Annotated in this window: 113 protein-coding genes, 2 tRNA genes, 1 other RNA gene and 1 pseudogene (2 of these 117 only partly in view); 74 read left to right on the top strand and 43 right to left on the bottom strand. The window is 68.3% G+C overall.

Translation table 11 applies throughout. From position 1 onward, the window contains the following. Window positions 1-681, top strand: the 3' portion of a protein-coding gene (locus ACZ3HV_RS04210) for a type II toxin-antitoxin system HipA family toxin (RefSeq protein ID WP_465680742.1). 591 nt of this gene lie to the left of the window's left edge; the window shows 681 of its 1,272 coding nt (coding positions 592-1,272); its start codon lies off the left edge, out of view; its stop codon occupies window positions 679-681. Window positions 682-739: 58 nt separating this feature from the next. Beyond that, the gene (locus tag ACZ3HV_RS04205) at window positions 740-1,669 is read left to right on the top strand and encodes a helix-turn-helix domain-containing protein (protein ID WP_465680740.1); all 930 of its coding nucleotides are present in this window, start codon (window positions 740-742) and stop codon (window positions 1,667-1,669) included. A 26-nt stretch (window positions 1,670-1,695) separates the two neighbouring features. Here the strand turns inward: ACZ3HV_RS04205 and ACZ3HV_RS04200 are convergent, their stop codons facing one another. Next, window positions 1,696-2,556, bottom strand: coding sequence for a hypothetical protein (locus ACZ3HV_RS04200; RefSeq protein ID WP_465680738.1), 861 nt, complete (start codon window positions 2,554-2,556; stop codon window positions 1,696-1,698). Window positions 2,557-2,911: 355 nt separating this feature from the next. Beyond that, window positions 2,912-4,846: a Xaa-Pro dipeptidyl-peptidase gene (locus ACZ3HV_RS04195; RefSeq protein WP_465680736.1), complete on the bottom strand. Its 1,935-nt coding sequence runs from the start codon at window positions 4,844-4,846 to the stop codon at window positions 2,912-2,914. 147 nt (window positions 4,847-4,993) lie between these two features. Here ACZ3HV_RS04195 and ACZ3HV_RS04190 point away from each other — a divergent pair, with 147 nt between their 5' ends. Both ACZ3HV_RS04190 and ACZ3HV_RS04185 read left to right on the top strand, forming a co-directional pair. Further along, window positions 4,994-6,007: a LacI family DNA-binding transcriptional regulator gene (locus tag ACZ3HV_RS04190; RefSeq protein WP_465680734.1), complete on the top strand. Its 1,014-nt coding sequence runs from the start codon at window positions 4,994-4,996 to the stop codon at window positions 6,005-6,007. Window positions 6,008-6,021: 14 nt separating this feature from the next. After that, complete coding sequence (locus ACZ3HV_RS04185) at window positions 6,022-6,924, top strand: 1,4-dihydroxy-2-naphthoyl-CoA synthase (RefSeq protein ID WP_465680732.1); 903 nt, start codon at window positions 6,022-6,024, stop codon at window positions 6,922-6,924. Here the strand turns inward: ACZ3HV_RS04185 and ACZ3HV_RS04180 are convergent. Then, window positions 6,921-7,349 carry a ricin-type beta-trefoil lectin domain protein gene (locus ACZ3HV_RS04180; RefSeq protein ID WP_465680730.1) on the bottom strand — a complete coding sequence of 143 codons (429 nt, stop codon included), beginning with the start codon at window positions 7,347-7,349 and terminating at the stop codon, window positions 6,921-6,923. The genes ACZ3HV_RS04185 and ACZ3HV_RS04180 overlap by 4 nt on opposite strands. Here ACZ3HV_RS04180 and ACZ3HV_RS04175 point away from each other — a divergent pair. Both ACZ3HV_RS04175 and ACZ3HV_RS04170 read left to right on the top strand, forming a co-directional pair. Beyond that, the gene (locus ACZ3HV_RS04175; RefSeq protein ID WP_465680728.1) at window positions 7,348-8,172 is read left to right on the top strand and encodes an AAA family ATPase; all 825 of its coding nucleotides are present in this window, start codon (window positions 7,348-7,350) and stop codon (window positions 8,170-8,172) included. The two genes, ACZ3HV_RS04180 and ACZ3HV_RS04175, sit on opposite strands and share 2 nt — an antisense overlap. A 79-nt stretch (window positions 8,173-8,251) precedes the next feature. Then, window positions 8,252-9,220 carry a phage baseplate protein gene (locus tag ACZ3HV_RS04170; protein ID WP_465680726.1) on the top strand — a complete coding sequence of 323 codons (969 nt, stop codon included), beginning with the start codon at window positions 8,252-8,254 and terminating at the stop codon, window positions 9,218-9,220. A 3-nt stretch (window positions 9,221-9,223) separates the two neighbouring features. On the opposite strand, the gene upp is transcribed toward ACZ3HV_RS04170, so the two are convergent. Continuing rightward, a complete protein-coding gene (gene upp / locus ACZ3HV_RS04165; protein WP_360364798.1) occupies window positions 9,224-9,865 on the bottom strand; it encodes a uracil phosphoribosyltransferase in 642 nt (213 codons plus the stop codon). Between the two features lie 106 nt (window positions 9,866-9,971). Here upp and ACZ3HV_RS04160 point away from each other — a divergent pair, with 106 nt between their 5' ends. The 5 genes from ACZ3HV_RS04160 to ACZ3HV_RS04140 all read left to right on the top strand — a co-directional run bounded on the left by ACZ3HV_RS04160 (window position 9,972) and on the right by ACZ3HV_RS04140 (window position 12,901). Continuing rightward, window positions 9,972-10,142 (top strand): hypothetical protein, encoded by a 171-nt coding sequence (locus tag ACZ3HV_RS04160; protein ID WP_465680724.1) that lies wholly within the window; start codon window positions 9,972-9,974, stop codon window positions 10,140-10,142. A 75-nt stretch (window positions 10,143-10,217) separates the two neighbouring features. Continuing rightward, entirely contained in the window at window positions 10,218-10,715 is a 498-nt protein-coding gene (locus ACZ3HV_RS04155; protein ID WP_360364802.1) for a tRNA adenosine deaminase-associated protein, read from the top strand. A gap of 31 nt (window positions 10,716-10,746) precedes the next feature. Then, window positions 10,747-11,175, top strand: coding sequence for a nucleoside deaminase (locus tag ACZ3HV_RS04150; protein ID WP_465680722.1), 429 nt, complete (start codon window positions 10,747-10,749; stop codon window positions 11,173-11,175). Between the two features lie 13 nt (window positions 11,176-11,188). Then, window positions 11,189-11,279, top strand: a tRNA-Ser gene (locus ACZ3HV_RS04145). A 110-nt stretch (window positions 11,280-11,389) separates the two neighbouring features. Further along, window positions 11,390-12,901 (top strand): potassium/proton antiporter, encoded by a 1,512-nt coding sequence (locus ACZ3HV_RS04140; RefSeq protein WP_465680720.1) that lies wholly within the window; start codon window positions 11,390-11,392, stop codon window positions 12,899-12,901. On the opposite strand, the gene ACZ3HV_RS04135 is transcribed toward ACZ3HV_RS04140, so the two are convergent. After that, window positions 12,898-13,461, bottom strand: coding sequence for a LytR C-terminal domain-containing protein (locus ACZ3HV_RS04135; RefSeq protein WP_360364808.1), 564 nt, complete (start codon window positions 13,459-13,461; stop codon window positions 12,898-12,900). The genes ACZ3HV_RS04140 and ACZ3HV_RS04135 overlap by 4 nt on opposite strands. Before the next feature lie 29 nt (window positions 13,462-13,490). Continuing rightward, window positions 13,491-13,784 (bottom strand): type II toxin-antitoxin system VapB family antitoxin, encoded by a 294-nt coding sequence (locus ACZ3HV_RS04130; protein ID WP_360364810.1) that lies wholly within the window; start codon window positions 13,782-13,784, stop codon window positions 13,491-13,493. 159 nt (window positions 13,785-13,943) lie between these two features. Here ACZ3HV_RS04130 and ACZ3HV_RS04125 point away from each other — a divergent pair, with 159 nt between their 5' ends. From ACZ3HV_RS04125 to ACZ3HV_RS04100, 6 genes are all read left to right on the top strand, one after another. Further along, window positions 13,944-14,648 carry a L,D-transpeptidase family protein gene (locus ACZ3HV_RS04125; RefSeq protein ID WP_465680718.1) on the top strand — a complete coding sequence of 235 codons (705 nt, stop codon included), beginning with the start codon at window positions 13,944-13,946 and terminating at the stop codon, window positions 14,646-14,648. Between the two features lie 59 nt (window positions 14,649-14,707). Continuing rightward, window positions 14,708-16,249 carry a helicase HerA-like domain-containing protein gene (locus ACZ3HV_RS04120; RefSeq protein WP_465680716.1) on the top strand — a complete coding sequence of 514 codons (1,542 nt, stop codon included), beginning with the start codon at window positions 14,708-14,710 and terminating at the stop codon, window positions 16,247-16,249. 143 nt (window positions 16,250-16,392) lie between these two features. Beyond that, window positions 16,393-17,781 (top strand): GGDEF domain-containing protein, encoded by a 1,389-nt coding sequence (locus ACZ3HV_RS04115; RefSeq protein WP_465680714.1) that lies wholly within the window; start codon window positions 16,393-16,395, stop codon window positions 17,779-17,781. Window positions 17,782-17,852: 71 nt separating this feature from the next. Beyond that, a complete protein-coding gene (locus ACZ3HV_RS04110) occupies window positions 17,853-18,422 on the top strand; it encodes a SigE family RNA polymerase sigma factor (protein ID WP_465680712.1) in 570 nt (189 codons plus the stop codon). Beyond that, window positions 18,419-19,303, top strand: coding sequence for a hypothetical protein (locus tag ACZ3HV_RS04105; protein WP_465680710.1), 885 nt, complete (start codon window positions 18,419-18,421; stop codon window positions 19,301-19,303). Before ACZ3HV_RS04110 ends, ACZ3HV_RS04105 begins: the two co-directional genes overlap by 4 nt. Window positions 19,304-19,374: 71 nt before the next feature. Further along, a complete protein-coding gene (locus ACZ3HV_RS04100; RefSeq protein ID WP_465680708.1) occupies window positions 19,375-20,247 on the top strand; it encodes a hypothetical protein in 873 nt (290 codons plus the stop codon). Window positions 20,248-20,338: 91 nt separating this feature from the next. Here ACZ3HV_RS04100 and ACZ3HV_RS04095 read toward each other — a convergent pair whose 3' ends face one another. Then, window positions 20,339-20,623, bottom strand: a complete 285-nt coding sequence (locus ACZ3HV_RS04095; protein ID WP_465680706.1) for a hypothetical protein — start codon at window positions 20,621-20,623, stop codon at window positions 20,339-20,341. Next, window positions 20,596-21,252, bottom strand: a complete 657-nt coding sequence (locus ACZ3HV_RS04090; protein ID WP_465680704.1) for a hypothetical protein — start codon at window positions 21,250-21,252, stop codon at window positions 20,596-20,598. Before ACZ3HV_RS04090 ends, ACZ3HV_RS04095 begins: the two co-directional genes overlap by 28 nt. Window positions 21,253-21,418: 166 nt before the next feature. Between ACZ3HV_RS04090 and ACZ3HV_RS04085 the strand changes: the two genes are divergently transcribed. After that, window positions 21,419-21,934 carry a SigE family RNA polymerase sigma factor gene (locus tag ACZ3HV_RS04085; RefSeq protein ID WP_360364824.1) on the top strand — a complete coding sequence of 172 codons (516 nt, stop codon included), beginning with the start codon at window positions 21,419-21,421 and terminating at the stop codon, window positions 21,932-21,934. Further along, window positions 21,934-22,950: a hypothetical protein gene (locus ACZ3HV_RS04080; RefSeq protein WP_465680702.1), complete on the top strand. Its 1,017-nt coding sequence runs from the start codon at window positions 21,934-21,936 to the stop codon at window positions 22,948-22,950. Before ACZ3HV_RS04085 ends, ACZ3HV_RS04080 begins: the two co-directional genes overlap by 1 nt. A gap of 35 nt (window positions 22,951-22,985) precedes the next feature. On the opposite strand, the gene ACZ3HV_RS04075 is transcribed toward ACZ3HV_RS04080, so the two are convergent. Both ACZ3HV_RS04075 and ACZ3HV_RS04070 read right to left on the bottom strand, forming a co-directional pair. Beyond that, window positions 22,986-23,492 carry a DinB family protein gene (locus ACZ3HV_RS04075; protein WP_465680700.1) on the bottom strand — a complete coding sequence of 169 codons (507 nt, stop codon included), beginning with the start codon at window positions 23,490-23,492 and terminating at the stop codon, window positions 22,986-22,988. Continuing rightward, window positions 23,492-24,283 (bottom strand): helix-turn-helix domain-containing protein, encoded by a 792-nt coding sequence (locus tag ACZ3HV_RS04070; protein WP_465680698.1) that lies wholly within the window; start codon window positions 24,281-24,283, stop codon window positions 23,492-23,494. Before ACZ3HV_RS04070 ends, ACZ3HV_RS04075 begins: the two co-directional genes overlap by 1 nt. Before the next feature lie 113 nt (window positions 24,284-24,396). On the opposite strand from ACZ3HV_RS04070, the gene ACZ3HV_RS04065 reads away from it, so the two are divergent. Then, window positions 24,397-24,759, top strand: a complete 363-nt coding sequence (locus ACZ3HV_RS04065; RefSeq protein WP_360364832.1) for a nuclear transport factor 2 family protein — start codon at window positions 24,397-24,399, stop codon at window positions 24,757-24,759. Window positions 24,760-24,803: 44 nt separating this feature from the next. Continuing rightward, complete coding sequence (locus tag ACZ3HV_RS04060; RefSeq protein ID WP_465680696.1) at window positions 24,804-25,610, top strand: phytanoyl-CoA dioxygenase family protein; 807 nt, start codon at window positions 24,804-24,806, stop codon at window positions 25,608-25,610. Here ACZ3HV_RS04060 and ACZ3HV_RS04055 read toward each other — a convergent pair. After that, window positions 25,535-26,392, bottom strand: coding sequence for an aminoglycoside phosphotransferase family protein (locus tag ACZ3HV_RS04055; protein WP_465680694.1), 858 nt, complete (start codon window positions 26,390-26,392; stop codon window positions 25,535-25,537). The two genes, ACZ3HV_RS04060 and ACZ3HV_RS04055, sit on opposite strands and share 76 nt — an antisense overlap. An 82-nt stretch (window positions 26,393-26,474) precedes the next feature. Here ACZ3HV_RS04055 and ACZ3HV_RS04050 point away from each other — a divergent pair, with 82 nt between their 5' ends. After that, complete coding sequence (locus ACZ3HV_RS04050) at window positions 26,475-27,269, top strand: methyltransferase domain-containing protein (protein ID WP_465680692.1); 795 nt, start codon at window positions 26,475-26,477, stop codon at window positions 27,267-27,269. Window positions 27,270-27,701: 432 nt separating this feature from the next. Next, window positions 27,702-28,454, top strand: a complete 753-nt coding sequence (locus tag ACZ3HV_RS04045) for a hypothetical protein (RefSeq protein WP_465680690.1) — start codon at window positions 27,702-27,704, stop codon at window positions 28,452-28,454. A gap of 239 nt (window positions 28,455-28,693) precedes the next feature. Here the strand turns inward: ACZ3HV_RS04045 and ACZ3HV_RS04040 are convergent, their stop codons facing one another. The 3 genes from ACZ3HV_RS04040 to ACZ3HV_RS04030 all read right to left on the bottom strand — a co-directional run bounded on the left by ACZ3HV_RS04040 (window position 28,694) and on the right by ACZ3HV_RS04030 (window position 30,855). Further along, entirely contained in the window at window positions 28,694-29,008 is a 315-nt protein-coding gene (locus ACZ3HV_RS04040; RefSeq protein ID WP_360364842.1) for a serine integrase family protein, read from the bottom strand. Beyond that, on the bottom strand, window positions 29,005-29,199 hold the full coding sequence (locus ACZ3HV_RS04035) for a hypothetical protein (protein ID WP_360364844.1): 195 nt from the start codon (window positions 29,197-29,199) through the stop codon (window positions 29,005-29,007). The genes ACZ3HV_RS04040 and ACZ3HV_RS04035 overlap by 4 nt, the downstream gene beginning before the upstream one ends. A gap of 276 nt (window positions 29,200-29,475) precedes the next feature. Next, a complete protein-coding gene (locus tag ACZ3HV_RS04030) occupies window positions 29,476-30,855 on the bottom strand; it encodes an MFS transporter (protein ID WP_465680687.1) in 1,380 nt (459 codons plus the stop codon). 67 nt (window positions 30,856-30,922) lie between these two features. Between ACZ3HV_RS04030 and ACZ3HV_RS04025 the strand changes: the two genes are divergently transcribed. Next, window positions 30,923-31,342: a winged helix-turn-helix transcriptional regulator gene (locus ACZ3HV_RS04025; protein ID WP_360364848.1), complete on the top strand. Its 420-nt coding sequence runs from the start codon at window positions 30,923-30,925 to the stop codon at window positions 31,340-31,342. Here the strand turns inward: ACZ3HV_RS04025 and ACZ3HV_RS04020 are convergent. Further along, complete coding sequence (locus ACZ3HV_RS04020; protein WP_465680685.1) at window positions 31,323-32,516, bottom strand: MFS transporter; 1,194 nt, start codon at window positions 32,514-32,516, stop codon at window positions 31,323-31,325. The genes ACZ3HV_RS04025 and ACZ3HV_RS04020 overlap by 20 nt on opposite strands. Before the next feature lie 67 nt (window positions 32,517-32,583). Here ACZ3HV_RS04020 and ACZ3HV_RS04015 point away from each other — a divergent pair, with 67 nt between their 5' ends. Then, window positions 32,584-33,024: a helix-turn-helix domain-containing protein gene (locus ACZ3HV_RS04015; RefSeq protein WP_465680683.1), complete on the top strand. Its 441-nt coding sequence runs from the start codon at window positions 32,584-32,586 to the stop codon at window positions 33,022-33,024. Window positions 33,025-33,066: 42 nt separating this feature from the next. Then, window positions 33,067-33,843 (top strand): GNAT family N-acetyltransferase, encoded by a 777-nt coding sequence (locus tag ACZ3HV_RS04010; protein WP_465680681.1) that lies wholly within the window; start codon window positions 33,067-33,069, stop codon window positions 33,841-33,843. Between the two features lie 149 nt (window positions 33,844-33,992). Here ACZ3HV_RS04010 and ACZ3HV_RS04005 read toward each other — a convergent pair whose 3' ends face one another. Then, the gene (locus ACZ3HV_RS04005) at window positions 33,993-34,568 is read right to left on the bottom strand and encodes a TetR/AcrR family transcriptional regulator (protein ID WP_465680679.1); all 576 of its coding nucleotides are present in this window, start codon (window positions 34,566-34,568) and stop codon (window positions 33,993-33,995) included. Between the two features lie 37 nt (window positions 34,569-34,605). Between ACZ3HV_RS04005 and ACZ3HV_RS04000 the strand changes: the two genes are divergently transcribed. Both ACZ3HV_RS04000 and ACZ3HV_RS03995 read left to right on the top strand, forming a co-directional pair. Beyond that, window positions 34,606-34,983, top strand: a complete 378-nt coding sequence (locus tag ACZ3HV_RS04000) for a nuclear transport factor 2 family protein (protein ID WP_465680677.1) — start codon at window positions 34,606-34,608, stop codon at window positions 34,981-34,983. Continuing rightward, on the top strand, window positions 34,980-35,183 hold the full coding sequence (locus ACZ3HV_RS03995) for a heavy-metal-associated domain-containing protein (protein WP_465680675.1): 204 nt from the start codon (window positions 34,980-34,982) through the stop codon (window positions 35,181-35,183). The genes ACZ3HV_RS04000 and ACZ3HV_RS03995 overlap by 4 nt, the downstream gene beginning before the upstream one ends. 82 nt (window positions 35,184-35,265) lie before the next feature. Here ACZ3HV_RS03995 and ACZ3HV_RS03990 read toward each other — a convergent pair whose 3' ends face one another. Continuing rightward, window positions 35,266-37,860, bottom strand: a complete 2,595-nt coding sequence (locus ACZ3HV_RS03990; RefSeq protein WP_465680673.1) for a Tex family protein — start codon at window positions 37,858-37,860, stop codon at window positions 35,266-35,268. A 485-nt stretch (window positions 37,861-38,345) separates the two neighbouring features. Between ACZ3HV_RS03990 and ACZ3HV_RS03985 the strand changes: the two genes are divergently transcribed. After that, window positions 38,346-38,744: a hypothetical protein gene (locus tag ACZ3HV_RS03985; protein ID WP_465680671.1), complete on the top strand. Its 399-nt coding sequence runs from the start codon at window positions 38,346-38,348 to the stop codon at window positions 38,742-38,744. Beyond that, window positions 38,741-39,211, top strand: a complete 471-nt coding sequence (locus ACZ3HV_RS03980; RefSeq protein ID WP_465680669.1) for a hypothetical protein — start codon at window positions 38,741-38,743, stop codon at window positions 39,209-39,211. Before ACZ3HV_RS03985 ends, ACZ3HV_RS03980 begins: the two co-directional genes overlap by 4 nt. A gap of 3 nt (window positions 39,212-39,214) precedes the next feature. On the opposite strand, the gene ACZ3HV_RS03975 is transcribed toward ACZ3HV_RS03980, so the two are convergent. Both ACZ3HV_RS03975 and ACZ3HV_RS03970 read right to left on the bottom strand, forming a co-directional pair. After that, complete coding sequence (locus tag ACZ3HV_RS03975; protein ID WP_465680667.1) at window positions 39,215-40,702, bottom strand: DHA2 family efflux MFS transporter permease subunit; 1,488 nt, start codon at window positions 40,700-40,702, stop codon at window positions 39,215-39,217. A gap of 62 nt (window positions 40,703-40,764) precedes the next feature. Continuing rightward, window positions 40,765-41,406, bottom strand: coding sequence for a DUF624 domain-containing protein (locus ACZ3HV_RS03970; protein WP_465680665.1), 642 nt, complete (start codon window positions 41,404-41,406; stop codon window positions 40,765-40,767). A 98-nt stretch (window positions 41,407-41,504) separates the two neighbouring features. On the opposite strand from ACZ3HV_RS03970, the gene ACZ3HV_RS03965 reads away from it, so the two are divergent. The 6 genes from ACZ3HV_RS03965 to ACZ3HV_RS03940 all read left to right on the top strand — a co-directional run bounded on the left by ACZ3HV_RS03965 (window position 41,505) and on the right by ACZ3HV_RS03940 (window position 47,403). Continuing rightward, window positions 41,505-42,584 carry a LacI family DNA-binding transcriptional regulator gene (locus ACZ3HV_RS03965; RefSeq protein WP_465680663.1) on the top strand — a complete coding sequence of 360 codons (1,080 nt, stop codon included), beginning with the start codon at window positions 41,505-41,507 and terminating at the stop codon, window positions 42,582-42,584. A 32-nt stretch (window positions 42,585-42,616) separates the two neighbouring features. Continuing rightward, a complete protein-coding gene (locus ACZ3HV_RS03960) occupies window positions 42,617-43,033 on the top strand; it encodes a hypothetical protein (RefSeq protein ID WP_465680661.1) in 417 nt (138 codons plus the stop codon). Further along, window positions 43,030-44,169, top strand: coding sequence for a hypothetical protein (locus ACZ3HV_RS03955; RefSeq protein ID WP_465680659.1), 1,140 nt, complete (start codon window positions 43,030-43,032; stop codon window positions 44,167-44,169). Before ACZ3HV_RS03960 ends, ACZ3HV_RS03955 begins: the two co-directional genes overlap by 4 nt. 129 nt (window positions 44,170-44,298) lie before the next feature. Then, window positions 44,299-45,573: an extracellular solute-binding protein gene (locus tag ACZ3HV_RS03950; protein WP_465680657.1), complete on the top strand. Its 1,275-nt coding sequence runs from the start codon at window positions 44,299-44,301 to the stop codon at window positions 45,571-45,573. Beyond that, on the top strand, window positions 45,570-46,508 hold the full coding sequence (locus tag ACZ3HV_RS03945) for a carbohydrate ABC transporter permease (protein WP_360364876.1): 939 nt from the start codon (window positions 45,570-45,572) through the stop codon (window positions 46,506-46,508). Before ACZ3HV_RS03950 ends, ACZ3HV_RS03945 begins: the two co-directional genes overlap by 4 nt. Then, complete coding sequence (locus tag ACZ3HV_RS03940) at window positions 46,501-47,403, top strand: carbohydrate ABC transporter permease (protein WP_465680655.1); 903 nt, start codon at window positions 46,501-46,503, stop codon at window positions 47,401-47,403. The genes ACZ3HV_RS03945 and ACZ3HV_RS03940 overlap by 8 nt, the downstream gene beginning before the upstream one ends. A 269-nt stretch (window positions 47,404-47,672) precedes the next feature. On the opposite strand, the gene ACZ3HV_RS03935 is transcribed toward ACZ3HV_RS03940, so the two are convergent. After that, window positions 47,673-48,218, bottom strand: a complete 546-nt coding sequence (locus ACZ3HV_RS03935; RefSeq protein WP_465680653.1) for a TetR/AcrR family transcriptional regulator — start codon at window positions 48,216-48,218, stop codon at window positions 47,673-47,675. Window positions 48,219-48,433: 215 nt separating this feature from the next. On the opposite strand from ACZ3HV_RS03935, the gene ACZ3HV_RS03930 reads away from it, so the two are divergent. The 3 genes from ACZ3HV_RS03930 (at window position 48,434) to ACZ3HV_RS03920 (ending at window position 51,805) form a co-directional block, all read left to right on the top strand. Continuing rightward, window positions 48,434-49,237 (top strand): nitroreductase/quinone reductase family protein, encoded by an 804-nt coding sequence (locus tag ACZ3HV_RS03930; RefSeq protein WP_465681695.1) that lies wholly within the window; start codon window positions 48,434-48,436, stop codon window positions 49,235-49,237. A gap of 75 nt (window positions 49,238-49,312) precedes the next feature. Continuing rightward, window positions 49,313-50,941 carry a helix-turn-helix transcriptional regulator gene (locus ACZ3HV_RS03925; RefSeq protein ID WP_465680651.1) on the top strand — a complete coding sequence of 543 codons (1,629 nt, stop codon included), beginning with the start codon at window positions 49,313-49,315 and terminating at the stop codon, window positions 50,939-50,941. Window positions 50,942-50,998: 57 nt separating this feature from the next. After that, window positions 50,999-51,805: a methyltransferase domain-containing protein gene (locus ACZ3HV_RS03920; protein ID WP_465680649.1), complete on the top strand. Its 807-nt coding sequence runs from the start codon at window positions 50,999-51,001 to the stop codon at window positions 51,803-51,805. On the opposite strand, the gene ACZ3HV_RS03915 is transcribed toward ACZ3HV_RS03920, so the two are convergent. The 3 genes from ACZ3HV_RS03915 to ACZ3HV_RS03905 are packed head-to-tail and all read right to left on the bottom strand — an operon-like array spanning window position 51,788 to window position 55,318. Then, the gene (locus ACZ3HV_RS03915; protein ID WP_465680647.1) at window positions 51,788-52,258 is read right to left on the bottom strand and encodes a nucleotidyltransferase domain-containing protein; all 471 of its coding nucleotides are present in this window, start codon (window positions 52,256-52,258) and stop codon (window positions 51,788-51,790) included. The two genes, ACZ3HV_RS03920 and ACZ3HV_RS03915, sit on opposite strands and share 18 nt — an antisense overlap. Window positions 52,259-52,280: 22 nt before the next feature. Then, the gene (locus tag ACZ3HV_RS03910; RefSeq protein ID WP_465680645.1) at window positions 52,281-54,614 is read right to left on the bottom strand and encodes an ABC transporter permease; all 2,334 of its coding nucleotides are present in this window, start codon (window positions 54,612-54,614) and stop codon (window positions 52,281-52,283) included. Next, window positions 54,611-55,318: an ABC transporter ATP-binding protein gene (locus tag ACZ3HV_RS03905; RefSeq protein WP_465680643.1), complete on the bottom strand. Its 708-nt coding sequence runs from the start codon at window positions 55,316-55,318 to the stop codon at window positions 54,611-54,613. The genes ACZ3HV_RS03910 and ACZ3HV_RS03905 overlap by 4 nt, the downstream gene beginning before the upstream one ends. 138 nt (window positions 55,319-55,456) lie before the next feature. Between ACZ3HV_RS03905 and ACZ3HV_RS03900 the strand changes: the two genes are divergently transcribed. The 4 genes from ACZ3HV_RS03900 (at window position 55,457) to ACZ3HV_RS03885 (ending at window position 58,753) form a co-directional block, all read left to right on the top strand. Beyond that, entirely contained in the window at window positions 55,457-56,254 is a 798-nt protein-coding gene (locus tag ACZ3HV_RS03900) for a sensor histidine kinase (RefSeq protein ID WP_465680642.1), read from the top strand. Further along, window positions 56,251-56,907 carry a response regulator gene (locus ACZ3HV_RS03895; protein WP_465680641.1) on the top strand — a complete coding sequence of 219 codons (657 nt, stop codon included), beginning with the start codon at window positions 56,251-56,253 and terminating at the stop codon, window positions 56,905-56,907. Before ACZ3HV_RS03900 ends, ACZ3HV_RS03895 begins: the two co-directional genes overlap by 4 nt. Window positions 56,908-56,979: 72 nt before the next feature. Next, complete coding sequence (locus ACZ3HV_RS03890) at window positions 56,980-57,849, top strand: class I SAM-dependent methyltransferase (protein WP_465680639.1); 870 nt, start codon at window positions 56,980-56,982, stop codon at window positions 57,847-57,849. A 34-nt stretch (window positions 57,850-57,883) separates the two neighbouring features. Then, the gene (locus tag ACZ3HV_RS03885) at window positions 57,884-58,753 is read left to right on the top strand and encodes a phosphotransferase family protein (protein WP_465680637.1); all 870 of its coding nucleotides are present in this window, start codon (window positions 57,884-57,886) and stop codon (window positions 58,751-58,753) included. On the opposite strand, the gene ACZ3HV_RS03880 is transcribed toward ACZ3HV_RS03885, so the two are convergent. From ACZ3HV_RS03880 to ACZ3HV_RS03870, 3 genes are all read right to left on the bottom strand, one after another. Continuing rightward, window positions 58,750-59,373, bottom strand: a complete 624-nt coding sequence (locus tag ACZ3HV_RS03880; RefSeq protein ID WP_465680635.1) for a hypothetical protein — start codon at window positions 59,371-59,373, stop codon at window positions 58,750-58,752. The two genes, ACZ3HV_RS03885 and ACZ3HV_RS03880, sit on opposite strands and share 4 nt — an antisense overlap. A 5-nt stretch (window positions 59,374-59,378) precedes the next feature. Next, entirely contained in the window at window positions 59,379-60,977 is a 1,599-nt protein-coding gene (locus tag ACZ3HV_RS03875; protein WP_465680633.1) for an SGNH/GDSL hydrolase family protein, read from the bottom strand. Between the two features lie 65 nt (window positions 60,978-61,042). Further along, on the bottom strand, window positions 61,043-61,381 hold the full coding sequence (locus ACZ3HV_RS03870; protein WP_465680631.1) for a VOC family protein: 339 nt from the start codon (window positions 61,379-61,381) through the stop codon (window positions 61,043-61,045). 179 nt (window positions 61,382-61,560) lie between these two features. Between ACZ3HV_RS03870 and ACZ3HV_RS03865 the strand changes: the two genes are divergently transcribed. The 3 genes from ACZ3HV_RS03865 (at window position 61,561) to ACZ3HV_RS03855 (ending at window position 64,004) form a co-directional block, all read left to right on the top strand. Beyond that, the gene (locus ACZ3HV_RS03865; protein ID WP_465680629.1) at window positions 61,561-61,998 is read left to right on the top strand and encodes a VOC family protein; all 438 of its coding nucleotides are present in this window, start codon (window positions 61,561-61,563) and stop codon (window positions 61,996-61,998) included. Window positions 61,999-62,260: 262 nt separating this feature from the next. Then, window positions 62,261-63,502 carry a hypothetical protein gene (locus ACZ3HV_RS03860; RefSeq protein ID WP_465680627.1) on the top strand — a complete coding sequence of 414 codons (1,242 nt, stop codon included), beginning with the start codon at window positions 62,261-62,263 and terminating at the stop codon, window positions 63,500-63,502. A 202-nt stretch (window positions 63,503-63,704) separates the two neighbouring features. Next, window positions 63,705-64,004 (top strand): tyrosine-type recombinase/integrase, encoded by a 300-nt coding sequence (locus ACZ3HV_RS03855; protein ID WP_465680625.1) that lies wholly within the window; start codon window positions 63,705-63,707, stop codon window positions 64,002-64,004. On the opposite strand, the gene ACZ3HV_RS03850 is transcribed toward ACZ3HV_RS03855, so the two are convergent. After that, a complete protein-coding gene (locus tag ACZ3HV_RS03850) occupies window positions 63,971-64,345 on the bottom strand; it encodes a VOC family protein (protein ID WP_465680623.1) in 375 nt (124 codons plus the stop codon). The two genes, ACZ3HV_RS03855 and ACZ3HV_RS03850, sit on opposite strands and share 34 nt — an antisense overlap. 793 nt (window positions 64,346-65,138) lie before the next feature. Next, entirely contained in the window at window positions 65,139-65,420 is a 282-nt protein-coding gene (locus ACZ3HV_RS03845) for a DUF6881 domain-containing protein (protein ID WP_465680621.1), read from the bottom strand. A gap of 124 nt (window positions 65,421-65,544) precedes the next feature. Between ACZ3HV_RS03845 and ACZ3HV_RS03840 the strand changes: the two genes are divergently transcribed. Beyond that, window positions 65,545-65,688 (top strand): hypothetical protein, encoded by a 144-nt coding sequence (locus ACZ3HV_RS03840; protein WP_465680619.1) that lies wholly within the window; start codon window positions 65,545-65,547, stop codon window positions 65,686-65,688. 65 nt (window positions 65,689-65,753) lie between these two features. Here ACZ3HV_RS03840 and ACZ3HV_RS03835 read toward each other — a convergent pair whose 3' ends face one another. Continuing rightward, window positions 65,754-66,254 carry a P-loop nucleotide/nucleoside kinase family protein gene (locus tag ACZ3HV_RS03835; RefSeq protein WP_465680617.1) on the bottom strand — a complete coding sequence of 167 codons (501 nt, stop codon included), beginning with the start codon at window positions 66,252-66,254 and terminating at the stop codon, window positions 65,754-65,756. Window positions 66,255-66,443: 189 nt separating this feature from the next. Here ACZ3HV_RS03835 and ACZ3HV_RS03830 point away from each other — a divergent pair, with 189 nt between their 5' ends. Continuing rightward, a complete protein-coding gene (locus tag ACZ3HV_RS03830) occupies window positions 66,444-66,707 on the top strand; it encodes a DUF3027 domain-containing protein (protein WP_465680615.1) in 264 nt (87 codons plus the stop codon). A 282-nt stretch (window positions 66,708-66,989) separates the two neighbouring features. On the opposite strand, the gene ACZ3HV_RS03825 is transcribed toward ACZ3HV_RS03830, so the two are convergent. Further along, window positions 66,990-68,228: an IS110 family RNA-guided transposase gene (locus tag ACZ3HV_RS03825; protein ID WP_465681693.1), complete on the bottom strand. Its 1,239-nt coding sequence runs from the start codon at window positions 68,226-68,228 to the stop codon at window positions 66,990-66,992. Window positions 68,229-68,890: 662 nt separating this feature from the next. Between ACZ3HV_RS03825 and ACZ3HV_RS03820 the strand changes: the two genes are divergently transcribed. Further along, on the top strand, window positions 68,891-69,292 hold the full coding sequence (locus ACZ3HV_RS03820; RefSeq protein WP_465680613.1) for a VOC family protein: 402 nt from the start codon (window positions 68,891-68,893) through the stop codon (window positions 69,290-69,292). Window positions 69,293-71,037: 1,745 nt separating this feature from the next. Here ACZ3HV_RS03820 and ACZ3HV_RS03815 read toward each other — a convergent pair. Then, a complete protein-coding gene (locus ACZ3HV_RS03815) occupies window positions 71,038-74,025 on the bottom strand; it encodes a helix-turn-helix transcriptional regulator (RefSeq protein WP_465680611.1) in 2,988 nt (995 codons plus the stop codon). A 179-nt stretch (window positions 74,026-74,204) separates the two neighbouring features. Here ACZ3HV_RS03815 and ACZ3HV_RS03810 point away from each other — a divergent pair, with 179 nt between their 5' ends. Next, the gene (locus ACZ3HV_RS03810) at window positions 74,205-74,525 is read left to right on the top strand and encodes a hypothetical protein (RefSeq protein ID WP_465680609.1); all 321 of its coding nucleotides are present in this window, start codon (window positions 74,205-74,207) and stop codon (window positions 74,523-74,525) included. 130 nt (window positions 74,526-74,655) lie between these two features. Here ACZ3HV_RS03810 and ACZ3HV_RS03805 read toward each other — a convergent pair. Next, a tRNA-Ser gene (locus tag ACZ3HV_RS03805) sits at window positions 74,656-74,743 on the bottom strand. 81 nt (window positions 74,744-74,824) lie between these two features. On the opposite strand from ACZ3HV_RS03805, the gene ACZ3HV_RS03800 reads away from it, so the two are divergent. Together ACZ3HV_RS03800 and ACZ3HV_RS03795 are read left to right on the top strand one after the other, a co-directional pair. Continuing rightward, on the top strand, window positions 74,825-75,451 hold the full coding sequence (locus ACZ3HV_RS03800; RefSeq protein WP_465680607.1) for a CatB-related O-acetyltransferase: 627 nt from the start codon (window positions 74,825-74,827) through the stop codon (window positions 75,449-75,451). Continuing rightward, entirely contained in the window at window positions 75,448-76,434 is a 987-nt protein-coding gene (locus ACZ3HV_RS03795) for a GNAT family N-acetyltransferase (protein ID WP_465680605.1), read from the top strand. The genes ACZ3HV_RS03800 and ACZ3HV_RS03795 overlap by 4 nt, the downstream gene beginning before the upstream one ends. Here the strand turns inward: ACZ3HV_RS03795 and ACZ3HV_RS03790 are convergent. Then, complete coding sequence (locus ACZ3HV_RS03790; protein WP_465680603.1) at window positions 76,411-77,226, bottom strand: TIGR03620 family F420-dependent LLM class oxidoreductase; 816 nt, start codon at window positions 77,224-77,226, stop codon at window positions 76,411-76,413. The genes ACZ3HV_RS03795 and ACZ3HV_RS03790 overlap by 24 nt on opposite strands. A 52-nt stretch (window positions 77,227-77,278) precedes the next feature. On the opposite strand from ACZ3HV_RS03790, the gene ffs reads away from it, so the two are divergent. Together ffs and nadE are read left to right on the top strand one after the other, a co-directional pair. Continuing rightward, an RNA gene (gene ffs, locus ACZ3HV_RS03785) (signal recognition particle sRNA small type) lies at window positions 77,279-77,375 on the top strand. Window positions 77,376-77,427: 52 nt separating this feature from the next. Further along, window positions 77,428-78,243 (top strand): ammonia-dependent NAD(+) synthetase, encoded by an 816-nt coding sequence (nadE, locus tag ACZ3HV_RS03780; protein WP_465680602.1) that lies wholly within the window; start codon window positions 77,428-77,430, stop codon window positions 78,241-78,243. A gap of 15 nt (window positions 78,244-78,258) precedes the next feature. On the opposite strand, the gene ACZ3HV_RS03775 is transcribed toward nadE, so the two are convergent. Next, window positions 78,259-78,657, bottom strand: a complete 399-nt coding sequence (locus tag ACZ3HV_RS03775) for an SRPBCC family protein (protein ID WP_465680601.1) — start codon at window positions 78,655-78,657, stop codon at window positions 78,259-78,261. A gap of 2 nt (window positions 78,658-78,659) precedes the next feature. Next, window positions 78,660-79,145 carry a MarR family winged helix-turn-helix transcriptional regulator gene (locus ACZ3HV_RS03770; protein WP_465680599.1) on the bottom strand — a complete coding sequence of 162 codons (486 nt, stop codon included), beginning with the start codon at window positions 79,143-79,145 and terminating at the stop codon, window positions 78,660-78,662. Between the two features lie 152 nt (window positions 79,146-79,297). Here ACZ3HV_RS03770 and ACZ3HV_RS03765 point away from each other — a divergent pair, with 152 nt between their 5' ends. The 4 genes from ACZ3HV_RS03765 to ACZ3HV_RS03750 all read left to right on the top strand — a co-directional run bounded on the left by ACZ3HV_RS03765 (window position 79,298) and on the right by ACZ3HV_RS03750 (window position 84,327). Beyond that, complete coding sequence (locus tag ACZ3HV_RS03765) at window positions 79,298-80,923, top strand: long-chain fatty acid--CoA ligase (RefSeq protein ID WP_465680597.1); 1,626 nt, start codon at window positions 79,298-79,300, stop codon at window positions 80,921-80,923. 706 nt (window positions 80,924-81,629) lie between these two features. After that, window positions 81,630-82,205 (top strand): hypothetical protein, encoded by a 576-nt coding sequence (locus tag ACZ3HV_RS03760; RefSeq protein ID WP_465680579.1) that lies wholly within the window; start codon window positions 81,630-81,632, stop codon window positions 82,203-82,205. Further along, the gene (locus ACZ3HV_RS03755; protein WP_465680577.1) at window positions 82,202-82,969 is read left to right on the top strand and encodes a hypothetical protein; all 768 of its coding nucleotides are present in this window, start codon (window positions 82,202-82,204) and stop codon (window positions 82,967-82,969) included. Before ACZ3HV_RS03760 ends, ACZ3HV_RS03755 begins: the two co-directional genes overlap by 4 nt. Window positions 82,970-83,130: 161 nt before the next feature. After that, entirely contained in the window at window positions 83,131-84,327 is a 1,197-nt protein-coding gene (locus tag ACZ3HV_RS03750; RefSeq protein WP_465680575.1) for a serine hydrolase domain-containing protein, read from the top strand. Between the two features lie 91 nt (window positions 84,328-84,418). On the opposite strand, the gene ACZ3HV_RS03745 is transcribed toward ACZ3HV_RS03750, so the two are convergent. Then, complete coding sequence (locus ACZ3HV_RS03745; RefSeq protein ID WP_465680574.1) at window positions 84,419-84,694, bottom strand: SDR family NAD(P)-dependent oxidoreductase; 276 nt, start codon at window positions 84,692-84,694, stop codon at window positions 84,419-84,421. On the opposite strand from ACZ3HV_RS03745, the gene ACZ3HV_RS03740 reads away from it, so the two are divergent. After that, a complete protein-coding gene (locus ACZ3HV_RS03740; protein ID WP_465680572.1) occupies window positions 84,687-85,205 on the top strand; it encodes an MmyB family transcriptional regulator in 519 nt (172 codons plus the stop codon). The genes ACZ3HV_RS03745 and ACZ3HV_RS03740 overlap by 8 nt on opposite strands. Window positions 85,206-85,216: 11 nt before the next feature. Here ACZ3HV_RS03740 and ACZ3HV_RS03735 read toward each other — a convergent pair whose 3' ends face one another. Next, window positions 85,217-86,032 (bottom strand): aminoglycoside 6-adenylyltransferase, encoded by an 816-nt coding sequence (locus ACZ3HV_RS03735; protein WP_465680570.1) that lies wholly within the window; start codon window positions 86,030-86,032, stop codon window positions 85,217-85,219. An 88-nt stretch (window positions 86,033-86,120) separates the two neighbouring features. Here ACZ3HV_RS03735 and ACZ3HV_RS03730 point away from each other — a divergent pair, with 88 nt between their 5' ends. The 8 genes and pseudogenes from ACZ3HV_RS03730 to ACZ3HV_RS03695 all read left to right on the top strand — a co-directional run bounded on the left by ACZ3HV_RS03730 (window position 86,121) and on the right by ACZ3HV_RS03695 (window position 94,558). Further along, on the top strand, window positions 86,121-89,270 hold the full coding sequence (locus ACZ3HV_RS03730) for a DNA polymerase III subunit gamma and tau (RefSeq protein ID WP_465680568.1): 3,150 nt from the start codon (window positions 86,121-86,123) through the stop codon (window positions 89,268-89,270). Window positions 89,271-89,580: 310 nt separating this feature from the next. Next, window positions 89,581-89,850 (top strand): annotated as a pseudogene (locus tag ACZ3HV_RS03725) (YbaB/EbfC family nucleoid-associated protein); the annotation flags it as partial. Window positions 89,851-90,085: 235 nt separating this feature from the next. Further along, complete coding sequence (gene recR, locus ACZ3HV_RS03720) at window positions 90,086-90,685, top strand: recombination mediator RecR (protein WP_360364321.1); 600 nt, start codon at window positions 90,086-90,088, stop codon at window positions 90,683-90,685. Then, entirely contained in the window at window positions 90,678-91,322 is a 645-nt protein-coding gene (locus tag ACZ3HV_RS03715; RefSeq protein ID WP_465680566.1) for a DUF5063 domain-containing protein, read from the top strand. Before recR ends, ACZ3HV_RS03715 begins: the two co-directional genes overlap by 8 nt. Before the next feature lie 85 nt (window positions 91,323-91,407). Continuing rightward, on the top strand, window positions 91,408-91,950 hold the full coding sequence (locus ACZ3HV_RS03710) for a hypothetical protein (protein ID WP_465680564.1): 543 nt from the start codon (window positions 91,408-91,410) through the stop codon (window positions 91,948-91,950). A 15-nt stretch (window positions 91,951-91,965) separates the two neighbouring features. Next, window positions 91,966-92,616 (top strand): hypothetical protein, encoded by a 651-nt coding sequence (locus ACZ3HV_RS03705; RefSeq protein ID WP_465680562.1) that lies wholly within the window; start codon window positions 91,966-91,968, stop codon window positions 92,614-92,616. 21 nt (window positions 92,617-92,637) lie between these two features. Then, window positions 92,638-94,074: a serine/threonine-protein kinase gene (locus ACZ3HV_RS03700; protein ID WP_465680560.1), complete on the top strand. Its 1,437-nt coding sequence runs from the start codon at window positions 92,638-92,640 to the stop codon at window positions 94,072-94,074. Between the two features lie 10 nt (window positions 94,075-94,084). Then, window positions 94,085-94,558: a GNAT family N-acetyltransferase gene (locus ACZ3HV_RS03695; RefSeq protein ID WP_465680558.1), complete on the top strand. Its 474-nt coding sequence runs from the start codon at window positions 94,085-94,087 to the stop codon at window positions 94,556-94,558. Between the two features lie 21 nt (window positions 94,559-94,579). Here the strand turns inward: ACZ3HV_RS03695 and dinB are convergent, their stop codons facing one another. After that, window positions 94,580-95,776: a DNA polymerase IV gene (dinB, locus tag ACZ3HV_RS03690; protein ID WP_465680556.1), complete on the bottom strand. Its 1,197-nt coding sequence runs from the start codon at window positions 95,774-95,776 to the stop codon at window positions 94,580-94,582. Window positions 95,777-95,863: 87 nt separating this feature from the next. On the opposite strand from dinB, the gene ACZ3HV_RS03685 reads away from it, so the two are divergent. Further along, window positions 95,864-97,072 (top strand): MFS transporter, encoded by a 1,209-nt coding sequence (locus ACZ3HV_RS03685; protein WP_465680554.1) that lies wholly within the window; start codon window positions 95,864-95,866, stop codon window positions 97,070-97,072. Here the strand turns inward: ACZ3HV_RS03685 and ACZ3HV_RS03680 are convergent. Then, complete coding sequence (locus tag ACZ3HV_RS03680; protein WP_465680552.1) at window positions 96,958-97,548, bottom strand: dihydrofolate reductase family protein; 591 nt, start codon at window positions 97,546-97,548, stop codon at window positions 96,958-96,960. The two genes, ACZ3HV_RS03685 and ACZ3HV_RS03680, sit on opposite strands and share 115 nt — an antisense overlap. Before the next feature lie 57 nt (window positions 97,549-97,605). Then, entirely contained in the window at window positions 97,606-97,929 is a 324-nt protein-coding gene (locus ACZ3HV_RS03675) for an ArsR/SmtB family transcription factor (protein WP_465680550.1), read from the bottom strand. Window positions 97,930-98,180: 251 nt separating this feature from the next. Here ACZ3HV_RS03675 and ACZ3HV_RS03670 point away from each other — a divergent pair, with 251 nt between their 5' ends. Beyond that, window positions 98,181-99,449 (top strand): aspartate kinase, encoded by a 1,269-nt coding sequence (locus ACZ3HV_RS03670; RefSeq protein WP_465680548.1) that lies wholly within the window; start codon window positions 98,181-98,183, stop codon window positions 99,447-99,449. 5 nt (window positions 99,450-99,454) lie between these two features. Then, window positions 99,455-100,546: an aspartate-semialdehyde dehydrogenase gene (locus tag ACZ3HV_RS03665; protein WP_465680546.1), complete on the top strand. Its 1,092-nt coding sequence runs from the start codon at window positions 99,455-99,457 to the stop codon at window positions 100,544-100,546. A gap of 55 nt (window positions 100,547-100,601) precedes the next feature. On the opposite strand, the gene ACZ3HV_RS03660 is transcribed toward ACZ3HV_RS03665, so the two are convergent. Further along, window positions 100,602-101,591 carry a helix-turn-helix domain-containing protein gene (locus tag ACZ3HV_RS03660; RefSeq protein ID WP_465680544.1) on the bottom strand — a complete coding sequence of 330 codons (990 nt, stop codon included), beginning with the start codon at window positions 101,589-101,591 and terminating at the stop codon, window positions 100,602-100,604. A 903-nt stretch (window positions 101,592-102,494) separates the two neighbouring features. Further along, window positions 102,495-103,790: a hypothetical protein gene (locus ACZ3HV_RS03655; RefSeq protein WP_465680542.1), complete on the bottom strand. Its 1,296-nt coding sequence runs from the start codon at window positions 103,788-103,790 to the stop codon at window positions 102,495-102,497. Between the two features lie 150 nt (window positions 103,791-103,940). On the opposite strand from ACZ3HV_RS03655, the gene wecC reads away from it, so the two are divergent. Genes wecC through ACZ3HV_RS03640 form a run of 3 tightly spaced genes read left to right on the top strand, consistent with a single transcriptional unit; the run spans window position 103,941 to window position 108,024 of the window. Further along, window positions 103,941-105,188, top strand: a complete 1,248-nt coding sequence (gene wecC, locus ACZ3HV_RS03650; protein WP_465680540.1) for a UDP-N-acetyl-D-mannosamine dehydrogenase — start codon at window positions 103,941-103,943, stop codon at window positions 105,186-105,188. Next, window positions 105,188-105,844 carry a hypothetical protein gene (locus ACZ3HV_RS03645; protein ID WP_465680538.1) on the top strand — a complete coding sequence of 219 codons (657 nt, stop codon included), beginning with the start codon at window positions 105,188-105,190 and terminating at the stop codon, window positions 105,842-105,844. The genes wecC and ACZ3HV_RS03645 overlap by 1 nt, the downstream gene beginning before the upstream one ends. After that, entirely contained in the window at window positions 105,841-108,024 is a 2,184-nt protein-coding gene (locus ACZ3HV_RS03640) for a glycosyltransferase family protein (protein ID WP_465680536.1), read from the top strand. Before ACZ3HV_RS03645 ends, ACZ3HV_RS03640 begins: the two co-directional genes overlap by 4 nt. A 22-nt stretch (window positions 108,025-108,046) precedes the next feature. Here the strand turns inward: ACZ3HV_RS03640 and wecB are convergent, their stop codons facing one another. Next, window positions 108,047-109,186 (bottom strand): non-hydrolyzing UDP-N-acetylglucosamine 2-epimerase, encoded by a 1,140-nt coding sequence (gene wecB / locus ACZ3HV_RS03635; RefSeq protein WP_465680534.1) that lies wholly within the window; start codon window positions 109,184-109,186, stop codon window positions 108,047-108,049. Window positions 109,187-109,347: 161 nt separating this feature from the next. Between wecB and ACZ3HV_RS03630 the strand changes: the two genes are divergently transcribed. Next, window positions 109,348-110,311: the 5' portion of a class I SAM-dependent methyltransferase gene (locus ACZ3HV_RS03630; protein ID WP_465680532.1), read on the top strand. It continues 104 nt past the right edge of the window; the window shows 964 of its 1,068 coding nt (coding positions 1-964); its start codon is at window positions 109,348-109,350; its stop codon lies off the right edge, out of view.

Genomic DNA, 110,311 nt, shown 5'->3' with positions numbered 1-110,311 from the left:
ATGACTGCGGCCGAGGATCTGGCGGTCGACATTGCTGGCAGCAACATTGTTCGGTTCGAAGACCAGTGGGCGATTGTCGTCCAGCGGTTCGACCGTGTGGTCGGCGATGGTGGGATCACGCGCATCCACCAGGAGGACTTCAGTCAGGCTCTCGGGCGGCTGCCGGAGGCGAAGTATGAGAGCCGGGGCGGACCCGGGCTGACAGATATGGCCGGGCTTGTCCGCAGGCAGACGACCACGCCGGACGACGACCTGCTGGCGCTGGCCGACTTCGTCATCATCAACCTGATTGCGGGCGCGCCGGACGGCCACGCCAAGAACATCTCGTTGCTGTTGGCTCCTGATGGCGAACGATGGATCGCTCCGCTCTACGACCTTGCCACAGGTTTGGCGTACGACAGTGCGACGGTGGATCGCCAGGTGGCACTGTCGATCGGCGGCGAGCGGCTGTTCAGTCGCATCAGACGGAAGCAGTGGGAGAAGGCTGCTGGTGTTCTCGGGCTGGCGCCAGACCAGCTGGTCGAGCGCGTCAGAGCCCTCGCCGCGCAGTATCCGGATGCCTTCGAGAAGGCACTCGCGGCAGTGGCCGACGTGCCCGGCGCGCGCGAGGTCGCAGAGAGCACCGTTCCGGAGCTTCGCAAGCACTGCCGCCAGGTGTTGGAGAGGCTGCCGGGGGTCTGACGGGCAGTTCCGCAATTTCGATCAAGTTTGGGGGGGCTGGGGAGGGCACAGTGGGGGTATGGCGGATGTGTTTGAGGAGTTTGTTGCGGTGGTGGCTGAGGGGTTGGCCGGGGTGGGGGTTGCCACGGTGAATGGGGCCGGGCTGGCCGGCCGGGTGCATTTGTCGCGGTTTCATTTTGATCGGGTGATCGGGGCGGTGGCGGGGGAGTCGCCGTTCGCGTTCCGGCGGCGGGTGTTGCTGGAGCGGGCGGCGTACCGGTTGCTGGCCGAGCAGGTCGCCGTACTGGATGTCGCGGTGGAGGCCGGGTACGGGTCGCACGAGGCGTTCACGCGGGCGTTCGCCAGGGCTTATCGGATGTCGCCGCGGGAGTGGCGGCGGGAGGCGTCGCGGGTGTTCTTCCTGACGGCGCCGAGCGGGGTTCATTTTCAGCCGCCGGCGGGATTGCGCCTGCCGGCACGGAGAGAGGTGCGAGGGATGGACGTACTGGTCAGGATGGTTGAGCATCACGTTTGGTTGACCGGCGAGATGATCGAGCGCGGCGCCCGGCTGGACGCGGCGGCGCTGGATCGGCCGATCCAGCTGTCGGTGGAAGGGATCGACGACGACATCTCGATCCGGTACCTGCTGGATCGGCTGGTCTGGCAGGAAGAAATGTGGCTGGCGTCGGTGGAGGACCGGCCGTTCCAGGTGCCGGAGTGCGGGCGGGAGGTAGTCACGCCGATCCCCGAGCTCCGCGACCGGCACGCGCTCGCCGGCTCACGATTCGTTGCCCTGGTCAATCAGTTGAACGAGGACGGGCGCTTCGACGAGAGCTTCGTCGACACCACGTGTGAGCCGCCGCGAGTCTTCACGTACGGCGGGATGGTCGCCCACGTACTCACGTTCGCCGCCCACCGTCGATCCCTGCTGATCGGCGCCTTCTACACCGCCGGCATCACCGACCTCGGCTTCGGCGACCCCATGCACTTCGTCACCGAAGGCAAGTAGTTCTGCGGGGTCTGCCCCTTCTGGGCTCAGGCGACGAGTGGGTGGCGGCGAGTGTCGAGGTCTTGGGTGATGCGGGCGACGACGGTGGCGGGGGTATGGAGGAGGTCGTGGGCGGTGACGACGCGGAGCAGCCAGCCTTCGCGTTCCAGGTTCTCGCGCCGGCGGATGTCACGTCGCCACTGACGGAGGTCGACGAGGTGGTGCTGGCCGTCGTACTCGATCGCGATCTTGAGGTACGGGTAGGCCAGGTCGGGTCTCGCCAGCCAGCCTCCGTCACAGTCGTGGATGTCGTGGGCGACTTGCGGTTCGGGGAGGCCGGCGAGGATGAGGAGGAGTCGCAGGCGCGATTCCATCAGTGAGTCGACTCCACGCCGAACGAGTGCGGCCGCCTCTCGGGCTCGACGGACGCCTCGTACGCCGATCGCCGCTGACGTGAGCTCAATCAGGTCGGCGGGGTCGGCGTCTGTACGTCGTACCAGGGAGTCTCCGGCTGTCACGAGCTCGGTCAGGTCGGAGTGCGGTGCTATGTCGAGGAATGTGCGGCCGGGAGGGGTCAGCGGTAGGCCGGCGTTCATGACGCGCTCGAGGTTGAGTACTTCGTGGACGCGCAGGCCGTCGATTCGGGGCAGGGTCCGGTGGGGATCGCGCCGGACGCTCACATGTACGTCGTCGTCGGCCGGACCGCCCGCGTCCCACAGAGTCAGCGCGGTGTGGTGGCTTACGACTGCCTCGGGCGTCAGGAGCAATGCGGCCTCGGCGCGCAGTCGGGGTGTGACCGCGATGTGTGCGGCGACGTACACGGGGCCTAGCACGCGCCGGTAGCCCACTCCGCGCAGGACTCCGCGGGAGATCCCACCCGCTCGTGCTTGCGCCGCCGTGAACAACATGGCCCTATCTTCCCGGCTCCACCCCTTCCCCTGCTCGGCTTATCCACAGGCCCATCGAGTCGTGGCGGTCGGCTGGAACGTGAAACCGTGAGTCGTGGATCCGGGTTGCGGAAATCGGCGAGTCGGCAGCCCGATCTCACGACTCGGCGAAGGCCCCGGCGAGGGGTCGGCCTGGAGGGCGAACCGTGGGCCACGACTCGGCGGAACGACCCGGGGTCGGCGGCCGGGGATGCCCCTGGCCCGGTGAGTGCAGTGGCTCCGTAGCAGGCCAACCGACAGATCCCGTTGAAGACCCGAAGTCAGTTAGAGGTCGAGTCAGGATGGCCACTGCGGAGCCACACTCACATCCTCACTGCTAGTTGGTGGGGTCGTGGAGGTCGGGGCGTTGGGAGGGGGTGGTGATGTCTACGTCTATTGGTTGGAGCTTGGTGGGGGCGGTGAGTTTGCCGGAGGTGACGGGGAGGTTGAGTTTGCTGCCGGCCAGGTCGATGTCGATGGTGGCGCCGGTGTCGTTGGGGCTGGTCCACTCGGTGTCGGAGAGGGTGATGGCCAGGCCGAGGATGCGGCCCCTGGGGATGACCTCGTCCTGGGCGCGGAGGGGGACGGTGATGGTCGACCACTGGCCGGGGGTGAGCGGGGCCGGGTTGCTCAGGGACTTGCTGTGGGCGGCGTCGACCCAGCCGCGGCTGACGATGCCGTGGTCGCTTTGAGTGGTCAGTTTCTGGACCGTGTAGTAGCAGCTGTCGTCATAGTCGGTACTCGCGCCTTCGCAGGTGCTCTGGTCGGTACGGCGGATGCCGGAGTACCGGGCGGCGTCGCCGTACTCGATCAGGCGGGCCGTGACCGGGGTCGTGACAGAGTCGGACTTGATCCGCAGGGTGACGGACGCCGTACCGCTGATCCGGATCGGCACCGGCAGGGGTGCGGACAGGAACATCTGCCGGCCGGCGATCACTTCGGACGGGTCGGCGACGATGTCGTCCTCGGTCAGGTCGGAGTCGTCGGTGATCGTGACGGATCCCTTGCCCAGAGCACCTAGTTTGCCGGCCGACAGCGGCACGGAGACAGGATGGTTCACGGCCGGCCAGGTCGTGTAGTTGCGCCAGACATCGGGCGACGTCTCGACCGATGCCATCGGCTCCTTCATCACGCCGTTCTGCAAGCCCTGCAACCAGTAGTCGAACCACTTGTGCAGCTCGTCCACCCACTCGTCGCGGCGGAACTCGAAGGGATCCACGTGATCCTCGACGCCGAGCCACAGCTTGCGGGGAACGTTGTTCTTGGCGAGTGCGGCCCACCACTGCGAGAAGTGGTTCGTCTGCACGTTGTAGTCGCTCAGGCCGTGCGTCATGAAGACCGACGCCTTCACCTTGTTCGCGTCCTTCAGATAGTCACGCTCGGCCCAGAACGCGGTGTAGTCGCCGGTGTCATCGTCGTCGTTGTCACCGAGCTCCGCGCGGACCGCTTCACACGCGGGGCTGTCGTGACCGACGTAGCCGCCGAGCCAGGGCATGTAGTCGTCGGAGTACGGTACGCCGCCGGAGCGGGTGTAGTCGTACCACGAGGAGATGGCCGAGATCGGCACGATCGTCTTCAGGCCTTTGACTCCGGTCGCCGCGACACCGTTGGCCAGCGTCCCGTCGTACGACTTGCCGATCATGCCGACGGCGCCGGTGGTCCAGGTCGCCTCCACCGGCCGCCCGTCGGCGGTGTGTGCGGTATTGCGTCCGTTCAGCCAGTCGATGACGTCGACAACGGAGTCGATCTCATCCTTGCCACCGACGTCGCCGCAGCCGGTCGAGCGTCCGGTGCCGACGATGTCGACGCCGACCATCGCGTAGCCGCGCGGAACGAAGTAGTTGTCGTAGTAGAGCGGCATCCGCTGGATGATGCCGTTCTCGTCGTACGTCTTCTTCTCACTCTCGTTGCCGCGACCGCAGCACGAGTAGTACGGCGACGCGTCCATGATGACCGGGATCCGTACGCCGGTCAGCGCGGTCTCGACCGGCCGGACGATGTCGACCGCGATCACGTCGTCCTTGCCGTCGGAGTCGGTGTCCATCGTGGTGTCGACGTACACGGACTCGCGGATCGCGGCGGAGTAGTCGTAGACCGGCTGGGTGCTCTTGGTCGCCGCATCGACGTGCGCGGGCAGGCTCGGAGCGACCGGAGCGGGGCCTCCGGAGGGGTCATCCGGGGTCGGGACAGCCACGGCGGGACCCGTCACGGTCGCGAGGCTGAGCACAGTGGACGAGACCAGGATCGTCATCCTGGCGCGGACGGTCGTCATGGCTGGGAAGGCTAGTCACTCCCGCGCCGCAAAGCCAGGTTCTACCGAGATTGCCCGGCACTTCCCCGCGACAGAGCGTGACGAGACACTGGTTCCGATAAGGTGACCGCCACCACCCGCAGGGGGAGAGCAGGAAAGGGTAGGCCAGTGAATCTGCGAGCACCGGTGACATTGCTGGACGTGGCACAGCGCGCGGGCGTGTCGGTCGCGACCGCTTCTCGCGTGCTCAACGGCGGGGACCGGGTTCCCCGTCCCGAGTTGCAGGAGCGGGTCAAGGCCGCCGCCGACGAGCTCGGCTATACGCCGAACGCGCAGGCGCAGGCGTTGGCGAAATCGTCGACCAACCTGGTCGGCATCCTGGTCCACGACATCGAGGACCCGTACTTCGCCGCCATCGCGAACGGCGTGATGCGTGCCGCCGACGAACGCCATCTGCTGGTGATGATGGCCAGCACGTTCCGGGACGCGGAGCGCGAGATCGCTTACCTGTCGTCATTGCGGGCACAGCGGGCGCGGGCCGCGGTGATGATCGGCAGCCGGCGGACCGACGCCGAGAGCCTGGCCCGGACCGCGACCGAGGTCGACACGTTCCTCAATTCCGGCGCCGGCCTGGCGCTGGTCAGCCAGTCCGGGATGCCGGCCCACACGATCGAGCCGGACAACCGTTCCGGCGCGGCGGCCCTCGCACGCGAGCTGGTCGGGCTCGGCTGGCGGAAGTTCGCCGTACTGAGTGGACCGGAAACGCTCGCGACGGCACGTGACCGGCGAGTCGGATTCGTCGAGGGGCTGGCCGAGTCCGGGTTGGAGCCGGTGGTTGTCGAGGCCGGCGAGTTCACTCGTGACGGCGGGTACGCCGCGGCCGAGGTGATCCTGGATCGGCACGCCGATGTTGACTGTGTGTTCGCGGTGAACGACGTGATGGCGGTCGGTGCGATGTCCGCGTTGCGTGCGCGCGGAGTCGACGTACCGGGTCAGTTGGGGGTCGCCGGATTCGACGACATCGCGACGCTGCGCGACGTGTGGCCGGGGCTCACCACGGTCCGGCTGCCGCTGGAGCAGATGGGCCGGCGCGCGCTCGAGCTCGCGATCGAGGGTGGCGAGCCGACGACCGAGACCTTCAAGGCCGAGGTCGTCCTGCGGGAGAGCACCGCGAAGCCCTGAAATATGCTCGCGGGGTGACTGTCTCCGAGATCTTCGACCCATCGGCCTGGAAACAGGTCGACGGGTTCGACCTGACCGACATCACCTACCACCGGGCGGTCGACGCCGGAGTGGTACGGATCGCGTTCAACCGGCCCGAGGTGCGCAACGCGTTCCGGCCGCACACCGTGGACGAGCTGTACCGGGTGCTGGACCACGCGCGGATGTCGACCGATGTCGGCTGTGTGCTGCTGACCGGCAACGGCCCGTCACCGAAGGACGGCGGGTGGGCGTTCTGCTCGGGTGGCGACCAGCGGATCCGGGGCAAGGACGGTTACAAGTACGCCGAGGGTACGACGGCCGAGAGCATCGACCCGGCGAAGGCCGGCCGGCTGCACATCCTCGAGGTGCAGCGGCTGATCCGTTTCATGTCGAAGGTCGTCATCTGCGTCGTCCCGGGCTGGGCCGCGGGTGGCGGGCACAGCCTGCACGTGGTCGCGGACCTGACCCTGGCGTCGGCGGAGCACGCGCGGTTCAAGCAGACGGACGCCGATGTGGCGTCGTTCGACGGCGGTTTCGGATCGGCGTACCTGGCCCGGCAGGTCGGGCAGAAGTTCGCGCGGGAGATCTTCTTCCTCGGCGACGAGTACTCCGCCGAGGACGCGTACCGGATGGGCATGGTGAACAAGGTCGTGCCGCACGCCGAGCTCGAGGCGGTCGCGCTCGAGTGGGGCAAGAAGATCTGCGCGAAGTCGCCGACCGCGCAACGGATGCTGAAGTACGCCTTCAACCTGATCGACGACGGGCTGGTCGGGCAGCAGTTGTTCGCCGGCGAAGCGACCCGCCTCGCCTACGGTACGGACGAAGCCGCCGAGGGCCGCGATTCCTTCCTGGAGAAGCGTCCCGCGGACTGGTCGCCTTATCCCTACGCCTTCTAGGGTTTGTGCCACTTCTGGTTGCCGGCGCCGTTGCAGGAACGCAGGGTCAGCCGGCCGCCGTTCGCGGTCTTGTCGGCGGTGACGCACTTGCCGGCGGTCGGGTTGACCAGGTCGTGATTGTTGTTGAGGGCAAACTTCTGGGCCCAGCCGCCGTTGCAGTTGACCAGCTGCACCTGAGTGCCCTCGGCGGTGGACGCGCAGGCGAGGTCCATACACAGGCCCATCGACCGGACCGATCCGTCGGGCTGGAAGGTCCACTGCTGGTTCGGGCCGGTCGCGCAATCCCATAGCTGCAAGGGCGTTCCGTCCCGGCCGACGCCGTCGGTCGCGTTCTGTACGTCGATGCAGCGGTTGGATGCGTCGCTCTGCAGCGGGACCGCCGACGCGCCCGCCGTCACGGCGGCCGGGGCCCTCGACGAGAGCATGCCGCCCGATGACGAGACGCTCGAGGACGTGCTGGCCGAGCTCGAGGAGCAGGTCGGCCTGGATCGGGTGAAGCGCGACGTCCAGTCGATGGTGAAGCTGATGCAGGCGGTCCGGATGCGGCAGGAGGCCGGTCTGCCCGCGCCACCGCTGAGCCGGCACCTGGTCTTCGCCGGCAACCCCGGCACAGGCAAGACCACCGTGGCCCGGCTGTACGGGCGGGTGCTCAAGGCGCTCGGCCTGCTGCGCCGCGGCCACTTGGTCGAAGTCGACCGGACCGCGCTCGTCGGCGAGTACGTCGGTCACACCGGACCGAAGACCACCGCGGCGGTCACCCAGGCGCTCGGTGGTGTGCTGTTCATCGACGAGGCGTACTCGCTGGCACCCGTTGGCATCGGCAACGACTTCGGTGCCGAAGCGATCGCGACGCTGGTGAAGCTGATGGAGGACCACCGCGACGACCTGGTCGTGATCGTGGCCGGCTACGTCAACGACATGTCCCGGTTCATCGGCTCCAACCCCGGTCTGTCGTCCCGGTTCACCCGGACGCTGATGTTCGAGGACTACACCGCCGCCGAGCTGGTCGCGATCGTCGAGTACCAGGCCCGCGAGCACCAGTACGAGCTGTCGGGCGACGCGCGTACGGCGTTGGCGGAGCTGTTCGAGCAACTGCCCCGCGGCGAGGGGTTCGGCAACGGCCGGTCCGCCCGGCAGATCTTCCAGGCAATGACCGAACGCCAGGCCCACCGCCTGTCCGACCTCACCGCCCCGACCCCTGCCCAGCTCGTTTCGCTCGAGTCGGCCGATCTTCCAGCCAGCTTCTAACATCAATTGCTGAGTAGTTAGCAGAAAATTTCGTGCGGACTACTGACAGTTCACGGTAGGACGCTTACGGTCGGCTCCTATGGACAAACTTTCCCGCCGTGGGCTGCTCGCCGGAGCGGGCGCGCTGCTCTCCGCCGGTGCCGTCGGCGCACCCACCGCCGCTGCCCGCCCGTTCGCCCTGCTGCCCACTCGACGCTTCGCCCTGGACGGGCCGGGTGGCGAGCTGTTCACCGGCAAGCCGCTGGCTGACGTCACGGTGATGCAGTCGATCGCCTTCGACAGCGCGAACCGGCGACTGTTCGCCGGCCAGCTGCGCGCCGGGGCGCCCGCGAGCAGCGGTGACCTCACGCTCACTCAGCTCAGCCTCGACGGAGACGTCGCCGGCCACATGTACCTGTCCGGCTTCGGGCACGCCGTCTCGATCGGCGCCGAGACCGTCGGGCGGACGACGTACCTGTGGACCGAGACCGACGTGGACACGGCCAACGCCCGTGGCCGGCAGATCGCCCGCTTCCCCTGGCAGAACGGCGCCACGCTGACCAAGGACTCCCCGACGCTGCGGAGCTGGAAGCCGGTCGCGGACGGGGCCGTGTTCACGCCGTCAGTGGATCAGCAGCATGGCCGGATCGCCATCCGGCACACGCTGGCGGACGGTTTCCACATCAGCGTGTACTCGCTGGCGGCCGCGCGGGTGGGCAACTTCTCGCGCGTGCTCGCGTCGTTCAAGCAACCCACGATGACGGCCGGGATCGACTTCCAGGGCTGGGCTCTCTACGGCTCGTACGTCTATCTCTGGGAGGGCGAGGCGTACGCCGGCACTCCCGACCCGGCCCTGGCGACGTCGAAGCTGTGGACCTACGACATCAACTCCGGCGAGGTCGTCGAGTCGGTGCGAATCCTCGACGGCGCCGACCTGGTCTACCGCGAAGCCGAGGGCGTCGGCGTGTACGTCGACCACCTGGGCAGCCCTCGCCTGTGCTTCGGCTTCGCCTCCGGCGTCACCGGCGACCGTCGCGCCAACCTGTTCTACCGCAACACGCTCGTCTAGCGGCTACTGGGCGACGCCGTACAAGCGGTCGCCGGCGTCGCCCAGGCCGGGCACGATGTAGCCCTTCTCGTTCAGGTGCGAGTCCATCCCCGCGATCACTAGGTTGCACGGTACGTCGAGGTCGGCGAGCTCCTGCTCGATGCGCTGCACGCCCTCGGGTGCGGCGAGCAGGCAGATCGCGGTGATGTGGTCGGCGCCTCGTTCGACCAGGAACTGGATCGCGGCGGCCAGGGTGCCGCCGGTGGCCAGCATCGGGTCGAGCACGTAGCACTGGCGACCGGACAGATCCTCCGGCAGCCGTTCGGCGTACGTCGAGGCCGTCAGGGTCTCCTCGTTGCGGACCATGCCGAGGAACCCGACCTCGGCGGTCGGCAGCAGCCGGGACATGCCTTCGAGCATGCCGAGGCCGGCCCGCAGGATCGGCACGACCAGTGGCTTCGGCGCCGTCAGCTTCACGCCCTGAGCCTCGGCGACCGGGGTCTGAACGGTGACCGGGCCGGTGCGGACGTCCCGGGTCGCCTCGTAGGCGAGCAGCGTGACGAGTTCCTCGGTCAGCCGCCGGAACGTGGGTGAGTCCGTGCGCTCGTCCCGCAGCGCGGTGAGCTTGTGGGCGACGAGCGGGTGGTCCACGACGAGGATCTGCATAAGCCGGAACGGTACCGTCGGCGATTCGGCGCGGGAAAGTGCGCTCGCTGCCAGACTCGAAAGTGCATTGGAATCTGCCCTGCCTCGCCCCCCAGGGAGTACGCCGATGACCGAGAGCACCGCGAAGACGCCCGAGCAGCTCGAGCGCCTTCGCCGGCGGGCCGCGTTCCTGCGGGAGCTCGAGGAAGCGCGCGCCCTCCGTGACCGGATCGCACCCCGCCGGGCCCGGGTCCGGCAGCTGCGTGAGGCGATGCGCAGAGCGACGTACCATCACTGAGGGTTGGTGGTACCGATACCGCGTCGAGATCACGAACATCTCCCGTGTCCGGCGCGAGTCTGCGACGATGAGCCAGTGTCTGATGCCACGGCTGGGCCGATGACCACCGATCTCGACTTCGCGGTGGCCGCGTACACCGAGGACGGGGTCTGGACCGTCACACCGCTGGTGCTCCGCGGTGAGCCCGACCTGTCCACGCTGGTGTCGGCACTGCTGCGGTACCCGGGCGAGGCGGGCGTGCTCGGGATGATCTCGGTCGACGAGGACTTCTTCATCCTGCTGCGCGTGCTCGGCGGCCGGGCCCGGTTGCTGATCTCGGATGTGACCGCGGCGACCGAGTGGCCGCTGGCCCGGCAGGTGGTGGACGAACTCGACATCCCGCTCGCGGATGACGACGACGAGCAGGTTCCGGCCGGCGACCTGGCGATCATCGCCGACCTCGGCCTGAGCGCGATGGATCTGGGCGCGCTGTGCGACGACGTCGACCTCTACCCGGAGGAGATGCTCGAGGAGATCGCCGAGGTACTGGGGTTCGGCAACCAGTTCCACGAGGCGATCGAGGCCCTTGGTTAGTCCGGCGCTGCGGCGCGAGTGGGCGCGGTTGATGACCCTCGCGCTGGACGAGGGCGAGAAGGCGCTGCCCGACGTACCGATCGGGGCGGTCGTGGTGGACTCCTCCGGCGAGGTGATCGGCCGTGGTCACAACGAGCGGGAGCTGACCGGCGACCCGACCGCGCACGCCGAGGTCCTGGCGATCCGGGACGCCGCCAAGCACGTCGGCGAGTGGCGGCTGACGGGCTGCACACTCGTCGTGACGCTGGAGCCGTGCACGATGTGCGCCGGCGCGATCGTGCTGTCCCGGCTGGAGCGGCTGGTTTTCGCCGCGTACGACGACAAGGCGGGGGCCGTGGGGTCGTTGTGGGACGTCGTGCGGGATCGGCGGCTCAACCACCGGCCGGAAGTCGTGGGCGGCGTGATGGCCGACGAGGCGGGCGCGCGGCTACGCGATTTCTTTATCGGGCACAGACCTTGATAGCCTCTGCGGCGGTGGCGTGTCCGAGCGGCCGAAGGAGCGCGCCTCGAAAGCGCGTGACGGGCAACCCCCGTCCGAGGGTTCAAATCCCTCCGCCACCGCCAACCGCCCCTCGAGGGTGGAAGAGAGCCGGAGACCCTGATGCTGTGTGATGCGTCAGGGTTTTCGTCTCTCTGGACCTTGCTCGGGACCTGACGCGACGAGGGGGCCCACCATGGACGTTGCGGAGCTCGATCGGATTCTCCTGGCCGGGGCTGTGGTGCTGCTCGTCGCGGTCGTCGCGGTGCGGTTGAGCGGGCGGCTCGGGCTCCCGTCGCTGTTGATCTACCTCGGGATGGGGCTCGTGCTCGGCGAGTCGGGGCCGGGAAACATCCACTTCGAGGACGCGCAACTGGCGCACGCGCTCGGGTTCGCGGCGCTGGTGGTGATCCTGACCGAGGGCGGTCTGACCACCCGGTGGAACGAAGTCCGTCCGGTGATGCCGCTGGGCGTCGTCCTGGCGACCGTCGGGGTGGCGATCAGCGTGGCGGTGGTCGCCTGCGTGGCGCACTATGTGCTCGGCCTCGACTGGCAGATCGCCGTACTGCTCGGGGCTGTCACGTCGCCGACGGACGCGGCTGCGGTCTTCTCGGTACTGCGGAGGGTGCCGATCAGACCGCGGTTGCGGGGTGCGCTGGAGGCCGAGTCCGGTCTGAACGACGCCCCGACCGTCTTGCTGGTCACCCTGGTCAGCACGGGCGAGGTCGGTGAGAAGGGCCTGCTGTACTTCAGCGGCCTGGTGCTCTACGAGCTCGTCATCGGCGCGCTGTTCGGGTTCGTGATCGGGTGGCTCAGCGTCGGCCTGATCCGCCGGATCGCGCTCAGCTCCGCTGGTCTGTACCCGCTGGCGGTCCTGTCGCTGGCGATCATCTCGTACGCCGGTGGATCGGTGCTGCTGCACGTGTCCGGGTTCGCCTCGGTCTATGTGACCTCGCTGGTCCTCGGACGGGCGGAGCTACCGCACCGGATGGCCACGCGGTCGTTCGTGGACGGGCTGGCGTGGCTGGCGCAGATCGGGCTGTTCGTGATGCTCGGACTGCTCGCGTCGCCGGACCGGTTCCGGCTGAACGACGTACTGGTTGCGCTGGTGATCGGGATCGCGGTGACCGTGGTCGGCCGGTTCTTGTCGGTGGCGGTGTCGGCGACGCCGTTCCGGGTGCCGTGGCGTGAGCAGGCGTTCATCTCCTGGGCAGGCCTGCGTGGGGCGGTGCCGATCGTGCTCGCGACCATCCCACTCGCCGAGGGCGTACCGCAGGCGGTCCGGATCTTCGACGTGGTGTTCGTCCTGGTCCTGCTCTTCACGCCGCTGCAAGGGCCTTCGCTGCCCTGGCTGGCGCGCCGGCTGGGGGTGCTCGACGAGAACGCCGCGCACGAGGTGGACATCGACGTGGCGCCGCTGGAGTCCCTCGGCGCCGACATGCTCCAGGTGTACGTGCCCAGCGAGTCGCGTCTGGCGGGTGTCGAGATCGGCGAGCTCCGCCTGCCCGCCGGCGTGTCCGTGTCCCTGATCATCCGTGGTGACCAGGCTTTCGTCCCGGACCGGCGGACCGTCCTGCGCGCCGCCGACTCGCTCCTGGTCGTTGCCCCCAGCCCCCTCCGCGACCAGACCGTGCGCCGGCTGCGGGCGGTCAGCCGGGCCGGCCGCCTGGCCGGCTGGTTCGGCGAACGCGGCCGCGAACAGCTCTAGTTGGGGTTCTGGCCCGAAGGGACCGGCTGCGGGGTGTGAATGACCGGGAGGCAGACGGTGCTGTCAGCCGGGACGCCGACCGAGGGGAGGCCCTTGAGGCGGACCGAGCCGAAGCCGGCACCGATGACCAGGTCCACCGTGTGGTCGGTGCGGCCGTCGGCGACGATCAGGGCCTTCTGGTTCAGCTGGCCGGCGACCAGCAGCACCTCGGGCGCGTTGTCGCCGGCACCGCGGATCGAGGCCACGTCGATCTTGTCGCCCTTGGGCTCGTTCGCGACCCTGCCGATGTTGAAGCCGCGCTTCTTCAGCGCGTCGGCGACCCGCTGCGCCGAGCCCGCCCTGGCGCCGCCGTTGTAGACATTCAGCACGACCTGCTTGGGCACCAGCCGGTTGTTCGGCAGCTTCTGCTCGACGCAGGTCGGCTCGGCGCTGCTGTTGACCAGGGAGTTCCACCCCCACCAGCCGCCGCCGACCAGGATGCCCAGCAGGATCACCATCGTCACCGGCGTGCGCCAGCGGATCCGCGAGTGCGGCCTCGGCTGCGGATGGATCGCGGTCATCGGCTCAACCCCCCGTGAGCAGACATGGGTCAGTCCACGACCAGGACCCGGGCGTGCAGGACCAGACGCTGCTGCAGCGCGGCCCGCAGGGCCCGGTGCAGACCGTCCTCGAGGAACATCTCACCCTTCCACTCGACGACATGGGCGAACAGGTCGCCGTAGAAAGTGGAGTCCTCGTCGAGCAGCGCGTTCAGGTCCAGGGTGCCCTTGGTCGTCACGAGCTCATCCAGCCGCACCTGCCGTGGCGGCAGTGACGACCAGTCCTTCGGCTTGAGCCCGTGGTCCGGGTACGGCCGTTCCTCCCCGACGCGCTTGAAGATCACCCCCCGAAGTCTAGCGGGGTAAAAGGTCTTGTGAGAGGTCGCAAATATCACCGGAACAGACCACGAGGGCCTCTCAACCTTTCGCTGCCGTCCGGCGTCCCAGAGGATGAGGAGCAGCGGGGGCGGACTCCGCACCCGCGATCAAGGGGGGTTAACCGCATGCGAATTCTTTCCAAACTCGGTCTCGCGACGGCGACAGTCACGGTCGTCGCCCTCGGTGCGACGTTGCCGGCCGACGCGATCACCGTGTCCCAGGTGCGAGCGGCCCAGACCCGGCTGAACGCGATCGGCTGCGGCGCGGGCCCGGTGGACGGCAAAGTCGGCGCCATCACGCAGGCGGCGACGGTGCGATTCCAGTCCGCCAACGTCCTGAGCCAGACCGGTTCGCTGAACAGTACGACGTACGCGCGGTTGATGGCGTCGACCGCGAAACGGTGTGACGTCCGGGCCGTGCCACGCCGGTCGGGCACCGGTCGCCGGATCGTGATCAGCCAGACGCAGAACTGGGTCTGGCTCGTCGATGCCCGCGGCAAGATCGTCCGGCAGGGCGGGATCATCGACAATCCGACGTACCTGAAGGCCGGGAACTACACCAGTGGCGCCAAGTGCGGCCGCGCGGCCCGGATCCGGAAGAACACCGACGGCGCGAGCCTCTACCTGAACAACTTCGTCCGGTTCGCGCCGTGCGGGATCGGGTTCCACCAGATCCCGACGTACAAGTCGAACGGGAAGCAGATCCACGCCGACTACCTGCTCGGCACGAACTACAGGGCCTCGCACGGCTGCATCCGGGTCTCGGCATCGATGTCCGCCACCATCTGGTCCTTCGCGGCGGGTGCGACGCGTGTAGTCGTGATGCGGTGACTCCGCAGGGCTAGCATGCGCAGCGGGTAGTTCCGTCGAACCGGGGAAGGCACGCTGACATGGCCGAGACAGGCGACGTCGTGGAGACCGTCAAGCAGGGGTACGCGTTCGAGGGGGCGGCGATCGAGCTCGGCGCGTTGCTGGTCGACGATGAGCCGAAACCGGAGGTCGCGGTCCGGATCCCGCTGTCGATGGTGAACCGGCACGGCCTGGTCGCCGGCGCCACCGGAACCGGTAAGACGAAGACGCTGCAGTTGATGGCCGAGCAGCTGTCCGCGGCCGGTGTCGCGGTGTTCGCCGCCGACATCAAGGGCGACCTGTCCGGCATCTCCCAGCCGGGCGAGGGGAACGACAAGCTGCTGTCCCGGACCAAGTCGATCGGCCAGGACTGGACCGCGTCCGGCTTCCCGACCGAGTTCTACGCGCTCGGCGGGCAGGGCACCGGGATCCCGATCCGGGCCACGATCACGTCGTTCGGGCCGGTGCTGCTGTCGAAGGTGCTGGGGCTGAACGACGTCCAGGAGTCGTCGCTCGGGCTGATCTTCCACTACGCCGACAAGGCCGGCCTGACGCTGCTCGACATCAAGGACCTGCGGTCGGTCATCCAGCACCTCACGTCCGACGAGGGCAAGGACGACCTGAAGGAGCTCGGCGGACTGTCCGCGGCGACTGCCGGGGTGATCCTGCGGTCGCTGATCGGGTTCGCCGACCAGGGCGCCGAGGCGTTCTTCGGGGAGCCGGAGTTCGACACCGCGGACCTGATGCAGCAGCGCGACGGCAAGGGCGTCGTATCGCTGCTGGAGCTGCCGAACCTGCAGGACCGGCCGGCCCTCTTCTCCACTTTCCTGATGTGGCTGCTGGCCGACCTGTTCCACGACCTCCCTGAGGTCGGCGACGTGGACAAGCCGAAGCTGGTGTTCTTCTTCGACGAGGCGCACCTGCTGTTCAATGACGCGTCCAAGGCGTTCCTGGACTCGATCGCGCAGACCGTCCGGCTGATCCGGTCGAAGGGTGTCGGCGTCTTCTTCGTCACCCAGACCCCGAAGGACGTCCCGGACGACGTACTCGCGCAGCTCGGTTCACGGGTCCAGCACCAACTGCGGGCGCACACGCCGAACGACGCGAAGGCGCTGAAGGCGACGGTGTCGACGTTCCCGAGCTCGGCGTACGACCTGGGTGAGGTGCTCACGCAGCTCGGGATCGGCGAGGCGATCGTGACGGTGATGAACGAGAAGGGTGCGCCGACGCCGGTCGCGTGGACCCGGTTGCGGGCGCCGCAATCGCTGATGGCGCCGGCGTCGGCGGAGCAGATGACCGCGTCGGTCCAGGGGTCGCCGAACAACGCGAAGTACACCGAGGTGATCGACCGGGAGTCGGCGTACGAGAAGCTCGCCGCCAAGGTGCAGGCGGGCGCTGAGCAGGCGGAGGCCGAGGAGCAGGCCAGGCAGCAACAGCAGGAGGCCCCGAAGCCGCGCGCTCAGAAGCAGGAGAAGTCCATGGTCGAACAGGTCATCGGCTCGTCCGCCTTCAAACAGTTCGCCCGCTCGGCCGGCCGGGAGATCGTCCGCGGCCTGTTCGGCTCCGCCCGCCGGCGCAAGTAATCCTTGTGCAGACAGGGAAACCGTCGTTTGATCGTTGATCAAACGACTGAATCATCAATCATCAGCCATCGTTTCCAACTCGTAGTCCACAGCGCGCCGTCGCGGATTGGGACGAAACGCCTACTCGTCGTACGGTGGGACGGATGGTTGCGCAGAGTAGGCGAGCGGTACGTTCTTGGGCGCTCTGGACCCTGACGGTCCCGGCGTTCGCCGTCGTGGTGCTGGTCGACCTGGCCGCGATCGGGTACGCCGTGCAGGCGTTCACCGACCTGCCGAGCTGGCACGGGCTGGATGTGGTGTTTGCACTGACCGCGTCGGCGCTGATCGCGGTCGAGGGTGCTCGCCGGGTGGAGAGCCGGCGGCGCCGGGGCGGAGCACTGCACAAGGACCTCGCCCCGGCCTGGATGATCGCGGCCGCCCTGGTGCTGCATCCGGGGCTGGCGATCCTGGTCGCCGTCCTGCTCCGGATCTGGTGGCGGATCCGGGCCGGCAAGTGCATCCCGTACCGCTGGGCCTTCTCGACCGCGGTGTACGTGCTCGCGGTCGGCGCCGCGCACGCGGTCTTCGTCGCGGCCCGCGACCTGACCGGCGGCAGCGGCCTCGGTCTGGCCGTCTCGATGGTGGCCGGCGCGATGGCGTACGTCGTGACCGACACCGTCCTGTGTGGACTGGCGATCTCGCTGATTATCCCCGGCAGCAGCCGGCGTGAGGCGATCGGCGGGCTCGACGATCTCTGCACCGACGCGACGGCCGCAACCCTCGGCTGCCTGCTCGCGGCGGCGTGCCTGATCAGCCCCTGGTTCGCGTTCGTGGCGATCCCGATCACGCTGACCGCGCAGCGGGCCCTGTTGCTCGGCCAGTTGGAGACCGAGGCGCAGACCGACCCGAAGACCAGCCTCACCCGGGTCGACTGGTGGCGGCGCCGGACCGAGGAGATGCTGCGCACCGCGCGGAACCAGCGGGAGCCGATGGCGGTCCTGCTGATCGACATCGACCACTTCAAGCAGGTCAACGACCGGCACGGGCACCTGGTCGGCGACGAGGCGCTCCGCGCGGTCGCGACGATCCTGCGCAGCGCGATCCGGGCGAAGGATGTGATCGGCCGGTTCGGTGGTGAAGAGTTCGTGATCGCGCTGCCGGGCACCGGGATCGACGAGGCCACTGTGACCGCCGACCGGCTCCGCAACGCGGTCGCCGCCAGCCCGCTCGCGGCGATGTGCGCCGGCGTACTGGACGAGCCCGACCTCGACCCCGACACCTTCCGGCTGACCGTCTCGATCGGGGTGTCCGTCTATCCGGCCGACGGCAGCACTGTCGACGACCTGCTGCTCCGCGCCGACCGGGCGATGTACGCCGCCAAGGCCGCCGGCCGCAACCGCGTCCGCCTGGCCGCCGACACGCTGCCCGTCCCGCACTTGATGCCGCGCCCGATCACCCCGCCGCCGGGTCCACGCTCATCGGGCACCGCTCCGGCCGAGCGAGCCGGGTCCGCGGTCGCCTCCGGCGTCGCGTCACCCACCGACCGCCACTGATCTTCCGTATCCGGAGAACCATTCACCGCCGTTCGGCGTCCTCTGTGTGAGGGCGGTAGGACGGAGAGCAGATGGCGGCTTCGGGAAGTCGTGACGACGACTTCACGGCGTTCGTGCTGGCCAGGTCCGCGCGGTTGGTGCACTTCGCGCGGATGCTCTGTGGCGACGCCGGACTGGCGGAGGACCTGGTGCAGACCGCGCTGGAGAAGGCGTACCTGGGGTGGGACCGGATCGAGATGGCCGACCCGTTCGGCTACATCCGGCAGGCCGTGGTCAACCAGCACCTGTCCTGGGTACGACGCCGGCCGTGGCGCGAGCGGCCGAGCGGTGACGCGGTCGAGCTGGACCTGTACGTCGGCCTGTCCGACCCGGACCGCTCCGGCCCGAGCGCGGGCCGGTCCGTGGCCGATCCGTCCGGTGCGGTCGAGCGCCGGCTCGCGGTCGGTGCGGCGCTGGCGGCACTGAGCCGGCGCGAGCGTGCGGTCGTCGTTCTGCGGTATGTCGAGGACCTCACCGAACAGCAGACGGCGGCGGTCCTCGGGGTGGCGGTCGGCACGGTGAAGAGCACGAACGCGCGGGCGCTGGCGAAGCTGCGGGTCGCTCCCGAGCTGAGCGGCAGTTACGTAGGAGAGCGAGCATGAACGACAAGGGCAGTACGGCGACCGAGGACGACCTCCGGTCCGCACTGGCGCCGGACGGCACCATCGCGCCGCTCGACCCTGTGCGCGTGATCGCGGGAGCCCGTCGCCGGCGCAAGGTCCGCGGCCTCGCCACTGCCGCGATCGCGGCCGTCGTGGTCGGCGGGGTCGCCACCGGGGGAATCCTGGCCGGCGGCCAGTTGCTCGGCCAGGCTCCGGAGCCCGCGGATCCCGGACCGACGACGCTGGCATCACCCAGCGTCCCGACAACAACGCCGCAGATCACAACGCCACAGATCACAACGCCACAGATCCCGAAGGGCACCGCAATCACCCCCGGCCCCGGCAGTACGCCCGGTGCGGTCCCGATCACGGCGGCGACCTGCAGGGCGGCGCTGAATGGCGAGCCAGGCCCCGGCGCCGGCGCCACCGGGCGAAGCCTGCTGAGCGACGAGTACGGCACGACGATCGTCATCGCGGACAGCCGCTACTGGATGGTGTGCGACAACACGTTCGGGCCGCAGGTGTCGGCACGAAAGCCCGAGCGGCTGCAGAAGCCGAGCGCACAGGACACGGACGCCTTCGCGGTTGCCGAGAACGAGATCACCCTCGCGGCCGGTCAACGCGAGCTCTACTGGGCCGGCGGGATGCTGCCCGACGGTGTGGCAGCGATCCGATACACCTTCCCCGACGGCGCGACCGAGGACGCCCAGGTCGATGGTGCCTTCTGGCTGATGCGCCATGTCTCAGAGCAGATCCGTCCGGGCGGTCCGTCGGCGACCAAGATCCGGGTCCGCCTGCTGTCCGCGTCCGGCGCGGTCGTGCACGATTTCCAGCTGGTCTGGGGTGAGCAGACCTGTGCCCAGATCAGCCACGGCTGCTGAGCGCAGAACCTTCCCGGTCCGGCCTGCGTCCTTGAGTCCGACAGATTTCCAGAAAGTTGTGGAGGGCAACGATGATCGAACAGAGCCGGAAACGGCGGGTGGTGGCGATCCTGGTCAGCGGACTCGCGGTCGCCGCGGTCGCCGGCGTCGCGATCGCAGGGACGGCGGTGGCGCGCAACCGCCATCCGTCCGGTGACTCGGCGGTCGCGGGCGGCAGTCCGGCCACGCCGGTCGCGGAAACACCCGTGACGCCTACGGTCTCTCCGCAGGTCACGCCGACGCCGGCACCTACGACACCAGCCCAGCCGACGCAACCGGTCGTGACGCCCTCGAGCAAACCGACAGTCCGGCAGACCCCCGGCACCAAGCCCGTCGTACCGAAGCCACCGCAGCCGCAGCAGCCGCCGGCCGACCCGGTCGCGGCCTGCAAGTCATGGCTGAAGGACGCGGACGCCGAGAACGCACCCGGCTCGAGCGCGAAGGTCGTCGCCCGGCTGAACGGCGCGCCGGGCACGGTCCTGATCCTTGCCGACAGCAAGAACTGGGTCGGCTGCGACACGGCGTTCGCCCGGACCGGTGGAGGCCGCGGCTCGATCCGGCAACCGGCGAAGATCGCCACTCCTCCACTGTCCGCCGACACCTTCGCCGTTGCGAACAACCTCATCCCGGTCAACGGACAGCAGTACGAGTACTTCTGGGCCGCGGGGCGTCTCCCGGCCGGGATCACCAAGGTCACCTACTGGTTCCCGGACGACAAGACCACCGAAGCGGTGATCATGGGGGACTACTGGGTCATGCAGCACCAGGTCGGGACTCCGTGGAAGGAGGGTACGGCGCCGGCCGCACAGGTCGAGGTGACGCTGTCCACTGCGAGCGGCCCGGTGAAGACCTTCGAACTCACCTGGGGCGAGCAGACCTGCGCCCAGATCACCCACGGCTGCTGAAGGCGGACGTCCGCCACTCACCAAGCGTCGGCCGCACGCTCGAGGAGCCTGCGGCCGACACCGTGTGGCGGAGTTGGTGAGTGCTGCAGGTTCAGCAGGCGCCGAAGGTGCCGGCCGAGACCCACGCCTTCGCGACGTACATGCCGGCGTTGACGCGGAGCCAGATGTTGCTGGTCCCCTGTGAGCCGGTGACGCTTTGGCCCGTGGTCTGGCACTCGACCGTCACCTGCGCGGACTTGCCGGCCATGCCGACGACCGCGCCGGAGGAGTTCGCGGCGTACCGGACGTTCAGGTAGCCGGACGAGATCGAGACCGTGCCGCGGCCGCCGTCGCCGGTCCACAGGTAGGTCACGTCCACGAATCCGTTGTCCGACATGCCCAGCGCGTCCCAGAACGTACCGTCCAGCTCACGATCACGTGGCCGTTGGCCGTCGTTCCGCCGACCAGGCCTTCGCGGGTGGCGAAGACCCGGGACTTCAGCGGCGCGGCCTGGATCGCCATCCGGCTCAGGTCCGCCTTGTCGGTGGACTGGACCGTCAGGTCGGCGACCCATGGGCTGGCGCCGGTGGGCGGAGCACTGACGATGATCCGGAGCTGGACCTGGTCACTCGCGCCGGGCAGTGCGGTCGGCGTACCGGCCTGGGCGGCGGTCCATTCGGACCACTTGTCGTTGACCCAGGCCCGTACGTCGACCTCCGCCGATGAACCGTCCGGCGTACTGGTGGTGTAGCCGACGACTACGGCCGAGGTCGCGGTCGTGAAGCGGACCGGGGTGAGCTCGGCCAAGCCGGAGCGTTGCATGATTTCGGTCGAGCCGATCGCGGCCGCGGCGTCGCCGAGGATGATCCGGTTGCCCTCGATCCTGACGTTGCTGGATCCGGCGACCGGCTGGGCCGCGACGGCGACCGGATCGGTCGGCGCGGCGTTGCTGGGCAAGGTGGCGGTAAAGATCGCCAGCACTGCCACCAGACCGGCGGCACAGGTGGCTTTTCGGGTGATACGCATGGGCGGAACCTCCGGGGCGGTGAAGGCGTGTTCACCCAATGTGACAAACAAACCGTACGTCTGTATAGCCCGTGAATAAATTCCTCCGAAGGAGTTGGTGACGGGACAGAACCCGATCGATCACCCAGCGGGTTTGGACCGGTGTGACAGAGGCAGAGGAGAATCGATGACCCGGACCGCGGACGCCGACTTCGAGCGCTTCGTGTTGGCGCAGTCGACACCCTTGCTCCGCTTCGCGGAGATGTTGTGCGGCGATCGGCACACCGCCGAGGACCTGGTGCAGCAAGCGTTGATGCGGTCCTATCCGAAATGGCACCGGCTGAACGGCGACCCGTTGCGGTACGTACGGCGGGTGCTGGTGAACCGATTCCTCTCCCAGGCCCGCCGGCGCTGGAACAACGAAGTACCCAGTGACCCGGTGCAGAACGATTGGGACCAGCGAGCGGTAGCGGACTTCGCCCAGGACGTGCAGACCAGGGAGGCCGTGCTCTCGGCGCTCGCGGGTCTGACCGTCCGGGAGAGAGCCGTCGTCGCGCTGCGCTACTCGCAGGATCTCTCCGAGGCCGAGACCGCCGAGCTGCTCGGCATGGCGGCCGGGACCGTGAAGAGCACGGCCTCCCGGGCGCTGGCCAAGCTGCGTCTGGCACCCGACCTGATCGATACCGGAGTTGGAGGAAACTGATGAGTGACGAGCAGCGCGTACGCAGCGCACTCGACTATGAGATGGACCCTTGGCAGCCGGACACAGGCGACCTGATGCGGCGCGGCAAGCGGCTGGCCTGGCTCCGTCGTGGACTGGCCGCGGCGGGCGTCACCGCCCTGGCCGGAACCGTTGCGACGGTGTCCGCCGCGGTCGGGGGACCTGCCCCGGTGAAGAACCTGCTGGCTGGTGGCGGCAAGCCACCGGCGCCGGTGGCGATCCCCTCGGCGGCCCCGCAGGTGCCGTCGGTGGACCCGACCTGCCTGCCGGCCAAGCCGACGCTGCCCAAGGTGACGGTCAACAAGACCATCGACCCGAACAGCGTGCCGACGGACAAGCCGTCGCTGCCGAGCAGGCCCGAGCTGCCCGGAAATGTGCCCAGCAATGTGCCCAGCAATGTGCCCAGCAAGGTGCCGACCACCTTGCCCTCGCTGCCTGGTGAGCCGTCCCTGCCGACGACGAAGCCGACCTTGCCGGCCAAGCCGTCGCTCCCGACCGGCAAGCCGACCTTGCCGACCACGAAGCCCACCCTGCCGATCCCGACGGGGAAGCCGACCCTGCCCAAGCTTCCGACCACGAAGCCGACGCTGCCGGCTAAGCCGTCCCTCCCGACGACGAAGCCGACCCTGCCGGCCAAGCCTTCGCTGCCGACCGCCAAGCCGTCGCTGCCGGCGACCGTGCCGTCGGTGCCGGTCAAGCCGGTCCCGACTCCGTCGCTGCCGGACTGCGTGGACGGCCTACCGACCGCGAAGCCGTCCGCGCCGGCGCCGACCCTGCCGGGCAAGCCTTCGCTGCCGACCACCAAGCCGTCCCTGCCGAAGCCGGCCGTTCCGACGGTGAAGGTGTCGGGCGGAGTCAACGTCACCATCGACCCGGGCAAGCAGCCGCAGCCGTCCCTTCCGACGGACAAGCCGAGCTTCCCGACCGAGAAGCCGAGCATCCCGACGCCGAGCTTCCCGGCCACCTTCCCCACCGGTCACCCCTCCTCAAGCCGGTAGGGCACCGGTCACCGGCGAGTAGGCACCCTGCAGCCCTACTCGCCGGTGACCCCGTCTGTGAGTTCGCGGACGACGTCCAGGTGGCCGGCGTGCCGCGCGTACTCCTGCAGGACGTGGAACAGGATCCAGTTCAGCGTCGGCCGGTCGTCGTCATCGAACCGGCCACCGGACGCTCCGAGCGTCGCCGGATCCACGCCGGTGACGAGTTGCCGGGTGATCGCACCGCCCCCGTGCAGTTCGGCCAGGAGACCTTGGAGTGTCTCGTCCACGCCGGCTCTCCAGCGGCCGTCCGGATCATCACCTGAGTCGCCCCACGGATGGTCGACAGGCTCGGCGGCGAATCCCCAACGCAGCCAGCGTCGCTCCACGAACACCAAGTGCTTCAAGAGGTCCAGCGGTGCCCACCCCGACGGCAGGCGGCTGGTGCGCAGGTCCGTCTCGCTCAGCCCGGTCAGCTTCGTCTCGATGATTTCGCGATAACGGTCGAGGTACTGAAGGTGAAGCTCGATGGTGTCGGCCAACTCACGCGGTGGCTTCGTCATCAGAGCGTCCGGAGATACTCGGCGGTCTGGTCGTCTACCGGGTAGAAGGACTCGATCATCAGCTCGGACACCGTGACGTCGAGTGGCGTGCCGAACGTGGCGATCATCGTCAGCAACGAGAGCTCGTGGCCGTTGTGGGTCAGCTTGAACGGTACGACGACCTCGTTCTGCCCGGCGTGCACCGGCCGGTCGTCCACGGCGTACGCGCGGAGTTCGTCGTACAGATCCTGGAGGTCGGGGTCGGCGGTGCCGGCGGCGTGGCGTTGCAGGCTGGCCAGCGCGGCGGCGCGGACCTCGGCGATGTTGCCGATCCGGCGGGCCAGGCCGTCCGGGTGCAGAGTCAGCCGGAGCGCGTTGATCGGTGCCTGGAGCAACTTCTCGTCGACGTCCGTGGTGAAGAGCTGAACGCCGGCGTTCGCCTCGACGATGTTCCACCAACGGTCGACGACGAGGGCCGGGTAGGGCTCGTGAGCCTTCAGCAACCGTCGCAATGTGGTCCGGATCGCGAGCATGGCCGGTGAGTGCAGCGACGCCTCGCTGAAGATCGGCGCGAACCCGCCGGCCAGCAGCAGTTGGTTGCGATCCCGCAGCGGTACGTCGAGATGCTCCGCCAGCCGGAGCACCATCTCACGACTCGGCTTGGATCGTCCGGTCTCCACGAAACTCACGTGCCGGGTGGACACCTCGACCCGGTTCGCGAGCTCGAGCTGGCTGAGCCGGCGGCGTTCCCGCCAGCCGCGCAGAAGCTCACCCACCGGGCGCTGGAACGTCTCCTCGATCGTCGCTGCCATCCTCCGACCGTAACCGGTGGCATAGACAACGCCATTACCTCCGACGTCATCGACCGGATCGGCCGACCGACGGCAAAGTTCTGGTCATCAGAACGAACCGAGGAGGAAACACCATGAACGCCACCGCTCTCGCCGACCAGTACTTCGCGACGTGGAACGCGGCCGACGCCGACCGTCGGGCCGAGTTGATCGCAGGCACCTGGACCGAGGACGCGACCTTCGTCGACCCGAGCTTCGAGACGAACGGGCACGACGAGCTGAACAAGCTGGTCGGCGCCGCCCAGCAGATGTTCCCGGGGCTGTCCTTCGTCCGCGTCGGCGACATCGACGAGCACCACACCTACCTGCGCTGGACCTGGCACCTGCAGGCCGACGGCCAGGAACCGGTAGCCGGCGGCACCGACATCGTCGTGCTCGACGACGACGGCAAGATCAAGAAGCTCATCGGGTTCCACAACTTCGCCCCGGCGCACTAGAAATTGGGTGGCCGGGCCGCACCGGTCCGGCGGAGCATGGGTGAATGCTCGACGCCCAGGAGCGAGAACTGTTCGAGCGCGACGGGATCCTGAAGGTCCCGGCCGCGTTCTCAGCCGACGATGCCGCGCGGATGCGCGAGGTGCTGTGGTCCGAGCTGACCGCGCGGCACGGCATGGATCCGGACGACCGGTCGACGTGGACGACAGTGCGGCCGACCGGGCTGAAGAGCACCAAGAAACACCGGGTGGCTCAGGCGATCCTGAGTCCGAAGCTCCGGTCGGCACTCGACGACTTGCTCGGCGCCTGGCTCGAGCCGCCGCATCTGGGCCAGGTCCTGGTCACCATGCCGACCGGTGAGCCTTGGGTGGTCCCACATCGCCAGTGGCACACCGACGTCGGGTTCGACCAGCCGATGGACGACTTGCCGGCCGTGAAGATCTGGGGGCTGCTCGACGACCTCGAGCCCGGTGGCGGCGGGACCCCGCAGGTGGCCGGCTCCCATCGCGTCATCGCTCGGTATTTGGGTACGACGGACGAGCGGGAGTTCACCACGATCCGGGACCAGGTGCTGCGGTCCGACCCGTGGTTCCGCGGTCTGACGTCCACTGAGCGGTCGGTCGAGCCGATGGTCGAAGCAGATCTGGACGGACTGCCCGTCCGGGTCACCGAGCTCACCGGTCGCGCGGGCGACGTCTTCCTGACCCACCCGTGGATCCTGCACTCGATCGCCACCAACGCGAACGACACCCCGCGGATGATCCGCAGCCGCTTCATTTACAAGGCGTCGACCAGCCGGGCGCAGCGCACCGGATCCTCGGTGAGTCCGGCCGACAGCCCCCAGAGCCAGTAGTCGACCGTTCGCCAGACGACCCAGTCCCGAGCGCGATCGCGGTCGAGCCCGGCCGCGGACACGGCCGCATCGAAGTGCGGCACGATGCTGGTCATCTCGTCCAGCCGCGTCCACAGCACCCTGCCGAGGTCGAACTCGATGTCGCCGCGGAACAGCACAGGGTCCACGGTCAACCATTCCTCGCGCGACCCCGCGAGTACCTGGTCGGAGTGGAAGTCGCCGTTGACTGCCAGCTCCGAGGTGCTCTCGGCCAAGCGCGGCGCGATGCTGAGCGCCTCCTGCAGGACCCCGCTGTCGAACGGTCGCCCCAGCCGCTCCCACTCCGGCTCCAGCTCGGCGGACCGCCGTACGACGATCTCCGCGGTCGAGAGCGCGTCATCCGGACCCGGGACGGCCAGCCGACGCATCAGTTGCCCGAGTACGTCGACCGCCTCGTCGACCGGCCGAGTCGTCAACGGGGTCGACAATCGCTCCAGCAACATCGCGCCGGCTTCGACGTCGGCGTCGTACAGCAGAGCCATCCCGCGGCCGTCCCACCAGCGCAGCGCCCGTACCTGGTCCGCGACCTCGGTCCCCGGCGGCGACATCCGCAGGACGAACTCCTCGCCCGCCCTCATCACCGGTACGACGATCGCGTTCGATCCATGGGCCACGTCCCCGACAACCTCTAGCTGCCATCGCAAGCGTTGTCGCTCCACCGCTTGGGCCAACCCGCCCAGCCAGTCCGCACCCTCGGTCCACCAGCGCGGCATCCGCAGAAACGACTCGGGGAGTTCGATCACGGTCACAAGCTAACCAGGGGCAGATCGCGACGCGCCCCGATAAGGCCTCCCAACCGGCGGGATGGCGGACCATGATGTCGGCATGGGCGGAGAGGCTGAAGTGGACGGGTTGCAGTTCGACCCGCAGATGTCGCGGCAGGTCGAAGCGATGTACACGACGGCGGACGTCGTCGAACAGCGGCGGATCGTCCGGGCGGCGTTGGCGTTGCGGTCCGGAGATCGAGTCCTGGACGTCGGGGTCGGGCCGGGATTGCTGGCCGCGGAGATGGCGACCGAGGTCGGGCCGAGCGGGCGGATCTGCGGGATCGACATCAGTGACAGCATGCTGGCGATCGCGGCTAGGCGCGCCGGCGTGGGTCCCGGGATCGAGCTCGAGGTGGCGTCGGTCGAGCGCATCCCGCATCCGGCCGAGAGCTTCGACGTGGTCGTGTCGACCCAGGTCTTCGAGTACCTCGACGACGTGGGCGGTGCCCTGGACGAGGTACGCCGGGTGCTGCGGCCGGCGGGTCGCGTCGTACTGCTCGACACCGACTGGGGCTCACTGGTGTGGCGGTCGAGTGACGATGCGCGGATGGCGCGGGTCCTGACCGCGTTCGAGGACCATCTCGCCGATCCACATCTGCCTCGGACGTTGGCCGACGTACTGGCCAAGTCCGGTTTCACGCTCACGCATCAGCAGGTGGTGCCGATCCTGAACACCGGGTACGACGACCGCACCTACAGTGCGGGACTGATGGACATCGTCACCGGGTTCGTGCCGGGTCATGCCGACGTCACCGCGGACGAGGCGCGGGCGTGGGCCGACGACCTGCGGGGACTCGGCGCCGGCTACTTCTTCAGCCTGAACCGGTACCTGTTCGTGGCGTCGGCCCTGTAGAACCGCCGAGCTCGGCGGGCGCACCCTGGGAAAGACGCGCCCGCCGGACCGGTCGTTCTCCCGCCCCTCAGTGGGAGAACTCGCGGCTCGGTGAACACCACCCATGCCCGAATGGCACTGACCGAACCGCGGGACCACCTAGAGGTACCCCATGTCCGCGGACCTCACACCCTCCGGCACGCGGCCGGCGGCGAAAACTTCACATTCCTCAAACCTTCGCTCTCCGGAAGGCTCTCGACCCGTGACCCGGGCGCCGCCTAGCCTGGAGGGCGATTCCGTGTGCCGGGGGAGGCTCGCGGACGTCAGGGGGAGGTAGTGCGATGCCGGATGTGTTCGACGACGAGTTGACCGATGCCGACCTGGATCAGCTCGAGGCGCTCGGTGCGGCCGAGGACGCGGACCTGATCCTCGGTGCGGTCGCCGGGGAAACAGATGCCTGAGGCAAGGATCGTCTGGCGGGGCTGGGCGATGAACAAGCGGTCCGTCGCGATGGTCGAGGCCGCGGAGAAGCTCTACAAGTCGAAGTTCGCGATCCTGCAGGGGTCGTACAACAAGGGCGGCGTGGACGCGTCGGCGGGCACCCATGACGGTGGTGGTGCGGTCGACATCGACGTTCGTACGAAGAGCGCCGCGCAGCGGGTCGCGGTATTGAAGGCGATGCGCGCGGTCGGGTTCGCGGCCTGGCTGCGGACGCCGGCCCAGGGCAACTGGCCGTACCACGTGCACGCGATCGCGGTCGGCGACAAGGACCTGTCCCGCGGCGCGGCCACCCAGGTCGCGGAGTACCACCGCAAGCGCAACGGCCTGGCCAACCGCGGCAAGGACGACGGACCGCCCGGGTTCTACGGGATGACCTGGGAGCTGTACCTGAAAGCACACCCGCCGGCCCAGCCGGTGCCGGACTCGACCATCTCGCTGGCCGCGATGGCGTACGCGCGGACGCACGACGCGATGACCGGGGTGTGGGGCGCGGACCGGGCCCGGGTGATCGCCTGGGCGGCACACCCGAAGGTCGGTGCGATCACCAAGGCCGAGACCATCCCGCCGGCCGGGGTGCCGTGGCACCTGCACTTCCAGCGGGTGATCCGCAAGGTGCAGCTGCACTTCAAGCTCGAGGTCACCGGCATCTTCAACGCGAGCGTCGCCACCGTGATGAAGCGCTACGGCTACACGATCGTCGCCTGAGCCGGACCGCCAGCCCATCACAATCTTCGCGTTCCATCGTCCGCACGCTCAGCCACCGGCGATGGGTGCGCTTGTGATGGCCTGGCGGTCCGCTCAACGACAAGGCCCCACCGGTAGCAGCCGGTGGGGCCTTGGTGGTCCACTACCGCCCGGGCATCCCCGGTGCAGCTGTGGAGGTGGAGAGCGGAACCGACGCCGATGCAGGGGTCAAGACGTCAGCTCCGCTTGCCTGTGTGGAGTTATCTCGAGTCGACCGCCCAGACGCGCGCCTGGTGGAACTCAAGGTGCTGCCGCATCTCCGCCGGGGTTCCGGCCTGGCCGAGGTGGTTCATCGCCGGGACGACGACCGCACGGACGTCGGACCGCTTCACCTCTTCGAGCAGTGCGTTGAAGGCGGCGGACTCGGCCGCGTCGCGCTCGGTGTAGACGGTGCCGAGGGTGAACCCCTCGGCGCTGGCGAAGGCGACAAGTGAATCCGTCGCCGCGGCCAGTTCCTCCGCGCAGCTCAGCGCATCGGCCCGGACATACCCGAGTACGGTCGGCCGGGTCGTCATTGACCCGGACCCGCGGTGCTGTCCGCCAGCACCGGCTCGCTCGTCACCCGAAGGGATGCGAACCGCCGCCGCATGGCTTCCTCGTACTGCGCTGCCTGCTCCGCACCGGCCGTGTGGTCCGCGATCGCGTGAGCGCCGAACCAGACCTGCACCCGACGGTGCGTGGCGGGGGTTTCGAACGTCTCGGGCATCAGCGGTCCTTCGGCGGTGTGATCGGTGCCCCGGACGGCTTTGTCCGGCACTGAGAAAAGGACACCTCACCGGCCGGTCCCTCCGGAATAGTTCCGAAGGGACCTTTACAGAGCCCTAACGCAGAGTAGGGAAACCCTACGAATCTGCTGGTCAGAGCCCTTCCGGCGAGTCTGTCAGGGGGCTGGGAAAGCCCTGTCAAGAATGTTTGCAGCAATTTGCCAATAACGATTCGGCCACTCCGCCATTCTGACCATGACGGAATATATGACGTCCTCCTAACCGTTTGTACGCACCCGCTCACGCACCGGTATTCCGGCGACCAGAATTCCGAGTACGGCGGCCGCGAGCGGCACCACGAGTCCGGTCCGGAACCCGCTGACGGTCGACTCGCCGGCCGCGGCCAGAACGGCTGCCACGACCGCGAGGCCGAGCGCGGATCCGAACTGGAACGACGTCGTCAGTACGCCGCTCGCCAGGCCCTGCTCGTCCTCGGTCACCCGCTCGGTCGCCGCGATCGTCAACGGGCCGTAGGCCAGCGCGAACGCGAGCCCGAGCAACAGGAAGGCGGGAAGCATGGCCGCGAAAGTCGATCCCAACGGCAGGAAAGCCAGGTAGGCAAGGGCCGCGAGGACGAACCCACCGAACACCACGCGCCTGTTGCCGAAGCGATTCACCAGCCACGGCGTGAGCGTCGGCGCCAGTACCGCGTCGATGCCGATCACCATCAGCGCAAGCCCGGTCTCCAGCTCGGACCAGCCGCGCAGCTCCTGCAGATACAGCACGGCGATGAACTGGAACCCGACGAACGATCCGACCAGGAGGATCGCGCCGAGATTCGCGCGGACGAGCGCCACGTTCCGCAACAGCCCGAGCCTGACCAGCGGCGCGGACACCCGCTGCTCGATCAGCACGAAGGCGGCCAGCAGTACCAGGCCGGCCGCCGCCGTCGCCAGCGTTGGCGCCGGCGACACGTCCGGCGCGCGCACTACGGTTGCCACAAGCAACAACATTGCGCCGGTCAGCGTGAGCGCCCCGGCGAGGTCGAAGCCGCCGCGGTGCCGCCGTGTCGCGGCGTCCCGGGGGATCAGCAGGACCGCCCCGGCCAGGATGACCGCCGAGACGATCACCGGCGCGAAGAACACCCAACGCCAGTCGATGGCGGTAAGCAGTCCGCCGGTGACCATGCCCAAGGAGAATCCACCGGCGGCGGTCCCGGCGTACACGAGCAAGGCCTTGGTGCGTTGCGGTCCCTCCGGGTAGGTCGTGGTGATGATGGACAGGCCGGCCGGGGTCATGAACGCGGCGGCGATACCGGTGACGAAGCGGGCCAGGATCAGGACCCAGCCCTCGGTGGCGAATCCGCCCAGTCCGCTGAACAGCAGGAACACCACCAGCCAGCCGACGAACATCCGGCGCCGCCCGAGCAGGTCTGCCGCGCGGCCGCCGAGCAGCACGAACCCGCCGTAGCTCAGCGCGTAGGCACTGACGATCCATTGCAGTTCTCCAGTGGCCAGACCGAGCTCGGCCCGGATGGACGGCAGCGCGACGCCCATCATCGAGACGTCGATGCCTTCCAGGAAGATCGCGCCGCAGAGCACGAACAGAACGGCCCAGGCGCGGCCGGTCAGCCGCTCCGGGATGACGGTTGATGACACGAAAGACTCCCTCGATTTCATGGTTACCTCTTGTAACTGACCCCATCATCAGGAACCATCGGGAGTTGTGGAAGAAGGCACTTCAAAGGAACCGAGTCACTCCTGCTGTACCGAGGACGCCTTCCAGTGGGACACCCGGGAGGACTGCGACGTCCGCCAGATCCTGGATCGGATCGGCGACAAGTGGTCCCTGCTGGTCATCGCGCTGCTGGACAACCGGTGCATGCGGTTCACCGAGTTGAAGAAGACGATCGACGGCATCAGTCAGCGGATGCTCACGGTCACCCTGCGCCAGTTGGAACGCGACGGCTTGGTCAGCCGGACCGTCCATCCGGTTGTGCCGCCACGCGTCGATTACGAGCTCACCCCGCTCGGCGTCACTCTGCACGCGACCATCCAGTCCCTCGTCTCCTGGACCGAGACCCATCAGGCGGAGATCGCCACCGCGCGCGCCAGATATGACGCCGTCAGCTCCGGATCCGCGTGAAGTTCGCCGGATGTGCCGGTACGCCGATCAGCGTCAGGGGTGCCGCGAGTACGGCGAAGGCTGCGAGCAGGTTGAGGGTCAGCGGGAGATCGAGCGCCAGTGTCACGGCTGGGGCGGCGAGTGCGCCGATCAGCAGGGCGAGCGAGTCGGCGGCGAAGAAGAGGGCGCCGATGCGGGCGAGCATGGCCGCGGGCGCGGTCCGTTGGATCGCCGTCTCCGCGGTGATCAGGAGAATGCTGCCGGGTAGCCCGATGAGCGCTGCCGCGACGATCGCGACGGGAACGTTCGGGGCGTTGAAGAGCGTGAAGAATGCCGCGGCGGTGGCGAACTGGGTGACGGCGAGCAGCTCGCGAACTCCCAGCCAGGCGGCGGCTTTCGTGCTCAGGGCGGCGCCGATCAGATAGCCGGCGCCGAGGCCGGAGATCAGGTAACCGAGGACATAGCCGGGTGCGTGCAGCCGGCCGACGGTGAACGGGACAAGCAATGCGGTCAGGCCGGCGTTCGCGGTGAGGAAGATCGTCTGACCGATCAGAATCCCACGGAGCGCTCGGTGCTGGACGACGTACCGGAATCCTTCCAGAGGTTGGGATCTCTTCGGATCGACCGCGTGCCGGTGTGTTCGGACTGTCGAGATGATTGCTGCTGACAACAGGTAGCTGGCGATGTCGACCGCGAGGACGAACGTGATGCCCGGTCCGGCGAGCAGGAGCGCGCCGAGTGGTGGTGCGGCGAGCCTGATCGCACTGCTGCTGAAGGCGTTCAGGGCGTTCGCGGCGGCGAGTTCGTTGCCGGTGCCAACGACTGCCGGTAGCAGGGCGCGCGCGGCCGGGCGGAACACCATGGTGGCGACGTTCTCGACCAGGATCGCCAGGTAGATCGGCCAGATGCGATCGGTGTCGGCGAACAGGATCAGCGCGACCGCGGCGGCGCTGACCAGGTCCGCGATCCACATCGCCCGGGTGAGATCCCAGCGGTCCAGCAGTACTCCGGCCCACGGTCCGACCAGCAGAGCGGGCAGCGCCTCGAGGGCGAGCGCGAGGCCGGTCGCGACCGTCGATCCGGTCAGGTCGAAGACGTAGAACGGGATCGCGACCACCAGCAGCCACGAGCCGATGCCGGAGACGCTGCCGCTGACCCACAACCGGCGGAAGTCGCGGTTCCGAGGTGTCTTCACGGACCGGGAAACTATCTTGTCAAGATAGGTCTTGGCAAGAGTGTTCTGTGAGAATAGGCTAACGCTCGTGGAACTGGGTGAGATCCTTCGCGACCGGCGCAAGGCGGCCGGGCGCACCATCGCGTCGGTCGCCATGGACGCCGGCCTGTCCGTGCCGTACATCGCCAACCTGGAGAACGGTCGCGGCAACCCGACCATGGCCGCGCTCGACCGCCTGGCCACGGCCCTCGGCGCCCGGCTCGAGGTGCGCATCGCCGACGAACCACCGGCCCCGGCGCCCTCGGTCGGGGCCGAGCTACTCGCCACCTCGGACCGGGCCGCCTCGGACCGGCCCGCCTCGGAGCGGGCTGCCGAGATCGTCGCCGCCTTGGCCGGCAACAGGTCCCGCGCCGCCACCCGCCATCAGTTGATCGCCACCCTCGACGCGCTCGCGATCCTCTTGGGTCGTCCGCCAACTCCCGCCGATCTGAGCCGCCTACTCGACCTCCTCCAACTAGCCGACCGATAACCGGGTCGCACTGTGTGATCGGAGCGCCGTAAGGTCCGAGGCATGGAGATTGGTGCGCGGATCGCCGCGGCGCAGTTGACCGGTTCGGCGCGTTCGAAGCGGCAGGTGATCGCCGGTCCGCTGGTCGGCCTGTTGCACGACGACGACGCCTGGTACCTGTCGGGCATGCTCGCTGCCGAGCCCGGACAGCCGTTCGATCCGGACGAGCTCCCGTGGGCCCTCGACACCATTCGCCAGGCGTTCAGCGCCGAGGGTCGCTGGCTGAGCGCCGAGCTCGTCGACGAGGCCAATCCCGGTCTGGCCGAGGCGCTCGAGGCCAATGGGATGACCATCGTCTCCCACCCACCGCTGCTCGTCGTCGAGCCTGACGGTCTGATGTTCCCCGAGCTGCCCGCCGGTGTGACGACGGAAGTGGTGAAGTCGGAAGAGCAGCAGACCGAGGCGAACGCCGTGTCCGCGGAGGCCTTCGAGGTCGACGGTGCCGGCTTCGCGCTGAAGCCGGATCCTGTGGACGGCGGCTGCGTCCTGATCCGCGTCGACGGCGTACCGGTGGCTTCCGCGTTCTGGACTGCGGTCGCCGACGGTGTCACTGAGGTCGCTGGGGTCGGGACGGTCCGCAGTCACCGGCGCCGCGGGCTCGGCGGGCTCGCGACGGCGTACGCGACGCAGCAGGCCTTCGAACTGGCCGGTGCCACGCTCGCCTGGCTGACGCCAGGCGACGACGGGGCGGATCGCGTGTATCGCCGGCTCGGGTACGAGCCCAAGGCGACCGCCGTACACCTCGGCGACCCCGGTGGCCACCTGGCCGATCTTCGCTGACCGATGCAACCCGCCCGCATCCCGCCTTCGTCTTGAGTCGAAGTTGCGGACCTCCGCCACTCACCAACCCGCGGCCGACGGCTTGGGTGGCGTTCGGCTGAGCGCGCCTATCTCGTGTGGCGGATGGTTGGTGAATGGCGCAGGTCCGCCTATGCCGGAGCGAGGAGGCGGATGATGCTGGCGTGGAGTGTGGCGCTGGCTCGTCTGGCCGGGAGGCGCCCGGCGGCGACCGACTCGCCGGCTGCGTGGCCGAGGGCGACGAGGGCGGTGACCAGCCAGCCGACCGGGAGGTCGCGCGTGATCTCCCCGGCGCGCTGACCGCGGCGGATCAGTCGCTCGAACCGCTCGACCACTGGATCGTGCCGTTCGTCCGGTCCGGCTGGCTGCGGTAGGTGCAGCAGCAGGGGGTGCTGCTCGAAGCTTCGCCACCCCAGGTCGATCAGCTGCAGCAGCGTGTCGAGCGCGGGACCGTGATCGAGGTCGAGGGCGTCGATCGCCTGCAGGGTCTCGCGGGTGAGTTCGTCGACGACGGCGTTCAGCAGCGCGTCGCGGGACGGGAAGTGCGCGTACACCGTCTGCCGTGTGACCCCCGCCGCCTCCGCGACCCGCTCCACACTCGCGTCGATCCGCTCGTCCAGCAGCGTGATCGCCGCGGTCAGGATCGCGGCCCGGCTCCGATCCGCGTCCGCTCGCCGCCGTCGCCGTACCGCCTCATTCTTTGACACCTTGTCAAGGTTAGCCGATGTGTTTATCTTTGACGGTATGTCAGAGTTAAGTGCACGGGAGTTCGTCGCGGAGTTCTTCGACTCGTTCACCCGCGAGGTCGTCGCCGGCGGCGACGCGGCGGCGGTCGTGGACCGGTACTACACGCCGGACGTCGAGCAGATCACCGACGGCGTCACGCTCGACCGGCAGCGTCTGATCGACCATCTGCGGCCGATCCGGAAGAACCTGGTGGCCTGGTCGTACGACGTCCACGAGGCGATGCGCAGCGATGATCGGCTGGCGGCGCGGTTCACCATCCACGCGGAGCTGCGCCGGGGGCGGACGATCGCGACCGAGGTGTACCTGTTCGGCGAACTCGCGCCCGACGGCCGCCTCCGCCGTACGACCCAGGCGACGCGGGATGTGAGCGCATGACGACGACGTTCCGCGTGGCAGGCATGAGCTGCGCGCATTGCGTCCGATTCGTGACCGACGAGCTCGGGGCGGTGCCGGGCGTCGAGTCCGTGGCGGTGGACCTGCCCACGTCAACAGTCACGGTGGTCAGCGATCGGGTCCTCGAGGCGACCGCGATTCGAGCGGCGGTGGAGGCCGCCGGCTACGAGCTTGCCGACTGACCAGTTGCCGCTGGCACCTAGCTTTCAAGCAGAGTGGAAGCCCGCCCCCAGGTGCTGGAGGCGGGCTTGAGGTGCTGTCAGGTCAGCGGACGGTGAATCCGGCCTTGCGGAAGGCGTCGGCGAGGGAGGTCTCGTCCATCGGGGTTTCGGCCGGTGCGTTGCCGCCGCGGTTCTGGCCGCCGCGTCCGCCTTGACCGCCCTGGCTACGACCGCCGGATCCACGGCCACCGCCGCCACCCTGACCACGGCCGCCTTGTCCACCCTGGCCACCGGGGCCGCGGCCGCCCTGGCCGCCTTGACCACCGGGTCCGCGGCCGCCCTGGCCGCCTTGACCACCGGGTCCGCGTCCGCCCTGGCCGCCTTGACCACCCGAGCCTCGGCCGCCTTGGTTGCCGGCTCCGCGGCCGCCGCCGCCGGACGTGCGGGCTCCGGTGCCGGGCTCGTCGTCGAGGCGGAGGGTGAGGGAGATCCGCTGCCGGGGGATGTCGACCTCGAGGACCTTGACCGTGACGATGTCGCCGGGCTTGACCACCTCGCGGGGGTCCTTGACGAAGGTCTTCGACAGGGCGGACACGTGCGCGAGCCCGTCCTGGTGGACGCCGATGTCGATGAACGCGCCGAACGCGGCGACGTTGGTGACCTGGCCTTCCAGCCGCATCCCGGGCTTGAGGTCGGCGATCTTGTCGACGCCCTCGGCGAACACCGCGGTCTTGAACGCCGGCCGCGGGTCCCGGCCGGGCTTCTCGAGCTCGGCCAGGATGTCGGTCACCGTCGGCAGACCGAACATGTCGTCGACGAAGTCCGCCGCGTTCAGCCGCTTCAGGTCCGCCGATCCGATCAGCGACTTCACGTCCTGGCTGGTCGCGTCGAGGATCCGGCGTACGACGGGGTAGGACTCGGGGTGCACGCTGGACGCGTCGAGCGGGTCGTCGCCGTCGGGGATCCGGAGGAAGCCGGCCGCCTGCTCGAACGCCTTCGGGCCGAGCCGCGCGACCTCCTTCAGCGCGGTGCGGGACTTGAACGGACCGTTCTGGTCGCGGTGCAGGACGATGTTGTCGGCCAGGCCCGGCGTGATCCCGGAGACCCGGGTCAGCAGCGGCGCGGACGCGGTGTTCAGGTCGACGCCGACCGCGTTCACACAGTCCTCGACGACCGCGTCGAGCGAGCGGGACAGGGCGTTCTCGGCGAGGTCGTGCTGGTACTGCCCGACGCCGATCGACTTCGGGTCGATCTTGACCAGCTCGGCCAGCGGGTCCTGCAGCCGGCGTGCGATCGAGACCGCGCCACGCAGCGACACGTCCATCCCGGGCAGCTCCTGCGAGGCGAACGCGGACGCCGAGTACACCGATGCGCCGGCCTCCGACACGACCGCCTTGGTCAGCTTGAGCTCGGGGTGCTTGGCGATCAGCTCCGCAGCCAGCTTGTCGGTCTCGCGCGACGCCGTACCGTTGCCGATGGCAATCAGCTCGACGTTGTGCGCGGCGGCCAGCTGGGCCAGGGTCGCGATCGACTTGTCCCACTGGTTCTGCGGGACGTGCGGGTAGATGACGCCGGTGTTGACCACCTTGCCGGTCGCGTCCACGACGGCGACCTTCACGCCGGTCCGGAAGCCCGGGTCGAGGCCCATCGTCGCGCGGGTCCCGGCCGGGGCGGCCAGCAGCAGGTCGCGCAGGTTGGCCGCGAACACCCGGATCGCCTCGTCCTCGGCGACCTGCCGCAGCCGCATCCGCAGGTCGATGCCGAGGTGCACCAGGATCTTCGTCCGCCAGGCCCAGCGGACCGTCTCGACCAGCCACTTGTCGGCCGGGCGGCCCTGGTTCTCCACGCCGACCTTGCGGGCGATGGTCGACTCGTACTCCGTCGGTCCGTCGACCTCGGTCCCGGCCGGGAGCGGCTCGACGGACAGCGTGAGGACGTCCTCCTTCTCGCCGCGGAACATCGCGAGGATCCGGTGCGACGGCATCTTGGTGAACGGCTCGTCGAAGTCGAAGTAGTCCGAGAACTTCGCGCCGTCGGTCTCCTTGCCCTCGCGCACGGCCGACGCGAGCCGGCCCTGCGTCCACATCCGCTCGCGCAGCTCACCGATCAGGTCGGCGTCCTCGGCGAACCGCTCGACCAGGATCGCCCGAGCGCCGTCCAGCGCCGCCTGCGGATCCGGGACCTCCTCGTTGACGAAGACGGCGGCGGCCGCGATCGGCTCGACGTCCGGGTCCGCCATCAGCCCGTCGGCGAGCGGCTCCAGGCCGTTCTCCCGGGCGATCATCGCCTTCGTCCGGCGCTTCGGCTTGAACGGAAGGTAGATGTCCTCGAGCCGCGACTTGGTGTCGGCCGCCAGGATCGAGGCCTTCAGCGCGTCGTCCAGCTTGCCCTGGCTCTCGATCGACTCGAGCACGGTCTGGCGGCGTTCGTCCAGCTCGCGCAGGTACCTCAGGCGTTCCTCGAGCGTGCGCAGCTGCGCGTCGTCGAGCATCCCGGTGACCTCTTTGCGGTACCGCGCGATGAACGGGACCGTCGACCCTTCGTCCAGCAGCGCCACCGCTGCCCGGACCTGGTTCTCGCCGACTTCCAGCTCTTCGGCGATCCGCTGCTCGACCGACTGCACCACCACTGTCCGATTCCCCTCTACCGACAACAAACCCACGGCAACCCGCGCCGCGTGCCCCACATCCTTCCCCATCCCACCCCCCACCCCGAAACCCCATCCCCTCCATCTGTGGACAACCCCCGCCCTCACGCCTCACAACTCGAGGCCTGGCACGGGACCGGTGAGTCGGAGCACACGCAATGCCGATCAGTGAAGTGGGCAGTTCGACAGGAGATATCCGGCAATCGAGCCGGATTCGCGGTGTGCTCAGGCGGGCAGTGGACGGCAGTGGGCGTATACGTCCTGTCGATCTGCGCTTCATTTCGGTGCGCGCCGATCCCCGCTGCCGACGGTGACCCGTGGCACAGGGGAGGACTACTGGCTTGGGAAGCCCTGCGCACCTGGAACGAGAGGTAGATCTCCCCAAGTCTGCCGGCGCCGACCGAGGGCGGTGCTGACACGCCTCCGGACCGGGCCGCGCACCCATGGAAATGATCATCTGGTCCGTGGGATGCGGTACGGCGGACTCGCACGCCGGAGCCCGCCACATGCGACCATCTCCCCGGGGAGGGGATCACATGGGGCAGATCGACCGGTTCGTCGAGCGCACACTCGAACCACCGCGCGGCCCGATGCGGGGGTGGAGCTTGGTGATGGTGGCGGCGCTCGTCGTCCGCGCGGTGCTCCACCGTCGGTTCGAGAATGTGCTGGCGGCCGTCCTCTTCACCGTGGTGCTACTTCCGGCGGCGATCGCGCCCGCTGTGGTCGACCGCATCGGCCGTTGGGAGCGGGCCCATCCGGTGCTGGATTGTTTCGTCGTGTTCGCGGTGATCGGGAGCAGTGGCTTCCTTCTCCTGAGGTACTTCCTGGACCGCAGGCTCAGTGCGGCGATCGCTCTTCCGGTCGGGTCCGGGCTGGCAGTGGTTGGTGTCGTCTGGAGACGGAGCAGGCCACGACCATCGTCGGGTCGGACATGACCGTCTTGGCGCGGGTGGCTTCCGTGCTCAAACACCAGCACGAGACGTTCGCGAGTTGGAGTCTGAGAAGACCCGGTCGGACAGTGCGGCTGTTCGCGCTGGCGATTCTGCTCGTCTGCCTCTACGCGTTACCGGAGGCAGCGGGTTGGCACGACTACCTCTGGGCGACGTGGTCGTTGCTGCTCACGGGCTTTGTTGCCATCGCGCCCACAGGCTTCTACGACGGGCGGTTCGAGCTGTGGACCCGTGAGCACGAAGGGTTGGCATCAGTTCTGGCTGCGGGCTTCGTCGTCTTCCTGGGTCTTCTGATCCTGTCCGATCTCTTCGCAGTACGCACGAGCCTGCTCATAGCCGCAGCGCTAGGTCTTGTGCTGGGTGTATCGAGCCGGCTGAGCGGTCGTCGGCGGCATCGGAACGTCGACGAGGGTTCGGCGTCCGACATGGACGGCGAACCCTCGTCTCGGTAGGTGTCAGGCTGCTTCGAGGGCGAGGTTCTCGTCCGTGTCAGCCTCGGTCGCTTGCTGCCTGGTGGGGCGCATCACCGTGATGGCGATGGCTACCGCGGCGGCGACGATGGCGGCGGCGATCCAGAAGGAGAGGTGGTAGCCGTCGGTCAGGGCCTCGAGGGCGGGCTTGGTGTCGGCGACCGCGGCGGTGCGGGTGGCGGAGAGGGTGGCCAGGATGGCCAGGCCTAGGGCCGCGCCGACCTCGCCCATGGTGCCGATCAGGCCGGACGCCAGGCCGGCGTCCTCGGGCTTGACGTCGGACATCGACAGACCCATCAGTGCGGGGAAGCAGATGCCGCCGCCGAGACCCAGCAGGGCCAGCACCGGGAGTACGTGGACGAAGTAGTTGCCACCCACCGGAGCCTGCGTGAACAGGACCAGACCGACCACGATCAGCGCCAGTCCGGCGATCAGCGGGCGCCGCGGGCCGAACCGCATCACGAGCTTCTCGGAGTACTTCACCGATAGCAGTCCCATCACCACGGTGGTCGGCAGGAACGCCAGTCCGATCTCCAGAGCGTCGTACCCGAGCACTCGCTGCAGGTACAGCGACCCGAGGAAGAAGATGCCGAACATGCCGGACGCGGACAGCGCCTGGATCAGGTTCGCGCCGGTCAGCGTCCGGGACCGGAAGATCCGCAGCGGCACCAGCGGGGTCGCGGCGGTCGCCTCGCGGACGATGAACCCCGCCAGCAGGACCAGCGTCACGACGGCCAGCACCACAGTCTGCCCAGCGGTCCAGCCCAGCTCAGCCGCCGGCTTGACGATCGTGTACACGCCGACCATCAACGCCGCGGTGATCAGCACCGCACCCGGTACGTCGGTCCCGCGGCCCATCCCGAGCCCCTTGTCCTTCTCGATGATCTTGACGGCCAGTACGGCGGTCAGCACACCGATCGGCAGGTTCACGAAGAAGATCCAGTGCCAGCTGATCGCCTGGGTCAGCACGCCGCCGGCGAGCAGACCGATCGACCCACCGGCCGACGCCACGAAGGCGTAGACGCCGATCGCCTTGGCCTGCTCCCGCGGCTCGGGGAACAGCGTCACGATCATGCCCAGGATCACTGCGGAGGTCAGTGCGCCGCCGACACCCTGAACGAACCGGGCGATGACGAGCACCTCCTGCGAGCCGGCCAGACCGCACAGCACAGAGGCGGCGGTGAAGACGATCAGTCCGGCGACGAAGATGTTCCGCCGGCCGAGCAGATCGCCGAGGCGACCGGCCAGCAGGAGCAGACCGCCGAACGCGATCAGGTAGGCGTTCACGACCCACGCCAGCGAGGAGCTGGTGAAGCCGAGGTCGTCCTGGATGGCCGGGAGGGCCACGTTCACCACGGTGACGTCGAGCACGATCATCAACATGCCCGCGCACAGCGTGTAGAGGGCCAGCCAGCGCGAGCGGCCGCCCTGCGCGGCCGGCGAAGTCGCCAAGGTTTCGGTCGTCGCGTACATCTCGGGGTCTCCTTGAGGGTCCGTCGTTTGGGCCTTACACCCTTACGTCGAACTAGGAGGCCTCAGATTGACACGTCGCCGGAACTTTTTTCTGGAGCCCGCCGAACGCGCGAAAGCCAGTACGCCGTGAGCCCCGGAACCAGTCCGGATCCGACCACCAGCAGGGTCGGCACCTGCGACGCGAGCGCGAACCAGGTGAGCAGTAGGACGACTCCACCGGCGACCGGAAGCGGACGACGGAGCAGGAAGAGGTTCGCGGACCGGAAGAGCGACTTCATCGTCGCTGTGTCGTCGGCCTCCGGGAGGACCGCGAGCCCGCTCAGGTAGAGGCCGAGGATCATGCCGGTCAGCGGGATCAGGATCGCGAGCGCGAAGACCCGCACCGGGCCGCCGGAGTACGCCCAGAACGAGATCCCGAACGCGAGCATGACGCCACCGGCGTACAGCCCGAACCCGGACAGCCAGAACCGTCGCATGGCCCAGCCGAACTGCTTGAAGAACCGCCGCATCAGGGCCGGCCGGTCCTGGCTGATCGCATCCGGCAGCACCCGCTGCAGCGCGAAGGCCGCTGGGAACAGCGTGATGATCCCGAAGCCGAGCACCAGGAAGACGAGCTGCAGCATCAGCAGGTCGCCGACCATCGACAGCTTCGCCATCACGCTGTTCGTCCGGCCGGTGCCTCCCTCAGGCTGTGGAACAGCCACCGATCGCCTCCTCGTTGTCTCGTTCCACCCGGGCTGCGTTGATCGTATGATCACGAACAATCACACGCCACCTCATCGGCCAGCGCAGGGGGGACCGCATGCTTGCACCGGAGCGCCACGAGCAGATCCTGCGGAGCCTGCGGCGGCACGGCCGGCTCCGGGTGGCCGAACTGGTCGCCGAGCTCGGCGTCTCCGCGATCACAGTACGCCGGGACCTGGCCGAGCTGGACTCGGCCGGCCTGCTCCGCCGGGTGCACGGCGGCGCGATCGGGACCAGCCCGGCCGGCGCCGGGACGCAGGGCAGTCAGCTCACGATCGGGATCGTCGTACCGAGTGCCGCGTCGTACTACTCCGACGTGATCCGCGGCGCCGAGGCGATGGCCGGCCGGTACGGCGCTCGCCTGGTGCTCGGTGTGTCCGGGTACGACGTGGCGATGGAGCGGGAGCGGATCGACAAAGTGCTCGGGGTCGGGGTGGCCGGGTTGCTGATCAGCACCGCGCTCGGCGATGGCGACACCGACCAGCTCGACTCGCGGCTGGACGACATCGACGTACCCGTGGTGCTGATGGAGCGGGCCTTCGGGTTCCCCCAGGTAGCGCGCGAGTACGACCATGTCCGCACCGATCACGCGTACGGCGCGATGCTGGCGCTGCGGCACTTCGCGGCGCTCGGTCACCGGCGGATCGCGATCAACCTGCAGGCGACCGTGACGGCGCACTGGCTGCGGCGCGGAATCGAGACGGCCGCGTCCGCCCTGGACGTCGACCTCTTCCTGTCTCCCGTGGACCTGCCCGCCGCCGGTGACGACCCGGCCGCCCTCGCGCAGCTCGACGCCTTCCTGGCCGAGTGCGAGTCGTTCGACAGCCGCGCGGTCCTCGTCCACTCCGACGAACACGGCGCCCGCCTCGTCGAACGCGCGATGGAACGCGGCCTCCGCGTCCCCGAGGACCTCGCCGTCATCGCCTACAACGACGTCACGGCCGCGCTGGCCGTCGTACCGCTGACCGCCGTCTGCCCGCCCAAGTTCGCCCTCGGCGAGACCGCCTGCGAACTTCTCCTCCGCAAACTCCAGTCCGGCGCGGCCCCGGTCCAGCACCTCAGCCTCCTCCCCGACCTCAACATCCGCACCTCCTGCGGAGCCCTCCAACCGGCGCTCACCAACCACCTGAGCAGGTAGATTCGGAGATCGCCACCGACGGAGGGTAGGACATGGACTACGGCCAGTTCAGAGCCGAGTACGACCCGGTCTTCGACGTCCTCGACGCGGAGAAGCTCCCACCCTGGCTGCCTGGAGCCGTGACCCGCCTCAAAGAACTCGCGGCAACGATCGACGACCCAGCCGGCCGCCGCTCCGCAGAGAATGACATCGCCGACCTCGAGGGCGTCCTGGCCGAGGGCTCGGACGGCCCGCCGATCTCCCCGGCAATGATGGAAGCGATCCGCGTCCACTCCGCAGCCGGGGCCAACCACGGCACCCCGGCCGAACGCGTCGCCCGAGCCGAAGCCGGCATGACCGCCATCGGCCGCATCGCCGACAACGCCCCACCGACCGAACAAGCATCGATCCTGGACCTCAACGAGTCCCTCTACATGCTGATCCTGGCCCTGGAGCCTGACCGCAGGTGAAAGTCACCAGCTACCTGGGGCTGATGGCGGAGCAGGACCGGGCCGCCGTCCGTGTCTCTGGTGCGCACCATTCGTCCTGGAACCGCCGGTACGGCGTCGCCGCGCCCGAACGCAAGGTGCGTGGAGCGGTCACCTGGGACAACACCATCGAATATAGCGACGAAAAGGTGACGGCTCCGCTCAAGGAGATGTTCGCCAATGCGCGCGTCTACAACCAGGACGCCGAGACGCTGCAGTCGTACCGCGAGGCGGTCAAGACGGTGTTCCACGAGAACACTCACCTCCTCGCGGCCGAGGGCAGCGACCACAAAGACGCGATGGAGGCCTTCAAGGACCCCAGTGTTCGCGCGCTGGAAGAAGGCATCACCGAGGTCCACAGCTACGACAACCTGAATACCTACATCGACGATCTCGGGCTGGAGGACGTCGCACCCGGAATCAAGTCGGCGGCCGCGAACCCGTCGTACCGCCAGTTCACGCCCGCGGCGCGCAGATTCACCGAAGCGATCGGTCGCGAGACCGGTCTGGACTCCGAGGAAGTCGTTCGAAGGCTGTCGGTGGTCAACGCCGAGCAGAAGTTCCGGGTAGCGGCGGAGCTTCTGTACGACAACAGCGACCTCCCAGGGATGGTGCCGGACCAGGAACGGGAGGCCGCGGTCCGGCGGATCGAGACGGCGATGCAGCCGGCCTTCGCCGGTATCGACGATCTCAGCAAGCTGGACGACGAGCAGCTTCGACGGCAGTCCGCCAAGGCGGGTGCGTCCGCGGCGCGGGCAGGCAGGGACGAAGTCTCGAACCTGAAGCAGCAGTGGAGCATGCCGGCGCCGGAGCAGCGGGTTCAGCGGGGAGTCGGGGCGGAGCAGAACCGGAGCAGTCAGCAGGCGCCGGGGCAGGGGCAGGGGCAGACCCAGACTGGGCCGGGGCAGGCGCAGGTCGGTGGACCTCAAGAGCCTGTTCGGAGCGGTGGACCGCAGGGAGCGGCACTGCCGCCGGATGTGGCTGCTGCGGCTCGGGCGGGGCTGAGCGGGGCGAGGCCGCTGACCTCGGCGAGTCGGCTGGCCGCGGATCAGCAGGGCTCCCGGCGTACGACGTCCCCGGCGGGACCCGAGCGCCAGACGCCGAGCCACGAGCGCTGACCGTGGTCTCACTATCGGAATGATCGATTGTGATCATTCGAGCTGTGAGGTATTGACGAGGAAAGCCCTTTCCCATACTTTCGCTGCACTTGGGTAACCCCCAAGGTCCGGCAGCGAAGGAGTTCCCCTGTGAGACGTGGTGTGGGACTGACCTTGCTGGCCGCCGCGGTCAGCGTGGTGGTCAGCAGTTGTGGCAACGGGGTGATCGACAAGAGCACGGACGGGGTCCCGCCGGCCGAGGCCACCGGGACCCTGCGAGTGCTCATCCCGTCCTTCCCGCCCAGTACGAAGGGCCGGGAGGAGTTTCAGAAGGTCGTCGACGACTTCCACAAGACCTATCCGAAGATGAAGGTCGAGCCGGACTTCGCGACGTACAAGAACCTGAACGAGAAACTGTCCACCTCGATCGCCGCGGGTATCCCGTACGACGTGATGGTCACCGGCGTCGGCTGGGTCCAGCCGTTCGCGTCGAAGCGGATCTTCGACGATCTCGGCAAGTACGGCGTGACGCCGGACGTGATCAAGGAGAAGAGCCTCGGCGCGCTGATCCCGGCGGCGACGTACGACGGCAAGCTGTTCGCGTACCCGCTGATCGCCGACACCCGCGCGGTCGCGCTGCGCAAGAGCGCGTTCCGCGAAGCCGGCCTGGACCCGGACAAGCCGCCGACGTCGCTGGCCGACATCAAGGTGGCCGCCGAGAAGCTGACCAAGCGGGACAAGGACGGCAACATCACCCGTAGCGGTTTCGACCTCGCGTCGGCGACCGGCTTCCGGCAGTCGTTCGTGACCTTCCTGGCCTCGACCGGTACGCCGCTCTACGTCGGCGGCGAGCCGAACTTCGACAACAAGGCCGGCCTGGACACGCTGTTGTGGATCAAGTCGATGATCAACAACGTCCAGCCGTACGGCCAGACGAACGCCGCCCAGCAACCCCTCGTGCTCACTGGTGAGGCCGCGATGGGCATCGTGAACGGCGGTGTCGACTGCTCGGACAAGGGCATCGGCCAGAAGAACTGCGACGACCTGAAGTTCTTCCGCTTCAACAGCGGCAAGGAGATCGAGTACACCGGTGGCGACCTGGCCTCGATCGGGTCGCGCAGCCGGCACAAGGACGCGGCCTGGACCTTCATCCAGACCCTGACCAAGCCGGCCACCCTGGACGCGCTCGCCAAGCTGAACAAGAAGATCCCGGCCTACCCGGACGCCAGCAACTCGCCGCAGGCGAAGTCGAACCCGCTGAGCCAGTTCGTCGCCGACGGCCTGGTCTACGCGGTCAACGAGAACGAAGTGCCGTCCAACTGGCTCGAGATGCGCGGCAACTTCGACATCCAGCTCACCCAGGCGGTCCTCGGTCAGAAGGATCCCGCCAAGGTGCTGCACAACCTGGCAGGACAGTCCCGATGAGCACAACTCTTGAACGTCCAGCACTGGACACGCCTCGCAAGGTGACTCCGTCCAAGGACGGCCGGACGCTGATCCGCAGCCAGGTCCGGACCGGGTGGGCCCTGCTGGCCCCCGCGCTGCTGCACTCCGGGATCTTCATCGTGATCCCGGTGATCTCCGTCCTGGTCCTCAGCCTGACCGACTACAGCTTCGGTGACACCTGGTCCTGGGTGGGTTTCGGGAACTACTCCGACCTGTTCCGCGACGTCGACTTCCAGGCGTCGCTGTGGCACACGGTGCTCTACGCGATCGTGGTGATCCCGATCTCGATGGCGATCTCGCTGGCGGTTGCGATCGGGCTGAACCAGAAGATCAAGGGCCTCGGGTTCTTCCGGACCGCGTTCTACATCCCCACGGTGACCGCGACGGTCGCGGTCGCCACCATCTGGCTGTGGATCTACAACCCGGGCTCCGGTCTGGCGAACGGCTTCCTCAGCCTGTTCGGGTTCGCGCCGAACCGCTGGCTGGCCGACCCGGCGACCGCGCTGCCGTCGCTGATGGTGGTCGGCATCTGGCAGGGACTCGGGACCAAGGTGATCATCTACCTGGCCGCGCTGCAGGGCGTCTCCCGCGACCTGCTGGAGTCGGCCGAGCTGGACGGTGCGAGCCGCTGGCAGAAGTTCGCCAACGTCACCTGGCCGGCGATCGGCCCGGTGCAGTTCTTCGTCCTGATCACCTCGATCGTCGGCACCTTCCAGGTGTTCGATCTGGTCTACGTGATGACCCAGGGCGGTCCCGGGTCCGAGACGCGCGTCCTGGTGATGGACATCTACCAGAACGCGTTCCAGGACCTGAAACTCGGCTACGCGTCCGCCGAGACCGTGATCATGATGATCGTGATCGCGCTGTTCATCGGGGTCGGACGCCTGCTCCAGAAGGCGGATGCCAATGACTAGCGCAACGTTGCCGGCGATCGCTTCGAGCAAGCCGTCGGCGCTCCGGCCGGGCCGGATCCTGCTGTACGTCGTCCTGAGCGTCGGCGCGATCCTGATGATCACGCCGTTCGTCTGGATGGTGCTGACCGCGTTCAAGAGCGATCTGGAGATCGCCAAGTTCGGCTGGTTGCCCGGCGAGCTGCGCTGGCACAACTACGTCGAGGCGATGCGGACCGCGCCGTTCCTGCGGTACTTCCGCAACAGCCTGTTCATCGCGGTCGGCGAGACCGCCTTCACCCTCGCGGTGTGCACGATGGCGGGTTACGCGCTGGCGAAACTGCCGCTGCGCGGGTCGAAGGCGCTGCTGAACTACTTCATCCTGATGCTGCTCGTACCGTTCCAGATCATCCTGGTGCCGCTGTTCCTGATCGTGAAGTCGATCCCGCTGTTCGGCGGCAACAACATCCTCGGCCAGGGCGGCATCGGCTGGCTGAACTCGTGGTGGGGCCTGATCATCCCGCTCGGCGCGGCGCCGCTGTTCACCTTCCTGGCCCGGCAGTTCTACGTCACGGTGCCGAACGAGCTGGCCCAGGCGGCCCGGGTCGACGGGCTCGGAGAGTTCGGGATCTTCTGGCGCATCGCGACGCCGCTGATCAAGCCGGCCCTGATCACGATCGCGGTGTTCCAGATCGAGGCGGCCTGGAACGGATTCCTCTGGCCGCTGATGATCACCACGTCGGACTCGATGCGGCCGTTGCAGCTGGGGCTGGCGATCTTCTCGCAGAACCCGGCCGAGATCCAGTGGCCCTACCTGATGGCCGGTACGGCGCTCGCGACCCTGCCGATGATCGTGCTGTTCGTGTTCGCCCAGAAGCGGTTCGTCGAAGGAATGGCGAACGTGGGCATCAAGGGCTGACGCGCCCTGAAACCTCGAACAGGTGCTCACCCCGCCCCGGGTGAGCACCTGCGAGGCCCCCCACAACACGCGGTGGTCCCGAAGAAACACCGGAGCGTCCCGCTAGGCCCCCCTGCCGGGTCGCTCACCCGTTTATCGGCCTGGTGTGGCCGCCGTTACAGCATTCGTGAGGTTTTTTCGCGCGTTCCCGAAATGATTTCTCCAAGACCTTGCCGAATTACCTCATTGTGGCTACTTCACGCGCCTGCCGCACGACCCTCGGTAGGCGGTTAGCTGAGGTGGATGCGTACGACGTGGTGGACTATCGGGGTGAGGTCCGTGCTGCCGAGGAGTTCCAGGGCGTTGGTCGCGCGGAGGGTGGCCAGGCCGTGGATGTTGGTCCAGAGGGCGATGGCGCGGTCGTGGGCGTCGGCGGGTCGGACCTGGGCGACGAGGTCGATGACGGTCTGGAACAGGGGGAGTGAGGTCGCGCGGAGGTTTCCGCCGGCGCCGGCCAGCAGGTCGTGGCGGAACAACAGTTCGAACATCCCCGGTCGCTCGGCGGCGAACTCCAGGTAGCGGACTGCGGCCCCGATCAACTGGTCCTCGGCCTGCCCGTCGCCGGCTGACTTGAGGCGGCCGGCGAGGTCGGCGAGGCCGGTTGCGGCGATGGCGGCCAGCAGGGCGTTGTGCGTGGGAAAGTACCGCCGCGGTGCGCCGTGGGAAACCCCGGTGCGCCGGGTGATGGCGCGCAGCGTGAGGTTGCCGAGACCCTCCTCCTCGAGCAGGTCGACGCCGGCCTGGACGAGGCGGTCGCGCAGTGGAGTGCTGGTCACGTAGACATTGTCTGCGCCGACAGACCCTTTTGCACATCAAGCGTTTGGCCCGGCGCATGGTTAAGATGCTCTCCGTGACTGCCGGGTCGGCCTTGGGCCATGCACGAGTTGGGTGCCCGGGCGCGTTCTGAGCGCCGGGAGGGCCGTTCGCGGCCCACCTTCGTTTCTCTCTGTCTGCAGGATTTTCCAGCCACGACTGACGAGAGAAGCGAACACTGAACGATTTCACCGAACAGCTCATCAAGGAATTCCGCGCGAACGACGGCCAGGTCGGCGGCCCGTTCGAGGATGCCAGGTTGTTGCTACTGACAACCACCGGCGCCCGCTCGGGCCGGCCGCACACCACCATCCTGGGTTACTACCCGGACGGCGCCCGTACGCTCGTCGTCGGCTCGGCCGGCGGCAGTCCCAAACACCCGGACTGGTACCACAACCTGCTCGCCCGTCCAGAGGCCACCGTCGAGACCGGCCTTTTCACCTATCCAGCCAAGGCCGTCGTACTGCGCGGTCCGGAACGCGACGACGTCTTCGGGCGACTCGTCGAGGCGAATGCGGGGTGGGGCGATTACCAAACGCGCACCACCCGGGTCATCCCCGTCGTCGCGCTCGTCCCGGAGCCCGGTCTCCCTGGCGGAGGCGGCTCGCTCGCGGACCTGCTTGTCCGCATCCACCTGAGCTTCCGCCGGGAACTCGCCTTGATCCGCAAGGAAGTCGCGACCTCTGGCACCCTCGGCGCTCAGCTCCGCGTCAACTGCCTCACGATGTGCCAGGGTCTCCACTATCACCACACCGGCGAGTCCACTGGCCTGTTCCCCGGAATCGTCGCCCAGCACCCGGAGTTGTCCGAGCTCATCGCCGCACTGAACGCCGAGCACGAGCAGATCGCCGTACTGCTGAAGGAGCTCGAACAGCTGGTCTCGACGCCCGCGCCCGACCTGCCGCCCAAGGTCGACCGCCTCATCGCGCTCCTGACCGCCCACCTCGACCGCGAGGAGGCCGAACTCCTGCCACACCTCTGACCGTCGGCGAGCCCTTGCGCCGGGCCGGACACCGGGAACATGATCCCGCCACTGACATCGGTGAGGGTCGAGGCCTTGGAAGCATCAGCGCCGTCGTACGACGAGTTCCTGGAGGCCGGCCGGGCTGCGCTGTCACGCGGAGCCTGGTCGGCCGCCCGCTCCCAGTTCGAGCGGGCGGTCGGGCTCGCGACGACACCCGAGGCCCTCGAGGGACTGAGCTGGGCGACCTGGTGGCTCGAGGACGTCCAGGCCTGCCTGGACGCACGTGAGCAGTCGTACCGCCTGTACCGGCTGGCCGGCGACGCGCGGTCCGCGGCCCGGATGGCGTTGTGGCTCGGCGACGACCACAACGAGTTTCAGGGTGCTGATGCGGTGGCCGAGGGCTGGTTCAACCGGGCCACTCGGCTGCTCGACGGTCTGGAACCCTGCCCGGAACTCGGCTGGCTCCGGGTGTTCGACGCTCATGCCGCGCTCGGTCGCCACGACACCGGTCGCGCGCGGGAGCTCGCCGTACAGGCTCAGGAGCTGGGTCGCCGGCATCAGGCCGTCGATCTGGAGATGTTCAGCCTGGCCACCGAAGGACTTGCCCTGGTGGAGGAGGGCGCCGTCGAGCAGGGGATGCGGTGTCTCGACGAGGCGACGGCGGCCGCGCTCGGTGGGGAGTACGAGAATCTCGCACCGGCGGCGTGGACGTGTTGCCGGTTGATCTCGGCGTGCGAGGAGATCCGCGACTACGAGCGCGGCGCGCAATGGTGCCGGCAGGTGCAGGAGTTCAGCCGGCGCATGGAGGCACGGTTCGTCACTGGCGTATGCCGGGCGCACTACGCGGCGATTCTCGGGTGGCATGGCGACTGGAACGGGGCCGAGCTGGAGCTGACCGAAGCGCAGCAGGACCTCACCGCGAACCGCCCGTACTGGCGTGCCGAAGCCGTCGTCCGCCTGGCTGAGCTGCGCCGTCGGCAGGGGCGGTCCGATGAAGCGGAGGCGCTCTTCAACGAGGTGCCGTGGCATTCGCTGGCGAAGCGCGGTCTGGCTGAGCTGAGCCTCGATCGGGGCGATCCGGCCGCCGCTCGGGATGTACTGGCGCGAATGCTGCGGCGGATCCCGCGGGGCTCGGTCAGCCGGGCCTGGCCGCTCGAACTCCTGGTACGGGCGGATGCGGCCCTGGGTGACGACGAGGCGGCTGCGGTCCACCTCGCCGAGTTCTGTTCGATCGCTGCGGCACTGGGGACGCGACCACTCCGGGGGGCAGCACGGTGTGCGGAGGGCGTCCACGCTGCGGCGGGCGGTGAGCACGAGAAGGCCTGCGTGTGCTTCGAGGATGCGGTCGAGTTGTACGACGGCCTAGCGCCGTACGAGGCCGGGCACACCCGGTTGGAACTCGCCCGGAGTCTGCTCGCGCTCGGCCGTACCGACGCAGCTCGGCGGGAAGCCCGTACGGCGCTCACGGCGATTCCCGTGCCGAGCCGGAACGAGGCGGCGTTGCTGACCACGCTCGATCTGCACGGCAACACGGTGCTGAGCGCCCGACAACTGGACGTACTGCGATTGATCGCGAGCGGTCTCGGCGACCGGGAGATCGCCGGCCAGTTGGTGATCAGCGAGCACACAGTGCATCGGCATGTCGCCAACATCTACACCCGGTTGGGCTGTTCGACGCGGGCGGCGGCGGTGTCCCAAGCCACGCAGCTCGGGCTGCTGTAGCGGGATGGCCTGTTCAGGCGATGCGGGCAAGACGTGGTCCGGCTGATGCTGGCGGACATGGAGCAGCTGGAGCAGTACAAGGACTCAGTGCGGACGACCTGGGCTACCGGGGATTACGACGCGATGATGCGCCAGGAGGGGTTGTACGAGGTCGGACCGCGGTTGGTGCAGGCAATCGCCGTACAGCCTGGTGAGGACGTACTGGATGTGGCCTGCGGGACCGGGAACGCGACGATCCCGGCCGCCCGGACCGGTGCTCGGGTGACCGGGCTCGATCTCACCCCGGCCATGCTCGCCAGGGCTCGGGAGCGTGCGGCGGGTGTCGCGGTCGAGTGGGTCGAGGGGGATGCGGAGGATCTTCCCTTCCCGGACGCGAGCTTCGACGTGGTGCTGTCGACCTTCGGGTGCATTTTCGCGCCGCGGCACGAGGTCGTCGCCGACGAGATCGCCCGAGTGTTGCGACCGGGCGGCCGGCTGGGGGTGTGCGCGTGGACGCCGGAGGGGTCGATCGGCGAGTTCTTCCGGGTGGTCGGCGGGCACGTGCCGCCGAGTCCGGAGTACGTCGATCCGCCGCTGACCTGGGGATCCGAGGAGCCGGTGCGTGAGCTGTTCGAGGGCACTGGGATCGAGCTGGAGTTCAGTCGCGAGGAGTGCGTGATCCACCATGCGTCACCGGCAGCCGCGGTCGAGTGCTACGCAACCCAGTTCGGCCCCGTGGTCCGCACCCGCGAGGCGTTAGGCGATCAATGGCCGGCCCTGCGCGACGACCTGCTCGCCCTCTTCGAGCGATACACCACAACCGAGGTACTACTCCCTGCCGAGTACCTCGTCATCCAAGGCCTCAAGTCAGCCCAGACCACGTAGCAGGTCGAGGTCGTGGTGGTCTTTTGGTCTGAGGTTGTAGCCCTGGTGGGTGTGGAGTTGGGTTTCGAGGGGCATGCACCGGACCGGCTGGCCGCCGATGTGTCCGTGTGCTGGTGGTGGGATGTAGTAGGTGTTGCCGTCGAAGTCGGTCTGCTCGGTGCCGCCGCCCGCGACCGGCGTACTGGGGTGCAGGTCCACTCGATGGCCTTCGAAGTGAGTGAGTTGCACGGTCACCTGCACGAATCGCTCGTCCGTGACGGCGTACCCGACCTCATCCAAGACCTTGATTACCGTCTGCAGATGGGGCCGGGCTACTCCCAGGTCGAGGTCGCCGTGCTCGCGGGTCTGCCGACCCACCAGTGCGTCCACGCCCCAACCGCCGTCGACCCACACGTCAAGCCCGCGAGCAGTCAGGAGCTCCACCAACTCGAGCACCTGCTCCGCCGTCATCATGCCTGCCTTCCTATCAACACTCTCACTCGTTGTGGAGGACCTCGGCGATGGTGGTGTGCGCCGCGGAACGGGCCGGTAGGTACGCACCGATGGCAGAGATGAGGATGCCGGCGAGCACCAGCAGAGCCAGGAGATAAACGGGGTAGACGTGGAGCATGAAGGACGGAATCGCCACCTGAGCCCCGTTGGCCATGGCAGGAACCACCAGGCGGTGGGCCAATATCCCCAGCGGGATGCCAAGGAGACCGCCCAGAGCGCCGAGCGCGGCCATCGAGGTGACGACCATGGTGGTGACCTGGCCGGGCGTCATACCGATCGACTTGAGCATTCCGAGGTCACGGCGACGCTCCCGCGTGTTCAGTACGACGGTGTTGAAGACACCCAGTGCAGCCACGGTTCCCAGCATCAGTGTGAGCAGGATGACCGTCGCCAGGACGATCGCAACGAAAGTCCCCGCGTCCTGCCCCGGCGTCTCCTGCAGCCCTGAGTCTCCGGCCAGCACTGCCTTGACATAGGCATCCAGATCCGTTCCCGGCTTGAGGTTGATCTCGTACAGGTTAGCCCGCCGATCAGGTGCCACCAGAGCGAGTGTCTGCCAGTTCGACAACACCTCGTCGCCCGAGTTGTACAGCGCCTTCCCGACGATCTGCGCCCGCACAGTCTTCCCCTGCGCCTGCAAGGTGATCGTGTCGCCGACAGCAAGCCCACGCTGGCGCAGGAACCGCTCCGACACCACCACCTGCCCCGGACCGTCGAACCACTTCCCGTCGAGAATCCGATACCCGAGCTCCGTGAAGTCCCCGCGATAGAACGACACCCGCAGATCGGTCTTCGTCCCGGCCAACCGCATGTCGAGGTCAGCGCTCGCCGTCACCGACGCCGCGCCCGGAGTGGAGCGCAGCAGCGCCTCATCGTCCGCATCGCTCAGCTTGGCAACCGGTGGCGCGTCAGGATCGTTCGGCGCCGGCCCGCCTTCCGCCATCCCCGCGAAGATCGTCAGATCGACCGCATCGACCCGGCTCGCGGCAGTCTGGTACGTCGTCAGCGACTTCCCGAGCCCGACCGCCAGAGTCACGCTCGTGACACCCAGTACGACGGCTGCCAGCGTCAACGCCGTACGCGCGGGCCGCGCAAACGGCAGCCCGAGCCCAAGGCTGACCGACCGCGGCAACCGAGTCCCACTCAGCCACCGCTGCACCCGCAGCCCACGCCCGGCCCGTGGTGCGCTCCCCGCACTGATTGCCTCAGCAGCCGACAGACTCCGCGCCCGCAGCGCAGGCAACAGAGCAGACAGCGCCACCAGAGCAGGTACGCCGAGCAGCGCAGCCACGTCCACCCAGATCGGTACGCCGACTCCCTCTGCGCCGTAGTTCTCGAAAGCCCTGGTCAGCAAGGAAGTTGCGAGCACATTGCCCAGCACGATGCCGATGGCACACCCGACGATCGCAGGGATGGACACCATCGCCAGATAGACCGTCATCACCTGCGTAGGTGTGAACCCCAGCGCCTTGAGTACGCCGATGTGCTTGAAGCCGGCCACCACCGCACCACTGACCACGTTGGCCACTATCAGTACGGCGACCGCCAGTCCTAGCCAGCCGAACACCATCAAGAACGGCACAAACGTGCTCGGTTCGCCGGAAGCGAGTGCTCGCAGTGCAAGGTAGGACTGCGTGCCCACCAGTGCACCGGACGGCAGACCGGCTGTCACTGCGGACTGTCCGGCCGAGACTTGCGCGTTGGTCGCGGCCTGGGTGAACCGGTAGAGCATCTGCGTGGACGTCGGCTTCAACGCAGTCATCTGTGCGGGCGTCACCCATGCATCGGCCGACTGACTCACGCTGTACGCGAACCCGACGACGGTCAGCTCCTGGCCGCCGGACAGGGTGATGGTCGAGTTCAGCGACGGAGTACCACGCCCACTGGACTCGGTCGGGTTCCGGTTCAGCACGATCTCGCCCGGCTTGTCCGCCCAGCGTCCCTTCCACACGTTGAGGCGGTCGACCGGCCCATTGGGGTCCGCACGTCCCACAGTCACCAGGGACATCGGGATCCCCATCATCCGCGACGTACTCAGGTCGAGCGTCGCTTGGGCGAACGGTCCAGCCACATCCGCGGCACTCTGGGCTGCCTGCGTGAGCTGGGCATCGCTGACTTTGTTCCGGTCGTACGACGCCGCCAGGTGTGCACCGCTCTGCCGCGAGTACGCCTGGTCGAAGGGCCCGCTCGAGGCCGCCAGCAGTCCGAGCGCCACGACGATCATCGTGGTGGAGAGCAGAACGACCACGCCGATCACCACGGTCTGCATCCGGCGTCGGCGTACGGCCGCCCGCGATACCGGCCACACGGCGCTCACGGCGTACGCTCCAGGCTGCGCTCTCCGGCGATCTGCCCGTCGACGAAGTCGATCACGCGGCTGGCGCAGCGGGTCGCGAGTTGCTGGTCGTGGGTCACCAGGAGCAGCGTCTGGCCGATCTGGTTGAGGTCCAGCAGCAGATCCATCACTTGCTCGCCGGCCCGGGTGTCCAGGGCGCCGGTGGGTTCGTCGGCCAGCAGGACCGCGGGGCGGTTCATCAGCGCCCGGGCTACGGCGACACGTTGTCGCTCGCCGCCACTGAGCTGGGCCGGATAGACGTTCCGGCGCCCGGCGATGCCGAGTTCATCGAAGAGTTCGAGGGCGCGCGTGCGGGCGTTCGAGGCCGACGTACCGGTCAGCTGCGCGGCCAGGGCGACGTTGTCGAGGGCCGACAGGTCGTCGAGCAGGTTGAAGAACTGAAAGATCATGCCGATCCGCCGGCGCCGGTACAGCGCGAGACCCTTCTCGTCCAGCGCGCCCAGGTCGTCGCCGTGCACCACGATCGAACCGGCCGTCGGCCGGTCCAGTCCGGCCACCATGCTGAGCAGGGTGGACTTGCCGCTGCCGGACGGCCCCATCACCGCGACTGCCTCGCCGGCCCGGATCTCCAGCGACACTCCGTCCAGTGCGACGGAATCGCCGTACTCCTTGCGTACGGCGGTGAGCCGTACGACCGCCTGTCCGTTGCCTTCGTCATCCGTCATGTGTTCACGCTAGGACCGGTCACGCGCGCTGGGCGTCAGCCTGCCGGCGTACTGTCCGCGCCCGGTCATCCTGGAGATGTACGGTGTGCCCCCGGCGGATGATGCGGAATCGCGAATGCCTTTGGGACAGTGGTTGGTGTGATCACAGTCTGGCTGCTCGTCGCCGTGCTGGCCTGCCTGGCCGCCATAGCGCTCGCAGTGGCCCTCATCCGGGCGCGACGCGCGCACGCCCGCGCACTGGAGGAACGCGGGTGGTTGCTCGAGCGCGAGCGGGAGAGCGCCGCGCGGAACGCAGTCGACGCCGAACGGGCCCGGATAGCCCACGATCTGCACGACATCGTCAGTCATAACGTCAGCGTCATGGTGATCCAGGCCGGAGCTGCGCGACACGTGCTCGAGACCGAGCCGGACCAGGCCGAGTCCGCACTGCTCGCGGTCGAGGCTGCCGGCCGCGACACGATGGCCGAGCTGCGGCATCTGCTCGGTCTGCTCGCACCACAGGCCGGTGGTGAAGAGGATGAGCAGTTGGCGCCGCAACCGAGTCTGCGCCGACTGAGTCCGCTGATCGACCGGATTGCGTTCGCCGGGCTGCCGGTGGAGGTACGGATCTCGGGGGAGCCCCGGCCACTTCCGGCCGGCGTCGACGTCACGGCGTACCGGATCATTCAGGAGGCGCTGACCAATGCGCTCAAGCACGGCGACGGGGTGAAGGCCGAGGTGACGGTGCGGTACGCCGACCATGCGCTGCGGGTGGAGATCCTCAACACAGGCCCGAGCATCCTGACCGGTGGACGTTCACCGGTAGCCGGTGGCGAGGGGCGCGGACTGCTGGGGTTGCGGCAGCGGGTGGCCGTGTACGGCGGTGACCTCGATGCGCGGCGTCGATTGGGCGGTGGGTTCCGGGTGCGCGCCAAGATCCCGCTGGAGCGACCATGACTCGGGTCGTGATCGCAGATGATCAGGCTCTCGTGCGGACCGGGTTCCGGATGATCCTGACCGCGCGTGGCATCGAGGTTCTCGGAGAGGCCGCCGACGGGGTGGAGGCCGTCGAAGCGGTGCGCCGGCTGCGACCTGACGTCGTACTCATGGACATCCGGATGCCCACCATGGACGGCCTGGAGGCGACCCGCCGCATCCTCGCCGAGCCGACGGACTGCAAAGTCCTCATGCTCACCACGTTCGACCTGGACCGCTATGTGTACGCCGCTCTGTCCGCCGGAGCCAGCGGGTTCCTGCTGAAGGACGTCACCCCTGAGCACCTGGCCGCAGCGGTCCGGCTGGTCACCACGGGCGACGCTCTGCTCGCTCCCTCGATCACACGCCGTCTGGTCGAACGGTTCGCCGTACCCGCCCCTGCCCAGCCCGCGGTCCATCGCGACCTAGCCGTTCTGACGCCACGGGAGCTCGAAGTCCTGACTCTGATGGGCCATGGGCTGTCGAACGCCGAGCTCGCCACCGAGCTCACGCTGAGTGAGGCGACGGTCAAGACCCACGTCGCCCGGATCTTCGCCAAGCTGAGCCTCCGCGACCGCGCGCAGGCCGTCGTACTGGCGTACGAAACCGGCCTGGTCTCGCCAGGTGACCGCTGACGGCTCTACCATTGCCCGTTGCCTGCCGCATCAATTAGATTCCGGCATTCGCGGACCAGGGAGAGCTGTTTGATGGCGACGTGCATTCTGTGTACGGAGACCGGGCCGTTTCGGTCGCGTGGGACGAAGGACGGCTACGGGATCGAGGAGTGTCTGTCGTGCGGCCTCGTGCAGCTGGTGCCGACGCCGACGCCGGAGACGCTGCGCGCGCTGTACGAAGGGGACTCGTACTTCGGCGGTGAGGCCGCGACCGGGTACTCGGAGTACGAGGACCAGGAGCAGGAATATCTGGCGACGTTCCGCGAGGACGTACGGCGGATCCGTGAGTTCGTTCCCAGCGGCCGGATCCTCGAGGTCGGCTGTGGGTACGGCTACTTCCTGCAATGTGCAATCGACGCCGGCTACGACGCCTACGGCATCGACCTTTCACCCGCGGCCGTCAAGTGGGCCTCGACGCGTCACCCCGGCCGGGTCTTCTGCGGCCTGCTCGAGGAAGTGCCCGAGATCCAGGACCAGAAGTACGACGTGATCTTCGGGTCGCACCTGATCGAGCACCTGACCGAGCCGTCGGAGTTCCTCCGCCAGGCGAGCCGTCTGCTCCGGCCCGGTGGTCTGGTCGTCATGGTCACCCCGAACATCAAGAGCCTGCTGTCGCGCGTCTCCGGATCGCGGTGGGTGTCGTTCAAGATTCCCGAACACGTCAGCTACTACGACCCGGCGACCATCACCAAACTGCTGAACCGCACCGGGTACACGGTCCGCGCCGTCGACAGCGCCTACCAGTACTACGCCCTGCCCTTCGTCAGCACCCGCATCCGGGAACTCCTCCACCCGGTCTCCCGCATCGTCCCGCCGGTAGAACGCCTCCGCCCCCTCCGCAACCGCACAATCCGCGTCACCAGCGGCTCCATGCGAGTCCTAGCCGCTTACAACGGAGACTGACCCGACTGAGCCTAGGCGCCTCGTATGCTCGGCCATGAGGGAAATCGAGCGCGTAGATGACGGACTGCTGCAGTGGGCGGCTGGTGCGATCGGCGCAGGTGCGAGCGTCGTTGACGTGCACGCCCTGCACGGTGACCAGGGTCCCTGGCGGCTGAGCATCGAACACCGAGGCCACCGGCTCGACTACGTACTACGGGTGCCGACTCCGCGGGTCGATGCCGCCATGGTGAGGACAGGTGCTGCAGCGCTGGAGGTGGCCGAGCAGCACGGCTTACCGGCTCCGCGACTGATCTACGCCGACCTCCAGGGCAGTGTGACCGGAGTACCCGCCACGCTCGAGACCGTCGCGGGCACGACCGCGTGGCCTCCGCCTGCATCTGTTGAACGGTTGCGCGCTGCCGGCGCCGTGTTGGCTCGTGTCCACAGTGTCGTCATGCGGCCCCGCGAGTACCTGCCCTTCCGGCCGCGACCCATCGCGGTCGACGACTTCGCCACCGACCGCCGTACGGGCCGGATGCCGACCACACCGCTGCTCGCGGAGGCTGACGACCTGATCACGACGTACGAACGACCGCTGGGCGACCCTGTGTTCGTCCATGGTGATGTCTGGCCCGGCAACATGGTCTGGAACGACGGTCACCTCCCAGCCCTCATCGACTGGAAGACCGCCGGCGTCGGCCACCCAGGTGTCGATGTGTCCGAACTTCGCAAACAAGTCGCGATTACCTTCGGCCCAGAGGCCCCCACCCACGTCCTAGCCGGCTGGGAACACGCAACCGGCACGAAGGCGACGGACGTCCCGTACTGGGATGCCGTGGCCGCGCTCAACACCCCGACCGAACTTTGGGGCCTAGCGACCGCCCGCCGCGACGCCTTTCTCCGCGAGAGTTTGAAGGCTCTCTAGTTCACGACTCGGGATCTCAGGGCTAGGTCGTCCATCGTTTCCAGGACGTGGAATTGGTGGACTCGCACGTGCATTCGTACCGGCTGGAAGGTTGCTACCAGGTCGCGGAGCTCGGCGTAGGCGTTGCCTGTTACGTCCGCGGTGAGTTGGAGATAGCCGGCCAGCAGTGGTCGCTCCGCGGCGACTGCGAGTGCGGCGGCTTCGTCGGCCGGTTCGATCGGGAGGTAGATGCGGCCGGTGTTGAACTGCCCGATCCAAGGGCCGCGGATGACGAGATCGATGGGTACGTCGAGGGTCCGTGGCTCGTCGCCGCCGTGCACCAGCGTGGCGTGCACCCGGTCGGCTCTCAGTTCGAGGCCGCGCCACCAGACCAAACCAGCCAGGCCGGAATCAGCGAGCGCTGACAGGAACGGTTCGGGTCGCGGGTCGGGCAGCGGGAGGACCAACGAGCGCGCGGGTGGCCAGAATTCACCCGGACCGGGATCCGGGCCGAGCGGACCTCGAGGGCGGTCCGTCAGTAGCGGAAGGTGCCGGGTCCGGTAGCGCTCGTCCAGCCGCAACGCGTCGTGTTTGCGCCACTCGTACTCCTGATCGGCCAGCACGGTCAGGACATCAGTCATCGGCTTCACAGCGGGTTCGGCGCGAACGGGAGGAACTTGTTGACCCAGTCGAGCCGCTCGTCGAGCCATCCGAGCAGGCTGAGGGTGTTGTTGATGGCCGCGGGCGGATGGCTGATGAGGGTGTCGACAAGCAGCAGCCGGTCGAAGTCGACGACCACGGGAGCCTTACGCGGTTGGCCGTCCCGGCCGAGGAACGTGACCCCGGCAAGCTCCATGATCTTGATGACCTCTTGAGCGACGATGCCGTACCCGATCGTGGTCGGGTGGACTCCATCGAGCGAGAACAGGCCGCCTTCGGTTCGGCCCTGTCGCCCGGCGCGGAAGAACCGCGTGCTCGGAACCGGGTCGAGCGCGCTCAGCGGGGGTGGCAGCTCGTACGGCGTCCACCAGGTCGGCTGGGCCCACGGGCTCTCGATGTAGCGCCGGGTGGCGAGCCTGTCCAAGATCGACCCCATGTCGAACAGGTACCAATCCAGGCCGTCGTTCCGTGCGGCGGCGACCGAGTTGATGATCGTCTCGTTGTAGGCGTCGATGGCCGAGTCGATGGCGCGGGCCTCGTCCTCGGTGATGTTCGGGTCGCGCTTCGGGTCGAAGTCGTCGTCGGTGACCCAGGGGCGCGTGTAGTACGGGAAGTAGCGCGACTGCGGCGTCACCTTCTTGTGGGTGCCTCGGGCAACAGGGGCGATCGTGACCGCCGGGACGGTGGCGATCAGCACATGCTGGGCGTCGATGGCGCGGAGCTTCTCGACGAGCAGCTCCCAGTCCGCGGCGAACGCGCTGGGACGGAACACGTTGCATCCTCGCTTGGCGACCATCCGCTCCTCGACTGACAACGTCGCATAATCGGCGGGAGACCAGGCCGGACGGAGACTGACGACCGAGCCGAGGACGTTGTTGGCCCCGAGGATGACGACCAGGGTCTCCACACCCTCCTTGGCCTTGCTCATGCTTGCGGCTGCTTCGAGAACGGTATGCGCACGGCTGCCCTTGCGCGCTCTTTGCAGGACCGGCCAGGCTGCCCGCGCCTGGTGGTTCTCGACGAGTTGCGAGACGAGGTCATCCTTCGGCGGCGCCTTGAGGCGCTCGGCGATGGTGGCGGCCGTGGTCATTTGCGGGTCGAGGACGTCCCATCCATAGACGGCCATGTTGTGGAACGGAGGCCCGGATTTCGGCGTACCGGAGCCTGCCCCTGTTTCCCAGAAGTCCTCGACGCGATCCATGTACTCGCGGACCCACAGTCCGGCGCCGATGATCTCCCAGAAGTCCAGCCGGTCTCCGTAGCGCTTCTCGAAGGCCCGCGCGAACCGTTCGAGATCCAACGGAAGTCCGCCGGGCCCGGCGGGCCACTCGTAGACCGGGAACTGGAATTCGTCGACGCTCAAACCGAGTTCGTAGGCCGTGATGGCCGGCCAGGACAGGTCGGTACGGAACACCGCCGCACTCATGAACCCATGGGTCAGCGAGTCCCCGATCGTCACGAGCCGATGCTTGGCGGGCTTGGCACCTCGCGCCGGTACCGCGATCCCGAGCGTCGGATCGGTGACCGGCTCCCGCGGTGTCGCATGGATCTCCACCTCAGCAGGGATCTCTCGCTTGTCCGCCACCGCAACCACCCCCGCTTCCGCACGCTACTGCCCGCCAATCCCTTTGGCGATACCTCCGTACCTTCCTAAGCGTTTGCTGCGACGCCGACCTTGTGGCCATGGCTGTCTGCGAAGACGCCGAACGTAGTGCCCGGCACCTGCTGCGCCGGCTGAACGATCTTCCCGCCAAGCTGCTCAGCCTTCTTCAACGTCGCGCCCACATCCTCGACGCTGACGAAGAACAGCACCTCGTCCTCCGCACCTTGCCGCGGCCCGATCGCCACATACGGCCCGCCCTCGGCGCCCGTATCAATGAACGTGTACCCCGGAAACGCCCCCTCGGACGCAACCTTCCACCCGAACAACTCCGCAAAGAACGCCCGCGTGACGTCCGGATCCTCAGATCGAATCTCGGTGTGAACCACAGGATGAGACATGATGACTCCTCAATCTCGGCTGCCTCTCACCTAGCTGACGATCACCACGCCCCCAGATCGACAACTCGCCGCCGCGACCCCGGCCGGGTGTCGAGAATGTGCCGGCGGCTCCGTCTCAGGTACATCAGTAGCCACGACGGGCCGCGCGACGAAGAAGGAGAACCACGGTGACGATCCAGCGGATGGACAACGTCGGCATTGTCGTCGACGACCTCGAGGCTGCCATTACGTTCTTCGGAGAACTCGGTATGGAACTGGAGGGCAAAGCGGAGGTCGAGGGTCCCGTCGCGGAACAGACCGTCGGACTGGTCGGCGCCCACTGCGCCAGCGCAATGATGCGAACCCCGGACGGCCACGGCCGGCTCGAGCTGGCGAAGTACCTCACCCCGGCGGCGATCGTCGGGCCGCACAACCCGCCACACAACACGGTGGGCATGCATCGCGTCATGTTCACCGTCGACGACATCGCCGACACCGTCGCCCGCCTCCGCACCCACGGCGCCGAACTCGTCGGCGAAATAGCCCAGTACGAGAACACCTACCGCCTCTGCTACGTCCGAGGCCCCGAAGGAATAATCATCGGCCCAGCCGAACAACTCAGCTAAGTAGCGGAGAACACGAGGGCGGAGCCGCGAGGTGGTCGAGCCGTTGGCCACTGGCTTCCAGGCCGACTCGTCGAGGCGGCAGAACTCCGTGAGGTCGGGCATCGAAGGTAGCCTGGGGCCCGTCAAGGTCCTCCGTCGGACGGTGAGCGTAGGTGTCTCCTCCTGGAAGACTCGCGACGCCGAGCCCGACCGCTGCGCACTTCGGCTCCACCACCCTCAACTGCGAAGAGCAGCGTCCCCGCCCACACTTCAGGAGCCGACGATGGATGACGAGATTCAGCTGATCAGCGACGGCGATGGGCTGGCGGTCATCGGGAATCCGACGGCGGTGGAACGCTTCCTCGTCTCTGAGGGACTGCCATCGAAGGACCTCGGACTGCAACGGCTCGGACCTGTCCTCAGTGCCGGGGCTGGAGCCGCACAGGCAGGTTCCGAGATTGCAGCCAACTCAGGTCGCTGGGTGAAGCTGACCAAGGAGTCCGCGCAGCTTGTCCAGAAGCACGGGCTGAGGGAAAGCTCGAAGACGCATCTCAGCACCGGTGCCCTGAAGGGGAAGCACGGCCAGATCAAAGGATTCGTCGAATTCGCGAAGGGGCCCGGAACGCTTCTGTCCAACCCGGCGGTCCTGGCTGGTGCTGCGGGGATCATGGCGCAGCTTGCGATGCAGCAGGCCATGGATGAGATCACCGACTATCTCGCCACGATCGACAAGAAGGTCGACGACGTGCTCCGCGCCCAGACCGACGCCGTGCTGGCCGACCTGATCGGCGTGGACTTCGTGATCGAGGAGGCCATGACCATCCGACAGCAGGTGGTCCGGGTCTCGGAGGTCACGTGGTCGAAGGTGCAGGCCACCACGATGACGATCGCACGAACCCAGGCGTACGCGTTGCGCCAACTCGAGGCACTCGCGGAGAAGATGGAGCGCGAGACGAAGATCGGTGATCTCGCCAAGACGGCCAGGGAAACCGAGTCCAAGGTTCAGGAGTGGCTCGCCGTTCTGGCTCGCTGCTTCCGACTGCAGGACGCGATCGCCGTACTCGAACTGGACCGAGTGCTGGATACGTCTCCGGACGAACTGGACCGGCATCGCCTCGCACTCCGGGTTGCGCGTAACAACCGGTTGGAACTCATCTCACGGAGTACCGAGCGCCTGATGGCCCGCATGGATGCGGCTGCTGGCACGGCCAACACGAAGGTGCTGCTGCACCCGACCGCCTCCCGTGATGTGGTGCATTCGAGCAACCATGTCGCGATCGCCGTCGTCGACTTCCACGGGCGGCTCGGGATTGAGCGCGGTCGACAGTCATTGGAGGCAAGACGATGGGCGGACGCGGCCACGGAGGTGAGAGACAAGACGCTCGAGGCGGGAGCAGACGGCGTCGATGCCGCCTGGCGCCTCGGCAACGACACCCTCGACCGGGCCAAATCAGCGACGGGCAAACTCTCCAGCCGGATCACCGGCCGAACGCTCCGCCCGCGCAGAAACGACGAGGAAGCCTGAGTAGGCGCCTTCACTTGAGCCGGCCAAATGCGGGGTGCTGCCCTGACCGGCGTCAGACGAACCCGCTCATCGGAGAGACGAAGATTCGGGCTGGCAGACGCACGATCGGACTGCCGGATGAATTGGTGGAGATCCTGCGGGTGCACCGCGAGAACAGGCGGCGAGCGACTCCTCCGCGCCGGGAGATGGGAGTGCTGTCTGGATGGCCTTGCTACGGCGGGCTAGCGTCCGGGAGCCGCGGCTACACGACGCCCGACACACTGCCGCCACCATACTTCTAGCCCGGTGCGTCTCGGAGCGAGCCGCGATGGGAGTGATGGGCTGGTCGTCCACGGCGATGGCTGCTCGCTACCAGCACATGACCGACCCGATTCGGCGGGACATCGCCAAGCGGCTCGGAGGGCTGCTCTGGGCACCCGGAGATGAGTCACCGGTCGACAGTGTGGCAGGCGCTCTGGTCCCGGGCACCTACTCGGATCCGCCTTCGAGGGCCAGGCGGTAGCCGCTGGGGGTACGGAGGAGGAGACGGCGGTAGGTCCAGCCAGGGGCTGGGTTGTTGTGTTCGAGTTCGAACTCCAGACCCACCGCATGGCACCTCTCAGCCGCCGCGTCGACGTCGGAAACGGCGATCTGCCAGGTGAGGACGCTCGGTGGGTCGTTCTCGGCGGTCGCCTGCTGGATGCCGAAGTGGATCGTGTCCGTCCCGAAGGCTATGAAGTTGGGATACTCCTCGCCCTCGTAGATCACCGGCAAACCGAGCTTCTCGTAGAACGCGCGCTCGGCGGAGAGATCGGAGACGTTCAGGACGGGTGCCAGGCGGGTGAACAACTGGTCAGTGGCCATGGTGAACAGTCTCGCGCTCAGGAGGGCAGCGGTAGACAAAGACGTGGCTGTGGACTCGACCGTCAGACCGAACCTAGGAACAAGTGAGACCAAAACTGAGACCAGACGATTGCGGGGCGGCTGACGAAGTGTGGATCGGGGGAGGTTCCATTGACGCCGCCCGGGCCAATGTCGTTTCGTGTACCGGAAGCAAGGAAGTATTCGTGCCGTCCGGCCTCAGTGGTCCTTGAGTTCTCGCCGCCCAGCAGCAGGTGGCTGTCCGTGCGAGGCGAACCAATTGCCGCGTGCCGCCGTCCTGACGTCTGATCGCCGGCCTCTTGACCAACAACGCACGGACATGCCGCTGACAGTGCGAACCAACATGCCGATGGGCGGAAGCTCTGGTCCCGGCCCGGGGTTACTGTGACAGAAATGTTCTGTCCGCGTTGCGGTGCGTCTACTGAGGTCCGAGAAGGCACGCTTTACTGCACGGTGACGAACATGGACTTCTCCCATGTCGTTGGCAGAGAACTGATGGAGTTAGTGGCTAGGCCGCCATCTCCGCCTACCGCCTCCAGCGTCAGATGGGGCGGCTCGTGGCATTTGCCCAGCGGACGGACCGCCGATGCGCGAGACAGATGGAGCCGTGACATGCGATACGTGCGAGCGCTCGCTGCCTCCCCGTTTGCTGTACGGCCTGATCGAGTTTCACGTCCACCGATGACACCCTTCGGACGCACTGATTTGCCGCGGATGGTGCGCGCCACCGGGCCAGTCATCACGCGACCGAGCCGCCGCCGCATCACCTTTGCCCTCAGTTCGCGTCGATCCCACTGCGCCAGAGCTCCTCGAACTCCTCCGCGCTAAGGGGCAGGACTTCGAACTCACGTTGGCTGGCAATCTCGTCCTCTGGCGGCACAGGTGCCCAGGCGAGGCTTGTATTCAGGTCACTGATCCGGTCCGTCCTGACCAGGCGACCGTCCGCGTATTGGTGCACCTTCCTTGTCTCGTAGCGCTGCTCATCGATTTCCTCAAACAGCATGACCGGCTCGTCTGCGAAGTCGTGTAGCCAACGACACGCAAAGTAGGTCGACACCCAAGCAGGCTATCGACGGCGGGTCCTGCAGCGTACGGACATGCCAAGTTCAGGAAGTTCCTCAGGGACTCGATCGTCCTCCGCCTGTGGCCTGAAGACTGCTCAGTTCGGATATCGTCGGGCTATGCCCGATTGGGATCTCATGGTTGTCAGGCGCACTGTCCGGCTCATCCCCGACCAATGGGTCCAGCTCGCCGCGCCGACTGCCATCGACCCGAAATCGGCAGAACGCATCTGCGACCTCAGCGAGCAGTTCCTCAAGGCATAACGCGAAGCCCAGCACCCGCTCGCCAATGCCTGGCAACTATGCCTCACTCGCCGCCCCTGAGGCAGTCAGATCGTAAAGTGCTGCAGGTCGTCGGTACACTCCACCCGTACTGCGTTCTCATCGGCCTGTGGCGGCTCGAACCCGGCGAGATGCTGATCCAGTACAGCGTCCGCGACATCCCGCCGGCGTGGATCCAATCGATTGTCGGCCCGGCGCCGACGAATCGTCGCGTGGTCCACGTCGACGTAGATCAGGGTGAATCGGGCTTCCGTCACCGCGGCCAGCGAACGCCAGCCGTCGCGCAGGAACCGCGGCGAACTGGTGTCGTCGACGATGACGGACATCCCTGAGGTGAGGAGTCCACGGACTTCATCGGAGGCCAGCTCGTGGGTCCGGATCCATTCCTCGGCTGGAATGCCGTCACCACCCCATAAGCCGCGGCGCTCGTTGATCTCGTCGAGACTCACGATGCTCGCAGTCAGCCTCGGCGCCAGGGCCCGCGCCACCGTACTTTTCCCGGAGAACGAGGGCCCGCACAGCAGAACCAGTCTGGTGCCCGATGTCATGTGCCCATCCAACCGAACGGCCGATGTGGGGGAGTAACGGAGTATCGAATCAGGGGCAGCCGGTACCAGCCGCCGCACGCCAGCGTCTCGGTCACCCGAAGACCATAGCCGCCACAACGCCCGGACATGCCGCGTTCCGCTCGGCGGGACCGACGACGACTCGTCCTGTCTTAGCGTGCAATGGTGAGCATGCATCGGGACGACAAGACGCACGCACGATGGATGGCCCGGTACCAGCCCATTCGCAACACGGCCGACCCGGACTACTCCGACGAGTGGTACCTCGAACAGTGTGGCGGGTGCGCGTCGTATCGGCCGTTGGCTGGACCGCTCGGCGCCGACTGGGGCGGGTGCACCAACGCACTGTCGCCAGCTGATGGAACCCTCCGCTTCGAACACGACGGCTGTGATGCCTTCGAGCCTGCCAAGCCAGGCACAGCGCCATTCGTCTGACGCGCGGACATGCCGCGACAGGTGCGCGCCCCGCTCGACGAGGGTGAAGCTTCGAGTAGTCGATGTCGTGGAGTGGCATCAGGTGTCGAGTCGACAAGACGGGCACGAGCGTGCGGCCTGCGTGGGTCGGCGTGAAGAAGAACTGAGACGGAAACTGAGACGGAACGACTCCGGGGCGGCTCCCAGACGTGGGAACCGCTCCGGCTCGTGTTCGTCCTCCGAGAGCCTGTAACCACGCTCTGACGCGAAGATTCACCACGGTGGTCTTCGCGTCGGAGGCGTTTAAGACGCGGTGTCGAGGGTGACGCGGTAGCCCATGGCTTGGAGTTGTCGGATGGCGCGGGTGCGGGTGCGTTCGGGGTTGAGGCGGGTGTAGTAGTCGGCGCCGGGGTCGGTGTAGAGGGTGCCGGTGGTGGCCATGTGCCAGATCGCGATGAGCATGGAGTGCTGGATCGCGACGTTGGCTTTCTTGGGTCCGCGGCGGCTGGCGATGCGGCGGTAGCGGGCGCCGTAGTAGGTGCGCGGGTTCTGGGCGCAGGCCATGGCCGCGGCACCGAGGGCGCCTTGCAGGTAGGGGTTGCCCGGCCTGGTCCGGCTGGACTTCACCTTCCCGGCGGACTCGTTGTTCCCCGGTGTGGTGCCGGCCCAGGCAGCCAGGTGCTTGGCGGTGGGGAAGCGGCTCATGTCGGCGCCGGTCTCGGCGACGATCACGTCGGCGGTCAGGGTGGCGATCCCGGGGATGGTGCAGATCAGTGCCCGGAAGGCCTGAAAGGGCTCGATCACCTGCTCGATCCGGGCGGTGAGCTGGTTGATCGCGGCGGTGTGGCGGTCGATGAGGTCCAGGTGCACCCGGGCCAGGAACGCGTGATGCTCACCGAACCGCCCGTTGAGCGCCTCGGTCAGCTCGGGGATCTTGGCCCGCAGCCGCCGCTTGGCGAGGTCGGCCAGGGCGGCCGGGTCACGGTCACCGGCGATCAGGGCCTCCAGCATCGCCCGCCCCGACACCCCGAGGATGTCGGAGGCGACCGCGGACAGCTTGATCCCGGCATCCTCGAGCAGCTTCTCCAGCCGCTGCGCCTCCCGGGCACGTTCGCGGGTGATCGCCGTCCGGGCCCTGGTCAGATCCCGCAACCTCCGGATCTCGGCCGGCGGCACGAACGAGCCACGCACCAGCCCATGCGCGCCCAACTGCGCCAGCCAGGTAGCGTCCGCGACGTCGGTCTTACGGCCCGGGACAGTCTTCACGTGGCGGGCGTTGACCAGCAGCACCTCCACACCGGACAGGTCCTCGAGCAGGTAATAGAACGGCTTCCAGTAGTCGCTGGTCGCCTCCATCACCACACACGTGACCCGCTGCGCGGCCAGATGATCGCGCAACGCCAGGATCTGGCCGGTCACCGACCCCCACGTCGTGACCGTCTCGACCGTCTTTCGCCGACCCGCGCCGGCGATCCGGACGCACACCTTCGCATCCTTCTTCGAGATGTCCAGCCTGGCACACCGCGCATGCGCCACTTCCATCGCCACCAACCCCTTCCCACGACTCCACCCGAAGCGTCCGTCGCGGGGAGGGCAGGGAAGACTTCAAAGTCTGACGCTCGGGCTCGATGGCACCAATCCACGGTTCCCGTGGAAGCCCTCCGCCACCATGCTGACCTACAGGCTCACCGGCACCACACAGGAATACAGGGTCGACCACGACGAACCCCACCAGTCTCAACCCGCCAACAACCCCCAGCAACACAGCGGCGCCGAATCTTCGCGCACCATGGTGCGCCTCGAAGACGGCGCCGCGTTGCTGACCTGCGGTTTCTTTACTCCGGGGGAGTGGCGGAGGATACGAGATTCGAACTCGTGAGGGGCTGCCCCCAGCACGCTTTCCAAGACCGCAAGTCGACGTTCAGCGGTGTTCGGGAGCCCCCCGAGAGCGCGGATTTCTGGAGGTGCGATCGTTGGCGAACGACCCCGAACAGTGGCGGATGAGACCCACGTTGAGACCCTCTGCACCGGCCACGGCCCCTGTGTCACCACCCCCTGCTGGGACATGTGAGCGCTCGAGGGGAGTCTGGAGCGGAGCGCGGCCCCGGAGACAGTCGGACAGACGTCATAGACCGCGTGTCGCGCGGCGCGCTCGCCGCCCGCGCGCCGGGGACGTGCACGGGCAACGGGTGTACGGTCTCCGCATGACGCGACCGCGAATGCGGATTGGGGCCGTCACAATCACGGCAGCACCCGCTCCGCACGCCGGGGAGCTGGCCAGGTTTTATGAGCGCCTGCTTGGCTGGCGGATCGTCGACGAAGGGCCGAAGGGCGGTTGGGTCCAGCTTCACCCGCCCGAGGGCGAGACAGACAGGACGCTCCTTGGCATCAACATCGAGTCTGACCAGGAGCACGAGCGGCCGGTCTGGCCGAGCAAGCCCGGTGGTCAGAACGCGACGATGCACCTCGACATAGGCGTAGACGACCTCGATGAGGCGGTCGCGTGGGCCCTCCAGGCAGGCGCGAGTCTCGCTGAGGACCAGCCGCAGGAGCACGTCCGGGTCATGCTCGATCCTCACGGTAACCCCTTCTGCTTGTGCCGCTAACATCGCAACGGGCGTACAGCTGGTGGGGTTCTCGTGCCAGCCCGAGAGAGCTGTTGAGACCCCCGGGACATGAAGCCCGCCCCCCAGGATGTTCGGGTTGGACGAGGCGGCAGAGCGGCTCGGCGTGCAACGTACTGCACTCTTCGATCTTGATGGCGTCCCGCAGGTTGCGATCATTCCGTGTCGGTGCCGAACTCCTGTTCACTGAGCACGACATCTCCGAGCTCGAAAGTCAGGTCGATTCCACGCGAACCGCTGCACCCAGCTCCGGTGAGAACCAGGTCTGACGCCACACCTACCCGGTCCCCCTGATAGCTGCCGTACGATCGAGCGGCCAGGGGGACGGGGCTAACCCACCGTCAGACGCCAGGACGGCAGCTCGTGACGGTGGGATCGCGTGGACGGCGAAGCGTCCTGCTGCTGGGCTCCGGCGAGGACGGCGCCCCGGCACCGCCCGCAGCCGGGGCCGCGCGCCGAAGGCGTGCCCTGATCCCGCCAGAGCCGTGGCCGGCAACGTCAGCTTGGGAACAGACTTGTCTCTCGTGAACCGCTCCGGACAGCGCTGACCAATTGCTTCGGGACGCCCGACCGACCGTAGTTGTCCGCCAGTCACCGCTTATCCGCAGCAGATCGGGCACGCAGCGGGCACAGGCTGCCCTGCCGAGCGGTGCCGTGTACCAGTGGGTGCTGTTCTTCGCTGCTCTACGCCCTAGTCGAGTGGGTAGCCGAGCTCGGCGCGGACGATGGGGCTGTGAACCTGCGCTTCTGCTCTAGCCCTTGACTCGGCATCCGGATCACCGGCGTCATGAGCTTCCCCCAACCAGCCACACTCGCGGTAGGCGATGAAGTAGGGATCAACGCGGCGTCGCTTGCGCCAGGCTGGCGGTTCAGCCGTATGTGCCACATCTCGATCGAGTGCGTATGCGGATCCGCCCCGCCCCGGGAACGGCGCCAGGGCAACCATGAATGCGTACCTCTCGGCTCCATCGTCCCATTCTGCGGTAACGCCCTCACCAGAGCTGCGCCGGGCTTGCCACTTGAGCTTGGGAACAGAATTGTCAACCGTAGCCAGCTGAGCCTCAGGGCCTGCGAACTGGTCGGCCGATCTGAATTGACCGCTGTTGACCGGCGGGTCACGTCGGGTGCCGCCCGATCGGGCATGGATCGGCGACGGGGGCGAGGACGGCACGGCGGCAGTCCTGGCACCGGGCTAGGGGACAACTGAGACGGAAACTGAGACGGAATGACTCCGGGGCGGCTCCCTGACTAGGGAGCCGCCCCGGCTCTGTCTCATCCTCCCGGACCTCGAAACCGCGGTCTGACCTGCGGTTTCTTGACTCCGGGGGAGTGGCGGAGGATACGAGATTCGAACTCGTGAGGGGTTGCCCCCAACACGCTTTCCAATTCCTTGGAGTCATGTTCGTGGAAGCCTTCTGGACGTCTGCGCAGTCGGACGCCAGGGCGCTGAGGAGACGGTGAACAGGCGTGAACGATGGCGAATGAGACGGAAACTGAGATGGCGTGCGGCGACAGACTCGCCGCGTGATCCAGCCGAGCCAGCAACCCAGGACTCGCTACGGGCGACCGTCTTCAGACCTGAGCGTGCGGGTGCGCCATCGATCGACAACCGCGTTCAGCACTGTCATCGCCTAGGTCGGCGGAGGTCTGGGTCTAAGACCTGACCCACCGACCGCAGCGTCTACCCCGTCGAGGACGGCCATTTGGTCGTTCGGGTCCTGACAGCCTCAGGGAGGTGACAGGTAGCCGAGTCTGCTGGCCAGTCCGGCCACATCGCCTCTGGACGACGAACCGGTCTTGCGAAGCAGGTTCGAGACATGCGTGCTGACGGTCTTCTCGCTGATGAACAAGGCAGCTGCGATCTCGGCGTACGTCCGGCCGACGACCAGATGGGCGAGGATCTCGCGCTCCCGTCGAGTCAGCGAGCTGAAGGCTTCCGGGGCATCGTCGAACGTGTCGGCCGATGAGGGGTGCGGCTCGGCGAGGGAGATCCTGGCAACCGTCGCCAGTTTCTCCACCTCGTGCCGGAGCGGGCCGGCAGACATCTCGCCGGCGAGGGTGTACGCCGATCGCAGTGGCACCGCAACTGCGGCTTTGCTCGCGCCCTCGGTGAGCAGAGCCTGTGCCCACCGGCGGGAGGCGATCGCCTCGTCCCAGTGCAGCTCGGCAGTGGCACAGCGATGTGCTGCCTCCGCCCAGAGAGTCGAGGCCTCTGACTGGGCGAGGCATCGTGCGGTCTCCGCGGCGTGCAGCGCCTCGACGGCCGGAGTGATCAGATCATCGTTCGTGATCCGAGCGAACGGGGGCGGCTGGAGCGCCCGGCGGCGTTCGACGATGTCGTCGAGCGATCGTCGGGCGCGGGTGACGCCGTCGAGATCTCGACGGTCTCGCGCGTGGTCGGCGAGATCGGCGGCCGCGCGTGCGCTCAACATGAGCATCTCGTCGGCGACTCGTGGGCGGACGATCTGGACGGCCATCGTGTGCGCGAGTAACTCGAGGGCTTGATCGGGCCGGTTCTCGGCGAGCAGGTGTTCCGCGAGGGTCGGGGGCGCCCACAATCCCGCGCGGTGCTCGAGGTCCGGTATCAGCTCATGGAGACGCCGCACATGCAAGCGGGCTTGGTCGAGGTGACCGCGGCGTGCGGCCAGCAGGACTGCGGCCAGCCGGACGACAGCACGCATGGTCGCGACCTTGGCGAGAGTCAGTCCTGTACGGATGGCTTGGTCGGCCTCCGTATGGCGTCCGAGCATGAGGAGAAACCGGGCGAGGTCGCCGGCGTGGAAGGCCGCCACGTTGGTGGCCCCTTCGTCGAGTGTCTCGCGCAGCCCGTCGGCGTCCAGTAGCACGAGGTCGGCCAGGCGGCGGCGCGGGGCGAGGTACGCCATTCTGGCCCACCGGGCGTGCAGCATGCGGCCTGGGTCGCCTGTGAGCCGTGCGTGGCGAAGGGCTTCAGCGGAGGCGGCATCGGCGCGCTCGTCCCGTTCGTATGCCTCGGCCAGAGCGCGGTATGCCCGTGCCAACGCGTCATGCGATTGTGAGCGATTGGCCGCGCGGACGGCTTCGTCGGCGTACCGCCGCGCAGACTCGAACGACGCCGCAGTCCAGTTGTGGGCCACGCTGAGCTCAGCAAGTACGGCGGCATACTCCGCACTGTCCGGGAACGGCTCAGAAAGTCTGACGGCATGCTCGAAGGCCTCGAACGGCTGGCTGCTGCGCCGGCCCGTCGAGACCTCCGAGACGGCCACTTCGCGCACGATCCGGCTGGCCCGAAGAGGATCTCGGCGTTCGTCGACGAGCTGCAGCGAGCGACTCCAGGCAGCCAGTGTCTCCTCGCCGTCTCCGACCAGATCCGACACGGTGGCCAGGCGCTCGAGCAGGTCGAGCTCACCATCCGGCGGTTGCGCATCTGCTGCATGGACGGTTGGCCACAGGCGCGCTGCCCGGCTCAGATGAACTGCCTCCTCGGGCAGGGCTTTCAGCTGGTTGGCGAGGTCCGCAGCGCGCAGCGACGCGTCCAGACTCGCTGCTTGATCGTGGGCACCCTCGTAGTGACTCGCGAGCTCGCCGACCCGGCGCAGCTCATCGATGGCTGAGCCGGTTCGGCTCTCCAGCGCCTCGGCCCAGGCGGCATGGATGGGAACCGCCTCGCCCGGCACGAACGTGGCGTTCAGGACCTCGGCGAGCAGCGGGTGGCGGAACCAGCACAGCTCAGCAGCCTGTGCCACGCAGATCCCGTTCTTCGTTGCTTCGACCAGCGCAACGCTCACCTTCTCGGCGTCGATGCCGCGTGCCGCGGCCACGTCGACCAGATCGTCCACCGAGGCCGGGCGACCGCAGACCGCGAGTAGTCTCACCACCTCGCGGGACGGGTCATCCAATCGGTGCCAAGCGGCGAGCAACGCGCCGGCCAGCTCCGCGGGCAGATCGGCGGGCAGGTTCTGGTCCGCGGCCGTCAGCCCATGGACCAGCAGCTCCGTGAAATAGGGGTTGCCGTCGGAGCGCCGTACCACCGCGGAGACGAGCTCCGGATCGGCATGACCGCCGAGCAACAGCGACAGCTGCTGCTCGGTCTCGTCGCGGCTCAGTCTGGCCAGACGCAATGACGACACCGCGGGTAGCCGGTTCAGGTCGGCCAACCAGACATTCAGCGGATCCCCAGCCGCAATTTCCTCGTCGCGGTACGTCGTCAGCACGGCGAGCCGCTGGCTGCGGAACCCGGCCACGAGATAGGTGATCGCGTCCCGCGAGGCCAGGTCGGCCCACTGGACGTCATCCACGACCAGCACCGCCGGCCGCCGCGAAACCAGCGCCCGGAGCAGTCCGTCGATCACCGGGAGCAGCCGGACCGTGCCACGCGTCGGCTGCCCGCCCAGCGAGGGCAGAAGCTCGGCGGCGGCCGGAACTGCCGCCAGCGCACTGGCGCGCTCCGACGGCTCGGCCGACTCCAGCCAGCCCTCCAACGCACCGATCAGCGCGACGTACGGCGCGTCCACCGCACCAAATCGAACACCACGACCCCACAGGACCGCAGCGCCACGTGCCGCCGCGTTGTCGCACACAGCACGTACCAGGCGCGTCTTGCCCACGCCTGCCTCCCCGTGCACGAAGACCGCACACGGTCGTCGCCCGACGGCAGCGTTGATCGCCCCCGAGAGGGCTTCTCCCTCCTCGACACGGCCTGCGATACCCGGCAGCGGGACTGCAACCCCACCCATTTCAGCAGTCTCCGCCGAAACGAATCAGATGTCTGCACCACCGCGGGCCAGCCGTGCCCGCGAAATCTAAGGGTTCGCCCGCCGCTTCTCAGGATTCGTGTCGGATGTGGCCGTTGCGGCATAGAGCCGAATCTGAAGCCAGAGCGGCAATCCCGCCGCTACGACCCACAGGGAGAGTCATGAACCGCACGCTCACAACTCTGGCCGTATCGGCACTCGCGTTTGGCGCCATCAGGCTGACCGCGACCGATGCACCGGCCCGGGTTTCCGACGACGTACCGCGGAATACCACGGTCATGCCGCACGATCCGAAACCGCCGAACTACCCGAACTATGACCCCAGGTACGAGGTGCCTCCGGTCCAGGCTCCGACGGCCAGCAGTCCCCCAGACGACAACGGTGTTGAGGTTCTGCAGGCCGGCGCGTCCGCGGTCGGTGGCGCGGCCATCGCAGGCGGTGCGATGTGGCTATACCGGCGTCGCCAGGCGCCGGCCACCTAGCCACCCCGCGGCGGGTGGCTCTGGGCTTCCATGAAGTCGGGCCGGTCGCGCTGGCGACCGGCCCACCTTCTGTTCGTCCTTCAGAGAGATGAAACCACGCTTTGAACTGCAGCTTCTCTACTCGGGCGTGTGGCGGAGGATACGAGATTCGAACTCGTGAGGGGTTGCCCCCAACACGCTTTCCAAGCGTGCGCCCTAGGCCTCTAGGCGAATCCTCCAAGCGGAGAGGATACGCGAGGGGGCGGAGGAAGGTGAAATCGGGCTGCTGGTCGCACGCCTGCTCATCTAGGGTCGGCCGCATGCAAGGTGCACCGGATCCGAACGTTGTACACCCGATGCCCGCTGCCGAGCGCGTGGTGTTGCTGAAAGCGGTGGTGACGTCGCCGCTGATCGAAGTGGGCGACTACTCGTACTACGACGACCCTCGGGACCCGACTGCGTTCGAGACGAACAACGTGCTCTACCACTACGGTCCGGAGCGCCTGCGCATCGGGAAGTACTGCGCACTCGGCGAAGGCACCACGTTCATCATGAACGGCGCCAACCACCGGATGGACGGGCCGTCGACGTTCCCGTTCCCGATCATGGGCGGCGCGTGGGCCGAGCACTTCGATCTGATCACTGGACTGCCGGGCCGCGGCGACACCGTCGTCGGGAACGACGTGTGGTTCGGCTACCGCACTCTGGTGATGCCGGGAGTGACGATCGGGGACGGTGCGATCATCGCGTCCGGTGCGGTCGTGGTCGACGACATACCGCCGTACGGAATCGTCGGTGGGAACCCGGCGAAGCTGATCCGCCGCCGGTTCGCCGACGCGGACGTGGACCGCCTTCTGAAGGCAGCGTGGTGGGACTGGCCGGTGGAGCGGATCACCGCCAACGTCAGATCGATCATGGCCGGCCGAATCGAGGATCTGGAGCAATGAGTCTCGTACTACGCCCCATCGAGCCCGATGACGTGGATGCGCTGCAGGAGCTGATCGAGTCCGATCCCGGGTACACCGAGCGGATCACCGGCTACCCACCTGGCCCCGCGGACGCTCAGAGCCTACTGATGATGCGCCCGGAGAGCCTGCCGGAGGAGGCGAAGGTCGTCCTGGGTGCGTTTGTAGACAACCGGTTGGTTGCGGTCGTCGACCTGCTCCGCCGCTATCCGAACGACCACACCGCCTTCATCGGCCTCCTCCAGGTCCACTGGAACCACCAGGGCAGCGGCTACGGCAGAGCGACGTACGAAGAGGTCCAGCGGTACGTCGAGACCTCGTGGCCCGAGGTACGGACGCTGCGACTGGCCATCGTGGACACGAACGCGCAGATCGCGACCAAGTTCTGGCTCCGGCAGGGGTTCACGCCGACCGGCGAGGAGCGCCCGTACCGCTACGACAAGCTGGAGTCCACCGCCCGCCTCTACGAGAAGCTGCTCACCTGGGCACATCCAGCCCTGGAGGTACGCGAGTCGCCCGTGGCAGGCCAGGGCCTGTTCGCGACGCGGTCCATCGCGAGGGGCGAGGTGGTCGGCCAGCTGTCCGGCCGCCGAGTCAGTACGGCCGAACTCCGGGAGCTCCTGAAGCACCCACCCGTTGACACGATCACGATCGACGACGACGAACACCTTGTGCTGAGCAACGACCCCCGCCCCGTAGTTGCTTACGGCAACCACAGCTGCGACCCGGCCATGTGGTGGATCGACGCCGTCACCCTCGAGGCCCGCCGGGACATCCAGGCGGGCGACGAGGTGACGAGCGACTATGGGACGTCGACCGGCGTGGAGTTCGAGATGAGCTGCATCTGTGGCTCACCACTGTGCCGAGGGGTCGTCACGGGTGAGGACTGGAAGCGCCCGGAGCTCCAGAGCCGGTACGGCGACCACTGGATCCCAACGCTGTTACGCAAGCAGCGTGGGGGCTAGAGCTCTCCACTGTTCGATCGGCTGCGGGCCAGTGACGCCAGTGATCACGTTGACGGCGACATGGTCGGCTCCCGCGTCCAGATGCTCGGTCAGCTTGGCCTTGATGTCGGCCGGCGTGCCCCATGCGGCCAGTGCGTCGACCATGTGATCCGGGAGCTCAGCCAGGTCCTCCTCAGTGAACCCTTGCCGCTTGAGCGAGGCGGCGTACCCAGGGATCCGCGGGAAGAAGCTGATGGTGTCCCGTGCGATCGCTCGGGCCCGGTCCGCGTCCGACTCCAGTACGACGAGGTGGCTGACCGCGAGGAGCTTGTCCGGCCCGAGGACCTTGCGTGCCTCAGCGGAGTACGCCGCACTGACCAGGAACGGGTATGCGCCGGCGGACCGCTCGCGGGCCAGCTCCAGCATCCGCGGACCGAGCGCTGCGAGCACCCGACGGTCCACTGGTACGTCGACCTCGTCCAGGTACGCGTTGAGCGTGGCGAGCGGCTTGGCCCCGTGCGCTCCACCGAGTCCGACGGTGAATCGCCCCGGTGCGGACGCTTCCATCGCGGCGTACGTCGTACTGACGTCGGCCGCACTGTATTTGACGACAGCGAGGATGCCGCTGACGAACTTGATCGAGTTGGTCGCGCCGATGAGGTCGACGATGGTCTGGAGTCCCGGCAGCGGACCGCCGGACAGCCAGATCGTGGGGTATCCGAGCTCTTCGGCCGCCTGAGCGGCCTCCAAGGAGTGCGGGCTGCTGTCAAGACCGGTAGCAATCCCGAACGTGCCAAATTGGTGATCCGTCACCCATCTAGAGTAGGCCGATTCGGGTTGACCACGACGATCCCGTACACTCATGGCTGGTTCCCCGCGTGGCGGTATCTCGCCCAACTCCCCCAGGGCCGGAAGGCAGCAAGGGTAAGTGAGCTCTTCCGGGTGCGCGGGGAATCCTCATGTCCGGGCTGTCTAGGCTTGGTGGGGTCTGTCCCCATCACCCTGAGGAGCCCGATGAGCCCCGAGCGCCGCTATCTGCAGGAACTGATCATTGCCGAGCTCGGTGTGACCGCGTCGTTCGACCCGGACACCGAGATCGAGCGCCGGGTCGAGTTCCTGGCCGACCAGCTCCGGCGTACGGGCGCGACGTCGTACGTGCTCGGTATCAGCGGCGGGGTCGACTCCGGTACGGCGGGACGCCTCTGCCAGCTCGCGGTCGAGCGGGTCCGGTCCGAGGGCGGTGAGGCGACGTTCATCGCGATGCGGCTCCCGTACGGCGTCCAGGCGGACGAGGCGGACGCGCAGCGGTCGCTGGAGTTCATCAAGCCCGACCAGACGCTCGTGGTCGACGTGAAGCCGGCTACGGACGCCATGGTCGAGTCCGTGCGGCACGCCGGGCTGGGTGAGCGTGAGGACTTTCACACCGGCAACATCAAGGCGCGGCAGCGGATGATCGCGCAGTACGTCGTCGCGGGCGCGTGCGGCGGCCTGGTCGTCGGGACGGACCACGCGGCGGAGGCAGTGATGGGCTTCTTCACCAAGTACGGCGACGGTGCATGCGACCTCACGCCCTTGTCGGGCCTGACCAAGCGCCGCGTCCGCGAGGTCGGCGCCCGGCTCGGTGCGTCGCCCGAGATCACCGGCAAGATCCCGACCGCCGACCTGGAGACCAACAACCCGGGCGTGCCGGACGAGGCCGTCCTGGGAGTCACGTACGACGAGATCGACGACTTCCTCGAGGGCCGCGAGGTCGATGAGAAGGCCGCGGCCACCATCATCGCCACCCACCGCCGGACTGCTCACAAACGAGCCGTTCCGCTGGCGGTCTGACTTCCTACCGGCAGCTCAGGACAAGTGAGTGAGCTGCCGGACGCGGTTGGCGAGGCGGGCCAGACGGATGGTGGCGACGTTGCGGTAGGCGGGGCGCAGGACGGTTGCCAAAGGCCCGGACTGCTCGAACGTGTGCGTGACCTGGCTGTCCGGTGAGATGGTCCAGGTGCCGACCTCACGGAACCCTGGCACCTGCCACGTGATCTCGATCCGGTCCGGCTCGACCACCGTGTACTGCAGCTCACCCGCGAACCCCGGCCGCACCCGCAGCGCGTACCGCGTGCCGAGATCCGCCTCGACCGGCCCGTCGATGGCAAGGAACGCCTCGTTCCACTCCGGCAGCGCGAGCGCGTCCAGCAGGATGTGGCGGATCGCGGTCGGGTGGGCGGGAATGGTGTCGGTGGCTTGCTCCATGACTATCTCTCCTGGGCGAAGTGGTGGTCGTACTCGGGGTCCCGCCGGCGAGCCAGGGCAGCCCCGGCGGGGAACGCGTCGGCGACGGCGCGCAGCGTGGTGATGGTCTCGTCGAGCGCATGTCCGGCGACCAGGTCGTCCATGGTCCGGTGCAGCCGGTTCTCCGCGGTGACGATGCGCCGGTGCAGCGCCCGGCCCTTCGTGGTCAGGCTCAGTGCGAGGTAGCGCCGGTCGACCGCGTCGATGCCGCGTTTCACCAGCCCCTGCGCGACCAGGCGATCGACGAGACGGCTCGGACTGTTGCCGGTCTCGCAGACCAACAGGCCGCCGAGGGCATTGAGCGTCAACGGTCCGTGATCGCGCAGCACCCGGAGGACTTCGGCCTGGGATGGCGTGATGCCGAGCGGGCGCAGCTCGGCGGCGAGCAGGCGGTTGCCCTCGCGCTGGATCGCCAGCACGAGATACCGCAGCTCCTCGACCACCTTCATGCCAGAAATATTACACGACACGTATGTCATGTCATCTATCGGTTCGATGTCTTCTCGTTGCGCATTCGTGCCGGAAGGGTGCCTGAAGAGTGCCGGAGAAAGTCCGGCGAGGGTCATGGTCAAGGTGACATCGCGACTGGCACAGTGTGTGCATGAAGGGTCTGATGCAGAGCTACCAGCTGTCCCTCGACACCATCTTTCTCCGGGCCGAGCAGTTCTACCCGGACAAGACCGTCCACACCGGCGGCCCGGCGCCGACGACGGTGACGTACGGCGAGTGGGCCGCGCGGACCAGACGCCTGGGCGGAGTCCTGGACACGCTCGGGATCAGTCCGGACGGCCGCGTCGCCACCTTCGCGTGGAACTCGGGCCGTCACCTCGAGTTGTACTTCGCCGCACCGTGCACCGGCCGGGTCCTGCACACGCTCAACATCCGGCTCTTCCCCGACCAGGTCGTCTACATCGCGAACCATGCCGAAGACGAGGTCGTGTTCGTCGACAAGTCGCTCCTCGGGCTGTTCCTACCGCTCCTCGAGCGGCTGCCGTTGGTCCGTCATGTCGTCGTGATGGGCGACCTGCCACCGGGTGCGCCCAGCGCGGAAGTGCCTGACGATCCACGGTTCCACGACTACGAGGAGCTGCTCGCCGCGGCCGAGCCGGTCGAGTTCCACGTCGACGACGAGAACCAGGCCGCCGCGATGTGCTACACGAGCGGTACGACGGGCAATCCCAAGGGCGTCGTGTATTCGCATCGATCCACCTGGCTGCACTCCATCGGCGTACTGACGAACGCGGGGATCGGGCTGGCCGAGACGGACACCGTGATGCCGGTCGTGCCGATGTTCCACGCGAACGCCTGGGGGCTGGCGCACGCGGCGCCGATGGCCGGCGCTTCGCTGGTGTTCCCAGGGCCGGACATGAGTCCGCAGGGGATCCTCAAGCTGCTGCAGGAGCAGGAGGTCACGCTGTCGGCCGGTGTGCCGACGATCTGGCAGGGGCTGTTGCCGTTGCTGGACGGGGTCGAGCTGCCCAAGCTCCGACGGATCCCGTGCGGTGGTTCCGCCGTACCGCTGGCGCTGTCGGAGGCGTTCCGGGCAAAGCTCGGCCGGCCGATCCTGCAGGCGTGGGGCATGACGGAGACCAGCCCGGTGGCGACCGCGTCGCACGTCCCGGCTCGGTACGAGGAGCTTCCCGAGGACGAGCAGGCCCGGCTGCGTGCGCGGCAGGGGCTCCCGCTGCCTGGTGTCGAGGTGCGGATCGTCGAGCCCGGTTCGATCTCACCGCTGCCCTGGAACGACGAGGCCACCGGTGAGCTGCAGGTCCGCGGCCCGTGGATCGCCGCCGAGTACTACCGCCCCGACGAGGGTGTCCAGCTCAGCACCGAGGACGGCTGGATGAAGACCGGCGACGTCGCCGCGATCGACCAGTTCGGCTCGGTCCGCCTGGTCGACCGCACCAAGGACCTGGTCAAGTCCGGCGGCGAATGGATCAGCTCGGTAGAGCTCGAGAACCTCCTGATGGCCCACCCCGCCGTCAAGGAGGCCGCCGTCATCGGCGTACCCCACCCCAAGTGGGACGAACGCCCCCTGGCCTGCATTGTCATCCAAGAAGGCGAGACCGTGACAGGCGAGGAGATCCTCGACTACCTCCGCCCGCAGGTCGCCAAGTGGTGGCTCCCCGACGCCGTCGAATTCATCGAAGAAGTCCCCAAGACCTCAGTAGGCAAGTTCTCCAAGAAAGACCTCCGAACCCGCTTCGCCAACTACCACCTGGAGTAACCCACCGCGCAGTACCTCCACTTGTAGCCTGAGGCAACCACATGACCCCACCTCTGTTGCCTCAGGCCCACAACCTCCGTGACAGGGGACCGCGTGCAGTTGCCCGACGACAGCCTGCACGAACAACTCAGGCTGCTCGGATACCCGGAGACCGAGAAGATCGGTGTCGGGATGCAGGGCGCCTGCCGTATCGCACTCCGCTGGTGTTGGAGCTCCACCGGCCCGGTCCGCTCTGGGTGGCGATCGATGCTGAGCTACCGGGCGTCCCACTGCACACGATGGCTCCCTCCTTCGGATCACTGGACTCAAACGCGCGATTGCGTCCTCGAAGTCCTCGGCGACTTAACCCAGGTCGTCGCGCTACTCAGCTGATCGGACAACCCGGCGCACAGCCGCACATCCCGTCGCCGGTCGGCCGCCAAGTGGTGTCGTCATCGATGGGGCCGCGCCCTTGACTTGGTTCTGGGCGGCGTTCTTACCATGGGCGTAGTACGAAAAGACCCGGTTACCGGGTCTCACCTTTGGCAGTCGGGGACGGGGCAGGACCACCGGAGGTCCATTCGTCCTGGGGACCTGGTGGGGGAAAGCGCCGGTCCCGTGCTTGAGGGGGCAGTCCAGCATGAAAGAACTGGACGCATCGCAGAAACAATCATCCAACAGCGGTTTCACCGCATCCCGCTCATCATTAGCCCGGCTGGCAGGCCCCTTGGCCTTCGCAGCGGGCCTGTTGATGGTCGTGGTCGAGGTGGTGATCTTCCCGATCGTCGATCGCGACGATCGCGTGGGTACGTCGACGAACTCTGTATACCGGGTCAGCGGTGTCGTGTACTTCGTGGCTTTCTGCCTGCTGTTGCTCGCAGTGGTCGCGGCGTACGCATGGGAGGCGCAGGAGGCGGGCCGGTTCGGCGTCGTGGGCGTGATCGCCGCGATCGTGGGCATCATGTTCCTCGGCGGTGACCTGTGGTTCGAGACGTTCTACGTCACCTACCTCGCCGACACCGCACCTGAGGTTCTGGACGCCGATCCGGGGGGTCTGCTCGTGATCGGCGCGGTGTCGAGCTATCTGCTGTTCGCAATCGGTTGGGCACTGTTCGGCATCGCGAGCCTGCGAGCCGGGGTGTTCCCACGTGCCATCTGCGTCGCCATCGTGATCGGCGGCCTGATCGGATTCCAGGCGCTGCTGCCGCCATTCGGCATCCCGCTCGGGCTGGCGATGATCTGGTTGGGCGTCTGGATGATCAGAACGCCCGTACCGGCGAGCGCGACGGAGGCAGTCTCATGACCACGACCGGACCCGTCACGAGCCCTACTGCACCGGTACGCCGTTCCTGGAGCGGCTGGCGCACGTTCTTCGTGATTATCGGCAGCTTGCTCATCCTGGCCGGCGGCGCTTCGGTCGTTGGCGGCGTGGTCGGGCTCTGGGCCCACGCACAGCGCGACGCCGACGGCTACCACACCGCCGGCCCCGAACGCCTCACCACTGACGCCTTCGTCTTGACCGCGCCGTCCATGGATGTCGGCATCACCGGTCCCGACGCCATCGCCGCCGGGGACCTGCTCGGCGACGTACGTATCACGGTCACGTCGACGAAGGACACACCGGTGTTCGTCGGCATCGGCCCCGCCGACGACGTCGCCAAGTATCTCGACGGCGTCCGCCGCAGCGAGGTCGCGGACTTCGACGCCGACCCGTTCACGGTCAGCTACGTGCAACATCCGGGCGGCCAACCCACCGCGGATCCCACCACGCAAGACTTCTGGGTCGCGTCCGACAGCGGAACCGGAACCCGCACCCTCACCTGGAACGTTGCTAACGGCAACTGGTCGATCGTTGTCATGAACGCCGACCGATCGGCGGGAGTCGACGCCGACATCAGCCTCGGAGCCACGCTGCCGGTCCTCCTGCCGGCCTCCATCGCCGCGGTCGTGGTGGGCGGCCTGCTGCTGCTCATCGGCATGGTGATCATCGTGGTGACGATCGCAACCCGCCCCACCGTCGGCCAGTCGGTGCAAGCCCCACCACCAGGCCCGGTCACGGCGCAATGACTTCGGCCCACTGACGGCCAAGCCAGATCACGGCATGGTCGAACCAGCCCCTATCCGACGCCCCGACCATCGATAGCCAGTTCTCACTGACTCGATCGGCGCCACTCTGCGACGCGCATGAGCGCGGTCGCGCACGGCCCACGAAGGTAAGGAGTCCCTCAATGATGTTCTCATCGGAGAAGCGACGCGGCCGGTGGACGGTGGTCGTCGCCCTCGCGGCCGCGGTGAGCCTGGCCACGGCACCGGCCGTCTCGGCGTCAGCCACGACGCCATCAGCGGCACCAGCAAGATCCTCGAGCGGTCAGCCGCCGCCAGAAGTTCAGGCCGCGCTCGATGAGGTCGTCGCGGCCGGCGCGCCCGGCGCGATCGCGTTGGTTCGGGTGGGCGATCGTACGTACCGGTTCTCCAGTGGGTACGGCAACCTCGCTCCGCTGACGCCGATCCGCATCGGCGATCTGTCCCGGATCGGTGGCGTCACGAAGTCGTACACGGCCACCGTGGTCCTCCAGTTGGTCGGCAAGCGAGTACTCAAGCTCAACGACACGGTCGAGAAGTGGCTCCCCGGGGTCTTCCCCAACGGCGAAGGGATCACGATCCGCCAACTGCTCAATCACACCAGCGGCATCTTCGACTACGTCCAGGACGACAGAGTCTTCGCGCCGTACCTCGGAGGAGACCTGACCCTGCCCTTCGATCCCCGCGAGGGGGTCAGAATCGCGGCCGAACACGACCCGCTCTTCGCACCGGGAACAGGCTGGTCGTACTCGAACACCAACTATCTCCTGCTCGCGATGATCGTCGAGAAGGCCACCGGTCACTCGATCGGGTCCGAGCTTCGCAGCCGTATCTTCAAACCACTCGGGCTCGATCACACGAGCTACCCGACCACGTCAGAGATCCGTGGCTCGTACCTCCACGGCTACTGGACCATCTTCGGACCCGAGCCGACCGACTTCACGCCGCTCAGCCCCACCCTGCTCGGCGCTGCCGGAGCAATCCTGGCCAGCGCCGACGATGTCGCCCGCTTCTATCGGGCGCTGCTCCGCGGCCGCCTGCTGAAACCCGGCGTTCTGAAGGCCATGCAGACCATTGACCCGGTCGCCGACGAGCCTCCCGGGGCCATCGACGCGGGTATCCCCGGCGGCGGCTGGGGTTTGGGGCTGCTCCGAGAGACGTTCTCCTGCGGTGAGGCCTGGGGTCACGACTCCGAGATCCCGGGTTACACGACTGCGGCGTGGAACAGCAAGGACGGCACCCGTCAGGTCGTCGTAGTCGTCAACATGGACGGCTTCCCCCACGACCACCCGGTGCCGACGGCGATGCGCAACGTCCTCGGCAAGGCCTACTGCGGGAGCTAGGCGGCACCATGACGCACTGACGAGCTCAGTAAGAAGCCGTCCCACTTCAACCACCCGCATCCGCCGGGCATGCGGGTGGTTGCTCGACCGCTCAGACCTGGTCGGTGGGCATGATCCACAGCTCGCCGACGGCGGTGTGGCGTGGTCGGGTGACCATGTAGACGACGCCGTCGGCGATGTCCTCGGGAGCGAGAACCTCGGTCTGGTCATAGAACGGGTCGATCAGCTGATCGCGTACGTCGGGCCTGTTGTGCGACCCCAGTTCGGTGTTCACCCCACCGGGCTCCAGGACACCGACGCGCACGTGGCGCCGGGTGACTTCCTGGCGCAGCGCCTCTGTGAATCCGTTGACCCCGAACTTGGTCACACCGGCATTCGTCCTCAACGGACGACTCGACGTACTGACCGCCAACGCACTCGGGTGTGCGCTCTTCTCGCCGGTCTACGCCGACCCCGCCCGGCCACCGAACAACGCCCGGTTCATCTTCCTCGACCCGCACGCCTCCGACTTCTTCCGCGCCTGGGACTCGGTTGCCAACGACACCGTCGCACTTCTGCGCGCCGAGGTCGGTAGAGATCCGTACGATCGGCAACTGTCTGACCTGGTCGGGGAACTGTCCACTCGCAGCGATGAGTTCCGGATCCGCTGGGCCGCACGCAACGTCCGGGTCCACACCACCGGCATCAAGCTCCTTCACCACCCGGTCGTGGGAGACCTTGACCTGCCGTTCGAGTCCTTCCCGCTGGCGAGCGACCCGAGCCAGAGCCTTCTCACCTACACCGCCGAGCCGCAATCCCCCTCGCAAGACGCCCTGAATCTGCTGGCCAGCTGGGCAGCGACCAACAAGCTCGAACACCCGGCGTCGTTATCCGACTGAGTGGACTGCGGTTAGCCGAAGTCGACGGTGAAGTGGTTTCTGAGATGGGTGAGGGTGGCGTCGACGAAGTCGGCTGGCCAGGTCTCGCCGGTGACCTCGGCGAGGGCGGTGCCGCGGCGGATGAACTCGCGGCAGATGTATTGGTTGGCCTTGATGATGTCGGCCGGTTCGCTGCCCGCCGCCGGGATCGCTTCCAGGGCGGCGCGTTGTTCGGCGGAGAGCAAGGCGTTGAGTCGCTTGGCACCACCAGTACGTCGTACGCCGCGCTCGGCGAGCATGAGCGCGATGAGTTGGTCGCGGACCGCGCCGATGCCCTGGTTCGCGACGACGCGTTCGTCGCGGCCGAGGACTGTGACGAGGTTCCCGAGGAAGTAGAAGAAGAGGTTCACCGGTCCGGCCGGCCAGTACGGTTCGCTTGGCCGACCACCCTGCTGCGCGATGTCGCCGTCCGGGAACAGGGTCCCGTCCCGGTCGAACAGCACGCGCACCCCGTCGTACTGCAAGCGGTCGAAGGACTTCAGCGGATGCACGATCAGGTCGACGTGCAGCCAGTCAGCTGTGATCCCCAGGCCACCGATGAGCCCCGGCAGTTTGTCCGCGAACACCGCCGGCCCCGCGAGCTCCCGCAGTACGTCGTCCCAGTGGTCCTCGAACCACCCCACGCTCTCGTCCGTCACGACGAGATGCACATCAACATCACTGAACTTGTCGGCCTCGCCCGTCCCGTAACTCCCGATCAGGTAGACCGCGAGCACCCGCCCATCCCCAGGCAACACCTCACGAGCCCGCTCGATAACCCCTTGCTGCCGCTCATCCCCAGTAGCCACCAACCCAAGCTAAGCCGTCCCCCCACCTGATCCCCACCCACCCCCATGCCCGCCCTCGGTGACGCTCTGTTTGGTCGGGGTCCACAGGGTGGTGGGGACTTGGGTGGAATTGTCGGGGGGCGGCGCTAGGGTTGCGGGCGTGGAAGCCCCCCTTGCGTTGTACCGCCGGTATCGCCCGGAGACGTTTTCCGAGGTGATCGGGCAGGACCATGTCACGGCGCCGCTGCGGAATGCGTTGAGCAACAACCGGGTGAACCACGCCTATTTGTTCTCCGGGCCGCGCGGGTGTGGGAAGACCACCAGCGCGCGGATCCTGGCGCGGGCGATCAACTGCGAGAAGGGCCCGATCGCGGAGCCGTGCGGGGTGTGCAAGTCGTGCACCGACCTGGCTCGTGGTGGTCCCGGCAGCATCGACGTGATCGAGATCGACGCGGCATCGCACGGTGGTGTGGACGACGCGCGGGATCTGCGCGAGCGGGCGTTCTTCGCGCCGGTCGAGAGCCGCTACAAGATCTACATCATCGACGAGGCGCACATGGTGACCACGCAGGGCTTCAACGCCCTGCTGAAGCTGGTCGAGGAACCGCCGCCGCACCTCAAGTTCATCTTCGCCACCACCGAGCCCGACAAGGTGATCGGGACGATCCGCTCCCGGACCCACCATTACCCGTTCCGCCTGGTGCCGCCGAAGGTGCTCGGCGACTACATGGCTTTTCTCTGCGAGTCCGAGGGCGTGACCATCGAGTCTGCCGCGCTTCCGCTGGTTGTCCGCGCGGGTGCCGGGTCGGTGCGTGATTCGCTGAGTGTCCTCGACCAGCTGATCGGCGGCGCCGGGCCGGAAGGTGTGACGTACGGGCTGGCCGTCGCGCTGCTCGGGTTCACACCGGACTCGTTACTCGACGCGTGTGTGGACGGGTTTGCCGCGCATGACAGCGCGGCCGTGTTCGAGACGATCGAGAAGGTCATCGAGACGGGGCAGGACCCGAAGCGGTTCGCGGAGGATCTGCTGCGGCGACTGCGGGATCTCGTGATCCTGTCCGCCGTACCGAATGCTGTTGCGTCCGGCCTGATCGAGGCAGCTGAGGATCAAGGTCAGCGGCTGCAGACCCAGGCGGCCGGGATTGGCGCCGCGGAGCTCACCCGGGCGGCCGACATCGTGGCGGCCGGCCTGCTGGAGATGCGTGGTGCGACAGCTCCGCGGCTGCAGCTCGAACTCATCTGCGCCAAGGTCCTGCTGCCGGGCGCCGACGACTCGACCAACGGCATCCAGGCGCGCCTGGATCGGATGGAACGCCGGCTGACCATCGGAGTCCCCGCCGGTACGCCGGACGCCGCGCCCGCGCAGCCGGTTGGTGCGCCGGCGTCTTCGGGCGATCTCGCGAGCGGACCGGCTCAGGACGCGGCCACGAGCCGGGCCGCGGCCCGGGCAACCGCCGGTGGCACGGGCGGGGCGGCCCCCGCCGGAGCGGCTGCGGGAGCCGGAGCTGCTGAGAGCAAAGCCGCGGGAGCCGACGCCGGGGCAAGCGGTGCGGCCGCCGGCGCTGACGCGGCGCCGACCGGTGGTGCTGCGAGTGCCGCTGGCGGAGCTTCCGGTGGCGGCGACGCGGCAGACCGTGGCGCGGGCGCTGCTGGTGGCGTGGCGGCGAGAGGTGCTGCTGGTGCCGGTACGGCGGGGAGCGGTCGCGGCCGGGGAGACATCGCGAGTGGTGCTCGTGGCGCTTCTGGCGCTGGCTCGGCTGCTGGTGCTGGGCGTACAGGAGCTTGGGGGGATGAGTCTGCTTCGGCAGGCGCTGGGCAGGCGACGGGTGGTGGCTCGGGTGCGGTGACGGCAGGTGCGTCGGCGTCGGGATCGGGGGCGGGTGCGGCGCCGGGAGCTGGGAGTGCGGGGGCTCTGTCTGGTGCTGGTACCGGGTCCGTGGGGCTGGCGGATGTTCGGCGGTTGTGGCCTGAGGTGCTCGAGGCGGTGAAGAGCAAGCGGCGGTTCGCGTGGATCATGCTCAGCCAGAACGCGCAGGTCATCGGGATCGACGAGCAGACGTTGACGCTGGGGTTGGTGAATGCGGGGGCTCGGGAGAGCTTCGCTCGTTCCGGGAGCGATGAGATTCTCCGGCAGGCGATGATCGACACCATCGGGTTGAACCGGCGGATCGAAGCTGTTGTCGATCCGTCGACGGACCCCGGTGGAGGTGGTGGACAACACGCAGGCGGTCCTCGGGCCGGCGGGCCGCAAGCCGGCAGCCCGGGCTCAGCTGGTCCGGGTTCAGGTGGCTCAGGCGCAGGTGGTCCGGGCCCAGGTGGTCCGGGATCGGCCGCTCCGGGGTCCGGTGGTCCGGGGTCGGCCGGTTCGGGGCCTGGTGGTTCGGGGTCGGCTGGTTTGGGTGCGGGCGGGTCTGCCGCGGGTGGTTCCGAGGCCGGCGGAGTAGGCGCGGGGTCGGGAGCCGGAAGCCCGAATGCGGGGCCGGGAACCGGTGGAGCGGGTGCAGTCGGGTCCGCGGCCGGTGGTCCGGCGAGCGGCCCGAGCGCGGGCGGTCCAGGCGCGGGAGCGGGTGCCGGCGGATCGAGCGCAGGGTCGAGTGCTGACGGTCCGGGCACGGGGCCGGGTGCTGGTGTGGACGCGCGGTCCGGTAGCTGGGGGGCCGGTGAGACCGCGGGTGGCGCGGCTCGCGGCTCGGGCGGGGATCAGTCGGGTGGCGGTCAATCGGCGGGGAACGCCGGTGGGACTGCGGGTGGCTCACGTGGGGCTGCGAGTGCGGGCGAGTGGGGTGACGGTGGGGGTACGGCGATTGCCTTGCAGGAGCCGCCGCCGGATCCGGAGTACGACGTACCGCCGGAGGATCCGTGGGAGGACGGGCCGGTGGCGCGGTCGGCGCCGCGGGCTGGTCGGGCCGGCGGGGCTCAGGCGCCTGGAGGTCCTCAGGCCGGCGGGGCGCAGGCGCCAGGAGGTGCTCAGGCGACCGGGGTGTCCGGGTCGCCGCCGGGGAGGTCCGGAGCGACCAAGGCGTCCGATCGGCGGGAGCAGGCTGCGAGTAAGCGGCGTGCGGCCGAGGCGGCTGTTGCCGCGGAGCAGGCGCGGCGGGCGGCTGCGGCTCCCGTGGCTCCGGAGGTGCCGCTGACTCCGGAGGAGGAAGCGGACGCGATCGGTGAGGACGACATGGTCCTGGAGGAGGACTCGCGGTCGCATACGGATCTGCTGCGCGAAACCCTCGGCGCACAGATCATCACCGAAGAACCCAACTGACCCTCGCTCACAGGTCGCGATCCGGGCCGGTCCGGTCGATGGTGAGCACCCCAATGGGCCAGCGACAGCCTCTGCAGGCCCACAGGTCTTCCACAAGAGGTGGGGATGGTTGCGGTGGGTGTCCACACAATCCACAGGGTGTGGATTGTGGTGTCCACAGGGCTGTGGACAAGTTGGGGAGACTGGTCTGTTTCTGGGCGAACGTGGGGTTGTCCGGGCGACCGGCTAGTGTTGAGGCTCGGGCTAGTCACGGAGCGGTTGGGACGAGGAGATCGCGGTGTTCGACGGTGGCGGTGCTGGGGGCTTCGACATGTCCAACCTGCTCGCGCAGGCGCAGGCGATGCAGAACCAGTTGATGGAGGCTCAGGCCGACCTGGAGAGCCAGGAGATCGAGGGCTCGGCCGGCGGTGGGCTGGTGACCGCGCTGGTTTCCGGCACGGGTGAGCTGCTCAGCCTGAACATCAAGCCGGAGGCCGTCGACCCGGACGACACCGAGACGCTGGCCGATCTGATCGTCGCCGCGGTGCGCGACGCCGCCGAGAACGCGAAGGAAGCCGCGGCCCGCGCGATGGGCCCGCTGGCCGGCGGCATCCCAGGATTCGGTTCGGAAGGCCCCGGGTTCGGCGGCGGTCCCGCGGCCCCGGCCGGCTTCAGCCCGCCCGGCGCCCCGACGGTCCCGGCGGAGAGCCCCGCGGACGATGACGACGAGAGCGGCACCAGTGGTCCGGGCAGTTCCGGGTCGGTGAACAACCCTGGCATCGGGTTCACCAACCCCGGCAGTGGGACCGGGTCTCCCGGTCAGAACCCGGGCTGACGTGTACGAAGGGGCCGTTCAGGATCTCATCGACGAGCTCGGCCGGTTGCCCGGCGTCGGTCCGAAGTCCGCTCAGCGGATCGCGTTCCACCTGCTCGCCGCCGACGAGACCGACGTACGCCGGCTCGCGCATGTGCTCGTGCAGGTCAAGGAGAAGGTCAAGTTCTGCGAGATCTGCGGCAATGTCGCCGAGGAGGAGCAGTGCCGGATCTGCCGTGACCCACGGCGTGACCTGAGCCTGATCTGCGTGGTCGAGGAGGCCAAGGACGTGGTCGCGATCGAGCGGACCCGCGAGTTCCGCGGCCGGTACCACGTGCTCGGCGGGGCGATCTCGCCGATCGAGGGGATCGGTCCGGACGAGTTGCGGATCAAAGAACTCCTCCAGCGGCTGGCCGGCGACGAAGTGCAAGAGATCATCCTGGCCACCGACCCGAACCTCGAAGGTGAGGCGACGGCGACGTACCTCAGCCGCTTGCTGCGGCCCATGGGCTTGCGCGTCACCCGATTGGCTAGTGGACTTCCTGTAGGCGGTGACCTCGAGTATGCCGACGAGGTCACACTCGGACGGGCGTTTGAAGGGCGACGATCGATCGATGACTGAACCAACCGATATTGCGGAGCGGGCGCTGACCACGGACTCCGAGGACCTGACGGAGTTCGCCGAGCAGATCGCGGACCAGGTGCGGAGCTTCCTCATCTCGGTGCGCGACATCGCCGCGCAGCCGGACGAGGACGGCGTCGACGAAGGCCTCGCCTCACTGCCGTACTTGCTGCTCGAGGTGAGCCAGCTCCTGCTCGCGGGTGGCCGGCTCGGGGCGTTCGAGGACTTCGTCCCGGAGGAGCGGTTCGAGAGCGACGCCGGACCGGATCCGGATCTGGACGCGATGCGTGACCGGCTCGCGGTGCTGTTCGAAGGCCTGGACGAGTACGCCGAGGTCTTCGACCCGTACGCCGCACCGCCTGAGATCACCGTGAACCGGCTGTCCGACGACCTCACCGCGATCGCGACCGACCTCGTGCACGGTCTCGCGCATTACGAGGAAGGCCGGATCGTCGAGGCGCTGTGGTGGTGGCAGTTCTCCTACGTGTCCACCTGGGGTGCCGCGGCGAGCGCCGTACTGCGGGCGATCCAGTCGCTGATCGCGCACGACCGGCTGGAGCCGGCCCACGACCCGGAAACCGAAGCCACCGACCGCGAACTCGTCGAGGTCGCAGAGGAAGCAGTCCAGCGCCGCTGAAGTTATCCACAGGCGTACTCCGACCGGCCACGCAAGGGGTTCCTCAGCTACTACGGTGAGGGCTCGGTCCGGATCAGGAGGCGTCGTGCAGGAGCAGTTGGATGTTGGCGTGGGTGCGGTTTTCACGACCTCGCGAAAGCGCCCGATCATCGTCGCGGTGATCACGACCGTGCTGTTCCTCGTCATCGTGCCGAAAGACGTCAGGTCGTTCGCCGACCCCGACCCCATCCGTGAGTACCTGATCGGCATCGTCATCACGACCATCTTGTGGTTGCTGTTCCTGGTCGTCGCCGTGCGGAACTGGCGTGTTGCCCTCAGGCGCCCGGCCGAGCTGCGGCTGACCTCGACCGGGATCGCGGTGCGCCGGGACGGACGTGAGCTGACAGCCGCGTGGACTGCGGTCGGTCAGATTCGGATCGACGGGGACGATCGGCGGCCCTGGGTGGTGGCCTGGCTCGATCCGGCGCTGAGCCCGGACGACGTGCCCGCGCCGCGTCGCTCCGACGGCGCCTACAAACTCTTCCCGGTCGCGCATGGGCAGCCGATGAAGAGGCGCATGGCGCAATTGAAGGATCTGCGTGGGGCGATTACGGGGTACGGACGCCGGTATCTCGACGGCGGTTTCTGAAGGTTGGATGGGTCAATGTCTGTCTACGAGGTGATTCGGCGGCTGCCGGACGTGTCGAGCGTACGGCGGGTCAGTCGTGCGCTGGCGGTGCTGGATCTGATTCTTGATGACAACCCGGATCAGCTGCCTTACTTCGCGTTCGACGCGCGGTGGTCGGAGACCGAGGAGGCTGCGTTGATGCGGGACGGGTCGGGGAACGAGTACTCGATCGTGTTCTCGCCCGACGGTGCGTTCGCGTACGGGTTCGACCACGAGTCGCCGATGTCGCCGTACGCCAATGACCAGAAGACGTGGCCCGGGCTGCTCGATGGTGTGCCGGAGGTCTTTCATGGCGCGCGGGACGAGCCGGCCTTCAGCGATGGTGTGCCGAGGGCGACGGTGTGTTTCTGGCGTACGACGGACGACACGGCTTGGCGCTGTGGTCCGGTGGAGGACGCGAAGAACGACGGAGCCGACTGGTTGTTCGAGGTGATCGCGGACGGGCGCCCGGAGGCTTACCTCACCTTCGCCGAGGACTACTACGAAGTCGCGCTCGACCTCGAGGCGATCCGGCACGTCTACGCGTTGATGCCACTGACCGAGTACGTCGTGACGTCGCTCAACCGGCAGCGTCGGCTGACCGATCTTGCCGAAGGGATCGCCGAGATCGGTTACCCGCGGTCCTGAAGCGCGTTAGCGTGACGCCCGATGACAACGCATCCCCAGGATCCGGTGTTGATCGGGTCGTTCACGATCCAGGGCCGGCTCGGCCGTGGCGCGATGGGTGCCGTCTACCTGGCCCGCTCGCCGGGCGGTCGCCTGGTCGCGGTGAAGGTGGTCCGCGACGAACTGGCCGGTGACGCGGCCTTCCGGGCCCGGTTCGCCCGCGAGATCGAGGCCGCGCGCAAGGTCAGCGGCGCGTTCACGGCCGCGGTCGTCGACGCCGACCCCGACGCGGAACATCCCTGGCTCGCCACGGAGTATCTGCCCGGACCGACGCTGCAGAAGGCGATCGACACCTCCGGACCGCTCACGCCGGGCGGCGTGCAGTCGCTCGCGGGCGGCCTGGCCGAGGCGCTGATGGCGATCCACGCCGGCGGCCTGGTTCACCGCGACCTCAAACCGTCGAACATCGTCCTGACCGAGAACGGTCCACGGGTGATCGACTTCGGCATCGCCCGCGCGCTCGAGGAAGCGAGCCTGACCGCGACCGGCGTGGTCGTGGGTACGCCCGGCTATCTGTCGCCGGAGCAGATCACCGGTACGGCGATCGGCGCCGCGAGCGACGTGTTCGCGCTGGGGGCGGTCCTGGTCTTCGCCGCGTCCGGCCGCGGTCCGTTCGCCCACGGGAATCCCGCGTCCCTGCTGCATCGGATCGTCCACGAGCAACCACAGATCCCGCCGCTGCCCAGTCCGCTCCAGGACGTCGTACGCCGTTGTCTCGCAAGGGATCCCGCCCATCGGCCGACCCCAGCGGAACTCCTGCACGTCCTCGGATCGCCGGCGAACACCGCGGTCCTACCGCCGAGCGCACAGACGGTCGCCTTCCCGCCACCACCCACAAAGCTCCTGCCTGCACCACCGCAAACACGCCAGCCACAACCAGCCCAGCCACAACCAGCGCCACCGCAAAGACCGCAACCAACCGGCGCCGCCTTCACGACCAGCCGAACCCGGCCGGCGATCATCGCGGCGATCACCACGTCCTTCTTCCTTGCCTGGTTCCCGCGCGACCAACAGACGCTGGACCAGTACCCGGCCCTCAGCGTGGTCTTCGGCATCCTCGACCTGATCCTTCTGTACTTCGCCATCCGCAGTTGGCGCCTGGTCCTGCGCCGCCGCGTCGTCCTTCGCCTGTCTCCACAGGGATTGACGGTCGAACGCGGCTACAAGCAAGCCTCCATCCCGTGGAGCGCCGTCACCCGCCTCCGCGTCGGCGGCGATGTCCGACGCCCGTGGCTGATCGCGTGGCTGGACACGCCGTACCAATCCACGCTGCCGGCCCCGAGGCGCCGCCACCACGGCGGCCTCCGCATCTACCCGATCGCCCACGGCGCCACCGTCAACCGCCGCATCCGCCAGGTCGACGAACTCCGCGCAGCCCTCAACTGGTATGCCGGTCACCTCCACGACAACTCGTACTAGCGTGGCCGTCATGAAGGTACGTGCTGTCACCGACACGGACCGAGACGCCGTCGTCGAACTGCTGACCGCGGCGACCGGCACGACCGCCGTCGCCCACGGAACCGTCTACGAACCCGCGACGCTGCCCGGCCTGGTCGCCGAGGAAGACGGCCGGATCGTCGGCCTCCTCACCTACACGATCGCGAACGACGAGTTCGAGGTCGTCACGATTGACGCGCCCGTGCGACACCTCGGCGTCGGCAGTGCCCTGATGTCCGCGGCCGTCGAGCTCGCCCGGCAGGCCGGCGCCACGCGGCTCTGGCTGATCACCACGAACGACAACCTGGACGCGGTCCGGTTCTATCAGCGCCGCGGGCTGCGGATCGTGGGTGTGTCCCCGGGTGCGGTGGACGAGTCCCGCAAGCTGAAGCCGTCGATCCCGCTCACGGGCGCGTATGGCATCCCGCTGCGCGACGAGCTGACGCTGGAGCAGCGACTCGACTAGAGCGGGACCATCAGGCATGACTCAGTCCGGCAGCATCGGCACGGTCAGCCCCTGATCCCGGCCGAGCAGGATGCCGCGGGTGATCGCGTTGGTGCCGAACTTGTCCTTCACCTGATCCAGTGCGGAGTCGAGCTCGTCGTTCGCGGCCTTGTCGAAGGGCAGCGCGAGCTGCAGGGCCGCCTCGTTCTCCAGGTTGCCGACCGAGATGCCGATCATCGTGATCCCCTGGGTCGCGATCAGCGGCCGTGCCGCGGTCAGCAACGCCCGCGCGGTGATCAGGATCGCCCGAGTCTGATCCGTTGCCTGGGGCAACGTATGGGATCGGGTCGCCCGGCTGAAGTCGTCGAAGCGCAGGCGCAACGTGACGGTCCGCCCGGATCGCCCCGCCGTCCGCATCCGGCGTGTCACCCGGTCGACCAGCCCGGCCAGCACGGCGTCGAGGGTGGCCGGTGACTTGGGCGATCGGCCGAGCGCCCGCTGCGAGCCGATCGACCGCCGTCGTCGCCCGACCTCGATCGGCCGGGGATCGCGGTTGTGCGCCAAGGCGTGCAGATGCCGCCCGGACGCGCGCCCGAGCATCGCGACCAGCGCGGCCTCGGGCAGCATCGCGACATCGCCGACCTTGGTGAGTCCGCGATTCCGCAGCTTCTCCGCGGTGACCTCGCCCACGCCCCAGAGCCGCTCGACATCCAGCGGGTGAAGAAACTCCAGCTCCCGGTCCGGCGCAACTTCCAGCAGACCGTCCGGCTTCGCCACTCCACTGGCCACCTTGGCCAGGAACTTCGTCCGCGCCACCCCGACCGTGATCGGCAGGCCGACCTTCGACAGCACCTCGGCCCGCAGCCGCTCAGCGATCTCCAGCGGAGTCCCGCGGATCTTCCGCAACCCACCCACGTCGAGGAACGCCTCGTCGATCGACAGCCCTTCCACCAGTGGCGTGGTGTCCTCGAACACCTTGAACACCGCCTTGCTGGCCTCCGAGTACGCCGACATCCGCGGGTCGACCACGATCGCGCCGGGGCAGCGGCGCAACGCCTGTCCACCGTTCATCGCGGTGCGCACGCCGTACGCCTTGGCCTCGTAGCTGCAGGCCAGGACGACGCCGGCGCCGACGATCACCGGGCGGCCGCGCAGGCGTGGGTCGTCCCGCTGCTCGACCGACGCGTAGAACGCGTCCAGATCGGCATGCAGGATGTTCGCCGCGCGGAGTTCCGACACGAACACATGTTCGCATACGCCGCCGACAAATGAGATAGGGAGAAATCCCGACGCGGCCGGCAGGTTTGTCAGGACAGAATGCAGCCCATGGACCTGACGGCGTACCGCGATCTCTGGAAGACCCACGGTGTGGTGGCGCTGCTGGCCTCGGCCCTCGTCGCGCGGATGCCGGTCATGGCGACGATGGTCCCTCTGGCGTTCCTGGCCAAGGATGCCGCGGGCAACTTCGGATGGGCCGGCGTGGTCGCGGGCGCCTACTCCGTCGGTACGGCGGTCGCCAGCGTGGTGTGGTCGCGACTGGCGGATCGCCGGGGTGCGCGCAAGGTCGTGATCGGCACGGGGATGGCGTGGGGCGCGTCGATGGCCGTGGTCGCCCTGCTGCCGTACAGCTGGTTTCGAGTGCTGCCGGTCGCGGCGGCCGTGGCCGGCGTCTTCGTTGCGCCGGTCACCTCGGCCTTGCGGGCCAACTGGCCGCGGATCGTGCACGGCTCGCGGTTGCGAGCGATCTACTCACTCGACGCGACCGCGCAGGAGTTGCTCTTCGTCATCGGCCCCATGACCGGCGCCCTGATGGTCAGCTTCGCCAGTCCTCGGGTCGGGCTGCTGGCATGCGCAGTCACCGCGGCCGCGGCCATCTGGTGGTTCGGGCTGAAGCAGCAGCCGCCGGTTCCGCACGACGAGAGCACCGGGCCCAGGCCGACCGTACGGCAGTTGCTGTTGCACCAGCACCGGACACCGATGTTGCTCGCGTGGTTCTGCCTGGTGATGGGCTTCGCGGCGATGTCGCTCGGCATGGTCGCGGTCGCCGACGAGCATGGCAACCGGTTGATCGCCGGCGTGCTGGAGATGGTGGCTGCGATCGGCAGCGTGACCGGCGGACTGGTCGGTGGTGCGCTGCCGGGCCGGCACAACTCCTACACCTGGCGGCGGATGCTCGCGCTGACCGTCCTGATCATGGGCTGTGTCTTCGTGACGTCGTCCGTGGTCGGGCTGGCGGTGATGATGTTCGCGGCGGGCTGTCTGATTGCTCCGACGATCGCAGCCGTCTACGAGCGCGCGGGTGTGCTGACGCCAACGGCTGCGCACACCGAGATCTTCGGCTGGATGCAGAGCGGCGGAATGATCGGGTCTGCGGTCGGGGCCGCTGTGGCCGGCGCGGCGGTCGAGGCGTTCGGGGTCCGCTACGCGTGGGTCCTGGCGGCCGGCCTCGGCGTCCTCGCGACCCTGTCCCTGCTGCGCGTGCCGCCCCACCGGCCGGCCGAGTCCACCGACTTCGAAGCCGCGGTCGCCGCATAATGCATGCGGTAACTGGCCTCCAGTACGCCGCCGTCCCGCGCGCACATGGAAATCAGCCGCAACGTACGGCGATCCAGCAACGTCCCGCGTCCCACGGCCACCGGATGGATGAGGAGGGACACCTCGTCGATCAACCGCCACCGCAGCAGCGAGCGGATCAACGTCAGGCTCCCGACGACGTGCAGGTCGGCGCCCGGCACCTCCTTCAGTGCCGTCAGCACCCGGCGTGGATCACCTTGCAGTACTTCGGCGTACGGGCGCGCGCCCACCGGACGGGACGCGATCACGAGCTTGCGGGCCTGGTCCAGGCCGGCGACGGCACCGGCGTACTGCTCGAATGTCTCCCGGCCGAGCACGACCGTCTCGGTGCCGGTCAGCAGCTGGTCCAAAGCGAGGCCGGGAGAGGGAAGCCACTGCTCCGGCTTGTCGACGATGCCGTCCTCCGACATGCAGAGTCTGGCGACGATGGTGCGCATCACGAACTCCTCTGGATCTACTACTTACCCAGATGCTTCGCGCCGGCAGAAGGTTGTTCAGGGCTGCCGGCGGCCGCGGTGGATCTCTGTCTCGAGCGCGTCCAAGCGATTGACCCAGAACTTGCGATACCGGTCCAGCCAGGTGTCGATCTCGCGCAGTGGACCGGGCTCCACGGCGTACAGCCGTCGGGTGCCGTCCGCCGTGACTGTCGCGAACCCGTTGTCGCGCAGGACCCGCAGATGCTGGGAGACGGCCGGCTGGCTGATCCCGAACTCGCTGCCGATCGTCGCGGCGATCCTGCCGGCCGGCAGCTCGCCGTCGGCCAGTAGCTCCAGGATGCGGCGCCGGACCGGATCGCCGAGGATGTCGAACGCGTGCACGGCGCCAGTATTTCAGTGATGACTTATATGAACAAGAGCCCTGTCCGGCGGGACGCTTTCCGGCACCTCGCCACCCCGGCCGGGGAACCTTCCGGCGGGGGACGGATCGGCCGGACGACTCGACCAGGTGCTGGTCAGGCGGTAGGCAACGAGCGGGTCACGGCTAGAATGACCCGGATACGACTACGCCTGGTGCAACGCCGCACGGCGTACCGCAACCAGTGGTTTGAGTGGTTTGAGGAGACACAACTGTGGGACGCGTCGTACACAAGTACGGCGGTTCTTCGGTCGCCGACGCCGATGGCATCAAGCGCGTGGCCCAACGGATCGTCGCGACGAAGAAGGCCGGGAACGACGTGGTGGTGGTCATCTCCGCCATGGGCGACACCACCGATGAACTGATGGACCTGGCCCAGCAGGTCTCCCCGCTACCCCCGCCGCGCGAGCTGGACATGCTGCTCACCTCGGGTGAGCGGATCTCCGCCGCGCTGCTGGCGATGGCGATCGCCAACCTGGGCTACGAGGCACGCAGCTTCACCGGCTCGCAGGCCGGCGTGATCACCACGTCCGCGCACGGCAACGCGCGCATCATCGACATCACGCCGGGCCGGATCGAAGGGGCCCTCGGCGAGGGCCACATCGCGATCGTGGCCGGTTTCCAGGGCGTCGCCCAGGACACCAAGGACATCACCACGATGGGCCGCGGCGCCTCCGACACCACCGCGGTCGCGCTGGCCGCCGCGCTGGAGGCCGACTATTGCGAGATCTACACCGACGTGGACGGCATCTTCACCGCGGACCCGCGGATCGTGCCGGCCGCGAAGCAGATCCCGAAGATCTCCTACGAGGAGATGCTCGAGATGGCTGCCTGCGGCGCCAAGGTGCTGCACCTGCGTTGCGTCGAGTACGCGCGGCGCTACAACGTCCCTGTCCATGTGCGCTCCTCCTTCTCGCAGAAGGAAGGCACCTGGGTCGTCGATGCGAAGGAACTGGTTCAGATGGAACAGGCGATCATCTCCGGCGTTGCCCACGACCGCGGAGAGGCCAAGATCACCGTGGTCGGCGTGCCGGACAAGCCGGGCGAGGCGGCCCGGATCTTCGAGACGGTCGCCGGCGCCGAGACCAACATCGACATGATCGTGCAGAACGTCTCCGCGGTCGCCACCAACCGGACCGACATCTCCTTCACGCTGCCCCGCGCCGACGGCGCCCGGGCGATGTCCGCGCTGGCCCGGATGAAGGACGAAGTGGGCTACGAGCAGTTGCTGTACGACGACCAGATCGGCAAAGTGTCGGTGGTCGGTGTCGGAATGCGCTCGCACCCGGGCGTGTCCGCGAAATTCTTCTCCGCGCTCGCCGACGCCGGCGTGAACATCGAGATGATCTCGACCTCGGAGATCAGGATCTCGGTGGTGATCGACGAGAACCTTGTAGACGCAGCCGTCACAGCGGCGCACACTGCATTCGACCTGGACGACGAGCACACCCAAGCTGTCGTGTACGGAGGAACTGGACGGTGACACCTGTGAGCGCTTTGGACCACGAGACCGAAGACCGGGCGGGCCTGCCCTCGCTGGCGGTGGTCGGGGCGACCGGCGCCGTCGGGACGGTGATGCTGGCCCTGCTCTCGACCCGCGAGAACGTCTGGGGAGAGATCCGGCTGATCGCGTCCGAGCGCTCCGCGGGCAAACGCTTGAAGGTCCGCGGCGAGGAGGTCGAGGTCGTCGCGATCAGCGAGGACGCCTTCGACGGCATCGACGTGGCGATGTTCGACGTACCGGACCAGGTGTCCGCGCACTGGGCGCCGATCGTGGCCGCCAAGGGTGCCGTCGTGGTCGACAACTCCGGCGCGTTCCGGATGGACCCGGACGTCCCGCTGGTGGTGCCCGAGGTGAACGCCGAGGCGGCCCGGAACCGGCCGAAGGGCATCATCTCCAACCCCAACTGCACGACGCTGTCGATGATCGTCGCGATGGGTGCGCTGCACCACCGTTACGAGCTCGAGCAGCTCGTCGTGTCGTCGTACCAGGCCGCTTCGGGTGCCGGGCAGGAGGGCATCGACGCGCTCTACGACCAGCTCACCAAGGTGGCCGGCAATCGTGAACTGGGCACCACGCCGGGCGACGTACGGCGGGTGATCGGCAACGGGCTCGGCCCGTTCCCGGCTCCGCTGGCGCTGAACGTCGTACCGTGGGCCGGCTCGCTGAAGGACGACGGCTGGTCGTCGGAGGAGCTGAAGGTCCGCAACGAGTCGCGCAAGATCCTCGGGCTGCCCGATCTCAAGGTGTCCGCGACCTGTGTCCGCGTTCCGGTGGTCACCACGCACTCGTTGTCGGTGCACGCGCGGTTCGTCCAGGAGGTCGACGCCGACGGTGCCCGGGAGGTACTGCGGGACGCTCCGGGCGTGCTGCTGTTCGACAACCCGGCCGAGGGTGAGTTCCCGACCCCGGCCGACGTGGTCGGCACCGACCCGACCTGGGTCGGGCGGATCCGCAAGTCGCTGGACGACCCGAACGCGCTCGAGCTGTTCGTCTGCGGCGACAACCTGCGCAAGGGTGCGGCACTGAACACCGCCCAGATCGCCGAGGTCGTCGCCAAGGAGTTCATCAAAGCCTGAACCCCAGCAAACAAAGGGCTCCCGAGTGGGAGCCCTTTGTTGTCTCCGGCAACGGTTAGAGCCAGTTCTCCCGGGCGGCGTGCAGCGCGAGCTGGAAGCGGGTGCTGGCGCCGGTGCGGTTCATCAGGCGCTCGAGGTAGCGGAAGAACGTCCGGCGGCTGATGCCCAGCGTGCGCGCGATGGTGTCGTCGGCGGCACCGGTCGCGAGCAGGGCGAGCAGCCGGCGCTCGATCGGTTCGAGCCGGTCGTCCTCGGTGCCGACCGAGGCGTGCAGCGGCAGCGCGTTGCGCCAGCAGAGCTCGAACATGCCGATCAGGGCGGTGAGCAGACTGCTCGGCCGGATGATCAGCAGCGACCGGTTCACATCGGTGTCGCGCACCGACATCGACACGAACGCGATCGAGCCGTCGATGATGGTCAGCTTCGCCGGTACGTAGGGCAGCACCCGGGCCTGCTCGCCGGCCTCCACGCACGGGAGGATGTTCTCGGTCAGGTACCCGGGCACCTCGACCGACTCGGGCGAGTAGACGACCCGGTACGAGACGCCGCGCTTGAGGTGCTCGATCTCCTCCTGGTTCGGGCCGCCGATGTAGTACGGCGGGGAGTCGATGGCCAGGATCTCCCGCTGCGCTCCACCTTTGATCTGGTGGATCCGCTCGACGATCGCGCTACCGGTGACGACCTCGATCAGGTGCGTGGTCGACTCGTTGTGCACGGTCCGGCGGAACTCGTCGTACGCGTTCAGCACCTCGATGCGGGCCTGCTTCAGCTCCGACTCGCGGCGCAGCGTCATCGCCTCCAGGCCGGCGTCCGGGGGGACCGGGAGAAACCGGGAATGGTCCGATCCGGACCGTCGCGCCAGGCCTGCCTGGACCAGTCCACCGAGCGTCGAGTCGATGCTGGCGGACCGGCCGGGGACCGCCTCGTCCAGTTCGGTGATCGACGACGGGCCGGTTCGCAGCAGGTGCTGGTAGACCTTGACCTCGTCGTCGCTGAGTCCGAGCACCTTGAGATGGTCGGCACGCTCCGTGTCCGTTGTGCTCACAACTCTCCCCTCCCTTCCGAGTGCTGTCACCGTCCGCTACCGTCCCCTCCAGAATAAGACGGCCGATCCAGAGCGGTTCGCACTGTCCGTGTCGTCGTGAATGCGCCTAGCGATATTTGTTGTCCTGTCAGCATTCTTGTGCCGTGTCACCATCTGGCCACCATTTCCGCGCAGTTGTGAGCGAGAATTGAGGTCCAGCAGCCCGGCGACGGACCACCTGAGCGCCGCCGGGCTGCTGTTCCAATTCTGGCCCGAGTTCGCTGCCACGTCAGCGGAGCCCGTTTCGGTTGGGTCTCGATCCCGGCGCATCGGTGCCCTCGCACTCCCGTGCCATCACCGGCTGTGCTGGAGGGTGTACAAACTGTGCATCTCCATCGTGAGGCCGATGAGGAGGAGAGTCCGATGCGACCGGTTCCGCCACGTTCCGCGGTTCGCGTCGGTACTGCCGTCCCCAGCGCACCGATACCGGCATCGTCGCAGGGAATCCGGCCAGTCCGGGCATCCTTGCTCCGATCCCGGGCCGCGCTGCCTTCCGCCGGCCTCGGGCCCGTCTCCACATGTGCTGCGCGCGCCTGTCCGCGATCGCAGCACGTCTGGGAACGAGCCCAAGGTGCGATGACCGCCGCCCTGGTCATCGTACCGGCTGATCCGGCGGGTGCCCGGCCCTTCTCCGCCCAAGAGGGCCGGCCGTCCGGATCACGAGTGAGGCCCCGGGAGGTGCTGAGCGGAGCTCCGTGGATGGTGAGGCTGTCCATGGGGAGCGAGGACACGACGTCCGCCGCCCGGCTCGCCCCGGCCAGGAAGCATCGCCTGGGGCCTCACCGGTAACACCGGTACGCACGCCGCGCACCGGGCACCGGACAGTCGTTGGAGTCCAGCCGCAGGCTCTGCCGGCGCCTGGGATCAGTTTGCAGTGAGGAACGACGAGAGCACGGTGGCCGAGTAGCTGCCGTCGTGCAGTCGGCGGACGAAGCCCGGGCCCTGCGCCGCGATCTTCTGGGCCCGGCTGCGGTCGTCGAGCAGCCCGAGCACGACCTCGGCGATGTTCTCGACCGTCGTCTCGACGATGGGGAGCTCGTCACCGATCGCCTCGTGGACCCGCCGCCGGTTGTGCTCGGTGACGTGGCCCAGCACGAGCCGCCCGGCCGCCATGGCCTCGCAGGCCGTGACGCCGTAGCTGCCCAGCCGGAACTGGTCGAGCACGAGGTCGGCCGAGCCGATGATGCGGCGCACCTCCTCGGGGGAGACGCCCTCGATGCGGCGGTACTCGACCAGCCCGCGCTCGTGCAGGTCCGTCATCGCTTCGTCGACCTGCTCCGAGCCCTTGAACTTCGAGCTGGTGGGCATGTGCACCGCCACGGGCCGCGGCCGCTCCATCGCCGGGTCCGGGGTCTCCCAGAGGGCGACGTCGATGACCACCGGGCACCAGGTGGCGTCGGGGAGGTCGTCGAGGAGGTCGGGCGTGGACACGAAGGCCGGCAGGTCGAGTGAGGCCAGCCCGCGGAGATTGCGGCGGACCTGCCACTCCAGCACGTCGACCTCGGCCCACTCCTCCTGCACGTACGGCGACCAGGGGTAGTTCTCGCGGTGCAGGCTCGGCAGCCGCACATCGCGGCCGTGCGCGATGGTGGCGACCCGCAGGCCGTACCCACTCAGTACCCGCGCTTCGGTGAATACGTTGTTACTCAACATCGAGCCGAACATCGGCCGCTGTGCCTCGACGAGCGCATGCGTGAAACCCTGCCGGACGTACTCGAACTGCTCGCGCTGCCACTCGAGCGAGCGCAGGTAGACCTGGTCGGGCACGTGGTAGTCGGAGGAGAACCGGAAGCCGCTGGGGATGCCGACCATGCTGACGGCGCCGACGCCGGGCAATTGCTCGGCCGCGCGCGCCCAGAGCCAGCCCTGTCCGGCGAAGTTGGCCGGCGCCACGTACAGCCGGATGGGCGTGTCCGGCACCGGCGGACGGCTCGCGCGGGCCTGCTCGACGAGCTCCGGAGGCACCGGCGCGGCGGGCAGGACCACCCGCATCGGGACGCCACCGAGGCGGGCAACATAGTGGTCGGCCCGGCGCGGCAGCCGCCGCCGTAGCGCCTTGATCTGCGGACGGAAGGGGCGGAGGAGCGCTCGGACGGGGCCGCGGAGCGCGCGGAGCACGAGGCGGCGTGGCGCGCGAACCATGGTCTTGAGCTGCGACATCTAATGGCTTTCGTCGGAGGGGCGGGCAACGCGGGTAAGTGTCGTCGGTCTGCCCGCTCGGTGCTTAGACTACCCCGCTCGGTGCATAGACTACTCGCGACAATGCGCTCCAGCGGGCGCGTCTAAGCCACCTGGTGAGGAGAGAACGTTATGAATGCGCATTCGCGCATCGTGGTGCTCGGACTCGGTTACATCGGCCTTCCGACCGCCGTAGTACTGGCGCGCGCGGGCTGCCGTGTCACGGGCGTCGACGTCGACCGGAGGAAGGTCGAGGCGGTCAACCACGGCGCGCTGCCGTTCGTCGAACCCGATCTCGACCACGTGCTCCGCGAGGTCGTGGCGGCGGGCTTGCTCGACGCCACCACCGAGCCCCCGGCGGCCGACGCGTACATCGTCGCCGTACCCACTCCGTTCCTGGAGGACAAGACGGCCGACCTCAGCCACGTGCTGTCGGCCGCGCGGGCCATCGCGCCGAAGCTGACCGGCGGCGAGCTCGTCATCCTCGAGTCCACCTCGCCGCCCGGCACCGCGCAGCGCATGGCAGAGGAGATCCTGGCCACCAACCCGGCACTGAGCCTCGACGGCACCGACGGCCGATCGGTTATCCACGTAGCGTACTGCCCGGAGCGGGTGCTGCCCGGCCGCATCATGACTGAGCTGGTCGAGAACGACCGCATCATCGGCGGCCTCACCGAGGAGGCCGCACTCCGGGCCAAGGGGCTCTACGAGCGGTTCTGCCGCGGCGAGCTGCTGCTCACCGACGCCGTGACCGCCGAGATGGCCAAGCTCACCGAGAACTCCTTCCGCGACGTCAACATCGCCTTCGCCAATGAGCTGTCGCTCATCTGCGACCGCCTGGGCGTCGACGTGTGGCGGCTCATCGAGCTGGCCAACCACCACCCGCGGGTGAACGTCCTGCAGCCCGGGCCGGGTGTCGGCGGGCACTGCATCGCCGTCGACCCCTGGTTCATCGTTTCTGCGGCGCCCGAGGAGGCCACGCTCATCCGCACGGCGCGGCAGGTCAACGACGGCAAGTCCGGCTACGTCGTCGGCCGGGCGGTCGAGGCGGTCGCCGGCCAGGGCGCCTCGACGGTGGCCGCGCTGGGGCTGGCGTTCAAGGCCAACATCGACGACCTCCGCGAGTCGCCGGCCCGCCAGATCGTCCGCGACCTCGCCGGCGAGCTGCCGGACTGCAAGGTGCTCGCGGTCGAGCCGCACATCGAGAAGCTGCCGGCCGACCTCGCCGGGCTGTCCAACGTCGAGCTGGCCGACGCGGCCACCGCCATCGCCGCCGCCGACGTCATCCTGTTGCTGGTCGACCACGACGAGTTCCGCGGCATCGACCGGTCGGCGCTCGATGGCAAGCGTGTCATCGACACGAAGGGCCTGTGGCGCTGATGCCCGCTTCGCTGCCGGTGCGCGCCGTGCGCAAGGCCCGGCGCGTCGTCCGCGGCCGCCGTCGGGTGCACGAGGTCCCGGACTCGCCGTCGCGCGCGGCCGAGCGGGTCCTGTCCGCGCGCTACCCCGAGCACCTGCTCGCCGAGCCGGACGACGAGCTCGAGCCCGAGGCCGATGAAACACCGGAGGCCGACGACGGCGGGCTCGATGCACGCCGCGAGCTCGCGGCGGCCACCCGGGTCGTCGGCGTGCTGACCGGCGGGACGGCGCGGCGGCTGGGCGATGTCCTGCCGGTCGCCGCCGTGGCGCCGGGGGCGCGGGCGCTCGGCACGAAGGTCGAGCCCGGCGACATGCTGGTGGTCGAGCGGGCCGCCCTGCAGTCCGGTCCCTGGAGCACCGCCGAGACGTCGTCCGGCACGGCGCTGCTGCTCGAGATCCTGGAGTGGACCACCGAGGCACGCGAGTGCGGCGCGCCCGTCATCGTGCTCGCCTCCGCTGACGCGCCGAACGTCGGCACCAACCTGCTGCGCGGCGCCGCCGACGCGGTGCTCCCGCTCGCCCAGCAGGCCGACCCCATCCTCGGTCCCGTGCCCATGTCCCCGGTCGTGAGTCTGCTCGACCGAGTTGCCCGCGCCGCCGTCGAGGGAGATCGATGACCACCCACTCCACTCCCGTGGAGCGCCGCGTCCTGCTCTACGGCGACGGAAACATCAACATCATCGACGGGTCGACCATCTGGCTGGTGTCCATGGCCCAGGTGCTCGCGCGGACGAACTCCCACGTCACGCTGCTGCTGAAGGCCCGGATCATCTCGCGGAAGATGCTCGAGCCGCTCGTCGGCCTGGACAACGTCACCATCGTCGACCCGTTCGAGGGCCTCGGCGATGCCGTCCCCCCGTCGAAGCTGCTGTCGGTCAAGGAGGTCGCGCACCGCGTCGTCGAGCTCGACCGCGCCCACCGGTTCGACAAGATCATCTCGCGCGGCTTCGCCATCTCCAACGAGCTGGCCCGCACCCGCGAGTTCGACGGCCGGTTCTGGCCCTACGTCATCGACCTCCCCGAGCCGGGTGCGGAGCCCACACCGGAGCAGCTGCGCGACCTCGAGGAGATCTCGCTGGCGTCCGAGCGGATGCTGGTGCAGACCGAGGACTCCCGCTCCTACATGGAGTACCGGGTGCCCGCGTCGGTCGGGAAGTGCGTCGTCATCAACCCGATGATCCCTGACGGCCTCGGCCCGCTGCCCGGCCGCTCGGCCCGGCCGGCCGGCCGGCTGCAGGGCGTCTACGCCGGCAAGTTCGCCGAGGGCTGGATGACGCTCGAGCTGTGCGACGTGCCCCGGCTGCTGGCCGAGCGCGGCGTCCGCCTGTCGCTGTCGATGATCGGTGACAAGATCATGCACTCCAAGCGCGTGCCCAGCTGGCGCAGGCGCATGACGACCGCCGTCAAGTCCAGCCCGGGTGTGGAGTGGGCCGGCGGGCTCTCCCGCGACGACGCCATGGCGTACTCCAAGACGGCCGACATCGGGTTCAGCTGGCGGGCGCAGGAGCTCGACTCCACCCATGAGCTGTCCACCAAGGTGCTCGAGTACTGCGCCATGGGCGTGGCCCCGGTGGTCAACCGCATTGCCGCGCACGTCGAGCTGCTGGGCGAGGACTACCCGCTGTTCGTCGACGCCTCCATCGAGTCGGTGCTCGACGCCGTCGAACGGGTGGCCCGCGACCCGGACCTGCTCGAGGATGCACGCAAGAAGGCGATGGAGGCCATCGACCGATACCGCATGGCCAACACTGTCGAGCGCATCCACGCCGCGCTCCGGGCGACCGAGGTGCGGCCGAGCGTCACGCTCGCGGGCGGGCGGCCGCTGCTGCTCGTCGGCAGCGATCTGGCGGCGTCGCGCGGCACGCACACAGTGCTGCGGCAGTGCGCCGGCGAAGTCCGCGTTGCCCAGTGGGATCCGACGCTGACGGGCCAGGAGGAACCCCGGCTCGGCGAGCTGTCCGAGGCCGGCACTGTCGTCATCGAGGACGCGGCCCCGTTCCTGCCCTGGGCCACCCGCCGCAAGGTCGATGGCCAGCGGCTGATCGCGCACGTCCGCGACCTGCGTACCGACGAGCCCGCCCTGCGCGACGCGTTGCTCGAGGAGATCGACGCATTCGTGTTCCAGGCCGAGCCTGACCTCGCGGCGTTCGCTGCCGCGTTCGATGTCCCGGTCGAGCGACTGCACCACGCGCCGCTGCCGGTCGACACCGCCTACGTCGATCGGCCGGGGCTGCCCGGCCGCCAGTACCGGGTGGGCGTCCTTGACCTGAGCCCGTCCGTCGCCCGGCCCGACGCGGCCATCATGGCGCTGCGCGACCTGCTCGCCGCCGACGAGCAGTTCAGCCTGCACATCCGCGACCGACTGCCGTGGGAGGCTGACGACCACCTGGCCGACCAGATCGAACGCGTCTACTACCAGACGCTGGTCGCCGATCTCGTGGCCACGCCCGACGTCGCCGCGCGGGTCGCGTTCGAGCGCCCCGATGCCGACCTCCCCACCTGGTACCGCAAGATCGGCTGGCTGCTGGTCCCGCGCCGCCGCGGGAGCCTCGATCAGCGTGTCGTCGAGGCCCAGGCCGCCGGAGTGGTGGTGCTGACCCCGGCCGAGGACGGCGCCGCCGAGCTGTACGGGCCGGACGCGCCGTACGGCTCGATCGACGCGCTGGTCCGGACGATCGTCGCCGCGGCCGCCGATCCGGCGGAGTTCGCCAAGCTCAGCGGCGCGGCACGGCTCCAGGGCGGCCGCCACGACCTCGCCGTCGTCCGCCCGACGTGGGCGGCCGCGCTGGTCGGCTGACAGGCCCGGGCCCGCACCCGCGTCAGCCGGTGAAGTCGGGGAGCCGGGCGCCGAGACCGAACAGCGCCCGGACAGCGGCGACCGAGCGAGCGGTGGCGTGCCCGTCGCCGTAGGGGTTGATCGCCTGCGCCATGGCCGAATAGGCCGCCGGGTCGAGGTGCAGGCGCTCGACCTCCTTGACGACGCGGTCCTCGTCGGTACCGATCAGGCGGACGGTGCCGGCCTCGACCGCCTCGGGGCGCTCTGTGTTGTCGCGCATGACCAGGACCGGCTTGCCCAGGCTGGGCGCCTCCTCCTGGATGCCGCCGGAGTCGGTGAGGACGATCTTGGCGGCTGCGAGGACGGTGGCGAACTCGGCGTAGGACAGCGGCTCGGTCACCACGACGTTCGGGAGCCCGGCGAGCATCGGCAGCAGAGCCTCGCGGACCACGGGGTTGCGGTGCACCGGCAGGACGACGGTGAGCTCCGGGTGCGCCGCTGCGATGCGGGCCAGCGCCCGGCCGACTCCTTCCATCGCCGCGCCCCAGCTCTCCCGGCGGTGGCTGGTGACCAGCAGGATCGGTGCGTCCGACGCGACCAGCGCGGCCAGCTGCGGGTCGGTCAGCGCTACGGGCTGGGCGGCGGTCGTGAGCAGCGCGTCGATGACGGTGTTGCCGGTGACGACGACGGTGCTGGGGTCGACGCCCTCGCGCAGCAGGTTGGCCCGGCTGCGTGCCGTCGGCGCCAGGTGCAGGGTGGTGATCTGCGAGGTCAGACGGCGATTCGCCTCCTCGGGGAACGGCGCGGTGAGGTCGCCGCTGCGCAGCCCGGCCTCGACGTGCACGACTGGGATGCCGCGGTAGAAGGCCGCCAGCGCGGCCGCCGTCGAGGTCGTCGTGTCGCCCTGGACGATCACCACATCGGGCGCCTCCTCGGCGAGGACCGGGTCGAAACGGTCCATGATGCGCGCGGTGATGCCCGCCAGGGTCTGCCCCGGCTGCAGGATGTCGAGGTCGTGCCGTGGGACGATGCCGAACAGGTCGTTGACCTGGTCGAGCATCTCGCGGTGCTGGCCGGTGACCACGGGTACCGACTCGAGGTCGGGCTCGGCCGCGAGCGCCGTCAGGACGGGTGCGAGCTTGATCGCCTCGGGACGGGTGCCGTAGACCGTCATGATCTTCATCACGGGGGTACCTCTCTCTTGGGTCGGCGGTAGGGAGCCGCCCTACGGTAACCGCCGCCGTTCCGTGGGCGCCGCGCGACTCCGGTGGGCTCGGGTGCGTTCGGCGCTACGCTGTGGTATTTCCGCCGCCCGCTGGGCGGCCGACTGCGTGGATGGTGAGTATGGCAAAGGTGCCTGTCCGCAAGGTGGCCCTGCTGGCCGGTGCCGCGGCGGCGGCCGCGACATTGGTCACCCTGGGTGTCGTGCTGGCCGGCGAGATCGCGGTCGCGCAGGGCCTGCTGCTCGTCATCGCGTTCGGGCTGGCCGCCGCCGTCGCCGTCCTCGGTGCCATGGTGCTGCAGCTGAAGCGCAGCGTGTCGGCGGTGGCCGCGCGGCACACCCGGGAGCTGTCCGAGCTGAACCAGACGCTGCGCGGGGCGATGGCGGCGAACTCCGAGGCCGTCCGAGCCCAGGGCGAGGCGCTGGACGCCGCGCTCCAGGCCACCGCCGAGAAGGCCACCGAGCGGATCGAGTCGTCGATCGCCGGCACCGGGAAGCGGCTCGACGAGGTCCACGCGGAGGTCGTCGCCGGCCGGTCCGACACCGCACAGACGTACCGGCAGATCGAGGCACTGCTCGACCTGCGCACCATGCTCCAACCCCGTGCGCTGATGCCGCCGCTGCGCGATTGGGCCGCCTCGCCCGACGTGCTGCGCTGGCTGGCCGAGTACGTCGTCTCCCGCCGTCCGGAGCTGGTCGTCGAGTGCGGCAGCGGGGCGTCCAGCCTGGTCCTGGGCTACGCCGTGCAGCTGGCCGGCTACGGCCGCGTGGTCGCGCTCGAGCACAACGACCACTACGCCGAGGTCACCGCCCGGCGGGTGTCCGATCATGGGCTGCAGGACGTCGTCGAGGTGCGGCACGCTCCGCTGACGCCCTGGGCAGGCCCGGACGAGCGCGAGTGGAACTGGTACGACCTGACCGCAGTGCGGGACCTCGAAGGCATTGGCCTGGTCTTCGTCGACGGGCCGCCCGCCGGGACGGGTCCGCTGTCCCGCTATCCCGCGCTGCCGGTGCTGCTGTCGCACTGCGCCGACGAGGTGACGTTCGTCCTCGACGACACCATCCGGCCCGACGAGGTCGAAGTCA

The organism is Kribbella sp. NPDC020701 (genome assembly GCF_055562215.1).
The sequence above is the reverse complement of the archived record's forward strand: the minus strand, read 5'-3'. Positions and strand labels throughout refer to the sequence as shown.

Coding starts and splice junctions, on each gene's coding strand:
- ACZ3HV_RS03655 (WP_465680542.1), bottom strand. CDS start 103,790: ATGTCGCAGCTCAAGACCATGGTTCGCGCGCCACGCCGCCTCGTGCTC.
- ACZ3HV_RS03640 (WP_465680536.1), top strand. CDS start 105,841: ATGACCACCCACTCCACTCCCGTGGAGCGCCGCGTCCTGCTCTACGGC.
- ACZ3HV_RS04105 (WP_465680710.1), top strand. CDS start 18,419: ATGAACGACAAGGGCAGTACGGCGACCGAGGACGACCTCCGGTCCGCA.
- ACZ3HV_RS04115 (WP_465680714.1), top strand. CDS start 16,393: ATGGTTGCGCAGAGTAGGCGAGCGGTACGTTCTTGGGCGCTCTGGACC.
- wecC (WP_465680540.1), top strand. CDS start 103,941: ATGAATGCGCATTCGCGCATCGTGGTGCTCGGACTCGGTTACATCGGC.
- ACZ3HV_RS03830 (WP_465680615.1), top strand. CDS start 66,444: ATGCATCGGGACGACAAGACGCACGCACGATGGATGGCCCGGTACCAG.
- ACZ3HV_RS04160 (WP_465680724.1), top strand. CDS start 9,972: ATGACCGAGAGCACCGCGAAGACGCCCGAGCAGCTCGAGCGCCTTCGC.
- ACZ3HV_RS03680 (WP_465680552.1), bottom strand. CDS start 97,548: ATGCGCACCATCGTCGCCAGACTCTGCATGTCGGAGGACGGCATCGTC.
- wecB (WP_465680534.1), bottom strand. CDS start 109,186: ATGAAGATCATGACGGTCTACGGCACCCGTCCCGAGGCGATCAAGCTC.
- ACZ3HV_RS04150 (WP_465680722.1), top strand. CDS start 10,747: ATGACCCTCGCGCTGGACGAGGGCGAGAAGGCGCTGCCCGACGTACCG.
- ACZ3HV_RS03920 (WP_465680649.1), top strand. CDS start 50,999: ATGGAGCAGCTGGAGCAGTACAAGGACTCAGTGCGGACGACCTGGGCT.
- upp (WP_360364798.1), bottom strand. CDS start 9,865: ATGCAGATCCTCGTCGTGGACCACCCGCTCGTCGCCCACAAGCTCACC.
- ACZ3HV_RS03810 (WP_465680609.1), top strand. CDS start 74,205: ATGAACCGCACGCTCACAACTCTGGCCGTATCGGCACTCGCGTTTGGC.
- ACZ3HV_RS04010 (WP_465680681.1), top strand. CDS start 33,067: ATGGAGATTGGTGCGCGGATCGCCGCGGCGCAGTTGACCGGTTCGGCG.
- ACZ3HV_RS04200 (WP_465680738.1), bottom strand. CDS start 2,556: ATGTTGTTCACGGCGGCGCAAGCACGAGCGGGTGGGATCTCCCGCGGA.
- ACZ3HV_RS04120 (WP_465680716.1), top strand. CDS start 14,708: ATGGCCGAGACAGGCGACGTCGTGGAGACCGTCAAGCAGGGGTACGCG.
- ACZ3HV_RS03890 (WP_465680639.1), top strand. CDS start 56,980: ATGGCGACGTGCATTCTGTGTACGGAGACCGGGCCGTTTCGGTCGCGT.
- ACZ3HV_RS04205 (WP_465680740.1), top strand. CDS start 740: ATGGCGGATGTGTTTGAGGAGTTTGTTGCGGTGGTGGCTGAGGGGTTG.
- ACZ3HV_RS03825 (WP_465681693.1), bottom strand. CDS start 68,228: ATGGAAGTGGCGCATGCGCGGTGTGCCAGGCTGGACATCTCGAAGAAG.
- ACZ3HV_RS04035 (WP_360364844.1), bottom strand. CDS start 29,199: ATGCCCGAGACGTTCGAAACCCCCGCCACGCACCGTCGGGTGCAGGTC.
- ACZ3HV_RS03965 (WP_465680663.1), top strand. CDS start 41,505: ATGCTTGCACCGGAGCGCCACGAGCAGATCCTGCGGAGCCTGCGGCGG.
- ACZ3HV_RS04170 (WP_465680726.1), top strand. CDS start 8,252: ATGGACAAACTTTCCCGCCGTGGGCTGCTCGCCGGAGCGGGCGCGCTG.
- ACZ3HV_RS03815 (WP_465680611.1), bottom strand. CDS start 74,025: ATGGGTGGGGTTGCAGTCCCGCTGCCGGGTATCGCAGGCCGTGTCGAG.
- ACZ3HV_RS04080 (WP_465680702.1), top strand. CDS start 21,934: ATGAGTGACGAGCAGCGCGTACGCAGCGCACTCGACTATGAGATGGAC.
- ACZ3HV_RS04050 (WP_465680692.1), top strand. CDS start 26,475: ATGGGCGGAGAGGCTGAAGTGGACGGGTTGCAGTTCGACCCGCAGATG.
- ACZ3HV_RS04135 (WP_360364808.1), bottom strand. CDS start 13,461: ATGACCGCGATCCATCCGCAGCCGAGGCCGCACTCGCGGATCCGCTGG.
- ACZ3HV_RS03820 (WP_465680613.1), top strand. CDS start 68,891: ATGACGCGACCGCGAATGCGGATTGGGGCCGTCACAATCACGGCAGCA.
- ACZ3HV_RS03860 (WP_465680627.1), top strand. CDS start 62,261: ATGGATGACGAGATTCAGCTGATCAGCGACGGCGATGGGCTGGCGGTC.
- ACZ3HV_RS04075 (WP_465680700.1), bottom strand. CDS start 23,492: ATGACGAAGCCACCGCGTGAGTTGGCCGACACCATCGAGCTTCACCTT.
- ACZ3HV_RS03695 (WP_465680558.1), top strand. CDS start 94,085: ATGAAGGTACGTGCTGTCACCGACACGGACCGAGACGCCGTCGTCGAA.
- ACZ3HV_RS04065 (WP_360364832.1), top strand. CDS start 24,397: ATGAACGCCACCGCTCTCGCCGACCAGTACTTCGCGACGTGGAACGCG.
- ACZ3HV_RS03850 (WP_465680623.1), bottom strand. CDS start 64,345: ATGGCCACTGACCAGTTGTTCACCCGCCTGGCACCCGTCCTGAACGTC.
- ACZ3HV_RS03940 (WP_465680655.1), top strand. CDS start 46,501: ATGACTAGCGCAACGTTGCCGGCGATCGCTTCGAGCAAGCCGTCGGCG.
- ACZ3HV_RS03945 (WP_360364876.1), top strand. CDS start 45,570: ATGAGCACAACTCTTGAACGTCCAGCACTGGACACGCCTCGCAAGGTG.
- ACZ3HV_RS03895 (WP_465680641.1), top strand. CDS start 56,251: ATGACTCGGGTCGTGATCGCAGATGATCAGGCTCTCGTGCGGACCGGG.
- ACZ3HV_RS04060 (WP_465680696.1), top strand. CDS start 24,804: ATGCTCGACGCCCAGGAGCGAGAACTGTTCGAGCGCGACGGGATCCTG.
- ACZ3HV_RS03905 (WP_465680643.1), bottom strand. CDS start 55,318: ATGACGGATGACGAAGGCAACGGACAGGCGGTCGTACGGCTCACCGCC.
- ACZ3HV_RS03835 (WP_465680617.1), bottom strand. CDS start 66,254: ATGACATCGGGCACCAGACTGGTTCTGCTGTGCGGGCCCTCGTTCTCC.
- ACZ3HV_RS03960 (WP_465680661.1), top strand. CDS start 42,617: ATGGACTACGGCCAGTTCAGAGCCGAGTACGACCCGGTCTTCGACGTC.
- ACZ3HV_RS03645 (WP_465680538.1), top strand. CDS start 105,188: ATGCCCGCTTCGCTGCCGGTGCGCGCCGTGCGCAAGGCCCGGCGCGTC.
- ACZ3HV_RS04070 (WP_465680698.1), bottom strand. CDS start 24,283: ATGGCAGCGACGATCGAGGAGACGTTCCAGCGCCCGGTGGGTGAGCTT.
- ACZ3HV_RS03775 (WP_465680601.1), bottom strand. CDS start 78,657: ATGGAGCAAGCCACCGACACCATTCCCGCCCACCCGACCGCGATCCGC.
- ACZ3HV_RS03915 (WP_465680647.1), bottom strand. CDS start 52,258: ATGATGACGGCGGAGCAGGTGCTCGAGTTGGTGGAGCTCCTGACTGCT.
- ACZ3HV_RS03980 (WP_465680669.1), top strand. CDS start 38,741: ATGACCGTCTTGGCGCGGGTGGCTTCCGTGCTCAAACACCAGCACGAG.
- ACZ3HV_RS04000 (WP_465680677.1), top strand. CDS start 34,606: ATGTCAGAGTTAAGTGCACGGGAGTTCGTCGCGGAGTTCTTCGACTCG.
- ACZ3HV_RS03770 (WP_465680599.1), bottom strand. CDS start 79,145: ATGAAGGTGGTCGAGGAGCTGCGGTATCTCGTGCTGGCGATCCAGCGC.
- ACZ3HV_RS04175 (WP_465680728.1), top strand. CDS start 7,348: ATGCCGCCCGATGACGAGACGCTCGAGGACGTGCTGGCCGAGCTCGAG.
- ACZ3HV_RS03995 (WP_465680675.1), top strand. CDS start 34,980: ATGACGACGACGTTCCGCGTGGCAGGCATGAGCTGCGCGCATTGCGTC.
- ACZ3HV_RS04045 (WP_465680690.1), top strand. CDS start 27,702: ATGCCTGAGGCAAGGATCGTCTGGCGGGGCTGGGCGATGAACAAGCGG.
- ACZ3HV_RS04090 (WP_465680704.1), bottom strand. CDS start 21,252: ATGCGTATCACCCGAAAAGCCACCTGTGCCGCCGGTCTGGTGGCAGTG.
- ACZ3HV_RS03985 (WP_465680671.1), top strand. CDS start 38,346: ATGGGGCAGATCGACCGGTTCGTCGAGCGCACACTCGAACCACCGCGC.
- ACZ3HV_RS03975 (WP_465680667.1), bottom strand. CDS start 40,702: ATGTACGCGACGACCGAAACCTTGGCGACTTCGCCGGCCGCGCAGGGC.
- ACZ3HV_RS04140 (WP_465680720.1), top strand. CDS start 11,390: ATGGACGTTGCGGAGCTCGATCGGATTCTCCTGGCCGGGGCTGTGGTG.
- ACZ3HV_RS04085 (WP_360364824.1), top strand. CDS start 21,419: ATGACCCGGACCGCGGACGCCGACTTCGAGCGCTTCGTGTTGGCGCAG.
- ACZ3HV_RS03685 (WP_465680554.1), top strand. CDS start 95,864: ATGGACCTGACGGCGTACCGCGATCTCTGGAAGACCCACGGTGTGGTG.
- ACZ3HV_RS03750 (WP_465680575.1), top strand. CDS start 83,131: ATGATGTTCTCATCGGAGAAGCGACGCGGCCGGTGGACGGTGGTCGTC.
- ACZ3HV_RS04125 (WP_465680718.1), top strand. CDS start 13,944: ATGCGAATTCTTTCCAAACTCGGTCTCGCGACGGCGACAGTCACGGTC.
- nadE (WP_465680602.1), top strand. CDS start 77,428: ATGAGCCCCGAGCGCCGCTATCTGCAGGAACTGATCATTGCCGAGCTC.
- ACZ3HV_RS03885 (WP_465680637.1), top strand. CDS start 57,884: ATGAGGGAAATCGAGCGCGTAGATGACGGACTGCTGCAGTGGGCGGCT.
- ACZ3HV_RS03795 (WP_465680605.1), top strand. CDS start 75,448: ATGAGTCTCGTACTACGCCCCATCGAGCCCGATGACGTGGATGCGCTG.
- ACZ3HV_RS04095 (WP_465680706.1), bottom strand. CDS start 20,623: ATGTCGGACAACGGATTCGTGGACGTGACCTACCTGTGGACCGGCGAC.
- ACZ3HV_RS03700 (WP_465680560.1), top strand. CDS start 92,638: ATGACAACGCATCCCCAGGATCCGGTGTTGATCGGGTCGTTCACGATC.
- ACZ3HV_RS03990 (WP_465680673.1), bottom strand. CDS start 37,860: ATGGGGAAGGATGTGGGGCACGCGGCGCGGGTTGCCGTGGGTTTGTTG.
- ACZ3HV_RS03705 (WP_465680562.1), top strand. CDS start 91,966: ATGTCTGTCTACGAGGTGATTCGGCGGCTGCCGGACGTGTCGAGCGTA.
- ACZ3HV_RS03715 (WP_465680566.1), top strand. CDS start 90,678: ATGACTGAACCAACCGATATTGCGGAGCGGGCGCTGACCACGGACTCC.
- ACZ3HV_RS03765 (WP_465680597.1), top strand. CDS start 79,298: ATGAAGGGTCTGATGCAGAGCTACCAGCTGTCCCTCGACACCATCTTT.
- ACZ3HV_RS03840 (WP_465680619.1), top strand. CDS start 65,545: ATGCCCGATTGGGATCTCATGGTTGTCAGGCGCACTGTCCGGCTCATC.
- ACZ3HV_RS03755 (WP_465680577.1), top strand. CDS start 82,202: ATGACCACGACCGGACCCGTCACGAGCCCTACTGCACCGGTACGCCGT.
- ACZ3HV_RS04040 (WP_360364842.1), bottom strand. CDS start 29,008: ATGACGACCCGGCCGACCGTACTCGGGTATGTCCGGGCCGATGCGCTG.
- ACZ3HV_RS03880 (WP_465680635.1), bottom strand. CDS start 59,373: ATGACTGATGTCCTGACCGTGCTGGCCGATCAGGAGTACGAGTGGCGC.
- ACZ3HV_RS03800 (WP_465680607.1), top strand. CDS start 74,825: ATGCAAGGTGCACCGGATCCGAACGTTGTACACCCGATGCCCGCTGCC.
- ACZ3HV_RS04180 (WP_465680730.1), bottom strand. CDS start 7,349: ATGCTCTCGTCGAGGGCCCCGGCCGCCGTGACGGCGGGCGCGTCGGCG.
- ACZ3HV_RS04195 (WP_465680736.1), bottom strand. CDS start 4,846: ATGACGACCGTCCGCGCCAGGATGACGATCCTGGTCTCGTCCACTGTG.
- ACZ3HV_RS04100 (WP_465680708.1), top strand. CDS start 19,375: ATGATCGAACAGAGCCGGAAACGGCGGGTGGTGGCGATCCTGGTCAGC.
- ACZ3HV_RS03855 (WP_465680625.1), top strand. CDS start 63,705: ATGGCCTTGCTACGGCGGGCTAGCGTCCGGGAGCCGCGGCTACACGAC.
- ACZ3HV_RS04110 (WP_465680712.1), top strand. CDS start 17,853: ATGGCGGCTTCGGGAAGTCGTGACGACGACTTCACGGCGTTCGTGCTG.